Consider the following 92,673-nt stretch of genomic DNA (forward strand, 5'->3'; position numbering starts at 1 on the left):
CGATGCATCGCTCCAGGGCGTGCAGGATCTCCGCCCGCCGCGGCAGCGCCTTCGGCAGCTGGCGCTGCAGGCCGTCGAGGGTCCAGAAGTCCTGTAGGAGTTCCCAGACAGTCTCGTCCCGCAGGGCCAGGTCGACCTGGCGCAGCGTGTAGATCGGTTCGGTGCCGGCCGTCGCCGGGTCGCCCAGCTCGGTGGGCACGAAGGTGAAGCCGCTCGTGACATCCGGGTTGGACGCCGCCTCGAGGTACAGGTCGACGGTGCCGCCCGGCGGCAGGGCGAGGGGCACACTGCGGTTCCGGGGCGAGACCGCCTTGAGGATGACGCCGGCCGGCGACCAGGCGATGCCCTCGGCCTGGAATCCGGGGGTGGCGGTGCTGAAGCCGAGGTCGACGACCACCTCGAGCCGGGTGGACTCGTCGATGTCCCAGCCGGCCGGGACCGTCCCGGTCGCGTGGAACCAGGTGGTGCCCCACGGGCGTCCCCACGGGTGGCCGGTCTGGAACGGCCGGTATTCCTGCGCGAGGGCCTCGTCGAATCCCACGGGTTCGCCCGGCGCCACCCACGCGGCGAGCGTGAGCGGCACGGCAATCCGGTGGACCGCCGGGGCGAGCCTCTCCCGGACGAACCGGTCGATCCGCAGTTGAACGAGCGCGCTGTCGTCATGCATGCCTGCATCATACGACCGAGGTTCTTCCCGGCCGGGAGACACCTTCCTCGCTCGGCCGGGAGAGTGCAGTTTTGGCCCCCCAGCACCGCTGAGGGGGCCAAAAGTGCACTTTCGCGCATCCCGGCGGAGGCCCGTGGGGGGCGGGCGGGGAGGAGCGGGGTTAGGCGCGGAGGTTGTAGCGCACGCTGGCGAGCTCGGCCTGGAGGGCCGGCGGCACGCGGTCGCCGAACTGGGCGAAGTACTCCTCGGTGAGGTCGCACTCGGCCAGCCAGGACGCGTGGTCGATGTGGAAGAGCTGCTCCACCGCGTCGGCCGACAGGTGGAGGCCGTCCAGATCGAGGCCGCCCTGGACGGGGAGGCGTCCGATCGGGGTGTCGACGGCCTGCGCCTTGCCCTCGACCCGGCGCACGATCCACTCGATCACGCGCGAGTTCTCGCCGAAACCGGGCCAGAGGAAGCTGCCGTCGTGACCCTTGCGGAACCAGTTCACCTGGAAGATCGCCGGCGCCTTGGCGCCGAGTCCCTTGCCGACTGCGAGCCAGTGCGCCCAGTAGTCGGCCATGTTGTAGCCGCAGAACGGGAGCATCGCGAACGGGTCGCGGCGCAGTTCGCCGACGATGCCCTCCGCGGCGGCGGTCTTCTCCGAGGCGATGGTGGCGCCCATGAACACGCCGTGCTTCCAGCTGCGGGCCTGGGCGACGAGCGGCACGTTGGTGGCGCGGCGGCCGCCGAAGAGGATGGCGTCGATCGGAACGCCGCCGAACGCCTCCCAGTCGTCGGAGATCGACGGGCACTGGGACGCGGCGACGGTGAACCGGGAGTTGGGGTGCGCGGCCGGGGTGCTCGAGGCGGGCGTCCAGTCGTTGCCCTCCCAGTCGATCAGGTGGCTCGGCGGCGTCTCGGTGAGGCCCTCCCACCAGACGTCTCCGTCGTCACGCAGTGCGACGTTCGTGAAGATCGTGTTGCCCCAGACGGTGGCGACGGCCGTCGGGTTGGTGACCTCGCCGGTGCCGGGGGCGACGCCGAAGAAGCCGGCCTCCGGGTTGATCGCCCACAGGCGCCCGTCGGTGCCGGGACGCAGCCAGGCGATGTCGTCGCCGATGGTCTCGACCTTCCAGCCGGGGATGGTGGGGCGCAGCATCGACAGGTTGGTCTTGCCACAGGCCGACGGGAACGCGGCGGCCAGGTGGGAGACGCCGCCCTCGGGGGAGGTGACCTTGATCAGGAGCATGTGCTCGGCGAGCCAGCCCTCGTCACGGGCCATCACCGAGGCGATCCGCAGCGCGAAGGACTTCTTGGAGAGCAGCGCGTTGCCGCCGTAGCCGGAGCCGAAGGACCAGACCTCGCGGGTCTCCGGGAACTGCACGATGTACTTGTTGTCATTGCAGGGCCATTCGACGTCGGCGCGGTGGTGTCCCTCGGCGTCGACCAGCGGGTAACCCACGCTGTGCAGGGTGTGCACCCAGCTCGCGCCGGCCTCGATCAGGCGCAGCACCTGCACGCCCATCCGGGTCATGATGCCCATGTTGAGCACGACGTAGGGCGAGTCGGTGATCTCCACCCCGAGCTGCGAGATGGGGCCGCCGAGCGGGCCCATCGAGAACGGCACGACGTACATGGTGCGTCCGCGCATGCTGCCGGCGAAGACCTCGGTCAGCTCGGCGCGCATCGCCACCGGGTCGGCCCAGTTGTTGGTGGGGCCGGCATCCTCCGGGTCGGTCGAGCAGATGAAGGTGCGGTCCTCGACCCGGGCGACGTCCGACGGGCTGGTGCGGGCGAGGTAGCTGTTGGGGCGCCACTCCGGGTTCAACCGGATGAGCTTGCCCTCGGTGACGAGCTGCTTGGCGAGGGCGTCGGCCTCGCGCAGGGAGCCGTCGCACCAGACGATCGCGTCGGGCTGGGTCAACCGGGCGATTTCGTCCACCCAGGCCTGGAGGTTGGGGTCGGTGGTTCCAGCGGTGTTGCGGGACTCGCCCCCGCCGGTCTGAACTGAGACATTCGCGATGGTCATCTCCTGGCCTTTCGTCTTCGATCGGGTGCATCGGATGGGTAACTTTGCCCGGTAAATCAAGAATGCGCCTATTTCGCGCATTCCGTGGGCAAACTTTCCGTTAAGAATCGCGATTCTTTCGGTAATGTTAAGGAATGCCCACACGTGCCTCCGACCTCGTCACTCTCGGCCTGCGCATCCGTCATTTCCGCGGCGAGCGCGGCCTCACCCTCGACCAGCTCGGCGATCGGGTCGGCCTGGCCGGCAGCCAGCTCTCCCTGATCGAGAACGGGCGGCGCGAGCCCAAGCTGTCGACGCTGCAGGATGTCGCCACCGCCCTGGCCGTGCCCATCACCGAACTGCTCAGCGGTGAGGCGCCCAACACGCGGGCGGCCCTGGAGATCGAGCTCGCCCGGGCGCAGAAGAACCCGCTCTACGGTGCCCTCGGCCTGCCGACGGTGAAGGTGACCAAGGGGATGCCGCTCGCGGCGCTCGAATCCCTGCTCGGCCTGCACCGGGAACTCGCCCGCCGGGCCAGCGAGGCCATCGCCACCCCGGAGGAGGCGAGGCGGGCGAACACCGAGCTGCGCGAACTCATGCGCGAGCAGGACAACTACATGCCCGACATCGAGCAGCTCGCCGAGGACCAGGTGCGGGCATCCGGTCACGTGTCCGGCGCGCTCACCCACCGCGAGGTGAGCGTGATGGCCGAGCAGCTCGGCTTCAACCTCATCTACGTGAACGACCTGCCCAACTCGACCCGGTCGGTGACCGACCTGGTCAACCACCGCATCTACCTGCCACCGGCGTCGATCCCCGGCGGGCACGGGCTGCGCTCGATGGCGTTGCAGGCGATGGGGCACCGGCTGCTCGGCCACGAACGCCCGGACAGCTACGCCGAGTTCCTCTGGCAGAGGCTGCAGATCAATTACTTCGCGGCAGCCTGCCTGATGCCGCGGAACGCCTCGGTCGCGTTCCTCGCCAACGCGAAACGGGAGCGCGAGCTCTCGGTCGAGGATTTCCGCGACGCATTCGGGGTGACGCACGAGGCCGCCGCCCTGCGCCTGACCAACCTGGCCACCTCCCACCTGGAGATGCCGCTGCATTTCCTGCGGGTCACCGGTGACGGCGCCCTGCAGAAGGGCTACGAGAACGACGGGCTGCCGCTGCCGGTGGACGTGACGGGCTCGATCGAGGGTCAGTACGTCTGCAAGCAGTGGAGCGCCCGCAGCGCCTTCACCCACACCAACCGCACGACCGAGTTCTACCAGTACACCGACACCCCGGTCGGCACGTTCTGGTCGGCCACCCAGACGGGCGCGGCGGATGGCGGCGAGTTCTCGATCAGCGTCGGCGTGCCGTTCGCGCAGGCGAAGTGGTTCCGCGGCCGGGAGACCACCCAGCGGACCGTGTCCCGCTGCCCCGACGAGTCCTGCTGCCGTCGCCCGGCGTCGGAGGTCTCCTCCCGCTGGGCCGGCAAGGCCTGGCCGAGCGCCCGGTTGCACGCGCACGTGCTCTCCCCGCTGCCGAGCGGCACGTTCCCCGGCGTCGACGACACCGAGGTCTACGAGTTCTTGGAGGCGCACGCCTCGGAGTAGCACGCGGCGGCGGCCCCGAAGGTGCCGCCGCCGCGCCGTGTATCAACTCAGTCGGGTATCAACTCCGCCGTGAATCAACTCAGAAGACCCCGCTCACGTCGTCGACGTAATACGTGCGGTCAGACGGCATGGGTGCGTAGCCGCCGGCGCCGACGAAGTAGTCGAAGAAGACGCTCACCTTGTTGTAGGTGCTGGCCAGGTTCAAATTCTGGGTCGGTTTGGTCAGGTCGTACGTCGTCGGCCCGTCAGGGATGAAGTGCGTGGACGTGTCACCGAAGTCGAAGGTCAGGGTCTCCCACGCCCCGGCGACAGTGGTGAACGCATCCGTTTCGACGTTCTGTCCGGGGTTGCCGGCATTCTCGGCCTTCATCCGAACCCGCACGCCCGCAGCCGGGCTGTAGACGCGCATCGTCATCTTGGTGTGAGCGGCCGTGAACGGGATCGTGTCGACGGAGAGGTTCGCGCCGGTGGACACCGTGGTGCCCGCCGTCGCCGACGCCGTGGCCGCCTTGGACACCGTGGCCACCTTGTTCGTGCCACCGGCCGGGTCGGCCACCACCGCGCCACCGTTGTTGCCGAAGTCAGTCAGCGTGTAGGTCTTCGCGCTGTCATCGAACGTGATGGCAAGTGCGGCGGGCGGGGGCGGCGGCTGCTGGCCCGTGAAGGTGAAGTCCAGATCGTCGACGTAATAGGTCTTCCCGGCTCCGGCCGTGCCGAAGTCGAAGAAGATCGACACCTTGTTGTAGGTGACGGCCAGGTCCAGTGCCGCGGTGCCGGCTGCCGGGTTGGCGAAGTTGAACCTCAATGTCTCCCACCCCCCGGCCACCGTCGTAGTGGCCTCGGTCTCGACTGACTGGCCACCGTTCGTCGCGTTCTCCACCTTCATCCTCACCTGGATGCCCGCGTCCGGCGACCATACGCGCGCCGTCACGGACTTCTGGGTGGTGGTGAAGCCGATCTTCGAGATTGCCTGGTTGGCAAGGGTCGACACGGTGGTGCCGGCCCAGACCTCGGCGCCGACCATTTTGACGACCTTCGCCACCGAGTTGGCAGCGTCGGCCGGGTCAGGCGCGATGGTCGAGTCAGCCGCACCACCGAAACCGGTGAGCACCGGCGGGGTGGTCTCGTCGAACGTGATGATCTGGCCCGGGGCCGGCGGCGGCGGCGGAGCCACCTCGGACAGGAAGATCAGGTCGTCGAAGAAATACGTGCGGTCGGAGGGCATCGGTGCATAGCCGCCGGCGCCGACGAAGTAATCGAAGAAGACGCTCACCTTGTTGTAGGTGCTGGTCAGGTTCAAATTCTGGGTCGGCTTGGTCAGGTCGTACGTCGTCGGCCCGTCCGGGATGTAGTGCGTGGACGTGTCGCCGAAGTCGAACGTCAGCGTCTCCCACGACCCAGAGGTCGTGGTGAAGGCATCCGTTTCAACGTTCTGACCCGGGTTGGCGGCGTTCTCGGCCTTGATCCGCACCCGCACGCCCGCAGCGGGGCTGTAGACCCGCATAGCCATCCGGCTCTGCGTTGTCGTGAACGGGATGGTGTCGACGGAGAGGTCCGCCCCGGTGGAAACCGTGCTGCCCGCCGTCGCCGACGCCGTGACGGCCTTGGACACCGTGGCGACCCTGTTCGTGCCACCGGCCGGGTCGGCCACGACCGCGCCACCACGGTTGCCGAAGTCAGTCAGCGTGTACGTTTTCGCGGGGTCATCGAAGGTGATCGCCCAGGACGGCGCCGGCGGCGGCGTCGAGGTCGTGTTGAAGGCCTGTTGCGCGGTGGCAGCGGCGGTGTTCGCGTTGCCGGCCAGATCCGTGAACGTGCCCGCGGCCACGCTGACCGCGACGGTTCCCGTCGAGTCGGCCGGGGGTGACACCACGAGGGTCGCGTGAGTGGCATCGACGCGGACAAATGCGCCCGCGGTGCCACCGGAGACCACGACGTCATCAGCGGTGAAGCTGGTGCCGACGTCCCGGTTGAACGCGAACGCGAACGTTACATCACCGGTCGCGGATGCGGTCGGGACGTTGTCCGAGATGGCGAGCGTCAGCGGCGTCACGGTGTTGAACCCCTGCTGGGCGCTGGCGGCCGCGGTGTTGGCCGTGCCGGGCAGGTCGGTGAACGTGGCCTCGGCCATGCTCACGTTGATGGTCCCGCTCGAATTCTCGGCGGGCGGCACCACCAGGGTGGCCGTCTTGGCGTCGACGCGTGTGAACGATCCCCGCGAGCCGCCCGTGACGGCGATGTCGTCGGCGGTGAAGCTGCAGACATCCTCGCTGAAGGTGAACGTGAAGGTGACCTTGCCGGTCGCCGTGGCGCCCTCGACGTTGTCGGTGATGGCGACCGTGGGCGGCGTGGCGTCGTCAGAGGGAAAGAGGACCACGCAACTGGGTTGTCCGACCCCGGCCTGCGTCACCGCCAAACCTTTGTCGTTGATGACGTGGTCAAGGGTTCCAACGCCGAGCTGGACGCTGAGCAGGTCGTGCATCTTGACGCCCGGCTTGCGGGGCACCTCGAAACCGACCGAGGCGTGGATGGTGGGATCGACGTTGTTGAAGACGTAGCTGCCACCGCCCCACAGCTCGTTCGTGGTCACCGTGTCAGCGACCTTGTAGCCCGCCCACCCCAGGACGCCGTCGTGCTGCCAGGCTGCCTGGTTCGGGGCGTCATAGGGCAGTTCGTTCTGGAAGAAGACGGTCCGGCCGTTCTCCCCGTTCCAGATCACGTTGTACTGCTGGTAGTGCTCGACGAAGAGCCCGGTGGCGGTGACGTTTTCACCGTTGATGATGACGCCGTTCCGTGCGGTGTTGAGGTCCCAGCCGACGCTGCCGGCCGTGCCGTGATCGGCACGCCACGCCCAGATGTCATCGAGGATGGTGTTGTCGGTGTTGACCTCGAGGCTGACCGTGGCCTTGCCCACGTGCGGCCCGCCGATCCGGAAGAACACGTCCTGCAGGGCGGTCGGGTTGGCCGGACTGCTCTTGCCGCGATGGGCCTTGGTTCCGATCTTCAGCAGTACCGGCGAGTTCTTGGTTCCCGCGTCGATCGTGACGCCGGCGATGTCGATGCCGGGGACGTCGGCGGTGCTCATCACCACTGCACCGTCCACGGCCGTCAGCGTGGCCAGGCCCATGCCGAGCACGACGGTGTCCGCGTTCTTGACCGTGATCGTCTTGTTGACGTCATAGACGCCGGGCGTGAGCAAGAGGTTCTTGCCTTTGGCGAGCTTGCTGTTGATGGCTGCCACCGAGTCGGACGGCTTGGCGACGAAGAAGTTCGACAACGCGATCGCGCGTCCGAGCGTCGGCCCGTTCTTCCAGGTGGTTCCCGAGTAGTTGGTGCGGGGAGCCGGCACGAAGACCTGCCACGCCCCCGCGGAATCGATGAAGAGGTACGGCTTCTCCCGGCTGGCCGGGCTCTTGGCGAGGGTGGTGTACGGGGGCTCCGGGTAGGACTGCGCGGGCGCGCCCTTGACCCCGGCGAAGACCTGGTTCCACACTCCGTTCGACCAGGCACCGATTTTGCTGTCCCGCACCAGATACTGCTGCTGCGAGCCGTTGATGATATCGCCGGTCTGGGAATCGGCGATGAAGCCACCACTGGCGAACTGGGGACCGTCGGTGCAGAAGTCCATCAACGACAGCTTGCCGCCGGTGATGTTGACCCTGCGCATCGGCGAGGCCTGCGAGGCTGCCCAGAAGTTGGTGCCGGCCCGGCAGCCGTCCAAGCCGGTGACGTTGATCGTGAGGTTCGACACCGAGCGCCAGAAGCTGTCCAGTGCGAAGCAGCCCGTTTCCGTGCGGCACCGGTTGTAGACGTCAACGTGACCGTTGATCGTGACATCGGTCGGGGATTGCCCCAGTCCCGCCACCTCGGTGTAATACCCGACCTGGATGATGAGGGGTTCCTCGGCGCTGCCGTAGGTGCCGGGCTTGAACAGGAGGGAATACCGGTTCGTGCCCATCTCATCGTTGACCTGCGTGGCCGTGATGGCGTCGACCGCGGCCTGGATATCGGCCACGGGCATGCTGGGGTCGAAGATCTTGACGTTCGGGCCGAAGTCAGGGGCGGTCGCGGGCGCAGGTTTGGCCGCGGCGGCGAGGGCAGCGGCGGGGGCAGCCACCAGCCCTGTGCCGGCGGTCAGTACGCCCAGCACGACGGCGACGGCGCCGGCGATCAGCCGCATGCGGAGGCGGGAGGGCTTCCAGATCCGGGTCTCCGAGGCCTCGCGGCCGGGTCGGACATGGGATAGCGACATTGCTGTTCCTGCTCTCTTCGGAGGGTGCAGCCGTCGGTTTGCGGTGAAGACCACATTCGTGAGAGCGCTCCCACGGGAGAGCGTAACACCCCCGTCCGGGGCTGGGCAAGAGTTCCTCGCCGATCCCGGAGTGCGGGCAGGCCCAGCGCGGGCGTGTCAGCGCGGGTCAGCGCGGGTCAGCGCGGGTCAGCGCGGGGGTCTGGGGGCGGCGGGCAGCGACGGATGCCGGTGCGCCGTCGCCAGGGCGGCCGCCGCGAACGCCGTGGCCGTGCCGCGTGCCCGGAGGCTGACCCAGCTGCCGACGATGGTGCCGGTGGTGCCGTGCTGCCGCACGTGCACGATGGTCCCGGGGCTGCCGGGCACGTGCAGTCGCACCGCGAGCTGCACCTCGGCGCCGTAGAAGTCGACCGACTCGACCTGGCCGGTGCAGGTGCCCGTTCCCGTTCCGCCGGCGTCGCAGGGTTCCACCACGATCTGTTCGGGGCGCAGCATGATGCAGGCGTCGCCGTGCAGGCCGGTGGGGGCGACGGCGACCTCGCCGAGGGCGCAGCTGGCGACGCCGTCGCCGATGGTGGCGGGCAGCACGACGGCGTCGCCGAGGAAACGGGCGGTGAACAGGTCGACCGGCCGCCAGTAGAGCTCCCGCGGCGAACCGACCTGGCCGAGGTGGCCGTCGCGGAGCACCGCGAGCTGGTGGGCGAAGCTCATCGCCTCGGCCTGGTCGTGGGTGACGAGCACCGTGGTGATCCCGGCGCGCTCGAGGGTGGCGGCGACGATGTCGCGGGTGGCGGCGCGCAATCCGGCGTCGAGGGAGGAGAACGGTTCGTCGAGCAGCATGACCTTCGGGCGCCGGGCGAGCGCGCGGGCCAGGGCGACGCGCTGCTGCTGGCCGCCGGAGAGCTCGTCAGGGCGGCGGCCGGCGAAGCCCGGGTCGAGCGAGACCATGCCGAGGAGTTCAGCGACGGCCTTCTTGCGCTCACGCCGGGTGCCGCCGCGGAGGGCCGGGCCGAGGCCGAACGCGATGTTCTGCCCGACCGTGAGGTGCGGGAAGAGGGCGCCGTCCTGGGCGACGTAGCCGATTTCGCGCCGGTGAGCCGCGACAGCAACCCCGGGACCCGCGACCAGGCGGCCGTTGACGGTGATCGTGCCGGCGTCCGGAAGCTCGAAGCCGCTGATCAGGCGCAGCAGCGTGGTCTTGCCGGAGCCGGAGGAGCCGACGATGACCGTGCGGCTGCCCTCCGGCACGGAGAGCGAGACCCGGTCAAGAATGGTCGTGCCACCGAAGCTCTTGCTGACCCCGGCGAGCTCGATCGCGGCCCGGCCGGCCGGCATCCGCTCGGCCGCTGCGCCCGCACCCTCGGCCGCACCCTCGGCCGCTCCCTCGGCCGCTCCCTCGGCCGCGCCGGCCACGCCCACGTCGGTCACGTCGGTCACGAGACGCTCGTCAGGCGGGAGCGGGCGAACAGGAGGTAGGTCACGGGGAGGCTGAGCGCGATCATCAGCAGGGCATAGGGGGCGGCGCCGACGTAGTTGATGTCATTCACTTTCGACCAGAATTGGATCGCCAGGGTGCGGGTGCCGTTCGGGGCGAGCAGCAGGGTGGCGGTGAGTTCGGTGACGATCCCGAGGAAGACGAGCGCGCCGGCGGCGAGCGCGGAGGGGGCGAAGAAGCGGGCGGTGACGCTCAGGAACGCGCCGATCGGGTGCTTGCCGAGCGACCGGGCGGCCTCCTCCAGGCCCACCGGCACCTGGGCGAGCCCGGCCCGCAGATTCACGAGCGCCCGCGGCAGGAACATCAGCACATAGGTCGCGATCACCAGCACCACGGTCTGGTAGAGCGGCTGCACGAAACGGATGCTCACCGTCACCAGGGCGAGCGCCGTCACGATGCCGGGCAGGGAGCTGGTGAGGTAGTTGACCGACTCGAGGCCGCGGGCGAGCCGGCTGGGGTAGCGCACGGCGAGGAACGCGATCGGGAAGGCGAGCAGGCAGGTGGCGACCGCGCCGATCAGGCCGTAGCCGACGGTCTGCAGGAAGGCTTCGCCGACCACGCCGTCGGCCCAGACCGCGGAGCCGCCCTGCACCAGCCAGCGGATCACGCTGGTGAACGGCACGCCGATCGAAAGCACGAACAGGCCGCCGAGCACAAGATAGCCGAGCGGCGTGAACCGGCCGAGGGAACGGCGCGGGGCGGGGCGGGCCACGCCGGAGCCGATCCGGGCGTAGCGGGCCCGGCCCCTCGCGCCGGACTCGCCGACGAGGAGGAAGAGGCAGCAGAGCACGAGCACGCCGGCGAGGGCGTTCGCCGCCGGGCCGTTGAAGGTTGACCGGTACTGCTCGACGATGGCCGTGGTGAAGGTGTCGAAGCGCACCATCGCGAAGGCGCCGTACTCGGCGAGCAGGTGCAGGCCGACCAGCAGCGACCCGCCGAGGATCGGCAGGCGCAACTGGGGCAGGATGACGCGGAAGAAGACGCCCCAGGCGCCGCTGCCGAGCGACCCGGCCGCCTCCTCCACGGTGGGGTCGAGCCGCCGGAGCGCGGCAGCGCACGGCAGGTAGACCAGCGGGAAGTAGGAGAGGGTGGCGATCAGGACGCCCGACCAGAGCCCGTTCAGCGACGGGATGGCGCTCACCCAGCCGTAGCTGTTCACGAACGCCGGAACGGCGAGCGGCGCCGCGAGCAGCACGGCGAAGACGCGGGCGCCGGGCAGCGTGGTGCGGCCGACCAGCCAGGCCGCGCCGACCCCGATGCTCGCGCAGAGCGGCACCGTGATCACGACCAGGCCGACAGTGTTGACGAGGAGCTCGCCGACCCGGGGCCGGAACACCAGCGCCGAGAGTTCGGGCCAGCCGGTGAGGATCCCGGTGACGATGACGTAGCCGAGCGGGAGCAATCCGAGCAGCGAGACCGTGCACGCCACGGCGACGATGAACGGGGAGGGGCGCCTGCCCACCCGGCCGACGGCATCCGTGCCCTCCGGACCCGCGTCGGCCGCCGGGCTCGCCGGCGGGAGGGACGCGGGATCCGGGCGTTCGGGCGCCGGGCTCGCGGGTGGCAGGGTGACGGACATCACTGTCGAGTTTACAGAAGCCCGGCCTGGGTCATCAGATCGGTGACCTTGGTGCTGTTGAGCTTCGACGGGTCCATCTTCGGCGCGTCGAGGTCGCTGATCGGCACGAGCGCGGGGTTCGCGCTGACTCCGTCGGCGACGGGGTATTCGAACGAGGTGCCGGTCTGGAGGATGGTCTGGCCGGCCTTGCCGGTGATGAAGGCGAGGAACGCCTGCGCCGCGACCGGGTTGGGGCTGGACTTCAGCACGCCGCCGCCGGAGAGGCTGAGGAAGGCGCCCGGGTCCTGGTTCTTGAAGTAGTGCAGCTTGGTGCTGTCGCTGTTCTCCCCCGTGCCGGCCTGGTCACCGAACCAGTAGTAGTGGTAGATGACGCCGCCGGGGATCTCTCCCGCGTTGATGGCCTTCATCACCGTGCTGTTGCCCTTGTAGACGACGGTGTTGCTCTTCATCGCCTTGAGCCAGGCGGTCGTCGCCGACTCTCCCTTGAGTTCGAGCATGGCGCTGACGATGGCCTGGAAGTCGGCTCCCGACGGGGAGGCGGCCCAGCGGCCCTTCCAGCTCGGGTCGGCCAGGTCGAGAAGCGACGTGGGCAGCTGGTCCTCGGTGAGCAGGGCCGGGTTGTAGGCGAAAACGGTCGAGCGGGCTGCGATGCCGGTCCAGTTGCCGGAGCTGGGCTGGAACTGCGCGGGCACCTGGGCGAGCGTTTCGGCCGCGACCGGGGTGAAGAGCCCGGCGTTGTCGACCAGGCTCATCGCCGGGGAGTTCTCGGTGAGGAAGACGTCGGCCTTCGATGCCGACCCCTCCTGCACGAGCTGGTTGCCGAGCTCGGAGTCGTCGCCGTTGCGCAGGGTGACCTCCACCCCGGTCTTCTTGGTGAACTCGTCGGCCCAGGCCTGGGTGAGCTCCTCGTGCTGCGCGTTGTACACGGTGATGGAGCCGGACGGCTTGCCGCCGGACGATGCCTCCGGGCCGGATGCCGCGCCGTTCCCGCTGCAGGCGGTCGCGCCCAGCACGGTCACTCCGGCGATGCCGGCGATCATGGCCCATCTGCGTGTCAGTCTCATCGTGTCGCGTGCCCCGTCTGTCGTGCGGGCAGCGCCCGCGGTATTAGGTAAGCCTACCCTAATCCAAATAGATCTCTGTCGTGGTGCCGAGCGCCCCGGAGACCAGGCCGAGTTCGTGTTCGGCGACCGTGCGCACCAGCCCGCGCAGCGACGCGGCGTGGCCGTAGCGCACGATGGCGTGGGCGTTCAGCCCGTCGATGATACCGAGCAGCTGCCAGGCGACCGCGTCGGGATCGGCGGCGGTGAACTCGCCGGCGGCGACGCCCGCGCGCAGGAGCCCGGAGACGAAGGCCTGCCAGGCATCCATTTGCACGCCGACCTCAACGGCGAGCGCAGGATTGCGCCGGCCGAGGCTCCAGGCATCCAGCCAGAGCGCGGTGACCGGGCTGCGCTCCGGCCCGAGCAGGGAGTCGATCAGGGCGCCGAGCGCGGCAACCGTGCTCGGGCACGGCGCCAGCTCCTCGGCCACCTCGCCGATCTCGGCGGAGACGACAGCGCCGAAGGTATCGGCGACCAGCACATCCATGCTCGGCTGATAGTGGCTCACCAGTGCGGGGGTCACCCGGATCCGGGCGGCGACGCCGCGCAGGGTGATGCCGGCCAGGCCGTCGGCCAGCGCGATCTCCCTGGCCGCTCCGGCGATCTCCGCCGCGCGGTCGGCCGGCGACTTGCGGCGGGCGCCTGGCCGAGATTCGCTCTGGACGGTTGACATGGAACCTCAGTGTATATAGCTTTGCTTCTACCTTGTTGATCGCACGATCAATTACCCCCGCAGCCTCACCGGAGATCTCATGCGCCTCATCCTTGCCCCCGGCATCGCCGTTCCGCTCACCCGCGTCACCCCCGTGGATGCCTCCCCCGCGGTCGCGACCCCGCTCCGGGTGGCGCTCGTACAGCATCGCTGGCACGCCGACCGGGCGGCGCTAACCGCGGAGCTGGCCGACGGCATCCGCCTGGCCGCCGCGGAGGGCGCCCGGGTCGTGTTCCTGCCCGAGCTGACCCTCTCCCGCTACCCCGGCAACGAACGGGCCACGGGCGTGCCCAAGCTCGGTGCCGAGGACCTGCTGACCGGGCCGACGTTCGCGTTCGCGGCCGCCCAGGCCCGCGAGCACGGCGTCGTCGTGCACGCCTCGCTCTACGAACGCCCGGACGATTCCGACGCACCGGCCGACCCGCGCGGCTACAACACCGCGATCCTGGTCTCGCCGGCCGGCACGCTGCTCGGCCGCACCCGCAAGCTGCATATTCCGGTCACCGAGGGCTACTACGAGGACACCTGGTTCCGGCCGGGCCCCGCGGAGGACGCCTACCCGGTCTACGCGCCGGAGGAGCTCGACGGCGCCCGTGTCGGCCTGCCCACCTGCTGGGACGAGTGGTTCCCCGAGGTGTCGCGGCTCTACGGCCTGGCCGGCGCGCAGCTGCTGGTCTACCCGACGGCGATCGGCTCCGAGCCGGGGTTCCCGGCCTTCGACACCCAGCCGATCTGGCAGCACGTGATCGTGGGCAACGGCATCACCAGCGGGCTGTTCATGGTGGTGCCGAACCGGCACGGCGACGAGGGAGACCTCACCTTCTACGGCTCGTCGTTCATCTCCGACCCCTACGGCCGCGTGCTCGTGCAGGCGCCGCGGGACGAGTCGGTCGTGCTGGTGGCCGACCTCGACCTGGCCCAGCGGGAGGAGTGGCTCGCGCTGTTCCCCTTCCTCGCGACCCGCCGCCCCGACAGCTATGCCGGGCTCACCGCGCCGGTCGACCCGGCGCTCCCGTACGGCGCGGCGGGGTCCCCCCCGGGCGCCGACGCGGCAGCCGGGGCCCGGTCGTGACCTGGCGGATGCCGGCGGAGACGGCACCGCAGGACCGGGTCTGGATGGCGTTCCCCGCGTCGGGCTACACCCTCGGAGACGACGCCGGCTCGGCCGCGGAGGCCCGCCAGGCCTGGGCCGATGTGGCGCACGCCGTGCTCGAGTTCGAGCCGGTCACGATGGTCGTCGATCCGGCCGAGGCCGATGCTACCCGCCGCTATCTGTCCGCGGCCGTCGAGATCGTCGAGGCGCCCCTCGACGACGCGTGGATGCGCGATATCGGCCCGAGCTTCGTGCTCGACGGCGGTGACGATGAGACCGGAGGGCCCGGCCCCGGCACTCTCGGCGCGGTGGACTGGACTTTCAACGGCTGGGGCGGACAGGACTGGGCGCGCTGGGGCAAGGACGCCGAGATCGGCAGTCTGGTCTCGGGATTGTCGGGGGCCACCCGCATCCCGTCACCGCTCGTGAACGAGGGCGGCGGCATCCAGGTGGACGGGCTGGGCACGGTTCTGGCCACCCTGAGCGTGCAGCTCGACCCCGGACGCAACCCGCTCGCCGACCGGGCAACGGTCGAGGCCGAGCTGGCGCGCACGATCGGGGCCACCCACGTGGTCTGGCTGCCGCGCGGGCTCACCCGGGACCAGGAGCGTTTCGGCACCCGGGGCCACGTGGACATCGTCGCGGCGATCTCCTCCCCCGGCACCCTGCTGGTGCACTCGCAGGACGATCCGGGGCATCCCGACTACCAGGTCACCCGCGAGCTGCGGCAGGTGCTGGCCGAGTCGACGGATGCCGCTGGCACCCCCTGGAGGATCATCGACCTGCCTGCCCCGGCCGTGCTGCGCGATTCGGAGGGGTTCGTGGACTACAGCTACGTCAACCACCTCGTGGTGAACGGGGGTGTGATCGCCTGCAGTTTCGGCGAGGAACGCGCCGACGAGGCCGCGCGGGAGATCCTCGCCGCCGCCTACCCCGGCCGGAGCGTGGTCGCCGTCGAGGCCAGGCCGCTGTTCGCGCGCGGCGGCGGCATCCACTGCATCACGCAGCAGCAGCCGTCCGCGCGCTGACGCGCCCGGCCGCTCCGGGATGGAGTTTTTCGCGCCGCGCCGCACTTCCGGCCACGGAACACGGCGTGTCCCAAAGAACTCCACCCCGAGGCGTTAGCGCGGGGGCATCCGGATGGCGCCGTCGAGCCGGATCGTGTCGCCGTTGAGCATCGGGTTCTCCACGATGTGCCGCACCAGGGCGGCGAAGTCGGCCGGGTCGCCCAGCCGGGCCGGGTGCGGCACGGACGCCGCGAGCGACTCGCGCACGCTCTCCGGCAGCCCCTGCAGCAGCGGGGTGTCGAAGATGCCGGGGGCGATGGCGACCACCCGGATCAGCGACGGGGCGAATTCGCGGGCGAGCGGCAGGGTCATCGCGGCGACCCCTCCCTTCGACGCCGCGTACGCGGCCTGCCCGATCTGCCCGTCGAAGGCCGCGACCGAGGCCGTGTTGATGATCACGCCGCGCTCGGGGATGCCGGCCGGTGCGCTGGGCGCCGGGATGCCGTCCGGCCCGCCGGGGTTCGACACCGAACTCTCGGCTGCACTGGATCCGGAGCCCGCACCCGCATCCGCGCCGGTGCCCGCGGCGCCGACCGGGTCGGTCGCCTGGATCGCCGCCGCGGCCAGCCGGATCACGTTGAAGGTGCCGGCGAGGTTGATCCGGATCACCCGGTCGAAGTCCTCGAGCGGCAGCGGCCCGTCCCGCCCGACCGTGCGCTGTCCGGGGGCGATGCCCGCGCAGTTCACCACGATCCGCAGTGGGCCGAGCGCGGTCGCGGCGTCGACCGCGGCCTGCACGTCCTCGGCGCGGGTGACGTCCCCGGCCACGAACCGGGCCCGGCCGCCGAGCGCCGCGGCGGCCTCCTCCCCCGGGGAGCCGGGCAGGTCGAGCAGCACGACCGCCGCGCCGGCCGCGGCCAGGGAGCGGGCGGTGGCCAGGCCGAGACCGGATGCCGCACCGGTGACGAGCGCGGAGCATCCGTCGATGCGCATCAGAGCCTCTCGATGATGGTGGCGTTGGCCATGCCGCCGCCCTCGCACATGGTCTGCAGGCCCCACCGCCCGCCGGTGAGTTCGAGATGGTTGAGCAAGGTGCCCAGCAGCCGGGTGCCGGACGAGCCGAGCGCGTGCCCGAGGGCGATGGCGCCGCCGCGCGGGTTGAGGAGGGCCGGGTCGGCGCCCAGCTCGCGCAGCCAGACGAGCGGCACGCTTGCGAACGCCTCGTTGACCTCGTAGGCGTCGAGGTCGTCGATGCCGAGGCCGGAGCGTTCGAGGATGCGCCGGGTCGCCGGGATCACGCCGGTCAGCATGAGCTTCGGGTCGCTCCCGGTGACCGCGAAGCTGTGGAACCGCGCCCGCGGGTTGAGGCCGAGCTGGGCGGCCCGTTTCGCGCTCATGATCAGGGCCGCGGAGGCCCCGTCGGTGAGCGGCGAGGAGTTGCCCGCGGTGATGTGCCAGTCGAGTTTCGGGAACCGGGCGGCGAGCGCGTCGGTGCGGAACGCCGGCGGCAGCGCGGCGAGGGAGTCGAGGGTGGTGCCGGGGCGGATGGTCTCGTCGTCGGTGACGACCCGGCCGTCGGGGAGGGTGGTCGGGCGAAGCTCGCCGTCGAAGTCGCCGCGGTCGGCCGCCGCGGCGGCGAGCCTGTGCGAGCGGGCGGCGAAGGCATCCAGCTCGCCGCGGCCGAGCCGCCATTGTTGGTTGATCAGCTCGGCCGAGACCCCCTGGTTGACCAGACCCTGCGGGTAGCGGGCGTGCATCAGGGTGCCGTGCGGGTCCTGGCCGGGGACCTCGGCGCCGGAGCCCTGCCCCGGCGCCCCGCCGAGCGAGGAGCCCAGCGGCACCCGGCTCATCGATTCGACGCCGCAGGCGATGACCACGTCGCAGCTGCCGGACATGACCGCCTGCGCGGCGAAGGCGGCGGCCTGCTGGCTCGAGCCGCACTGCCGGTCGATGGTGGTGCCCGGCACCGACTCGGGGAACCCCGCGCTCAGCAGGGCCGTGCGCACCACGTTGTAGCTCTGCTCCCCGACCTGGCTGACGCAGCCGCCGATCACATCCTCGACGAGGGCCGGGTCGAGGCCGTTGCGGCTGACCAGCTCGCGCAGCACTCCGGCCAGGAGGTCGGCCGGGTGCACACCCGAGAGGGCACCCCCCGGCTTGCCCCGGCCGGACGCGGTGCGCACGACATCGACGATGACAGCATCATTGCTCATGCCCTCAGCCTAGGCTTCCGCGCCGACGCCGCGGCGACCCCCGCGCGGGCCCCCGCTGCTGACCGCCCCTGGTCGACCTGCCCGGCGGGTGTGGCTAACTCAGGAGTTCTGGGGCGGCATCCGCGCGCCACAGCACTGGTCCGGGGGCGCGGACGCGGCCGCCCCGCAGATCTCCTGAATTAGCCACGGGGGTGGGGGTGGCTGCCCGGGCAGCAGGAGGCGCGGATCGGCGGAGGTCCGGTCAGCCGGAGAGCGCCCACATGGCGACGGCACTGGCCGCGGCCACATTGAGCGAGTCGATGCCGTGCTTCATGGGGATCTGCACGATGCTGTCGGATGCCGCGAGCGCGTCGCCGGTGAGCCCCTCACCCTCCGCGCCGAGCAGCAGGGCCAGCCGCTCGTGCTCGGCGCCGCGGAAGTCACGCAGGCTCACGGCATCCTCGGCCAGCGCGAGCGCTGCCACGTGGAAACCGTGCCGGTCCAGCACCGCGCGGGTGCTCGGCCAGTCGCCGACGCGGGTCCACGGCACCTGCAACACGGTGCCCATCGACACCCGGATCGCCCGGCGGTAGAACGGGTCGGAGCAGCGCGGCGTGACCAGGATCGCATCCGCGCCGATCGCGCCGGCCGAGCGGAAGATCGCGCCGACATTGGTGGGGTCCGACACGTTCTCGAGGATGACGATCCGGCGGGCGCCGGCGAGCAGGACGTCGGGGGCCGGCAATTCGGGCCGGTGCATCGCCGCGATCACTCCGCGGTGCAGGATGTACCCGGTCAGCTCCGCCAGCAACTCGCCCGGGCCGACGAAAACGGGCACGTCGTCGCCGACGAGCGCGCGTGCCTCGTCGACGGTGTTGCCGAGCGCCAGCACCGACCGCGGCCGGTGCCCGGCCCGCAGCGCACGCTCCAGAACTAATGCCGATTCGGCTATATACAGGCCGTGCTCGGTGCCGCGCGCCTTCTTCAGGGCGACGTCGGTCAGATGGGCGTAGTCGACCAGCCTCGGATCGCTGAGGTCGCTGATCTCGATGACGGGCATCCGCAAAGTCTAGCCGGGGGCCGCCGGCCCAGGCCCGACCACCCGACCGTGCACAACTCCTGCACATTCTGCCGGGCCCGACCGGCATCCGCAGGATTCCGCGGAACGCCCCCGCGGCCGGGAGTGAATTGCAGGAGTTATGCACACGGCGTCGGGCACACCCCGGTCGGGACTGGGCGCGACAGCGGGATCCGGCCGGCCGTCCTAGTCGAGGAAGGGGTCGGGCAGGAGCGTGTACTTGGTGGAGAGGTACTCGTGGATGCCCTCGAGCCCGCCCTCGCGGCCGAGGCCGGACTGCTTGACCCCGCCGAACGGCGCCGCCGCGTTGGAGAGCACGCCGACGTTCAGGCCCATCATGCCCGTGTGCAGGCGTTCGATCATCCGGTGCCCGCGGGCCAGGTCCTGGGTGAAGACATAGCCGACCAGCCCGTACTCAGTGTCGTTGGCGAGCCGCACGGCCTCGTCCTCGTCGCCGAACGTGGAGATCGCCAGCACCGGCCCGAAGATCTCTTCACGCAGGATGTCGCTGCCCGGCGCGACGCCCGAGAGCACCGTGGGCTGGTAGAAGGTTCCGTGCCCGGCGATGGCCGACCCGCCGGTCAGCAGTGTCGCCCCCTTGCCGAGCGCGTCCTGCACGAGAGTGTCGGCCTTGTCGATGGCGGCCTGGTTGATCAGCGGGCCGATGGTGACGCCCTCCTCGGTGCCGCGGCCGACCGTGAAGTCGGCGACCGTCTCGGTGACCCGGCGCGCGAATTCGTCGGCGATGGACTCGTGCACGATGAACCGGTTCGCCGCGGTGCAGGCCTGGCCCACGTTGCGGAACTTCGCGGCGATCGCGCCGGCGACGGCCTTGTCGAGGTCGGCGTCTTCGAAGACGACGAACGGGGCGTTGCCGCCGAGCTCCATCGAGGTGCGGAGCACGCCCTGCGCGGACTGCTGGATCAGCTTCTGGCCGACCGGGGTCGACCCGGTGAAGCTGAGCTTGCGCAGGCGCGGGTCGGCGATGATCGGCCCCGACACCGCGGCCGACGTCGAGGTCGTGATCACGTTGACGACGCCGGCCGGCAGGCCGACCTCCTCGAGCAGACGCACGAAGAACAGGGTGGTCAGCGGGGTCAGCTCGGCCGGCTTGATCACGACGGTGCAGCCCGCGGCGAGCGCCGGGGCGATCTTTCGGGTCGCCATCGCGAGCGGGAAGTTCCACGGGGTGATCAGGAAGCACGGTCCGACCGGGTGCTGGGAGACGATCATCCGCCCGGTGCCCTCCGGGTTGGTGCCGTAGCGGCCGGTGACGCGCACGGCCTCCTCGCTGAACCAGCGCAGGAACTCGCCGCCGTAGGCCACCTCGCCGTACGCTTCGGCGAGCGGCTTGCCCATCTCGATGGTCATCAGCAGGGCGAACTCCTGCTTGCGCTCCTGCAGCAGGTCGAAGGCCCGGCGCAGGATCTCCCCGCGAACCCGGGGCGGGGTTGCCGCCCAGCCGGCCTGCGCCGCGACGGCCGCGTCGAGGGCGGCCGCGCCATCCGCGACGCCCGCGTCGGCGATGGTCTTGATTACCTTGCCGGTGGCCGGGTCGTGCACGGTCAGGGTGGCGCCATCGGCGGCCGGCACCCATTTGCCGTTGATGAACAGTTCGTTGGGTACGTGCTGGAGCAGTTCGGCTTCGGTGACATGCGTCATAGGGTCTCCCATACTTGTGTGTGCCCGTCGAGCGACGGTCGAATTCTATCCAAGGCAACGTGCCCGGGGCAGCAGCCCGGGTTCACGCCCAGGGCAACGGCAGGAGCATGCCGGCGGCCATGGCGGTCATCGCCAGCGCCATGCTCACCTGCTGGGTCGCCTCCAGCCTGTCAGCAACACCGGTTCCCCGCCACCCGGCGCGGTGTTTCGCCGCGCGCACCGCGCTGGCCGCCAGGGCGACGGATGCCGCCACCACCAGCCAGCCCAGAAGCACCCCGCCGCCGGTCCACGCCTGCCCGTGCCCGGAGTGCCCGGCCGCGGACACCGCCGCCCCGGCGGCCGACAGCGACGCGCCGGCGGCCGACAGCCCGGGCGCCGACGCGGCGGCCGCCGCATTCGCGCCGTCGGCCGCACCGGTTGCCGTGCCCGGCAGCATCCCGGCCCACATCACGGCCATCAGCAGCAGTGCCGCCGCGTGGTGCGCCGCCGCGACCCGGCTGCGCCGGTCGAGGAGCGCAAGGAGGGCGGCCCCGACCAGCAGTGCGACCCAGGCCAGGGGGCTGAGCAGGTGCGCGTCCGGCAGGACCATGTCGAAGGTGGAGGCCGACATCACCACCATGGCCGGTGCCGCGGCGGCGCTGCGCCCCGGCGTGCGGAGCGCCGCGAGCGCGCAGACGGCAGCGAGGCCGGCCGCCACGGCGGCGGCGGCCAGGCAGACGGAGACCCAGATCGCGCTCATTGAGCACCAAGATAGGCCGGTCCACCCGGTCCGTGTTGATTCTCGGCGCACGGCTGGGGCGGGCCGGCGCACGGCCGCCCGCCGCCGGGGAGGCGGATGCGAGAATGGCGACGTGTCGATGCAACCCAGCCAGGCCGGCGCGAGCGCCGCGCCGCACTCGCAGACCCTCTCCCGCGGCATCCGCGTGCTCGAGATCCTGGCCGACGCCGACTCCCCGCTCACCATCGCCGAGGTTGCCGCCGCCCTCGGCGTGCACCGGTCGATCGCTTACCGGATTCTCCGCACCCTCGAGGACCACGGCGTCGTGGTGCGGAACGCCGCCGGCGCCGTGCGCCTGGGTCCGCGGATGGCCGCGCTCGCCCGCGGGGTGTCCCGCGACCTGCAGGCCGCTGCGCTGCCCGAGTTGACCAGCGTCGCGAACGAGCTCGGGATGACGGCCTTCGTCGCCGTGCTCGACCGGGTCGAGGTCATCACCCTCGTCAGCGTCGAGCCCCGGCAGGCGCACGCGACGGTGGCCCAGCGGCCGGGAACCCGGCATCCGCTCGCCGCCGGTGCTCCGGGGATCGCCATCCAGTCGCTGCTCTCATCGGCCGAGTGGGCCGATCTCGGCGGCGATGCCGGCCGTCGGGCAGAGGCCTCCGCCATCGGCGCCCAGGGCTTCGCGACGAGCCACGACGAGGTCATCCCCGGCCTGGCCTCCGTCGCCGTTCCGCTGCCCATTCCGGGCGAACCGCCCGCCGCCCTCGCCGTGGTCTACCTGGCCGGAGCGGGTGATCCCGCCAAGCTCGGCGCCCGGCTCGGCCTCGCCGCCGCGGCGATCGCGGCACGGATGCGCTAGCCCGGCCACGCGCGCAGGTCACGGTCCGGTGTCGGTCCGGCCCCCGAGCCACACATAATATACGATTTGTGATACGTTCCTCGCAGATCGTGACGCACCATCTGGGCAACGCCCGTGCACCCCCGCTCGACTTCCCCCGCACCGAATACAAGGGAGTATTCCATGGCTTTGACGACCGAACCAACGACGACGACCGCGAAACGACTCGAGGAACGACGCGTCCTCGTCGGCACCATGGTCGGAACCACGATCGAGTGGTACGACTTCTTCATCTACGCGCAGGCCGCCGGCCTCGTGCTCGCCGGCCTCTACTTCGCGCCGCTCGGCAGCGACAACGCCGCGCTCGCCCAGCTCGTGGCCTGGGCCTCGATCGGGATCAGCTTCCTCTTCCGCCCGCTCGGCGCGATCGTCGCCGGGCATCTCGGCGACCGACTCGGCCGCAAGGCGATGCTCGTGGTCACCCTCGTGATGATGGGCGCGTCGACCGTGCTCATCGGCGTACTGCCGACCTACGCGCAGATCGGCGTCGCGGCGCCGCTGCTGCTCATCCTGCTGCGCATCCTGCAGGGCTTCTCCGCCGGCGGCGAGTGGGGCGGCGCCGCACTCATGTCGGTCGAGCACGCGCCGGGCAACAAGCGCGGCTTCTTCGGCGCCTACCCGCAGATCGGCGTGCCGTCCGGCCTCATCCTGGCCACCGGCGTCATGCTCGTCGTGACCAACTCGATGACCGAGGAAGCCTTCCTCGCCTGGGGCTGGCGCATCCCGTTCCTCCTCTCCATCGTCCTGATCGGGATCGGCTACATCATCCGCCGCTCCGTCAACGAGAGCCCGGTCTTCACCGAACTCCAGGAGCGCAAGAAGGAGTCCGCCGCACCGTTGAAGGAACTCTTCGCGCACAACTGGCGCCAGGTCGTGCTCACCGCTCTCATCTTCATCGCCAACAACGCCGCCGGCTACCTGCTGATCGCCTTCTTCTCCTCCTACGCCACGAAGCCGGCCGAGGCCGGCGGCCTGGGCATGGAGCGCTCCCCAGTGCTGCTGGCAAGCACGGTCGCGGCGGTCTTCTGGCTGGCGGCCACGATGTTCGGCGGGATCCTGTCCGACCGGATCGGCCGCATCCGCACCTTCCAGATCGGCTACGCCTGGCTCTTCGCCTGGGCTATCCCGATGTTCCTGCTGATCGACACGAAGAACATCGTCCTGTTCGCGGTCGCCCTGGTCGTGCTCGCGGTCGGCCTCGGCCTGTCCTACGGCCCGCAGGCCGCGCTCTATGCCGAGATGTTCCCGGCCCACGTGCGCTACTCCGGCGTGTCGATCGGCTATGCCCTCGGGGCCATTCTCGGCGGGGCCTTCGCCCCCCTGATCGCCCAGCTGCTGCTCGACGAGACCAGCTGGTCGCCCTCGATCGGCATCTACATCATGGTGCTCGCCGCCATCTCCTTCGCCGCGGTCTCCGTGGTCAAGGAGACGCGCGGGGTGCACCTCGGAGTGTCCGCCCGCGATTAGGGCAGACCGGCAGTGACGCGGGGCAGGGGAACGGCGGAATCGCCGATCCCCTGCCCCGCCGTCATGCCGTCGTTGTGCCGTCGTTGTGCCGTCGTTGTGCCGTCTGCCCGGATCGTATATGATTTGATACATGCCGGTCGAGTCGAGCGGCGGCAATCAGCACCGCAGGCGCCAGCACGAAGAACCAGCACCAGTACCGCAGGCTTTCAACACAGAGGAGTGTGGGATGAGCGACACCATCGCATCCGCCGTCGAGGCGCTCGTCGGTGCCCGGCCCGGCAAGGTCATCGCCGTGCACATCAACTACCCGAGCCGAGCCGCGCAGCGGGGACGGGTCCCGGCCCAGCCGTCGTACTTCCTGAAGCCGGCCAGCTCGCTCGCCCTCCCCGGCCAGATCGAACGCCCGGCCGGCACCGAGCTGCTCGCCTTCGAGGGGGAGATCGCCCTGATCATCGGCCGGACGGCCCGCCGGGTCGACCCCGTCGAGGGCTGGAACGCGGTGGCCGGGGTCACCGCGAGCAACGACTTCGGCGTCTACGACCTGCGTCACGCCGACAAGGGCTCCAACCTCCGTTCCAAGGGCGGCGACGGCTTCACCCCGATCGGGCCGGCCGTGCTGCCGGCCGGCGAGGTCGACCCGGCGGCCCTGCGCATCCGCACCTGGGTCAACGGCGTCCTCGCCCAGGAGGACACCACCGGCACCCTGTATTTCCCGTTCGGCCGGCTCGTCGCCGACCTCTCCCAGCTGATCACCCTCGAACCGGGCGACATCATCCTGACGGGCACCCCCGCCGGCGCCTCGGTGCTGCGGCCGGGCGACGTCGTCGAAGTCGAGGTCGACGCCCCGACCATGCCGACGCCGCTGTCCACAGGCCGGCTCCGCACCGTCGTCGTCGAAGGCACCGTCCCCCTGGCCGGCTACGGCGCCGCACCGCGGGTCGATGACCTGCAGCGCACCGAGGCCTGGGGCTCCCCGGAGGCCGCCGGGCTCGCTCCGGAGGCGCCCGCATTCGTACTCACCGCCACCCTGAAGGAGCGCATCAACAGCGTCGGCACCGCCACCCTGAGCGCCCAGCTGCGCAAACGCGGCTTCAACAACGTGTCGATCGACGGCCTCCGCTCGACCCGGCCCGAGGCCCGCCTCGTCGGCCGGGCGCGCACCCTTCGCTACCTGCCGAACCGGGAAGACCTGTTCGAGTCCCACGGCGGCGGCTACAACGCCCAGAAACGCGCCTTCGATTCGCTCGGGCCGGACGACGTGATCGTGATGGAGGCCCGCGGCGAGCGCGGCACCGGCACTGTCGGCGACATCCTCGCCCTGCGCGCCCAGGTTCGCGGCGCGGCCGGGATCGTGACGGATGGCGGCGTGCGCGACCTCGCGGCCGTCACCGCGCTCTCCATCCCCACCTATCATTCCGGCGGGCACCCGGCCGTGCTCGGCCGTCGCCACGTGCCATGGGACACCGACCTGGCAATCGCCTGCGGCGGCGCCGCCGTGGTGCCGGGCGACGTGATCGTCGGCGACGCTGACGGCGTTCTCGTCATCCCGCCGCACCTGGTCGAGGAGGTCGTCGCCTCCGCCATCGCGCAGGAACGCGAGGAGGCCTTCATCGCCGAGATGGTCGCCGCCGGCCATGGCGTCGACGGGCTGTACCCGATGAACGCGGACTGGAAGGCCCGCTACCGGAACTGGCAGGAAGAGAAGTGATGACGGTTTCCCCGGGCGCGGCCACCGACGGCCTGAGCAAGGCACAGCTGGCCCACCAATGGATCAGGTCGCGGATCAGCGACGGAACCTACAGCCCCGGCTACCGCCTGGTGCTCGGCCAGATCGCCCGCGAACTCGACGTCAGCGCGGTTCCCGTGCGGGAGGCAATCCGCCTGCTCGAGGCGGAGGGTCTGGTCACCTTCGAGCGCAACATCGGCGCGCAGGTCGCGATGCTCGACGCCACCGAGTACGTGCACACCATGCAGACGCTCAGCCTGGTCGAGGGCTATGCCACGGCGCTCTCTGCGCCCGTGCTCGACGCGGACACGCTCGAACGCGCCAGGCGGATCAACGCGGAGATGGCCGACTGCCTCGACCATTTCGACCCGGTCAGCTTCACCAGGCTCAACCTCGAGTTCCACTCCACCCTGTTCGAGGCCTGCCCCAACCCGCACCTGCTCGACCTCGTGCACCGCGGCTGGAGCCGGCTGAGCGCCCTCCGCGACTCCATCTTCAGCTTCGTGCCCGGCCGCGCCCACGAATCCGTCGCCGAACACACCGCGCTGCTCGACCTGATCGAGAACGGCGCGGACGCCCTGCAGGTCGAGCTCGCCGCCCGCAACCACCGCCTCGGCACACTCGACGCCTTCCTCGCCCGCCAGCACGCCCCCTCCGCCCCCTAACAGCCGCAACTGTTCCCGTACCGGACAACTGTTGCCCGCACACCGGGAACATTCGTCCGATTCGGTAACAGTCGCGAACGCATCCGTTGCCCTCGAAAGGAAGAACAATGAAGTTCCGCAGCGACCCCAGCCAGATCAGAGGCTCCATCGCGCCCCTCATGACGCCGTTCACGGCCGACGGCGCGCTCGACCATGCCGGCCTGGCCAACCTCGTCAACTGGCAGCTGGCCTCCGGCACCCACGGCATCTCGCTCGGCGGGTCGACCGGGGAACCGAGCTCGCAGAGCATTGCCGAACGCGCCGCCGCGATCCGCACCGTGGCCGAGACCATCGGTGACCGGGTCCCGTTCATGCCCGGCACCGGCTCGGCGAAACTCGACGAGACCCTCGAGCTGACCGCCGCCGCGCGGGACGCCGGCGTGGACGCCGCTCTGATCATCACCCCGTACTACGCCCGGCCCACCCAGGAGGCCCTCTACGTCTGGTACAAGACCGTGGCCGAAGAGTTCCCCGACCTGCCGATCGTGGCCTACAACGTGCCCAGCCGCACCGCCGTGGACATCGCCCCGGAGACCATCGCCCGGCTCTACCGCGACTTCGACAACTTCGTCGGGGTCAAGGAGACCACCAAGGACTTCGAGCACTTCTCCCGGGTGCTGCACCTCTGCGGAAAGGAACTCCTGGTCTGGAGCGGAATCGAACTGCTCTGCCTGCCGCTGCTCGCGCTCGGCGGAGTCGGCCTGATCAGCGCCACCTCCAACATCGCCCCCGTCGCCCACGTCGAGCTGTACGACGCGTGGATGGCCGGCGACCTCGCCCGGGCACGGGAGATCCACTACGGCCTGCACCCCCTCGTCGACCTGCTCTTCGTCGAAACCAACCCGGCACCGGGCAAGTGGGTGCTCGAACAGCGCGGCCTGATCGCCTCCGGGTTCGTGCGCCCGCCGCTGATCACCCCCACCGATGCCGGCCTCGTCACCATGAAGAAGTTCCTGGCCGCCGGCGAAGCCTACCTCTCCCCCGTCGACGGTTTCACGATCGACGGCAACACCCCGGCAGGAGCCTGACCATGACAACGACCGACACCACCGCGACCACCGGCTCCAGCACGGCCGGCCACTTCGTCCCCGAGAACCTGCCGACCCGCATCCAGCACTACATCGGCGGCCACTTCGTCGACAGCGTCTCCGGCAAGACCTTCGACGTGCTCGACCCGGTCTCCAACCAGACCTACGCCACCGCCGCCGCCGGCCAGCAGGAGGACATCGACCTGGCCGTGGCCGCCGCCACGGAGGCCTTCGAGAACGGGCCGTGGCCGGGCATGAAGCCGCGCGAGCGCTCCCGCATCCTGAACCGGATCGCCGACGCGATCGAAGCGCAGGATGCCCGCCTCGCCGAACTGGAAACCTTCGACACCGGTCTGCCGATCACCCAGGCCCTCGGCCAGGCAAACCGGGCGGCCGAGAACTTCCGCTTCTTCGCCGACCTGATCGTGGCGCAGGCCGACGACACCTACAAGGTGCCCGGCAGCCAGATCAACTACGTCAACCGCAAGCCGGTCGGCGTCGCCGGGCTGATCACCCCGTGGAACACCCCGTTCATGCTGGAGAGCTGGAAGCTCGCCCCGGCGCTGGCCTCCGGCTGCACCGTCGTGCTCAAGCCGGCCGAGTTCACGCCGCTCTCGGCCAGCCTGTGGGCCGGGATCTTCTCCGCCGCCGGGCTGCCCGACGGGGTCTTCAACCTGGTCAACGGCATCGGCGAGGAGGCCGGCGACGCGCTGGTCAAGCATCCGGGCGTCCCCCTCATCTCGTTCACCGGCGAGACCACGACCGGCCAGACCATCTACCGCAACTGCGCCGCCAACCTCAAGGGCATGTCGATGGAACTCGGCGGCAAGTCCCCCGCCATCGTCTTCGCCGACGCCGACCTCGACGCCGCGATCGACTCGACCCTGTTCGGCGTCTTCTCGCTCAACGGCGAACGCTGCACCGCCGGCAGCCGGATCCTGGTCGAACGCACCGTCTACGACGACTTCTGCGCCCGCTACGCCGCCCGCGCCCGGAACATCGTCGTCGGCGACCCGCACGACCCGAAGACCGAGGTCGGCGCGCTCGTTCACCCCGAGCACTACGCCAAGGTGATGAGCTACGTCGAGATCGGCAAGACCGAGGGCCGCCTGCTCGCCGGCGGCGGCCGCCCGGCGCACCTGGCCGAGGGCAATTACGTGTCGCCGACCGTGTTCGCGGATGTCCCGCCCACGGCCCGCATCTTCCAGGAGGAGATCTTCGGCCCGGTGGTGTCGATCACCCCGTTCGACACCGATGAGGAGGCCCTGGCGCTGGCCAACGGGGTGAAATACGGCCTCGCCGCGTACCTCTGGACCGGCAACCTCACCCGGGCGCACACCTTCGCCCAGGCGATCGAGGCCGGCATGGTCTGGCTCAACTCGCACAATGTGCGCGACCTCCGCACCCCGTTCGGCGGGGTCAAGGCCTCGGGACTGGGCCACGAGGGCGGCTACCGTTCGATCGATTTCTACACCGACCAGCAGGCCGTGCACATCACCCTCGGTGCCGTGCACACCGCCCGCTTCGGCGCCGCCTGACCTGGATCTCGACAGGCTCGATCACCGGCGGCTGAGCACGTCACCGGTGGTCGAGCCCGTCGAGACCACAACCACTGACACTCAATGAGGAGGACCCCATGACCACCACCCCCATGACCACCACCCCCATCCCCACCCCCGCGGCCACCCCGCCCGACATCCTGCGCTGCGCCTACATGGACCTCGTCGTCACCGACCTGGCCGCCTCCCGCGAGTTCTACGTGGACATCCTCGGCCTCGTCGTGACGGAGGAGAACGACACCGAGATCTACCTGCGCAGCTTCGAGGAATTCATCCACCACAACCTGGTGCTGCGCCAGGGACCGGTCGCAGCGGTCTCCGCGTTCGCGTTCCGGGTGCGCTCCCCCCTCGACGTGGACCTCGCCGAGGCGTACTACCGCGAGCTCGGCTGCCGCACCGAGCGCCGCGCGAACGGCTTCGTCACGGGGATCGGCGACTCCGTGCGCGTCGAAGACCCGCTCGGCTTCCCCTACGAGTTCTTCTTCGACACCGAGCACGTGGAACGCCTCGCCTGGCGCTACGACCTGCAGGGTCCGGGCGCGCTCGTGCGCCTGGACCACTTCAACCAGGTCACCCCCGACGTCGGCCTCGGCCGCGGCTACCTGGAGGACCTCGGCTTCCGGGTCACCGAGGACATCCAGGACGCGGACGGCGTCACCTACGCGGCCTGGCTGCGCCGCAAGGACACCGTGCACGACACCGCCCTGACCGGCGGCAACGGCCCGCGGATGCACCACATCGCCTTCTCCACGCACGAGAAGCACAACATCATCTACATCTGCGACAAGCTCGGCGCGCTGCGCAAGTCCGACCTGATCGAGCGCGGCCCGGGCCGGCACGGCGTGTCCAACGCGTTCTACCTCTACCTGCGCGACCCCGACGGCCACCGGGTCGAGATCTACACCCAGGACTACTACACCGGCGACCCCGACAACCCGGTCGTCACCTGGGACGTGCACGACAACCAGCGCCGCGACTGGTGGGGCAACCCGGTGGTGCCGAGCTGGTACACGGATGCCTCCCTCGTGCTCGACCTCGACGGCACCCCCCAGCCCGTGATCGAACGCACCCAGTCGAGCGAGATGGCCGTGACCGTCGGCGCCGACGGCTTCTCCTACACCCGCAAGGGCGAGGAGATGCCCGAATACAAGCTCGGCCACCAGCTCTAACCGCCCGGGCGGCCCCGCTTTCCGTTCCCGTTCCGGTCGAGGGCACTCCCGACCGGAACGGGGGCTCAGGTCAGGTGGCGTGCAGTTCGCCGCGCACGATGGAGTCGCCGGAGTGGGCCGGGTCGCCGTTGTCCGGTTCGGCGGACACGTCGACGAGCGGGTACTGGGCCAGGTCGAGCCCGTCGGGGATCGAGAACCGGCCGGTGGCGCCGTCGAGCAGCCCGATGCTGACCAGGCCGGAGGCATCCGCCTTGATCAGCCACACCTCGCGCAGGGGCGCGCTGCCCGTCGCCCCGGTGAGGTCGACCACCACCTCCCGGTGGCCGTCGGCGGCCTTCTCCACGTAGGCGGTGCCGCCGGCCTTCCAGCCGGGGAACGGGTCCAGTTTCGCTTCGGCGATCTTCGCTTCGACGACGGGGGGCGCGGTGTCCCGCCGCAGCGACTCCCACCAGATCCCGCCGCCGAGGCCGCCGACCAGGCCGACGATCCCGGCCGCGACGGTCAGCGGCAGCCAGAACCGGGCGCGGCGCGACCGACCGCGGCCGTCGATCCGGGCGACCGGCGCGAGTCCGACCGGAGGCGCCGGCTCCACGGGAGCCGGACCGGCAGCACCGCCTGGCGCGAGCACCGCGGCATCCGTCACCGGCGCCGTGCTTGCCGGCCCCGTGCTTGCCGGCCCCGCACTCGCCGGAAAGTCGGAACGCCGCGGAGTGCCCGCGACCGCGTCGGACAGCCCGAGGGCGGAGTGGATGCGGCCCCAGACGGCGTCGCCCGGCTCGATGAGTTCCACGTCGCGCGCCGCGCGGCCGACCGCGATGGTGTGCTGCAGGGAGATCAGTTCGAGCGAGCACTCCGGGCATTCGGCCAGGTGGAGGTGCTCCAGTTCGGTGAGGTCGAGCTCCGCCATCGCTATGAGCGCGAGATCGTCCCGGTCAATGTGTGTCATCGTTCGCCTCCAATCTGGTGCGCAACCTGGTCAGGCTTCGTCTGATGTGACTCTTCACGGTGCCGAGGGGCAATCCGAGGCTATCGGCGATCTGCGCGTGCGTCAGGTCATCGTAGAAGGCCAGCTGCATCACACGCTGCGGCACCGGTTCGAGGCGTTGCAACTCCTCGCTGATCAGCAGCCGGTCGGCGACGTCGGCCGATTCGTCGGGGTGGCTGAACTGGAGTTCCCCCATCACGGCCGCCTCGATCCGGCGGCGGCGGGAACGGGCTTCATGCGCGTCGGCCACCGCGTGCCGGGTGATGCCGACGAGCCAGGCCGGAAGCCGGGCGCGGGAAGGGTCGAAGCCGGTCCGGCCGTTCCAGGCCGAGATGAAGACCTTCTGGGTCACGTCCTCCGCCTCGCCATGGTCGCCGAGCGAGCGCATAGCGATGGTGTGCACGAGCGCCGCCCAGCGGGCGTACGCCTCGGCGAGCGCACGTTCGTCCCCAGCGCGGAAGGCGGTGGCCAGCCGTGCGTGGTCGTCCGCATCGGTGATTGCGCTCACCACACTGGGGTGCCTCCCGGTCGAATGCCGCGGCGACTGGTCGTACACCTCAGGCCTCCCCGCGAAGGACGCCTCGACCACCGTCGACCTCAGCATAGCCACACCTTCTCACTGTGGGATGGATCGTCATCATGGGAGCGGATCCGCCGAGACGATCACGTTGGAAAGGTAGCGCTTCGCCTCGTAGTCGAATTCGCCGCCGCAGGTCACGAGTGTCAGCCGGGAGGCACCCGACCGGTCGAAGACACTGGCCCACGGGACATCCGGTTTGAGGATCGATTGCACCCCGGTGACCGAGTAGCCCCGCTCCGACCCGTCGCTGAGCGTCAGCACGACCCTTGTTCCGGCACTCGCCGAGGCGAGCCGGGCGAACGGGCCGATGTCGTAGACGAGCGAGTCGACATGGGCGGCGATCACGGTCGCCCCGGCCGGGCTGGCCGGAGACGGGCCGAACCGGTACCAGGCGGCCACGGCGGGGTTCTTCGGCAGTTCCATGACGTTCTCCGCGGTCTGACCGACCGCCTCGACCGCCATGTCGATGCCCAGGGCCTCCACCCGGATCCGCACGGGGGCGAGCGAGGCCGGGACCTGGTTGGCGCTCAGGGCCGCGCTCACCGTCGGCACTGTCACCTCGGGGGCCGGCGCGGGGGCCGGCTGGGGCGCCGGAATCACGGATGCCGGCGCCGGCGCGGCCGTCGCCGGTGGGGATGCCGCTGGGGCCTGAGTCCCGGAGCATCCGCCGAGCAGAACGAGAGCCACAGCGAGCATCCCGATTGCGCCCACTGTGGCCCTCATCTTGCGCCCCCCGCTAGCGTCGCGCGGCGGCGCGACGCAGTCCCAGAACCGACGCCGTGCCGAGCGCGAGCAGCAGGGCGGCGAATCCGCCGAGCCACAGCCCGGTAGTGTCAGCGGGCTTGTTCGTGGCGACCAGGCCGGCCTCCCCGGCGGGGATGCTGCCGGGGTTCGAGTGCAGTCCGGCGATCGTCTGCACGCCGAGGGCCAGGTTCTTGTCGGTCAGGCTGCCCCACGCGTAGACGATCGTGTTCGTGCCCTCAGCGACATTGACGTCCGCCGGTCCGATCACCGGGGCCGTCGTGCCCGTTGCGGCGACCGCCGCCGAGATGGTGCCGGACGGGAGGTTCAGCACCGATTCCTTCGGGTTGACCAGGTTGGTGATGGCTGCGGCGCCGTTGGCGAGCACGTCGACCGCGAGTGCGGCCGCCACGTGCCGCACGGTCAGCCGACCCTGGCCGGCCTCCAGCTTGCCGATGTCGTTGGTGAAGAGCGTCGCGGTGGGCTTGCCGGCGGCGTCGAGGTGGGCGACGGCGGTGTAGTCCTTGCCCGCTTCGAGAGGGAGGTCGACCGGGCCGATCGCCGGCTTGCTCGCGTCGGCCGCGTCCGAGGCCGTGATCGCCACCGTGTAGGTGCCCGCCGGCAGGTCGAGCGGACCGGCCAGGTCGCCCGGCTTGAAGTTGTCGAGCGTGAGCTTGTTGTTCACGTACACGTCGACGGTCAGGCCGGGAACGCCGTGGAAGACGGACAGTTTGGCGACGGGGTCGGCGGCCTGCGCCGGCGCGAGGCCGGCGAGGGCGACGAAGGCGCCGAGCGAGACCGCCGTCAAGCCGATCGTAAGGGACTTGTGCATCATTTCCTCCTGGTGCTGTCTGTGGTTGGTCACCGCGGTGACTGTTCCCCGCGGTGTGTGCCGGGGCACTCTTGCCAACTACTTCCGCCGCAGGCCCCTGATCGGATGCACTCGAACGTGATTTCTTTCGCGCGGACGCACGGACACGGCGGCGCGGACACGGCGGCGCGGACACGGCGAGGGCCGCACGTCAGCTGTCGCTGCGCGTGCGGCCCTCGAGGTGCGGACGAAGCCCCGTCGATCAATTCGACCGGGAGTCGTCAGTGGCGATCCTTACTTGTGGTGGTGTCCGCCCCCGGTGAGGTCGACCGTCTGCACGGCGAACGCGAGGTTGCCGGCAGCCAGGCTGCCCCAGGCGTAGACGATCGTGTTCGTGCGCTTGGCGATCTCGACGTCGGTCGGCCCGATCAGCGGGTCGGTCGTTCCGGTCGCGGCCACCACGGCGGAGATTGTGCCGACCGGCAGGGTCAGCTCTTCCTCGTCGGGGTTGGTCAGGTCGGTCACCGCGGCGACATCGTCCGCGAGCACGTCCACGGAGGGTGCGGCGGCGATGTGCCGCACGGTGAGGCGCCCGTTGCCCTTGCCGACCTTGTCCGGGTTGTTGGTGAACAGGGTGGCGCTGGGGTCACCCGCTTCGGTGAGGTGCGCTGCGACCGTGTAGTTGTCGCCTGCCTCCAGCGCCAGGTCGACCGGACCGATCGCCGGGTTGCTGGCGTCCTTCGCATCGGCGGCCGTGATGGCAACCGAGTAGGTCCCGGCGTCGAGGGTGAGGGTGTCGGAGAACGAGCCCGGCTTGAAGTTGTCCAGGGTGAGCTTGCCGTCGACGTAGACATCAACGGTCAGGCCCGGAACCCCGTGGAAGACGGTGAGTTCCGCGGTGCCTCCGTCGGAGTGATGCCCGTCGCCACCGTGGTATTCGCCGGCGCTGGCCGGCAGGATTCCTGCGAGAGCGACGAGTAGGCCGGCTGCGGTCCCAATTGCGATGGTCCTGTGCATAGTTACCTCCTGCATTTCGTTGGACGGGAGGCCGCGTTGCCTCCCGCTACCAATTCCAGCAAAAGGGTGGTTTTGGATGCAACCCTTCAAGAAAAGTTTGACAAAACCCCCCGAATAGGGGGAAGCGTCAGGAAAGGAAGTCCAGGGCCGCCTGCTTGAACTCGCGGGAGGTGAGGGAATTCACGTGATCGCGCCCGGGCAGCTCCCGGTAGGCGGAGCCGCGGGCGCGGGCCAGCTCGGCCACTCCCTCCGGGATCGGGTCGGCACCGCCCGCCACATACAGCACGGGGATGCCCGGCGGCAAGTCGAGTTCCGCCCCGGCGAATCCCTCCACGCAGGCCAGCAGTGCCGCCAGGTCTCCTCCCGCGGCGACCGCGGCGGCGAGCACGGGCCCGAGCACGGACGAGACCACCGGATCGGCCGGGGCCTGGCCGGCCAGCAGCCCGGCCAGCGTCGCCGGGCCGACGGACTCGAACAGTTCGACCGGCCCCGCGCCGCCGAGCACCAGGCGGCTCACCCGTTCCGGTGCCAGCCGGGCGAGCGCAGCCGCGACCCGGGACCCCATCGAATAGGCCACCACGTCGACGTGGTCAAGGCCGAGCGCGTCGAGCACGACGACGAGGTCGGCCGCGAGCTGCCGGGGAGCGTAGTCGGCGGCCCGGTGCGGTTTGTCGCTTCGACCGTGGCCGCGGAGGTCGGGCGCGACCACGCCACGTCCGGCTTCCTCGAGGAAGCGCACCCAGCCGGTGCCGGTCCAGCTGAGCCTGGCGGTCGACGCGAACCCGTGCACGAGCAGGATCGGGCGGTCCCCCGGCACGAAGTCATAGGCGATCCGCACGCCGTCGAGGCGCCGCGCGAAGGAGTCCAGCACGGGCGCGGGCCGGGGCCCCACCTAGGCGACCACGTCTGAGGCGGCCAGGACGGCCCCCGCGTATGCCAGTTCGGCGAGGGCAGCCTCGCTGGCCTCCGGGTTGACCCCGGCGATCAGGTCGGTGAGCACGCGCAGGTGCTGGCCGTGTTCGAGGGCGTCGAGCCCGCTCGCCCGCACACAGTGGTCGGTGGCCAGGCCAACGATGTCGACATCCGTCACACCGTTCGTGATCAGCAGTTCGCCGGTTTTGTCGCCGCCCTCTGAGACGCCGTCGAAGATGGAGTAGCCGACCTCCCCCTGTCCCTTGCGAATGTGGATGGTGTGTTCCGGCAGCGTGAGCGCCGGGTTGTACTCGGCGCCTGGGGTGCCCGCCACGCAGTGCACCGGCCAGCTCTCGGAGTAGTCGGGTTCGCCGGACAAAGCGAAGTGGCCGCCGTTGTCGCTGTCGGGGTCGTGCCAGTCCCGGGAGGCGAAGACGCACGCGTAGGCGTTCTGGTGTTGCGCCAGGAGAGCGCTCACCCCGGCGGCAACGGCGGAACCGCCCGCAACTTCAAGCGCGCCACCCTCTGTGAAGTCATTCTGGACGTCGATGATGAACAGTGCCCGTGTCACAGGTGGCTCCTTCGCTCGCCGGATGGGATCAGGTGTTCGACAGGTTGTCACCGCAACGATAGAAACCGGCGGTGAGGGTGTCGATCGCCTGCTTCGCATTATCGCCCACATCCCCGAGCGCGTAAACGGCGAAGGTGAGCGGCGTGCCGTCCGCTGCGTGGATGACGCCGGCCAGGGTGTAGCCGGTGTCGATCCAACCGGTCTTGGCGAAGACGGAACCGTCCGCGACGGCGTTGTCCCCCGTGAACCGGTCGCTGTAGGACAGCGACCCGCTGTCGCCGCCGGCGACGGGCAAGCCGTCGAAGATGACGCCGAGGTTGCCCTCCCTGGCGTTGATCTTGACGAACAGTTTCGTCAGGTAGGACGGCGGAACGGCGTTGTTGTCGCTCAAGCCGGAGCCGTCGGCGATGAGGATGCCGGCCGTGTCGATGCCGTACGGGGCGAGCCCGGCGAGGGTGGATTTCTGCAACGCCCCGAAGGTGCTCCCAGCCCCGGATTTCACCGCGACGAGCCGGGCGAGCATCTCGGCGAGCGCGTTGTCCGACACGATCAGCGCCTGTTTGATCAGGGTGGACACCGGCTGGGACTGCACCGAGGCGAGTTCTGCGGCGCCCGCCGGTGCCGTGCCGCGGCTGACCTCCACATTGCCGCCGAGCGCGTCGGCGAACGCTTGCCCGGCGCGCCCTATCGGGTCGCTACTGCGGGCGGAGGTGCTGCTTCCCGGGTTGTCCCGGTCTCCGTCGACCTGCAGGGCCGTGATCTCGGGCATGTACCCGTCGCCGAGTTCCTTCCGGTTCCAGCTCGGGTCCCAGCTGGGGTCTCCGAAGGAGGAAGAGTCGAGCACGAGCCGGGTGATCGGCGGATGCGCCGGGTCGGCCGTCCACGCGGCGATGGTCTTCGCGGCCAGGTCGTCGAGGTGCGCGGCGCCGGTGTACACCGATTCTTCGCCGGTCGGGGTGCGGGATAGCGTGAGGTCTCCCCCACCGACCAGCACGACCGTTCCCGCTTCGCTGCCGGCGACCACGGTCGTCGTGGCCCGGTAGTCGGGGCCGAGCACGCTCAGCGCGGCCGCCGAGGTCAGCACTTTGAGCACGCTCGCGGTGCGGGACGGCGTGTTGCCGCCGCGGTCGAAGAGGACTTCGCCGGTGCTGGCGTTGACCACCTGGGCCTGGAAGTTAGCGAGCCGGGGGTCGGCGGCGAGGCCGGCCACCGAGCAGGTGCGGAGACGGCTGGCGGTGGTGGCGTCGGCCGGGGCGGGCCGGGGCGGCGGGGCCGTCGGGGTGGGGCTGGGGGTGGCGGCCCGGGCACGGAGGGCTGCGGGAGCGCTGGCCGGGATGGTCGATGCTCCCGCGACGACGGCCCCGGTGCCGAGGAGGGCGAACAGCGCCGCACCGGCGGTGATCAGCGCCAGCGTGCGGTGCCGGGCGATGAAGGCTGCGATGCCGGGGCGCGGGGTGTCCTGTTCTTCCACCCGTGTACTGTACCTGCCGTCGATGTGAGGCCACCTCGACTTGGCAGCGCGGGGAGCTCGCCGCCTCAGGGCCGGACGACGGCGCTTCCCGTGCGACGCAGCGCGAGCCAGCGCTCCAGCTCGACCGCGGGCACCGGCCGGGAGAGGTGGAAGCCCTGCGCCTGGTCGCAGCCGTAGCGGTTGAGTTCCTCATAGGCGACCCCGTCCTCGACGCCTTCGGCGACCATGGCCAGGCCCAGGCTATGGGCCAGCACGACGGCCGAGGCCACCAGGGCGGCCGCCCTCGCGTCGTCGGCCATCGGCTGCACGAACGAGCGGTCGAGTTTGAGCTCGTCGATCGGGAGATCCCGCAGGTAGGCGAGTGAGCTGTAGCCGGTTCCGAAGTCGTCGACGGCGATCCGGATCCCCGTGTTCCGCAGCCGGCTCAGGATGTCGTGAGCCCGTTCACGGTCACTCATCAGGAATTCCTCGGTGATCTCGAGCAGCAGCGCGGACGTCGGCAGGCCGCGGGCATCGATCATCGCCCCGATCCGTTCGGGAAGTTCGACGTCGATCAGGGCGCTCGCCGAGAGGTTCACCGCCACGGTGAGCGGTTGGCCGTGCCGCACCCACCTGGCCGCCTGGTCCAGCGCCTTCGCGAGCACGACCTGGGTCAGCGGATGCATCAGCCCGGACTCTTCTACCAGGTCGAGGAACTGATCGGGCTCCAGCAGGCCGCGGCTCGGATGGTTCCAGCGCACCAGTGCCTCTACGCCGTGCACTTCGCCGGTGGCCAGGTGCACCTTGGGTTGGTAGTACAGCTCGATCTGGTCGTCCTGAAGGGCCACCCGCAGTTCCTGCAGGGTGCGGAGCCGGTTCTCGCCGTGGCTGTCGTCCACGCTCCGGTACACCCGGTGACCGGTGCGTTGCGCCTTGGCCTTGTACATGGCCATGTCGGCCTTGCGCAGCAGGCTGGTCAGGTCCTCGCCCTGCTCGGGGAAGAGGGCTATCCCGATGCTCACGCTGGTCTGCAGGGCGATACCCTCCAGGGTGAACGGCACGGCCAGTTCGGTCCGGATGCCCGCCGCCATCGTCTCCGCCTTCTCGCGACCGGCGTCGTCGAGCAGGATCGCGAATTCGTCGCCGCCCAGCCGGGCCAGCAGGTCCCGGGGCCGGAGCCGCGCGGACAGGCGGTGTCCGATCTGCACGAGCAGTTCGTCGCCGACGTTGTGGCCCAGGCTGTCGTTCACCTCTTTGAACCGGTCGAGGTCGAGGAGGAGCAGCGCTCGTCTCCCGCCGGCGCCGAGGGCCAGGCTCAGCTGGACATCCGTGTATAACGCCCGGCGGTTGGGAAGCCCGGTCAGGTCGTCGGTGCGCGCCAGGCGGCGGAGATCGGACATCCGCCCGAGTTCCCGGAACGCCAGGACCGTGCGCAGTGAGGCCAGGAGCAGGGTGGCGGTCGCCAGATTGATCGCCAGGTCCGATACGGGCACCCTGCTGGCCAGCACAAGCACGCCCAGCCCGGCCGCGGTGGACAACGCCGGCAGTGCGAGCGTCCACAGGCGGGTCGGACGCGCGCCCGGCTCCGGCCCGCTCGACTCGAGGGCCCAGATGGCGACCAGGGCGAGCCCGCAGGCCCAGCCTGCGTCCAGCAGAGTGCCGACCTGGTAGCCACCGGTGACATCCACGACGGCGAAGGCCACGTCGGAGGCGGCGAAAACCAGGAGCCCGCAGACCAGCATGACCCAGTGACGTCCGGCCGTGAGGATTCGGGACCCGGCGATGCCGGCCACGACGGCGACAACCATCAGGTCCAGCCAGGGGTAGCCACGGTCATCACGGACTGCACGGTCACCGGGCCGGTCAACGCCGCCGTGAACACGGGACTCAGCACGGCCGCCAGCATGGCCGCGGCGCCCAGCGCGCCCACCGAGCCGTCAAGAGTCACCGCCAGGGAGAGTCCGCGCAGCTGCCGGTGGATCAGGAAGGCGAGGGCGGTCAAGAGCAACTGCGCCCGCGCCTTCCGGGCCCGGGCGATGGCCCTCCAGCACACTCCGACGGGAACCGTGTTGGCCAGGAGCCCGACCCAGTCGTCGGTCAGGGCTCGGATGCCCTCCGCACCGTGCAGCGCCAGGCTCAGGGTGTAGACGGCGAGGACGAGCAGCATCGCCGCGACGAGCCAGAGGTCCGCGCGGTTGGGCGCGCCGGGCAAGCCGTCCTGGCTGGTCGCGCGATCGGCTCGCATCATGAGGCTCCCTTGGTTTTCCACGCTAGCGGAGCCGGGCCACCATTCCCCGGGCGGGCCAGGCTGCGGGCCAACCCAAAACTGGGGACAGAGGGCCCCGACCGACAGCGTTCGATCCCGGTCAGGCCGTGGCCACTGCCGCGCGCCGCGAAACCAGCCATGCAGCCAGGTCGGCCGCGGGGAGCGGGCGGGCCATGTGGAAGCCCTGCGCCTGATCGCACCCGTATCGCACGAGTTCGTCGTAGGCCACGGCATCCTCCACTCCCTCGGCGACGGCGCTCATGCCCAGGCTGTGGGCGAGGTCGACGATGGAGGAGACGAGCGCGGCGGCGCGCGCGTCGTCGGCCATCGGGAAGATGAAGGAGCGGTCCAGCTTGAGCTCGTCGATGGGCAGGTCGCGCAGGTAGGCGAGGGAGCTGTAGCCGGTACCGAAGTCGTCGACGGCGATCCGGATTCCCGTCTCCCGCAACTGGGTGAGGATGTCCCTCGCCCGTTCCCGGTCTGCCATCAGGAACTCCTCGGTGATCTCCAGTGTCAGGGCGGAGGCCGGCAGGTGCCGGGACGAGAGCATGGCACCAACCCGCGCCGGCAGTTCGGCGTCGAGCAGGGAACGCGCCGAGAGATTCACCGCGACCGCGAGCGGATGACCCTCGGCCCGCCAGAGCGCGGCCTGGTCCAGGGCCTTGTCGAGCACCGTGTGCGTCATGGCGTGCATCAACCCGGATTCCTCGACGAGGTCGAGGAACTGCCCCGGCTGAAGCAGGCCGCGGGCCGGGTGCTGCCAGCGCACGAGCGCTTCGACGCAGTTCACCTGCCCGGTGGGCAGGTCGATCTTCGGCTGGTAGTGCAGCACCAGCTGGTCCTCGCGAAGTGCCTCGCGCAGCTCCTGCACCGTGCGCAGCCGGGAGTCCCCGTGGCTGTCGTCGGAGCTGCGGTAGACATGATGCCCGGTTCCGCCGGCCTTGGCCTTGTACATGGCCATGTCGGCCTTCCGCAGCAGCCCGGTCAGGTTGTCGCTCTGGTCGGGGTAGAGCGCGATCCCGACCGAGACGCTGGTCTGCAGGGAGATCCCGGCGAGGGTGAACGGTTCGGCCAGGGCCGCCTGTACCGTCGCCGCGACGGCCTCCGCCTCGGTCGCGCCGGCGTCGTCGAGGAGGATGGCGAATTCGTCTCCGCCGAGGCGTGCCAGCAGGTCCCGGGGCCGCAATTGGTCGGCCAGGCGACGCCCGACCTGCACGAGCAGCTCGTCGCCGACATCGTGGCCGAGGCCGTCGTTGACTTCCTTGAACCGGTCCAGGTCGAGCAGCATCAGTGCGCTTCGCGGTCCTCCTGCTCCGAGGCGCATGGGCACGTCGAGGTAGAGGGCCCGCCGGTTGGGCAGCCCGGTGAGGTCGTCGGTGCGCGCCTGGCGGCGGAGGTCGGCCATCCGGCCGAGATCCCGGAACGCGACGGCCGTGCGCAGGCTCGCCCCGGCGAGGGTCGCGGTCGCCAGCACGACGGCGAGGATGGAGAGCCTCACCTGGGTGCCCAGCACGAGCACCAGCACCCCGGCGGCCGTGGCCACCACGGGCACGATCAGGGAGAGGGCGCCGGTCAGCCGGCGGCCGACCTCCCCCGGAGGTCGGGTGAGACCGTCCACCCAAAGGGCGATCAGGGTGAGGCCGACGGCCCACCCGCCGTCCAGCACCGTGCCGATCGCGTAGCTGTCACCGGCGATCTGCTCCGCGTAGGTCACGTCGGTGGCGGCGAAGACCAGCAGGCCGGCGACGAGGATGCCCCAGCGGCCGCCGACGTCCAGCCCCCGGGCGGAGGCGACTCCGACCACGGCGGCGACCAGCACGAGGTCGAACAGGGGGGAGGCGGTCGCAACAGCCGTGGCGAGGGTGAGTTCACCGGTCTGGGCGGCGAGGAGGATCGGGCTGAGGATCGCGGCGAGCAGGGCCGCGGCGCCGAGGGCTCCGACCGCGCTGTCGAGCGAGACCGCCCGTGGAAGCGCCCGAAGCTGGCGGTGCACGAGGATGGCGAGCGACCCGAGGATGAGCGGGTAGAAGAGCAGGTAGCCGAAGTCGGCGGGCGAGGGGAATTTCAGCGCTTCCGCGTCGCCGAGCGCCAGCACGTAGTACTGGTTCGAGACCGCGAATACGGTGACGGCGGCCGCAGCCAGGATCACCAGCGTCCGTCGGAATCCGCTGCGATAGACCGCGCGCCAGCACAGCGCCGCGGGTATCCACTGGGTTATCGTGCCCAGCCAGCCGTTGACCACAGGCCGGAGGTCGTGGCTGGGGAGCGCCAGCCCGGCCAGGTAGACGGCGAGAACCACCCCCATCGCCCAGACCAGCAGGTTGCCGTGACTCACCAACCGGGCGGAAGGCGTCGGCGGGCCGGTGATAGTGCTGTTTTCCACTCGCCCCCTGCCGGTCTGACCTCAGGATATCGGCGGCATCAGGCCGGCCGGCCGGTTTGGCCGGCCCGCGCGCACCCCAGAATGGGTGACGCGGCGAACGTCACTCGCCGGGGTAGCGCAGTCCGATCTGCTCGCGCACGGCATCGAGGGTCTCCATGATCGCGACGATCTCCTCGACCGGCAGGATGTCGCTCGAGATCTTCCCGGCCCGGATGAGCTTCTCGGCCTCGATGGCCTGGAAGTGCATTCCGCGCCCGGTGATCGGGGCGCTGAAGGTCTCGATCACCTCGTTCGCGCTGTCCCGCACCCGGATGGTCGTCGGCGCGTACCAGGTTCGGTCGATGTCGATCCGGCCAGCGGTGCCGAGGATGGTCGCCGTGTTCGGGCCGGCCGTGTCGCTCGCGGAGAGGGTCTGGGCGATCTGCCCGCCCGGGTAGCGGAACGTCGTCGCGACCTGCGCGTCGGCGCCGGTGGGCTTGAAGGTCGCGGTCGCCAGGATCGTCTCCGGTCGCCCGAACAGCTCGGAGGCGAAGGTGAGCGGGTAGATGCCGAGGTCGAGGAGGGCGCCGCCGCCGAGCGCCATCGAGTTGAGGCGGTGCTCAGGGTCTTCCGGTAGACGCTGGGTGTGGTCGGCGATGAGCGTGTGCACGTCCCCGAGCGTGCCGGCGGCGAGGATCTCCCTGATCCGCACCATGTGCGGCAGGAACCTGGTCCACATGGCCTCGAGCACGAGCAGCCCCTTGCTCGCGGCGAGGTCGACGATCTCCCGGGCTTCGCGGCCGTTCAGCGTGATCGGCTTCTCGATCAGCACGTGCTTGCCCGCGTTCAACATCAGGCGCGCGTTCTCGGCGTGGAACGGATGCGGCGTGGAGATGTAGACGATGTCGACGTCGGGGTCGGCGGCGAGGGCTTCGTAGCTCGGGTGGGCGGTGGGGATGCCGAACTCGGCCGCGAAGGCGTCGGCCGAGGGCTGGGTGCGGGAGGCAACCGCCTGCACCTGGAATCCGCCGAGGACGAGGTCGTTGGTGAATGCGTGGGCGATCCCGCCCGTGGCCAGGATTCCCCAGCGGATTGCGTCGGTCATGGGCTTCAGCCTAGCGAGCGCGATCACGGATCGCGCTCCTGCCGGAGTGAACGGACGCGCACACCGAGAAGGTCCAGCCGAGGATCCCGGCCAGGCAGACGCGCTCGGCGAGGCCGAGCAGCGCCGGGGTGAGCGCGGTGGCCAGGCCCAGGGTCAGCAATCCGGCACCGGTGACGACGGCCAACGCCGCCGCAGCGGGGAAGGCGGCCGGCCGGCCGCTTCGGTGAAGCCACACGGTGAGGACGGTGATGCCGGCCAGGGCCGCGATGAACCCGGTCGAGGCGACCGCCAGGTGCGCCATCCCGATGCTGGTGTGGTCGGTGACGGTGAGGTGGCCGGGCGCCGGGACATCCGTGGGTAGAAAGGCGAGGACGGCGGAACACGCTCCCCCGCACAGCAGCAGCGCCAGGCCCGCGCGGCGAAGTCGCGTGGCCGGCCCGACCGTGCCGATGGCCACGACGGCGGCGACGGTGGTGGCGGCACGGCCCAGGAAATTGAGGTTCATCAGCCAGCCGAACGGGCCGACGGCCAGATTGCTCTCGGCGGCGCTGATCGGGCTGTAGTGCGGTGGCAGCAGCTGGAGCACGACGTCGACGAGGACGTAGACGACCACTCCGGCCATCGCGAGCGCGGCGGATCGCCGGCCGATCAGGCCCGGAAGCGGGAGATTCATTGAGCCGCCTATCAGAATCGAACTGATGACCTTCTCATTACGAGTGAGACGCTCTACCGACTGAGCTAAGGCGGCGTGACGCACGATACCTCCCTCACGGAGGGGCTCGGTGACACAGCAACAAAGCTTAGCTGGTCCGGAGGGTCATCTCGTACAGTTGGGCGAATGAGTCGGCGACCTGCTCGGCCAGGGGCCGAGCCGCGTCGTCCTCGGCCCAGCACCGCCAGGCGTGCCGCACGGCTGCGACGGCGACGAGGGTGAAGAGCAGCGCGCGCTGGTGCAGCCGCACCGGGTCGGCGGCAAGGTCGGGATCGTCGGCGGCGAAACGCTCGGTGATGATGTCCTGCAGCCGGGCCTCGAAGGTGCGCAGGGTCGCCATCCGCAGGCCGAACAGGTACGGGTTCTCCTTCATCACGGTGCGGCGCAGCTGGTGAATCTCCCGGTCGCCCTCGGTGTTCTTCAGGCTGGAAGCGAGCAGTTCGGCGAGCTGGGCGAGGATGTCCCCCGACGGTCCGCCGTGCACGAACGCGTCGATGTCCTCCGCGGAGGCCAGGTCCAGTTCGTCGCCGACCATGGCGGCATCCTTGGAGGAGAAGTAGTTGAAGAACGTGCGCGGGGAGACGTCGGCGGCGCGGCTGATGTCCTCCACGGTCACCTTGTCCATTCCGCGCTCGCAGGAGAGGAGGAGCACCGCTCGCTGGATGGCCCGCCTGGTGGCCAGCCGCTTGCGTTCGCGCAGGCCCGGCCCTTCGTGTTCTGCCGACATCCTTCAATTCTTACACAGTGCGCAATTCTGCACCCCACGAGTCAAGGATGGCCGATTCTCCGGCTCGGACCGTCAGCACCTGGGGTCGGTCGCCGGCACCGTGCCCTTCAGCAGGTAATCGTCCACCGCGTTGTTGACGCAGGAGTTGGACTTGTTGTAGGCCGTGTGGCCCTCGCCCGTGTAGGTGACGAGGTGGCCGCTGTCGAGCTGGTTGGCCAGGTTCTTCGCCCACACGTAGGGGGTGGCCGGGTCGTTCGTCGTGCCGACGACGAGGATCGGTGCGGCGCCCTTCGCGTGGATCTGCGTGCGCTCACCGGTGAACTTGTGCGGCCAGTTGGCGCAGCCGATGTCCCCGAAGGCCATGTACTTGCCGATCACGGGCGCGGCGGCCTCGATCTGGGCGGCCTGGGCGCGCATCGCAGCCGGGTCGTCGTTGTAGCTGTAGTCGACGCAGTTGATGGCCATGAACGCCTCGGTGGAGTTGTCGCGGTAGCTGCCGTCCTTGTTGCGACCGTTGTAGCCGTCCGCGAACTGGAAGGCCGCATCCGCGTCGCCGCGCAGCACGGTCGTGAACATCTCGCTCAGGTTGGGCCACGCCTCGGCTTGGTAGAGCGGGTAGATGATCGCGGTGAGCAGCGTGTTGGCTCCGAGCTTCCTGCCGTCGCTGGCCGTGATGGGGCTCGCGTCCACCGAGGCGAGCAGCGAGCCGATGGTGGTCATGGCCTCGTCGACGCTGCCGTTGAACGGGCACTTCGCGCCGTCCAGGCAGTCGGCGAGGTAGGCGCGCAACGCATTCTCGAAGCCCGTCGCCTGTACCCGGGTCACGTCGGCGTTGCTGGTGGACGGGTCGAGCGCGCCGTCGAGGGCAAGCCGACCGACTTTGCCGGGGTAGAGGTCGGCATAGGTGGCACCGAGAAAGGTTCCATAGGAGTAGCCAAGGTAGCTGAGCTTCTTGTCGCCGAGGGCGGCGCGCAACAGATCGAGGTCGCGGGCGGCGCTCACGGTGTCCACGTGCCCGAGCAGCGCCCCGGTGTTCTTCGCGCAGGCCGCGCCGAAGTCGGCGGAGGCGGTCTCGAGTTCCTGGATCCAGGCATCCGTTCCGCGCGGGGCCGTGGTCAGGCCGTAGAGGTACTCGTCCATCTGGGCGGGCTGGTAGCACTTCACGGCGGAGGACCGGCCGACTCCGCGCGGGTCGAAGCCCACGATGTCGAACCCGGCCTGCAGCTTCGCATCCGTGGCGTAGTCGAGCGAGTCCTTCACGAAGTCATAGCCGGAGCCGCCAGGGCCGCCGGGATTGACCAGCAGCGAGCCGACCCTGCTGCCCGAGGCAGGATGACGCACCAGAGCCAGGCCGACGGTGCCCGCCGCCGGGTCGGCCCAGTCCAGGGGCGCGGATGCCGTGGTGCACTGCAGTCCGGAGCCGCAGTCCTTCCATTTCAGCACCTGGCTGTAGAACGGTTCGAGGTCGGCGCTCACCTTTTCGGTGGTCGGCGCCGAGGTGGACCGGGCCTGCTGCGGGAGGAAGAGGGGGACGCAGCCGCTCAGCCCCATCGTGAGCGCGAGCGCGGCCGCCAGGGTCGTCGCCAGCACGGTGATGGTGCGCGTGCGGGGTGGTCTGCTCAATGGTTCCTCTTCCTTGACGGGTGCTGCGCGGGTCTAGGTGCGGCGGATCGCGGACACCAGCATCGCTTCGAGGGCGAGGGCCGGTGCCACGTTCGACTCGATTCTCTGGCGGGCCAGGGCGATCGCGTCCAGGGTGGCGAGCGTCGCGGTCGGCTGGCAGGAGCTGCCGGCGCCGCGCACCTCGGTGAGGAGCTCGCGGTTGATCACGCTCTGCTCGCGCCCCAGCTGCACCATGATGACGTCGCGGTAGAGCGAGGTGAGGTCGACCAGGATCCGGTCGATGCCGTCGCGGAGGCTGCGGGTCGCCCGGCGTTTCTGGTCGTCTTCGAGGGCCTTGATCTGGCTGCGCAGCCCAGGCGGCACGGACTGGCCCGGCTCGACTCCGAGGGAGCGCAGCACGCCCTCCCGTTCGACCGCGTCCCGTTCCAGGGTGATGGCCTTGGCGTCGTCGCCGGCGATGGCGAGCAGACGGGCCGCCGCGTTGACAGCCGCGGACACCCCGCGGATGCCGAGGGCCGCCCGCAGGGTCTCCTCCCGCCTGGCCCGCGCCTCGGGGTTGGTCGCCAGGCGGCGGGCCATGCCGATGTGGCTCTGCGCCTCCCGTGCCGCCCGTTCCGCGGTGGCCTCGTCGACGCCGTCGCGGCTCATCAGCAGCGCGGCGACGTCATCGACGCTGGGCACGCGCAGGCGCACGGAGCGCACCCGGGACCGGATGGTCGGCAGCAGGTCGGCTTCGCTCGGCGCGCAGAGGATCCAGACGGTGCGTTCGGGCGGCTCCTCGAGGGCCTTCAGCAGCACGTTCGAGGTGCGTTCGACCATCCGGTCGGCGTCTTCGACGACGATCACCCGGTAGCGGCCCACCGACGGCGAGTACTGGGAACGCTGAACGGCCTCTTTCACCGACTCCATCTTGATGATGACGCCCTCGGTGGACAGCACGATCAGGTCGGGGTGGGTGCGCGCGTCGACCAGGCGGCGGGCGCTCGCGTCGCCATCCGGCGTGCCGGGGCTGAGCAGGGCCGTGGCGAAGGCGAAAGCCAGATTGGACCGGCCGGACCCGGGCGGACCGGTGATCAGCCAGGAGTGCGTCATCGAGGACCCCGCCGAAGAGGACTCTGCGGCCGAGGACCCCGCGACCGAGGACTCCGCGGTCCCGGTATCGGGCGTCCCGGCCGCTTTCGCGGTCGGCCGCTCCGCCGCCGCCCGGAAGATGGCGATCGCGTCTGCCTGACCGGTCAGGTCATCCCACACGTTCATCGGACCAGAGTACCTTTCGTCGGTGACACTCTCCTGAGCGCACGCGTCGGCCCGCGCGGGCTAACGGAGGAGGGTGGCGACCCTGGCCCGGATGGTCGCGGCGATCGCGTCGACGGGCTCCGAGGCATCCACGACCAGGAATCGTTCCGGTTCGGCGGCGGCCAGCTCGAGGAATGAGGCGCGCACCCGGCGGTGGAAGTCGGCCTTCTCCGCCTCGAGCCGGTCGAAGCGTTTGTTGGCGTCGTCGAGGCGCCCGCGGGCCGCGGTTTCGTCGAGGTCGAGCAGGATCGTCAGCTGCGGCAGCAGGCCCTCCGCCGCCCAGAGTGACAGGTCGCGGATCTCGGTGCCGCCGAGAACCCGGCCGGCACCCTGGTAGGCGACCGAGGAATCGAGGTAGCGGTCCTGGATGACGACCTCGCCGCGAGCCAGGGCCGGCCGCACCGCGGTCGCGATGTGCTGCGCGCGGTCGGCCGCGTAGAGCAGTGCCTCGGCGCGGGGCGCCACCTCGCCGCGGTGGTGCAGCACGATGTCGCGGATCAGGACCCCGACCGGCGTGCCGCCCGGCTCGCGGGTGCGCAGGACCGTGCGGCCCTGGCCGGCGAGCCAGTCGGCGAGCAGCCCCGCCTGGGTGGACTTGCCGGAGCCGTCGCCGCCCTCGAGCGTGATGAAGAGACCGGTCACGACTGCGCGGATGCCTTCGCCGCCGCCTTGATCGCCGCGTTCGTGGCGCGGGTGGCTGCGGCCTTCGCGGCGGTGGCCGCCTTCTGGGCAGGGGTGGCGGGCTTGCGCACGGTCGTGCTCGCCCCCGACGCGGTCGGCTTCCTGACGACAGCCTTCTTCACGGGCGCCTTCTTGACCACGGCCTTCTTCGCCGGGGCCTTCTTGGCCGGCGCCTTCTTGGCGGCGGTCTTCTTCACGACGGGACCCTTGGCACGCTTGTCGGCGAGCAGCTGAACGGCGCGGTCGAAATCGACCTCCTCGACGCTTTCGGCCTTGGGGATGGTCGCGTTGGTGACCCCGTCGGTGACGTAGGCGCCGAAGCGACCGTCCTTGATCTTGATCGCCTTGCCGCTCTCGGGGTCGGGCGTCTCGAACTCCTTGAGCGCGCTCGAGGCGCGCTTCGCCCCGTACTTGGGCTGCGCGTAGAGTTCGATCGCGCCGACGAGGTCGATCTCGAAGATCTGGTCCTCCTGGCTCAGCGACCGGGTGTCGACGCCCTTCTTGAGGTAAGGGCCGAACTTGCCGTTCTGCGCGGTGATCTCGGCACCCGTCTCCGGGTCGATCCCGACGACGCGCGGCAGCGCCAGCAGGTGCAGGGCGGTGTCCAGGTCGATCGTGGCCAGGTCCATCGACTTGAACAGCGAGGCGGTGCGCGGCTTGACCGCGGCCGCCTTCTTCGCGGCCGGCTTGCGCTTGGGCTTGGTCGCAGTGGCGGTGGCGGCCGGAGCGGCCGAGTCGGCCAGCAGGGTCGCCTCACCGGTGACCGGGTCGACGGTCTCCCCTGGCTCGATAACCTCGGGCTCGGGCTCCAGCTCGGTGACGTACGGGCCGAACCGGCCGTCCTTGGCCACGATGGACTTGCCGTTGTCGGGGTTGATCCCGATCACCCGGTCGGTGATGACCGGCGCGTCGATGAGTTCCCTGGCCTTGGCCGGGGTCAGCTCGTCCGGGGCGAGAGCCGGCGGGATGTTCACCCGGCGTGGCGGGGCATCCGGGCCGGCGTCAGGGTCGGCGACCTCGAGGTAGGGGCCGTACTTGCCGATCCGCAGGGTGATGTCGTCGCCGATCGGCATCGAGTTGATCGAGCGGGCGTCGATCTCACCGAGGTTGTCGATCACCTGGCGCAGGCCGCGGTGCTTGTCCGAACCGAAGTAGAAACTGGTCAGCCAGTCCACCCGGTCGGCCTTGCCGTCGGCGATGCGGTCGAGGTCGTCTTCCATCTCGGCCGTGAAGTCGTATTCGACCAGGTCGGAGAAGTACTCCTCGAGCAGGCGCACGACGGAGAATGCGATCCAGTTGGGCACGAGCGACTGGCCGCGGGGAGTGACATAGCCGCGCTCGGTGATCGTGGAGATGATCGACGCGTACGTCGACGGGCGGCCGATGCCGAGCTCTTCGAGCTTCTTGACCAGGCTCGCCTCGGTGTACCGGGCGGCCGGGGTGGTCTCGTGGCCCTTGGCTTCCATTTCGAGCATGGTCAGGGCCTGGCCCTCGGCGAGCGGCGGCAGCTTCGACTCGGTCGGGTCGGTCGGGGCGTTGCGTTCCTCGTCGCGGGATTCCTCGTAGGCGAGCAGGAAGCCGCGGAAGGTGATCACGGTGCCGCTGGCCGAGAACTCGGCGATCGCGCCGGAGGCCGCAGGGTGCTCGGCGGGGCCGGTGGGGCCGGCCGAGATGGTGACCGACGCGGTCGAACCGGTCGCATCCGCCATCTGCGATGCGACGGTGCGCTTCCAGATCAGGTCGTAGAGCTTGTAGTCGTTCCCGCGGAGCGACGACGACAGCGAGGCCGGCGTGCGGAAGGTGTCGCCCGACGGGCGGATCGCCTCGTGCGCCTCCTGGGCGTTCTTGCTCTTGCCCTTGTACAGGCGCGGCTGGGCCGGCACCGTATCGGGGCCGTAGAGCGCGGACGCCTGGGTGCGTGCGGCGGTGATCGCCTGGTGCGACAACGACGGCGAGTCGGTACGCATGTAGGTGATGTACCCGTTTTCGTACAGCGACTGGGCCACGCTCATGGTCTGGCGGGCGGTGAAGCGGAGCTTGCGCGCCGCTTCCTGCTGCAGCGTCGAGGTGGTGAACGGCGCGGCCGGGCTGCGCCGGTAGGGCTTGGAGGCCACCTTGGTCACGGTCACGGCGACGTCGGGCGCCTTCAGCGCCTCGGCGAGGGCAAGGGCGGATGCCTCGTCGAGGGTCGCCGCGGCCACCTTCGGCTTGAGCTTTCCCAGGTCGTCGAAGTCGCCGCCGGTGGCGATGCGCTCGCCGCCGAGGCGGACGAGCTTGGCCTGGAAGGCGGCATCCGTCGCGTCGGCACCGGGGGCCAGCTGCGCGATCAGGTCCCAGTAGCCGGCCGAGACGAATGCGAGGCGTTCGCGTTCGCGTTCGACGACGAGCCGGGTCGCCGCGGACTGCACCCGGCCGGCGGAGAGGCCGGGGCCGACCTTGCGCCAGAGCACCGGGGAGATCTCGTAGCCGTAGATGCGGTCGAGGATGCGTCGGGTCTCCTGGGCGTCGACGAGCGCGGTGTCGAGGTCGCGGGTGTTGTCCTTGGCCTGGAGGATGGCCTCCTTGGTGATCTCGTGGAACACCATGCGCTTCACAGGGACCTTGGGCTGCAGGACCTGCAGAAGGTGCCAGGCGATGGCCTCGCCTTCGCGGTCCTCATCAGTTGCGAGCAGGAGTTCGTCGGCGTTCTTCATCGCCCGCTTGAGCTCGGCGACGGTCTTCTTCTTGGCGTCGGACACCACGTAGTACGGTTCGAAGCCGTTGTCGACGTCGACGGAGAACTTGCCCAGCGGTCCCTTTTTCAGCTCGGGCGGCAGGTTTTTGGGCTCGATCAGGTCGCGGATGTGACCGACCGAGGACAAAACCTCGTAGCCGTCGCCCAGATAAGCCGCAATGGACTTCATCTTGGTCGGCGATTCGACAATGACCAGCTTCTTAGTGCCTGGCACCAGACTCCTCTTTATAGGTAACGGCCCAATGAGGGGCCAAGGCACACCATACACACAGCAATCGGGTGCCTGCCTAATCGGCCGCGCCGGTGACAGGCCCGGTGACGGGCTTGGTGACAGACTTGGGGGCTTGCCAGTTGCGCGCTGGTGAGGACAATGGAGGCATGGGTACACCAACAACGGGCACGTACACCGCGAAGCTCACGGACGGCCCCCTCGAAGGCAAGACCATCACCACCGAGTTCCTGGAATCGGGTGACCCGCGACCCCGGCTCGAGATCCCCGCGGACACGGGTACCAAACGCTACCTCTATACCCGCGGCGCCGGCCTCGAGTTCGAGTCGTCGGAGTTCCCGGAACGGCCGACCGCCGTCGACTACCGCTACCTCGAGGCCGTGTTCGACTGATCTGATCCGCCCGTTCAGATCTGCCCGCGCTGCTTCGCCCGCGCTGACCCGCCCGGACTGATTCGCCCGGCACGGAGCAGTCTGTGGCCGGGCTATGGGCCGGGCGGGGGTCCGGCACGGGCGCGCGAGCCGAGTTCGAAGCCCAGCGCGGTGCGCGCCACGGTGACGGATGCGATCAGGCCGTCCACCGCGCACCCGGTCAGCGCGGCACCGCCGAGTTCCGCCGCCGTGGCTGCGGCCTGGCAGGGCACCCCCGCCACCAGGCCTGAGGCTGTGTCGGCCGCGGCGAGCGCGGCTGCATCGGCGGCGGCCCGCACGGCCGCACCGGCCGCGAGCACGTTCATCAACGGCAGCAGCACAGCGGTCAGGGCGAGCACGGCACCGATCACCCCGACCGCGAGCACCGAACCCGATCCTCGTTCCGCCCGGCCCGGCCTGTCCCGTGGCTGGTTCATCACGCGCCCCCGCCGAGCGCGCAGGAGGCGGCCGTCACGGTGACCCCGAACGCGGCGAAGGCGCCGAATCCGCTCGGCATGCGGAGACGCACGCAGACGAATTCTCCCTGCCGCTCGGTGCTCATCGAGGCCGGGCCGACAAGACGGCGCACGAGCCCGGCGGCGGTGGCGTCGCTGTCGCCGCGGGCCAGCGATCGGGCGGCGGCGGCCGCGGCACCCGTGAGGCGCACCTGCTGCCCGGAGACCTGCACCGCGCCGAGGCAGAGGGCGAGCACCAGGAGCACTGCGGGAACGACCGCGGCGAACTCCGCCGTGACGGTGCCCCGGTCACCCCACGGTGAGGGCATTGCGCACCAGGTCGGTCAGGATGCCGCGCACCTCGTCCCCGCGCAGGATCACGATGAGCAGGCCGGCGAAGCCGACCGCCGCCATGGTCGCGATCACGTACTCCGCGGTGGCGGCACCGGCGTCGGCGCGCAGGCGGCGCAGGAATCTCCCGGGGAATGCGGGCTGGGTGTTTCCGGGCATCTTCTCGTCTCCTCTCGCGTCCTTCGACGCGGTTGTGGGCGGCACGACCGGAACCAGACTCGCCTGCGGCGCCCGGCCGGTGCGGGATCGGAACGGATCGGTGCGCAAGATCGGTCGGCGCGGCCTGTGGTGTGGAACACGTTCCGCGCGGCCGGACGTATCCAGGCCGGCCGGCGGCGGGCTTGCCATTTTCGTGAGTTGGTGGATCATTTTCGCCGAGCTCTTCCGCCCGGTCGTTTCGAGGCGTAGTCTTTGTCCACCGAAGCCAACGGGCTCGGAGAATCGGGGCGCTGATGGCAGACCAATCACCGAAGAAGAGCACAGGTAAGACCGTCGCAACGGAGTCTCTGAAGGTACAGCGCGCCGCCTTGAACATCAGATCGGCACGGAACAGCTAGAGCAGTTGGACGGCAGTTGCCGTGACTTCGGGAGCCGGGCCTTGGGCCCGGCTCTTTTCGTTAACGGACCGCTGTCGGCATCCCCGTTCGGCATCGCCACCGCCGTCTCAGAACCCGGTCAGCGTCGAGGACAGCACCGTCATCAGCAGCGGCACGACGCCGACGAGCATGAAGGCCGGAAGCACGCACACCCCGAGGGGGATCATCAGCGTCACCCCGAGTGTCGCCGCCCGACGCTGACCGTCGGCGCGGGCGTCCCGGCGCAACTGCTCCGCCTCGGCGCGCAGCAACTCGGCGGCCGGCACTCCCGCACGAACCGACAGTTCGAGCACCTGCCCGATGTCAGCCGTCACGTCGGCCCGGTGAAGCGCGAATCGGTCGACCGCGTCCTCCACGAGGGCTCGCGCGCGGTCCACGGAACCGCCGCCGCCCATGGCGATCGCGGTGAGGTCGAACTCGAGTCCCGGGGTCGGGTCCCTGGCTCTGGCCCCGCTCACCAGACGCCGGTTCCACCGGTCCGCGACGAACATCAGGGCCGCCCCGGTGACCAGGCAGAGCCAGCCCGGCACGGTGAGGAAGAGCATCCGCAGGGCGTTGAAGCCCATCAGACTGCCGAACAACAGACCGATCATGGGCAGGAACATGACCATGCGGGCGGTCGCGGCCGGCCCGGCGAGCGCCACCGCGAGGTCGGCGTGCAGGCGACCCAGCTCCCGCAGTGACGCGGCGAGCTCTCGCAGGCAGGCCGCCAGGGGCGCCCCGGCCTGGGTTGCCACGCGCCAGGCCGCGGCCAGGCCGAGCCAGGCCTCACCGACCTGCCCGCCGACCGCGACGGCCTCGGCGGCCACGGCATCCGCAATGCTGTCGCCCGTCTTCCCGGCGGCGGCCGCCGCACCGATGATCCTGGCGGTCGGGAGCGGTTCCGCACCCGAGCCCCGCGGCGGCCGTCCGGGTCGCGGCGAGGCGGGAGGCTCGACCTCGACCAGGTGCTGCCAGGCGGAGGGCGGGGTGACTCCGGCTGAAAGCAGCACGGCGAGCCTCTGGGTGACCCGGGCGACATCGTCGATACCCGGGGATGCCTCGCGCCTCCGCCGCCTCACGCGATCGTCCCCTGCGGCACCGCGTCTGCTCCCGCTCCGGGACCGGCGCCCGTGCCGCCTGCAGTTCGCCCGCCGCCACCGGCCGTGACCGTCGCCAGCCGGCCCGCCTCGTCCAGTACGAACCGCCCCACCTGCGCGAGCCGGCGCTGGCCGCCCCGGCGCTCGAGGTGCAGCACCAGGCCGATCGCGCTGACCGCTTGGCGGGCCACGGCCTCGGCGGTCATCCCGGCCAGGGCACCCAGGGCCTCGAGCCGGGAAGGCACGTCCCGGAGAGAATTGGCGTGCAAGGTGCCGGCCCCGCCGTCGTGGCCGGTGTTCAGTGCGGCGAGCAGCTCCCTGATCTCCGCGCCGCGGCACTCGCCGAGCACCAGCCGGTCCGGCCGCATCCGCAGCGCCTCGCGGAGCAGGCTGTCCACGCCGATCCGGCCGGCACCCTCCAGGTTGGGCTGCCGTGACTCGAGGGCGACGAAGTGAGGGTGGTCGACACGGAGCTCCGCGACGTCTTCGATCGCCACGATGCGTTCTCCGGGCGGGGCCTCACCGAGCAGGGCCGCGAGCAGGGTGGTCTTGCCGCTGCCGGCCGCGCCCGTGATGAGCAGGTTCTCCCGATCGCCCACCGCGGAGCGGAGCCGGTCGACGAGCAGCCGGGCCGGCTCCCCTGTGCCGCACAAACCCGCCGCGGCGAGGCCCGCCAGGTTCGGCCGCTCCGCCCGCGGCAGCCGGATCGACAGCAGGGTGCCCGTGCTCGAGACCGGCGGAAGCACGGCGTGCACCCGGATGCCGTCCGACAGCCGCACGTCGACGCACGGGCTGGCCTCGTCGATGTGCCGCCCGCCGAGCGCGATCAGACGCACGGCGAGCTCGCGCACGGCCGCCTCACCGCGGTCCCAGCCCGGTTCGCGCACGAGACCGTGGCCGGCGTCGACCCAGAGGCCGGCCTCACCGTTGACGAACAGGTCGGTGACGCCGGAGGCGGAGGCGAAACCGGCGAGCGGGCCCAGCCCGGACAGGTCGACCCTGGCCGCGGGCGGCGGGATGGCGGGCTGCGGGACGGCAGGCTGTGGGACAGGTGCCGCGAAGCCGACGCGGCCGACACGGCCGGCGGCATCCGGCACGAGGCGTGCACCGAAGCCTCCCGGCCGCGCATGCCGGGGCGGCACGCGCGCGGGCACACCTTCCCCCGGCTCGGTCAGCGGCGACGTCATCCAAGGCGTCAACGGCGGCGTCACCGCCTCTGCCGCGCCTGGGCGGGCAAACGACGGGACGGCGACGAAGGGTTCCGGCATGGACCGACCCTAGGCCGACCGGGCTCCAGCCCCGCGGGGAGACGCAGGCCCGGGGTGCTGTCGCCGCCCGGCGCTCCAGTGGAGGAGAAGTAAAGAGGCCGTTAAAAAAAGGGGGGCGGCACCTATTGGGGGGAACAGGTGCCGCCTCGGCAGTGCGTTGATTGGGGGGAACCAAACGCACCGCAGGTCAAAACTTTCGTTCGGACGTGTCCCAGTGTATATGGAAAACGGAGATGGGCAAGTCCTTTTTGTCCTCATAAATGAGGACACGAAACCGGCAGGCCCGTTTCACCCCTGAAAGGGGACGTTGCAAGGGGTCGCAACCGGTCGCAACCCGTCTGTTCAGGCCCGCAGAGTATGGTTCAGGGGGGCTGGCTACGCGCCCATCAATGCATCGCAAAGGAGCGAACCAGGTATGAGCGTAAAGATCGACAATCTTCTTCACGAGACCCGCAGGTTCCCGCCGACACCGGAATTCGCCGCACAAGCCGTCGGGACCGCCCAGCTCTACCAGGATGCCGCCGCCGATCGTCTCAAATTCTGGGCTGATCAGGCGCGTGAATTGCTGCACTGGCACAAGCCGTTCACGAAGACGTTGGACTGGACGAACCCGCCGTTCGCGAAATGGTTCGAAGACGGCGAACTGAATGTGGCCTGGAACTGCCTCGACCGGCACGTCCTGGCCGGCAACGGCGACCGCGTCGCCCTGCACTTCGAAGGCGAGCCGGGCGATTCCCGCGACATCACCTACGCCGAACTCACCGCCGAAGTGAAGCGTGCTGCGAATGTGCTGAGAAAGCTCGGCGTCAACGCCGGGGACCGGGTGGCGATCTACCTCCCGATGATCCCCGAAGCCGTGGTCGCGATGCTCGCGGTGGCCCGCATCGGTGCCGTGCACTCGGTCATCTTCGGCGGGTTCAGCGCCGAGAGCCTGCGTTCGCGCATCGACGACGCCAGCGCCGTGCTCGTGATCACCGCCGACGGCGGCTACCGCAAGGGCAAGGCGTCCGCGCTCAAGCCGGCCGTGGACGAGGCCCTGGCCGGCAACGACACAACCGTGCGCAACGTGCTCGTGGTCAAGCGCACGAACGGCGAAGTTGAGTGGACCGAGCGCGACCTGTGGTGGCACGACGAGCTTGCCTCGGTCGACGCCGAGCACGAGGCGGAGGGCTTCCCCGCGGAGAACCCGCTGTTCATCCTCTACACCTCGGGCACGACGGGAAAGCCCAAGGGCATCCTGCACACGAGCGGCGGCTACCTCACCCAGGTTGCCTTCACCCACAAGAACGTGTTCGACCTGCACCCCGAGACGGATGTCTACTGGTGCACCGCAGACGTCGGCTGGATCACCGGCCACAGCTACGTCGTCTACGGGCCTCTCGCCAACGGCGCCACCCAGGTGCTGTTCGAGGGGACCCCCGACACCCCGCACCCCGGCCGGTGGTGGGAGATCGTCGAGAAGTACAAGGTGAGCATCCTCTACACGGCGCCCACCGCCATCCGCACCTTCATGAAACTCGGCCGCCAGATCCCGCAGGGCTTCGACCTGACCAGCCTGCGGCTGCTCGGATCGGTCGGCGAGCCGATCAACCCCGAGGCCTGGATGTGGTACCGCGAGGTGATCGGCGGAAACGTCGCCCCCGTCGTCGACACCTGGTGGCAGACCGAGACCGGCGCGATCATGATCTCCGCGCTGCCCGGGGTGACCACGACCAAGCCCGGCTCCGCGCAGGTGCCGATCCCGGGCGTCGTGATCGACGTGCTCGACGACGAGGGCAACCACGTCGGCCGTGACAACGGCGGGCTGCTCGTGGTGACCGAGCCGTGGCCGTCGATGCTGCGCGGAATCTGGGGTGACCCCGAACGGTTCAAGGAGACCTACTGGGAGAAGTTCGGCGAGGAGAACCCGCGTTACTTCGCCGGCGACGGCGCCCGGCTCGACCGGGACGGCGAGATCTGGCTGCTCGGCCGGGTCGACGACGTTATGAACGTGTCCGGGCACCGCCTGTCGACGGCGGAGATCGAGTCGTCGCTGGTGGCGCATCCGATGACCGCCGAGGCCGCCGTGGTCGGCGCGCACGACGACACGACCGGCCAGGCCGTCGTCGCCTTCGTGATCATCAAGTACAGCCACCTGGAGGAGTCCTCGCACGCGGACCTCACCGCGGTGCTGCGGGCGCACGTGTCCCAGCAGATCGGCGCGATCGCCAGGCCCCGGCAGATCTTCATCGTGAGCGAGCTGCCGAAGACACGGTCGGGCAAGATCATCCGGCGTCTGCTGCAGGATGTGGCCGAGGGCCGGGAGATCGGCGACACGACCACCCTCGCCGACACCTCGGTGATGACCGCGATCATGTCCACACTGAAGTAGCGACCCGCCCACCCGTCGCCCTGGCCCACCGCCACGGCGTCGACCTGTGAGAAAAGTCGCCTCCGAACGCCCGGGAGGCGGCTTTTCTCACATCTCGGCGCAGGTGGGGGCGGATGCCGCGCGGAGGGAATTCACAAGAGGCACCCCTACCGTGGGGTCAATGTCCCGACTCCCCTCGCCCGGCCGTCTGGTTGCCCTCGATTCCCTGCGCGGAGTCGCGGCCCTGATCGTTCTGGTGCACCACGTCTCGATGACGGCGCCGGCGGTCTCGGCCGCCTACGAGTCGAGCGCCGGCGTCGAGTTCCTGTCGGTCGGCTGGTGGACGACGCTGTCGCCCCTGAAGCTGCTCTTCGCGGGGCCGGAGTTCGTGCTGGTGTTCTTCGTGCTGAGCGGCTTCGTGCTCGTGCGGTCTCCCCTCGCGGCGCCCGCCTACGACTGGATGGCCTACTACCCGCGGCGGGTGATCCGCCTCGCCGTTCCCGTCGTGATCTCGGTGGGGCTGGCGGCGGCCTGGATCTACTTCTTCCCGCGCACCGGCGACCCGGGCGGCGGCGCGTGGCTGGCCAGGCAGGACAACCCCAGCCTCGGCCTCGGCAACCTGCTGCGCGAAGCGAGCATCATCACCGAGACCAGCCGGCCCGACGTCAACCCGCCGCTCTGGTCCCTGGCCTGGGAGATGTGGTTCTCCCTGCTGCTCCCGGTTGGCGTGGTGCTCGCCGCCGCCACGCGCCGCTGGACCGGGCTCTGGGCCGCGCTGTTCCTGGCCGTCTCTGCCTACGGCTATGTCACCGGGATCGAACCGCTGATGTACCTGCCCGCGTTCGCGCTCGGCGCCCTGCTGGCGGCCAACTTCGAGGCCCTGCAGGCGGGCGCGGCCTCCCTGGCCGCCCGCCGCTGGGGCACCGCAGCGTGGATCGGCCTCACCGCCCTGGGCCCGCTGCTGCTGATCGCGCACTGGCTCGCGCGCCCGTTCCTGTCCGGCCCGTGGAGCGACCTCACCCTCGCCCTGCGCGTGCCGGGCGCCGTGCTGGTCGTCGCCGCCGTCGCGCTCTGGCCACCGCTGCACCGGCCGCTGACCGCGCGCCCGCTGGTCTGGCTCGGCACGGTGAGCTTCACCCTCTACCTCGTGCACTTCCCGATCGTGGTCACGTTCGGCAACCTGTTCGGGCCGGAGTTGTGGTGGCTCGGCGCGCTGGTCTCGGTGCCGCTCAGCCTCGTGCTCGCCCAGCTGATGACGCGCTGGGTCGAACAGCCCTCGCTGAAACTGGCCGCGGCGGCCGGGCGGGCGTTCGCGCATCCGTTCCACGCTGCCGCACCCGCTGCGACGGCCGCGGCCGACGCGCATCCGCCCCGCCAACGCAGGGAAGGGCCGCCCCTCGAACCGGGGCGACCCTTCCCTGACCAGTCGAACGACTAGGCGAGCCGACTAGGCGAACGAGACGATCAGCTCGACCTCGACCGGCGAGTCCAGCGGCAGCACCGCGACACCCACGGCCGACCGGGCGTGCACGCCCTGGTCGCCGAAGATCTCGCCGAGCACCTGGGAGGCGCCGTTGATCACGCCGGGCTGGCCGGTGAACGAAGGGTCGGATGCCACGAAACCGGTGACCTTGACCACCTGCGTGATCCGGTCGAGCGACCCGATCACGGCCTTGATGGCGGCCAGGCCGTTGAGGGCGCACTGCCGGGCGTACTCCTTGGCGTCGCCGGCCGGCACGAGGCCGTGGCCGTCGCCGACCTTGCCCGTCGCCGGGAGGGCGCCGGACACCATCGGCAGCTGGCCGGACGTGAACACGAACGATCCGGACACGACGGCGGGCACGTAGGACGCCACCGGCGGCACCACGCTCGGCAGGTCGATCCCCAGTTCGGCGAGACGCGCTTCGATTTGCGACATGGCTACGATCCTTCCGTTGCGGCGACCGGGCGCTTGAGGTAGGCGACGAGCCCGCCCTCCGGCCCGGGGACGACCTGCACCAATTCCCAGCCGTCAGAGCCCCAGTTGTTCAAGATTGCGGCCGTGTTGTGAATCATCAGCGGCGTCGTAAGGTACTCCCAGGCAGGCATATGGCTCCGATTCAGGCGGTCTTTCAGGTTTTGTCCCGTAACCTCAAGTGTATGTCTGCCAAAAATCGAACGGTTAGCGGAGCGCTCGGCGGGTTCCTCGGCTTCGTCGGGATGAGTGCCATCGCCGGCATCCTCGTCACCGCCGCTGTGACCCCCGCTCTCGCCCTGTCCGGTATGGCCGCGACGAACACGATCAACGTCTTCGAGAACCTTCCCGACTACCTGGCGATCGACCAGCTGGCGCAGAAGAGCAACGTCTATGCCAACCTGACCGACGGATCTCCGTACCTCCTCGCTTCCTTCTACGACCAGAACCGGGTCGAGGTCGCCTCCGACGCGATCAACCAGTTCGTGAAGGATGCCGCCATCTCCGGCGAAGACCCCCGCTTCTACGAGCACGGCGGCGTCGACCTCCAGGGCACGGTCACCGGACTTGTCACCACCCTGGCGAGCGGCACGGCGCGAGGCGGATCGTCGATCACCCAGCAGTACGTCAAGAATGTGCTGGTGCAGAAGTGCGAGGTTCTCACCGATCAGAAGAAGCGCACCACCTGTTACGACGCCGCAACCGAGACCAGCCCCGACCGCAAGCTGAAAGAGATGCGCCTCGCGATCGGCGTGGAGAAGAAGTACCCGAAGGATGACATCCTCCGCCAGTACCTCAACATCACCGGTTTCGGTGGCAGCGTCTACGGCATCGAAGCCGCTGCGAACTATTACTTCTACACCTCGGCAGCCAACCTCACCCTGCCGCAGGCCGCGAGCCTCGTCGCGATCGTGAACAACCCGGTCAAGTTCAAGCTCGACAACCCCGACAGCAAGACCAACGGCGCGGAAAACGGCTACCAGGCAAACAAGCAGCGCCGCGATTACATCCTGGGGCAGATGCTGAAGTACAAGAAGATCAGCCGGGCCGACCACGACGCGGCGGTTGCGAGCCCGGTGCAGCCGAACCTGCACGAGCCCAGCACCGGCTGCCAGACCGCCGGCGGCAGCGCCTACTTCTGCGACCTCGTGATCAACACCCTGCAGAACGACCCCACCTTCGGTGCGGATGAGTCAACCCGGTTGGCGAACTTCCGGCGCGGCGGCTACAACATCTACACCACCCTCGATCTCGACCTGCAAAGCGTCGCCGAATCCACGATGAAGGCCAACGTTCCGTCGTCCTACCCCGGCTGGGACGTCGGCGGAGTCATCACGAGCGTGCAGGTCGGGACCGGTCGCGTGCTCGGCATGGCCCAGAACAAGGACTACACCCAGGACCCGGCGGTGGCCGCCTCCAACCCCAACGCCACGGGCCTCAACTACAACACCGACATCGACCAGGGCGGCTCCCACGGCTTCCAGCCGGGCTCGACCTACAAGGTGTTCACGCTCGGCGAGTGGCTCACCGAGGGGCACTCGCTCAACGAGCGCGTCGACTCCCGGCGCAAGTCTGATTGGGGCACCTTCAAGGACAGTTGCAACGGTCCTCAGAACTTCCCCGGCTTCAACCCCAAGAACGACTCGAACGAGAGCGGAACCAACTACAGCGCCCTCGAATCCACAATCGGCTCCATTAACACCGGCTTCATCGGCATGGCCAAGAAACTCGACCTGTGCGGCATCCGCAAGACGGCCGAGAGCTTCGGTGTGCACCGTGCGGATCTTGACCCGCTCCAACAGGGAGCTTCCGCGGTTCTCGGCACCAACGAAGTCGCGCCGCTGAGCATGGCGGTCGCGTTCGCCGGCATCGCCAACAACGGCGTCACCTGCAGCCCAATTGTGATCGACCGGATCACCGGACCCGACGGTGCTGAGATCCCGCCGCCCAAGTCCGACTGCAAGCAGTCCGTGGACCCGTCGGTCGATGCCGGAATGACCTATGCGATGCAGCGAGTCATGTCGAACGGCACGGCGACCGCGTCCAACCGCGCGACGTCTCCGAAGGTCCCGATGATCGGTAAGACCGGAACCACGGACGGCAACAAGGACACCTGGATGAGCGGTGCGAGCACCAAGGTCGCCACCGTTGTCGGCGTCGTCAGCGTCACCGGCGATATCAACCAGCGCAACATCTTCTTCGATAGCGGCCAGGCGGCTACGGCGCGACACCGGATGTGGCCAGAGGTCATGTCGGTGGCCAACGCCAAGTACGGCGGAGATGCCTTCGCCGAGGCGTCCTCCAAGGTGCTGCAGGCTGTTCAGGTGCCGGTGCCCGACCTCCGCGGAAAGACGATGGCCGATGCGCAGTCCACGCTCGAGTCGGCCGGCTTCAGCTACGCCGACGGCGGCGTGACCGACTCGGAGATGCCGGCCGGCACCGTGGCCCGGACCGACCCCGCAGGCGGAACCAGCGCCAGCCGAGGCGCGACAGTGACCGTCTACTCCAGCAACGGCACCCAGGTCGTCGTTCCCGACGTCGTCGGAAAGACCGAGGCTGAGGCCAGGGCCACCCTCAACGGCTTCGCCGTGACAAAGACCGAACAGGACGTCACCGACCCCAAGCAGGTCGGAACTGTGGTGGGCATGACGCCCGCGGCCGGTTCGGGCTCCGCCCCTGGCGGCCGGGTGTCGATCGCGGTCGGCAAACTCGGCGCCGGCGGCAAGGGAAACGGATGACCACCGGCGGCAAGACCGTCGCGGTGAGCCTCGGTGCCGTCGCAGCGGCCGGGCTCGCCGCGTTCGCGTGGGGCTCCCTGGTCGAGCGGCGCCTGTTCACGCTGCGTGAAGTGACCGTTCCGGTGCTGGCCCCCGGGTCGGACCCGATCAAGGTGCTGCACCTGTCCGACCTGCACATGGCGCCGTGGCAGCGCGACAAGCAGGACTGGGTGCGCGGCCTCGCCGACCTCCAGCCCGACCTCGTCGTCAACACCGGCGACAACCTCGGCCATGAGGACGGCGTTTCCGGCATCGAGTATGCGCTGGAGCCCTTCCGCGGCGTGCCGGGCATCTTCGTAAACGGTTCGAACGACTACTTCGGCCCGATGCTCAAGAATCCGTTGCGCTACTTCGGCGCGCCGTCGCTGCTGCGGAACGCGATGCACCAAAAGCTCGACATCGACAGCCTGCACCGGGTCTTCGCGAGCCTCGGCTGGACCGACCTCAACAACACGGCCGAGGCCCTCGACATCAACGGTACGCACCTGGAGCTGTTCGGCGTGGACGACCCGCACATCGGCCTCGATCGTCTCGACGTGATCACCCGGGCCGTCGACGACCTGCGCGCGAACGACCCGCTCTCCGACGAGTCCTGGCCTGACCCCGAGGAAGCCGCCGCGCCGCGCCCGACGCTCACCGTCGGCGTCGCGCACGCGCCGTACCAGCGGGTGCTCAACTCCTTCGTCAACCACGGAGCCCAGCTCATCCTCGCCGGCCACACCCACGGCGGCCAGGTCTGCGTGCCCCGGTTCGGCGCCCTCGTCACCAATTGCGACATCCCGCGCAAGCAGGTCAAGGGACTCAGCCTCTGGGATTCCGGACTCCACACCGCGTACCTCAACGTTTCGGCGGGGCTCGGCACCTCCATCTACGCCCCGGTACGGTTCGCCTGCCCGCCCGAGGCGACGCTGCTCACCCTCACCTCCGCGTAGGTCTGTCGAGACCCACCTCCCCGGTGGGGTTATACTTGACAAGGCTTACGGGCCATCGGGGTATGGCGCAGCTTGGTAGCGCGCGTCGTTCGGGACGACGAGGTCGCAGGTTCAAATCCTGTTACCCCGACAGATGCACAAAACCCCCACTCTGCGGAGTGGGGGTTTTGTGCATTCCGGATCACCACGCATCCGGTTGACTTGCAAGACTACTCATGCGAGAGTAAGCGGATGTCGTCCATCCGCCTGTTCATTCTCGGCTCCCTCGCCGAGCGCGGGCCCATGCACGGCCACCAGTTGCGGCTCCTCGCCGAGCAGGAACACGTGCACCTGTGGACCGACATCTCCGTCGGCGCGGTCTACGGCGCGATGAAGCGACTCGCCACCGAAGGACTGATCGACGTGGTCCGGGTCGAACGCGAGGGCAATTACCCGGAGCGCCAGGTCTACGAGGTTTCACCGACCGGCCGGCAGGCGCTGTCCGCCCTGAGGCTCGAGGGCCTGCGCACGATCGTGATCAAGCCCGACCCGTTCGATCTCGCCATGACCCGGCTCGATCCAGACCGACTCGACGAGCTGCCCCGGATGATCGACGCCCGGGTGCTCGCCCTCCGCGCGATGGTCGCCGACGCCGAAGCCGTCACGGCCTCGGCCCTCCCCTATCTCACCGCCAGTGAGCGCCTCGTCATGCGCCACAAGGCCGATCGCATCCGTGCCGAGATCGCCTGGCACGACCACCTCGTCACCGTCCTCCCCGACATCATCGCGGACGAACACGCCCGAAAGGACCATTGACCATGTCTGACACCACCCAGGCCGGCCGCCCCGCAGCGGTCATCCCCCGCCACGCCTGGCAGGCTCTCGTCGTGCTGCTGGCCGGCATGTTCATGGCCCTGCTCGACACGACCATCGTGAATGTGGCGCTGCCGACGATCCGCACGAGCCTGAACGCCTCCGAGGCGACGCTCTCCTGGATCATCTCCGGCTACGCCCTCGCCTTCGGCCTGGCCCTCATCCCGTCCGGGCGTCTCGGCGACCGGATCGGCCACAAATGGGTCTTCTTCACCGGGCTGGCCCTGTTCACCCTGGCCAGCCTGGCCTGCGGCCTGGCCCAGAACGACCTCCAGATGATCATCGCCCGGGTGGTGCAGGGCCTCGCCGGCGGCATGTTCGTGCCCGCCGTCACCGCAGTGATCCAGCTGCTGTTCCCGCCGATGGCCCGCGGCAAGGCCTTCGCGATCATGGGCTCGGTCATCGGCGTCTCCACGGCGCTCGGGCCGATCCTCGGCGGGCTGATCATCCAGGCCTTCGGCAACGAGAACGGCTGGCGCCTGGTCTTCTGGGTGAACCTGCCGATCGGCGTCGCCGCGTTGATCGCCGCGGCCCTGCTGCTGCCGTCCGGCTCCGAACATGCCACCGACGAGGCCCGCTCGGGAATCGACTGGGTCGGCCTGCTCCTCATCTCTGCCGGCCTGGTCGCGCTCCTCGTGCCGCTGATCGAGGGCCAGGACCAGGGCTGGCCGCTCTGGACCTACCTCACCCTCGCCGCCGGCGCACTGCTCGTCGTCGCCTTCGGCGCCTGGGAGGTCATGTTCACCCGCTGGGGCAAGAGCCCGCTGGTCCCGCCACGGTTGTTCAGGCATCCGGCGTTCTCCGGCGGTATCGTGCTGGCCCTGGTCTACTTCGCGGCGTTCACCAGCATCTTCTTCACCATCTCCATCCTCTGGCAAGCCGGCCTCGGCCACACCGCACTCGAGTCGGGACTGGTGTCGATCCCGTTCGCGTTCGGCACGATCATCGGCGCCTCGCAGAGCAACCGGCTGGCCCAGCGCCTCGGCCGCACCGTGCTCGTCATCGGCGTGGCCCTGGTCACGGTCGGACTCGTCTGGATCTGGCTCGACCTGCTCCTGATCGGCCCGGAGATCACCAACTGGCAGCTGCTCCCGCCGCTGGCCATCGCGGGCCTCGGCAGCGGGTTCTTCATCGCGCCGAACGCCCAGTTCATCGTGGCAACCGTGGATCGCACCGAGGCGGGCGCGGCCAGCGGCGTCGTGGGTGTGATGCAGCGGGTCGGCAGCGCGATCGGCATCGCCGTGATCGGCAGCGTGTTCTTCGGCACCCTCGTCGTTGCCGGTCCAGGCCCGGCCGCCCTCGCCGCGGGCTTCACCACCAGCGCGACCGCCGCGATGGGCATCAGCGCCGCGTTCAGCGTGCTCGCGCTGCTGCTCGTCTTCGTGCTGCCCAAGCGGGTCGACGCCCGCTACTGACGCGGCTGAGTTGCGGAGAAAGCACCTTCGGCGGCGAAGTGAAGGTGCTTTCTCCGCAACTCACGGACGGATGCTCGGGTGACGCGGGGCATCCGCGCCAGGCGAGGACAGGGCGCGGGGCATCGCCCGCTTTGCACGTGTCGAATTGCTCCTCGCCGTCGAGTGGCTGAGTTGCGGAGAAAACACCCTCAGAGTCCAGGTGAAGGTGCTTTGTCCGCAACTCAGACGACGGAATGGCTCAGGAGTGGCGACTCAGGCGGCGACGTCGCGCAGGCCGGCCACGATCTCCAGCGAACGGATGCGCCCCGCCAGGCTGGACGCCTGAGCGCTCACCATCAGCTCATCCGCACCCGTCGATCCCAGCAGGCGGGTCAGCGCGGCGTCGACCTGATCGGGGGTGCCGACCGCCTGGCGCCGGTTGCGGGCCTGCACGAGCTCCTGCTCATAGGACGAGAACCGGTAGGCGAGCGCCTCCTCCACCCCGACGGGTGCGGGCTTCTTGCCCTGGCGCATCCGGATGAACGTGATCAGGCCGGGCAACGATTCGCGGCGCACGACCTCGGCGTCGTCGTCGCTGATCACGCCGACCGCGATCATGGCGTGCGGCTCGGCGAGGAAACTGCTCGGCTCGAACCGGTCACGGTAGAGCGCGAGCGCCGCCTCGGTGCCGTCGCCCGCGAAGTGGTGCGCGAAGGTGAAGGGCAGGCCGAGCACCCCGGCGAGCTGCGCGCTGAAGCTGCTGGAGCCGAGCAGCCACATCTCGGGGGCGTCGCCGAGGCCGGGGTAGGCGGTGATCCCGCGCAGCGGGTTGTCCTCGGCCAGCCCGCCGTGGAAGAAACCGATCAGGTCCACGAGCTGCTGCGGGAAGTCGTCGACGCCGAGGCCCTCAGCGCTGCGGCGCAGGGCCAGGGCGGTGGCGCCATCCGTGCCCGGCGCGCGCCCGACGCCCAGGTCGATCCGGTCACCGTAGAGGGCACGCAGGGTGCCGAATTGCTCGGCCACGACGAGCGGGGCATGGTTGGGCAGCATGACCCCGCCCGATCCCACCCGGATGCGCTCGGTGCGGGCCGCGATCCCCGCGATCAGCACGGGCGGTGCACTCGAGGCGATCGCCGGCATGTTGTGGTGCTCGGCCACCCAGAAGCGGTCGTAGCCGAGGTCCTCGGCGGCCTGCGCCAGACGGATGCTGCCGGCCACCGCATCCGCGTTGGTGCCGCCCGCGGGGCGGCCGGCCAGGTCGAGCACGTTGATCGGTAGCGTTTGCATCTCCCGACTCAACCACCTACCGGGGCTTTTGATTCCCCGGCCAGGCGGGGCATCCCGTGGTGGGGCCGTGCCTGTGTCGCGCTCGGAGGGGATTCCCAGCGGGGTTTCCGCTGAGCGCGGATGACGCCTAGGGTTGTGCGATCGACAATGCTGCGGTTCATCACCGGCTCCGTCGGTCTCGTGACCGCACCGACTCCGCGAGGTGACATGTGGCCGGAACGACAACGCAACGGCGCCCGTCAGGGAGTGCCGGGCCCGAGCGCGGCGACGCGCGCCTGCCCGCCGACGTGGGACGCCCGCCGCTGCGCCGGTGGCTTCGGGAACCTCAGCTGCGCCGTCTGACCCTGCGCCTGGCCGGGGCGTACGTGCTCGCGCTGGCGCTCGTCGCGCTCTGGCCCACGCCCGTCGATCACAGCGGGCACGATTCCCTGCTGGCCGGCCTCGACTGGCTCCAGGCCCACGGCGGGCCGGTGTGGTTGCGCTACTCCCTGGTCGAGTTCACGGCCAACATCCTCCTCTTCATCCCCGCAGGGCTGTTCCTCGTCGTGCTGGCCGGCGCCCGACGGTGGTGGCTCGGTGTCCTCACCGGGTTCACCGTCAGCGCCGCCCTCGAACTCGGGCAGCTCGTCTTCCTGCCCGACCGGGTGGCCAGTGTCAACGACATCCTGGCGAACACCTCCGGCGCGGTCATCGGAGCGGTCATCGCCGTCGCGCTCCTGCCGCCGGCGGCCCGGGCAGCCGCGCCGCTCCCCTAGCCGGAGAACAGCACGTCGCGCAGGCGCAGCGCCGTCGGCTCCGCCGGGTCGAGCTCCAGCGCCCGCCGCACCTCGCCGGCGCAGCCGGAAATGTCACCCAGCAGATAGAGCACAACCGCATGTTGCACCGCCACGGCCGCGTCGTGGGGCGCGACCTCCACCAGCGCAGCCAGGGTTCGTCCGGCTTCCGTCACATCACCGGAGTTCACCTGGCCCACGGCGAGAGCCCGTTCGGTCGCCACGGTGCCTGGCAGCGGGACCCGGGAGCGCTCGGCCCAGGACACCGCGAGCGGCGCTGCGCCGGCCACCTCCGCGTCTGACGCCGCGGCGAAGGACTGCGCGGCAATGCCCGCGAGATCCGCGTCCCACGGGCGCAACGACTGCGCCTGCCGGAACTCGGCGTCCGCCGCGGACACGTCCCCTCTCGCCGTGGCCAGCACGCCCGCCGCCAATGGAACCTCGGCGCTCATGATCACGATCAGCCAGATCGCCCAGAACGAGAGCAGAACGGTCCGAATACCGGTGGCACCGCCCCGCACGCGGGCGCTGCTCCCCGCTCCCATTCCCCCGTCCGGCCCCCGTGCGACCAGGATTCCGAGCAGCATCGCCGCCACAATGGTCGTTGACGGTGCCGTGAAATGCGTCAGCAGTGCGACGCCGAACGCGGCCAGCCCGGCCAGGGCGCCGGCCAGCAGGTCGGTTCGGTCGGAATCCGTTCCCCCGCGGGCCGCTGCCAGCCAGCGGCGCACCCCGCCGAGGGACGCCGCGACAATGATTCCGAGCACCACGGCCAATAACGGGAAGCCGCCGGCCATCGCCACCTGGAGCAGCCAATTGTGCGGCGAGTCCAAGGTGCCCTCTCCGGTGGACGCGGACGCGTTCGCGTTGAGGAAGCCGCTCGCACCCACCCCGAGCGGGTGAACGCCGAGCACGTCGAGGCTGTCCTGCCAGAACGCGAATCGACCCTGCAACGATTGCGTCGACAGCGGGCTGCTGCCGAGGAGCCGCTCCCGGGTGAGCGGCACGGCCAGTGCGCCACCGACCAGGGTTGCCACGGCCGCAGCCCCGACCAGCAGCCTGCGGCGCCTTCGGCTGCGCCCGGCCTGGCCGGCTCGCGTGATCTCGAGAACGACGAGAACGACCACGACGGTCAAGGCGGCAAGGAAGCCGGCCCGCGAGGCCGAGAGGATGACGGTGGTCGCCGCCAGCGCGAGCGCGGCGGTGAGCCAGCCACGCTCGAGACGGGCGCGGGACCAGGCCGGCCGGGCGCCGGTCCAGGCCCGCGTCACCGGAAGCACGAGCACAGCCACGAAGAGCGCTCCCAGCACGCCCTGGTCGGTCGCATTGCCGGTGAGGGCCCCGGGCCGGGCCAGATCGGAGGCGAAGGGCCGGGCACCCGCGGCCTCGAGCATCGATACCGCGCCGAGCAGGATTGCCGCCGAAGCGGCGGCCGTCACGAGGCTGCGCAGCTTCGATGCGGGCGCTGCGGGGCCGAGCAGTCGCGCCCCGGCCCAGACCGCTCCGAAATAGACCGGTACGGTCACGAGTCCTTCGTAACGCGGCCAACGGCCGAGGAGTTGCACCCCGGGCGCGGCCGAGAGCAGCACGCTCAGGAGGGCGGCCAGCCCTGCCACGGCGCTCGCTCCGACGAACCAGCGCGGCAGCCTGCCCCGGGCCCAGGCCGCCGAGGCCACTGCCACGGCGACAGCGGCGAGCACGTCCTTCGGCAGGATCCAGCGCACGAATGCGTCCGGAAGCACCGCGATGGAGGCCAGCACAAGGAGCCAGATCGCGACGGTCGCGGCGCGTTCCCGCCCAGTGGATTCGGTCCGTGGGCGGCTGGCGGGGCGTGCGGGCAGCCGTGCTGCCTGCGCGCCCCTGGGCGAGCCGGCCGGCCGAGCTGCCCGCCCGGTTCCCGTGGGCCGGTTCGTGCGAGCGGGCTGGCGAGCCGGCGAGGTGGATGCTAGTTGGACTTCAGATCCGATCGCTGGCGCGCACGGGCCCCGACGGTGAGTGCCAGCCCACCGAGGAGCAGGAAGGCGATGCCGAACCAGGCGCCGGAGACATCCGTGCCGGTCGAGGCCAGCACCGAGGCCGGCTTCACCGACTTCTTCACCACCGCCGTCGCCGTTGTGCTCGACGCGGTGGGCGTAGCCGTCGTGGTGCTCGACGGGGTGATAGGCGTTGCCGCAGCCGGCGCGCTGATGGCGATGCTGCCGGAGACGACGGAGACACTGGATGAGTCGACCATCACCAGGTGGTGGGTGCCCGCCGGGGTGTCGGCGGGGATGGCCAGGCTGCCCCTGATGTGCCCCTGGGCGTCGGCAGTGAGCGTCCCGAGGAGGACGGGCTCAGAGTGCAGCCAGATCTTCACCTTTTCGAACGGCTGGAAACCGTCGCCGGACACAGCGATCATGCCTCCGATTTCAATCTTCGACGTGGAATCCGCCGTCGTGTTCGTCGGCTTGCCTGGGTCGACCGGAGGATTTGTCGGGTCGACCGGAGGATCGGTCACAACCGGCGGCACGACCGCGACGTCGCTGAGTTCCGCATCGATGCCGAGGACCGTGGTCTCGCCGGCCACGGGAATGGTTTTCGCCGAAGCAAGGTCCGAGGCATTGTCGAAGTACTCGGGGATGAGCCCGGTCGACGACGCGTAGACCCCGAAGCTCACCTTGTAGGCGCCCGCACGCGGTGCCGGTGCCGAGTACCTGCCATTCGAATCGCTGTGTCCCCAGCCGACGTTGGCTCCGGTGAGCGCGTCGTAGACGGCCACGTCGAGTCCTGTCGCGGCGGTGACCACACCGCCGACTCGCTTGGTCAGGGTGCCGTTGATGGCGCTGCCCGCCTTCAGGGTGATGTCGACGTTGTCGAGGCTCTCGGTCCCGGCGGGAATGACGGCCGACTCTCCGTTCTGGAAGGAGATGGCGGACGACGCGTCCGTGTAGTGAGCCCGCAGCGTGACGTCACCGGAGGCGACGTGCTTGAGCGTGTAACGGCCGGTTTCGTCGGTGACCGCCTGCCGGTAGCTCATCAGACCCTGCGTCTCGACCAGGGCTCCCTTCAGCGGGATCTTCCCGGTCGGCGACAGGCCGTAGACGATTCCTGAGACGGACGGGCGCAATGGCAGCACGAGCGCGCCGGCCGCATGCGCCTCCCCTGTCGCCAGCGTGTAGGTCGGCAGGGTGCCGAGGCCGGGGACGCCGTTCACGGGGATCCCGTTCCAGTCGGTCTGGGTGTTGTCGCTCGTCACGGACACCGTGTAGGTGCCGGGCAGCAGGTAGCCGAAGGTGAAGTCTCCGGAGTCCGGAACCTGGAGGATCGCGTGCTCGGAGAACACACCGCCGACGACTTCATACAGGTGGGCATAGGCGATTCCCCCCGGGAGCACGGTCGTGCCGCCCCCGTCTGCGGCGCCACGGATCGTTCCGCTGATCGATGCCGTCGCCGGGTCGGGGGTGTCGACGGCGTTGGCCGGCGCGACTGCCGGCATCCCGAACGCGAGCCCTGCAGCGACGATGACCGACAGCATGAAGCTGCGATCCCGGATGCGGCGAAGTATGGTCCCCAAGAGTTTCTCAATTCGTCCGGCACGGCATCGGCTCAATTCGGCCTTCGCCCGCGCGGAGGTAATCCCCCGTTCTCACTTTATGGTCACCCGCGACCGGGCCGTCGGGGAATCGGAGCCCAGCCCGCCCCCAAACCCGGTGCCCCCGAAATCATGGGCGCCGGTGGGAATCGGTCGTCAGAGACGACGGAAGGGTCCGGCGGCGGCGTGAATCGCCGCTGCCGGACCCTTCGAGGTCACCAGATCAGCAGTGGGTGAGGCTCGCCACCTCGGCGCTCATCACCGCGGTGCTTCCGAGCACGACGATCTCGGTTGCGCCCAGCCGCGCGATTTCCTTGAGCACGTCGACGGGGACGCAGGTGCCGGGAATCACGTAGAGCGCTGCGCCTTCCCAGCCGGCCACCGCGCCGCCGGCGAGGCCGTCAGCGAAGCCCGCGCCGGTGGTGAGGTACACCCGGCCGCTCTGGGGGATCAGCGCGTTGATCGCGACAGAGGTCTTGTAACGATCCGACCCGGCCAGGCGTTGCACGGGGAAACCCTCGTTGACCAGGGAGGTTTCAATTCCCGCTGACACCACGCTGGCATCCCCGGTGAGGAAGATCTCAGTCGCATTCAGGCTGTGCAGGAGAGCGATCGTCACCGGGTCGGCTGCGGCCTCTTTCCCGTTGAGCAGGAGTACCGGCGCGTAGTAGTACCCGGCGGCGGCCGACGCCGAGAGGGCGTCGGGGTAGTTCTGGCCGCTGGAGATGAAGACGGCCTGGGCAGTCGGCACGAGCGCCGCCACCCCGTTCGCGCGGGCGGATGCCGCGGGTGCGGATATGCCGAAAGCCTTCTCTGTCACGATCCGGGACGTCTCGTACCTGTCTGCACCACCCTGGCGTTCGATGGTGCCGTCAGGGATCAACGCGGCCAGTGCGTCGTAGACGCCGGCAGACACGACTGTGGTGCTGCCGACCACGACGATGCGGCTGGGGGCCAGGCGCAGAATCTCATCGCTGACCACGGCGGGCAATACGTCGGGCGGGGTCAGCAGCAGCGGCCCGCCCAGCAGGGCCGCAGCAGGGGCGGCACTGAGGGCATCCGGGAAGTTCAGCGCGTTGGCGACGTACACCACCCCTGACCCAGGGTCGAAGGCGGCAGACCTGGCGAACTTCGATACCTCGACCGCAGTCTCAATGCGGGTGGGACCAGCCAGGCGTGTCGTCGGGACCGGCCCGGCATAGGTGAGAACGGCATCGATGCCGGTGACGGTGGCCCCGTCGGCGACGGCGATGTCGAGGCCGTTATCGACAGAGAGCTGGTCGCTGTAGTACTCCGGAGAAACGGCCGGCGTCGGAGACGAGTCCCCGAAGCCCACACGATAGGACCCCGGCGCGAGATTCGGGATGCTGTAGTGGCCGGAGGTGTCGACGGCAACCTGCGCGCTGGCCGGGGACCAGTTGCCGGCCCCGTCAGAGACCCAGGCCTCGGCGTAGGGCGCCGCCGAGGCGTCCTCGGCGGTGACCGTACCGGTGATCGTTCCGGGCAGCGCGGCGGCGACCGCACTGGAGGCGATCGGGAACACGCTGAACAGGCCGAGACCGAGGGCGAGGGCCGCTCCGGTCATTCGGTGCGGACGAGGATACTTCTTCGTTGAGGTACTCATTGCACATGCCTTCCTATGACGCAAACGATTCGCTTGGGTGGAGCAGGAAAGTGTTCTTCAGGAGGGTCCCCGGGCCGCCTGGTTTCGAGGTGCCCCAACTTAGCCGCCGGTGGAAGCGGGCGGCGACCCCCCGTTCAGCCGGGCGATTGCGTGCTAGATTGCCTGGCTGAACCGTCACTGCATGGTCTGGAAGACGGGTTGGTAGCCGTCGAGGGTGTCGGTCTGGAAGGCCCGTTGCACCTCCGCGAGCTTGTCCCAGTCGAGGTTCACGATCGACTGGCCGTCTGCAGAGGTGCCGATTCCGGTGGTCGGCGCGGTGAAGAACGTGAAGTCATGGGCACGGATGCCGCGCAGTTCCCTCGCGAGCCCGGTCAGGTAGGGCAGGTCCAGCCCGTCATCCACGGCGACGTACTCCTTCACCGCGCCGAGCAGCGCGGCGATCCGGACCGGGTCGACGAGGGTCTCCCGGGTCATCGCCTTGCCGAGTACGGCCTTCATCACGAGTTGCTGGTTTCGCACCCGCTCGAAGTCGCCGTCGGGCAGCGCCGCCCATTCCCGGGCGAACGCCAACGTCTCCGTGCCGTCGAGATGCTGGGCACCCGCCGGGTAGTAGTGGCCGGTGGCGGTGGAGGAGAATGCGGTGGGATTGTCGATGTCGATGCCTCCCACGGCATCCGCCAGGCCGGCGAACCCCGCATAGTCCACCAGGGCGACATGGTCGATCCGGGTGCCGATGAGGCTCTCGACTGACTGCACGGCCAACGGCACCCCGCCGAACGACAGCGCGGCGTTCACCTTCTCCGGTTCCCGCCCGGGCAGGATGATCCAGCTGTCACGCAGGATCGACATGACGTAGATGTTCTTCCGGTCTGCGGGGATGTGCAGGACCATGATCGTGTCGGAGCGCTGACCGCTGACGTTCTCAAGCGTTCCGTTCACGGCATTCCAGCTGTCCGACCCGAGAAGCAGGAGGTTCTGGGCGGAGGCCGCGGACCCGACCGTTTCCGGCGGGCGGGTCTCGTCGGCGGGGAAGACCTCCGTCACCTGGTTCAACTGGGTGCCGAGGATGCGATTGGTCACCAGGTCGCTGATGCTGGCGACGCTGTACACCGCGGCCAGACCGACGACGAGGGCAATGGACGTGATTCGCCACGCCACGCTCGGCGGATGCCAGCCGCCGACGCTCGTCATGGTGTCACCACGCTCAGATGAGGCCGGGAAGGCAATGCGTCGGGTCGCGGGCGGGTAGGGAATGGGCGCGTTTGCGGCATCGGGTTGCCTCCAGCTGTGCCGCTCGGGTAAACGGTCCACTCACCATAAACCCGGGCCTCGATGGAGGGAATGGCCCGGTTGGCACCCAATAGGGGGGCAGAAACGGGGTCGGCCGCGCAGCGCTTCCGGCACGGGACCGGCCCGCAACCGACGGCGTTTAGGCTGATCTCATGAGCACACGTATTACGAAGGCCGTCATTCCCGCTGCCGGGCTGGGGACTCGCTTCCTGCCGGCGACCAAGGCGATGCCGAAGGAGATGCTGCCCGTCGTTGACAAGCCGGCGATCCAGTACGTGGTCGAGGAGGCCGTGGATGCGGGCCTGACCGATGTGCTGATGATCACCGGCCGCAACAAGAACGCCCTGGAGAACCACTTCGACCGGATGACCGAGCTCGAGGCGATCCTGGAGCAGAAGGGCGACCAGAGCCGGCTGGCCAAGGTCAACCACGCCACCGATCTGGCTGACATGCACTATGTGCGCCAGGGTGACCCGCTGGGCCTGGGCCATGCGGTGCTCCGCGCGAGGATGCACGTGGGAGATCAGCCGTTCGCGGTGCTGCTCGGCGACGACATCATCGACGCCCGCGACCCGTTGCTCTCCAAGATGCTCACCGAGCAGGGCAACCGCAACGCGAGCATCATCGCGTTGATGGAGGTGGACCCGTCGCAGATCCACCTTTACGGTGCGGCCGCGGTCGAGCCCACCGATGACCCCGACGTGGTGCGGGTGACCGGCCTGGTCGAGAAGCCGGCCGCGGAGGATGCCCCGTCGAACCTGGCTATCATCGGCCGGTACGTGCTCCGCCCCGAGGTGTTCGACGTGCTCGAGCACACCGCGCCGGGCAAGGGCAACGAGATCCAGCTCACCGACGCCCTGCAGGAGATGGCCGAAACCCCGGAGACCACCGGCGGCGTCTACGGCGTCATCTTCCGCGGCCGCCGCTACGACACCGGCGACCGCCTCGACTACATCAAGGCCATCGTGCAGCTCGCCGTGGACCGCGACGACCTCGGCCCCGACCTCCGCCCCTGGCTGCACGACTTCGTCGCCACCCTCGACTGAACGAGGCGACTCAGGCGCGGCGCCTGAGGAGCGGCGGGCCCGGCTCAGCCGGCCTGACCCGGCTGTCCTACTTCTTAGGGGCGCAGCCGGCCGCGTCGACGGTCACGACTGTGGGGTTGAGCATCGGGGTCGTGCGCAGCTCCGGAGCCGCGTAGGTGCCCGCTGCCCCGCTGAAGGCCACGGTTACCGTGCTCGATTCGCCGGGAGCCAGCACCGCCTCGAACATGGCCACGGGGCGCCCCAGGTCGTCCGTGGTGCCGACCAGGCCGGTGGACACCCCGGCGACATTCACCACCGTCGAGGCGAGGGTCGTTCCGGGAGGGCCGTAGACGAAGACCTGGGTGCGGAACTGCTTGCCCTTCCAGTACCCGCTGGCCACGTAGGACGGCAGCTCTGCGGCTTCGGCCTTGGTGATCTTCGAGTGCAGGTCGACCGTCGCGGTGAAGGTGGGAGTCTTCGACGTGCAGACATCCGTGGTCAGTTTCGCCGCCGTCTCGAGGTAGTAGTCCATCTTCGAGGTGGAGGTGTCGCGGAAGTACACGCCCGTGGTCGTCGACTTCTCGTTCGTCGTCGGCAGGATCCCGGACAGCGCGGAATCGGCGAGAATCGCCTGCTCCTCGGGATGCGAGCTCCAGGCCATGATCCGGTGTTCGTCCACACCCTGCATGACCGACTTGAGCAGTTCCTTGGGGTCTGCCCCTGACCCCATCAGGGCACCGAAGATAGATTTCGCGGCCTCACCGAAGAACGCGTCGGTCTGGTTCGGGCCGTCTTCGCCCTGATAGCGGAAGTAGATCTCGTTGAGCAGGAGCGACACCGCGTTCTCGCTCGAGAGCTGGTCGCCGGTGCTCATGGCGATCGGGCCGGTCGCGCCGAGGATGTGCGCGAGGGCAGCCGGGTCGATGGAGATGATGCCGTCGACCGGGGCGCCGCCGATGTCCCGTTTCCAGAAAGCATCGGTGATGAGGGCCGCCGTGGGGAAATCGGGGCGGCTGGTCGCCAGGTTCAGCCTGGTGTAGATCAGCGGGGTGTACAGGGAGGCAAGGGTCGGGTCGACGGCCAGGACGGGACTCGTGTCATCCGTCTTGAAGCTCTGGCTCGACGCCTGCCGGCCGATCGCGATGGCGCCGTCGTTCACCGTGACCTCGGTCAGGGCAGCGGAGGTTCCGCCGAGCGCGGTCGTCTCGGCGAGGTTCTGGAACATCAGCAGGTATGTGCGCGGGCCCGAAGCTCCCAGCATGGCCGGGGCGACGGCGGTGATCGAATGCACATCGCTCACCATGGTGGCCGCGCTGGTGAGCATGGTGGAGAGTTTGACGCCGGCCGAGTCGACCTGGCCGATCGTGCCGTCCAGGTTGATCTTCGAGACGGACTTTGCTTCGCCGGTGAGCGTCGTGCTTGCCTGGCCGAGGGCCGTGTTCAGGTCGATCAACGGCTTGAGGTCGACCTTGCCGTCGACCGGCTTCAAGGATGCGGGGCTGAGCGTGGAGGCGATGGAGGCCACGGGGGCGAGCGCGTGCTGGGCGACGGCGTCAACGGATTCGGCCATCTGGCGCACTGCGGCGAGGTTCGGTCCGGCTACCGGAACGATCTCGGCGGCACGCCACAGGGGGTCGTGGGTCTGGTCGACGGCCTTGCTCGTTGCCGCGGTCAGCTTGGTGGACGTTGTGCCCAGGCCCGCGAAATCCATCGCGGCACCCTGGGTCTTGAGGGTGCCGACCAGGGTCTGCGCCTTCTCGAGTTCCGACTTGGCGGTGAGCGCCCGTGAACCGACCCAGCCGGCTGCGGCGCCGAGCACGAGCAGGACGCCGACGACCACGGACAGGGTGACGAGGATGCGACGGGTGCGACGCTTCATCCGTCGGTGGCGAACGGGCGCGACCCCGGCAGCCGAGCCTTCGGTCGCGGCCTCGCCGCTGGATTTTCGGCTCTTGGGCTTGCCGGAGCGGTCGTCGCTAGATTCAGTCACCTGAGGAACGCTAATGCATGAAGTTGTATCGGCCTACTCAGGCCACGCCGGCCTCGAGCCGCGGGATCAGGGTCTCCAGGAACGCGGCGGTGTCTTCCCAGCCGCCCACGGCGAAGCACTCGACCCCGAGCACCTTCACCGGGTAGTCGTTGCCGTGCTCGTCGAGGCGGTCTCCGACGAAGAGCATCTCCGCCAGGGAGACGCCGGTGAGCGTGGCGAGCTTGTTCATGCCGTAGGCCTTGTCGATGCCGCGGCGGGTGATGTCGACCGAGGTCGAGCCGCCCGACCGCACCTCGAGCTCGGGGAGGCGCGCCTGCACCGCCTCGCGGAGGGCGTTCTTCTTCTCCCCGCTCGGGTCCCAGGCGCTCTTCGCTGCGACCGGGGCGGCCTGGCCGAGCGCGGAGAAGGTGATCTGCGAGCCGCGGTCCTCGAGGATCGGGCCCCAGGTGTCGCTCTCCCAGTAGCCGAGCTCACGGGCGGTCGCCTCGACGGCGGACAGCGCGCTGGCCTTCTCCGTGTCGGTGAGGAGCTCGGCGTAGATCTGCGTCCAGACACCCTCGATGTGGCGGTAGTACTGGGTGCCGCAGGTGGGCATCAGGTGCAGCCCGGCGAGGGCCTCGTTGCTGACGTTGTCGAGGTTGTCGATCAGCTGCATGTGGAACTGGGCGATCTGGCCGCCGGAGATGACGCAGACCTCCACGGCGCCGAGCAGGCGCACCATCAGCGCCGCCATTCGCGGGTCGAGTGGGGACTTGGAGGCGGCCAGGGTGTCGTCGAGGTCGAAGGCCACGAGCCGGGGAAGGGACGTCATCTCTAGTGGTTCCTTTAGCAGGATCAGTGCGCCGGACTGGGCCCGGTGCGGAGCGTCACCCATTCGCAACGCCAGAAAAAACTCTACAGGCGACCGCTGGGTGCTTCCGCATCGTGCGGCGGTTCAGCCGGCGAGACCCTCCGGCAGGGGGCCGTCAGTGACGAGGTAGAGGCGCTGGGTGGCGCGGGTGAGCGCCACGTAGAGCGCGCCGACCCCCCGGGAGGAGGAGGCGACTATCGCGTTCGGGTCGACAACGACCACCGCGTCGAACTCGAGCCCCTTCGCGTCTTGCGGGGTGAGCAGCGCCACCGGCCGGGTGAGGCCGAGCGCGCCGAGCCCGACGGCGTCGCCGAACTCCGCGGTGAGGGCGGCGTTGACGGCGGCGAGGGATGCCTCGACCACGATCACCGCAAGGGTGCCGCCGGCATCGAGGGCGAGGTCTCGGCGCACGGCCTCGGCGGCATCCTTCACCGTTTCGATCGGCCAGTCACTGGCCCGCACCGACCGGGCCGGGGTGATCGGCAGGTTGTGCGCGAGCGCCATCGCCTCGGCCGCCTCCGCGATCTGGCTGGGGGTGCGGTAGTTCACGGTGAGCTCTTCGAGCCGCCACCGCTCGGCCTCGAGGGACGAGCCGAGCACGGGCCGGAGCGCCTCCTTCCAGCTGGTGGCCGCCGCGGCCGACGCCGCCTGGGCGATGTCGCCGACGATGGTGAACGAGCGCTGCGGGCCGCGGCGCAGCAGCAGGCGCCACTGCATCGGCGAGAGTTCCTGCGCCTCGTCGACGACGACGTGCCCGTAGGTCCAGGTGCGGTCGACGGCCGCGCGCTCGGCGGTGGTGGCCCGGTCGCCCAGCTCGGCGAAGTTGTCGGCGAGCGACTTGGCGTTCACGAGACCCTTGACCGCCATGTTGGCGATGGCAGCCTCGGCGTTCTCGATGTCGCGTTTGCGTTGTTCCTTCTGCTCGCGCTTCTGCGCCGCGTCGACCACGTTGTACTCGCCCAGGTGCATGGCCGCCTCGTCGAGCAACGGAACGTCGGCGATGGTGAACGGGGCGTTCCGCGACCGGTGCAGCAGTGCCCGCTGCTCGGGCGAGAACCGCGGGGTGAGCGAGGCCAGCCACTCCGGGCGGGCGTAGAGGTCCTGCAGCAGTTTCTGGGGCGTGAGCGGCAGCCAGGCCGTGTTGAGGGCAACCCGCACGGCCTCGGCCGAGCGCAGGTCTTCCCGCAGCATGGGCAGGTCGCTCTCGTCCATCGAGGCGCCCCCGGCCTTGAGCGTCTCCAGCCATTCCCGCGACAGCGCGTTCAGCGCGTTCTTCACGAAGGTGACCCGGGCCTCGTTGTGCGGCTTGCCGCTGGTCTGGGCGCGGTGGATGGCCTTCCCCACCAGTTCGGCGGTGAGCTTCACCCGGTCGCCGTTCACCTCGAGCAGCTGGTCCCGTTCGGGGATGCGCTGCCGGGAACGCACGGCGCGCTCGATCACTCCGGCCATGGCGGTCTGGCCCTTGAGCGCGGCGACGGCGGGGGCATCCTCGTGGGTCGCGTCGACGCCGGGGAACAGCTGGCCCACGCTGGCGAGCACCACCCCGGTCTCGCCGAGCGAGGGGAGCACGGCCTCGATGTACTGCAGGAACGACGGCGACGGGCCCACGATGAGCACGCCGGAGTGCTTGAGCCGGTCGCGGTGCGTGTAGAGCAGATAGGCCGCACGGTGCAGCGCCACGGCGGTCTTTCCGGTGCCGGGGCCGCCCTGCACCACGAGCACACCCTTGAGGTCGGAGCGGATGATGCGGTCCTGCTCGGCCTGGATGGTCGCCACGATGTCGGACATGTGCCCGGTGCGCTGCGCGGTGAGCGCGGCGAGCAGGGCACCTTCGCCCTGGTGGTGGGTAGCGGCCTCCCCTTCGAGCAGTTCGGCGTCGAGGATCTCATCCTCGATCCGGATGATGCTGCGCCCCTTGGAGAGCAGGTGGCGCCGGGCACGGGCACCGAGCGGGGTCGCGGCCGTGGCCTGGTAGAACGCGCTGGCCTGCGGCACGCGCCAGTCGAGCAGGATCGGCTGCAGGTCTTCGTCGCGCAGCCCGACCCGGCCGATGTAGCGGTAGATGGAGCCGTCGTCGGCGTCGGATGCCGTCTCCAGCCGGCCGAACGCCAGCCGGTCGTCGACCTCCCGCAGCTGCACGATCCGGTCCTCGTAGAGGCGCGCGAAGGTGTCGCGCTCGGAGCGCGCCTGGTGGTTGCCGCCCACGTTCAGCCGCCGCACAGCGGTCAGCTGCTGCTCGGCCTCACGCTGGAGCGCGTCCAGCCGCGCGTACAGCGTGGCCACATAGTTCTGTTCGCGCTGAAGCTCCAGGTCGACCACAAAAACACCCCTCAAATCCGACCTTCGAGTTTAGTCGATTCGGATGTGGACTCCTTCCGCGCCACAAATGGGGGTTCGTCTCCGGTAGCCGGAGATGTTAGACATACGTGGGACGCGGAGCGCCCTGACGGGGAGCTCATGGAACAGAACACGCGCGGTGCCGCGCTTGCACGGAGGCGTCTCTCCGTCTGGTTGCAGCGCACGGTCTCGGCTGCGGTGGCGTTCGCCGTGGTGACAGCCTCCACCCTCGTCTTCTCACCGGTGGCCTTCGCCGGCACGGACGACTATCCGGCCCAGTGGCGGGATGTGCCACAGGACTCGGTGTTCGACACCTGGCGCGAGTACAACCGCGAGTGCACCTCGTTCGCCGCATGGCGCCTGCACTCCCGGAACGGCTTCGAAATGCCCTTCTACGACGACGCCAGCGGGTGGGGTGCGGATGCCCTCGCCCGCGGCTACACCGTGGACATGAATCCCACCGTCGGCTCCATCGCCTGGTGGTCGTACGGCCACCTTGCCTGGGTCGAGTCGGTCAATGCCGGCGGCACGGTGACGGTCGAGGCCTTCAACTGGCGCACCCCGACCGGCCACGACGGCGCCTATCACGAGAGCACCTACGCCGCCTCCGCGGTGTCGGGCTACATCCATTTCAAGGATGCCGGGTCGGGCCTGCATTCGGGCGCGTTCGTGATCTACCGGGGCGACATCTACCGGCTGGCCGGCGGGGCGCCCCTCTATGTGTCGGGGTGGGCGCCCTTCGGTGGGCCCCAGCCCGTGATCACTCTCTCGGACGCGCAATGGGCGAGCCTGCGGCGCACCCCCGCCGACGGCACGTTCGTGGCCGCGCAACCCAGCGCCGAGGTCTTCGAGATCACCGGCGGCGCCCCGAGGTTCGTGTCGAGCGTGGCAGGCTTTGCGGGCGGGCAGCCGACGGTGACGATCGGCGATGACGACATCCGGAATGCCGGCACCACGGATCAGGCGAGCCCGTGGAGTCACCTGCGTGCCCGCCTGTCGGGTGCGGACCGGTTCGCGACGAGCGCGGCCGTGTCAGCCGCCGGCTTCTCCCCCGGTGTGCCGGTGGCGTACATCGCCAACGGGTTGAACTTCCCGGATGCGTTGTCGGCGGCCCCAGTGGCCGGGCGGGACGGTGCTCCGGTGTTGCTCGTGCAGCCCGACGGGATCCCGGCCCCGATCCAGGCCGAACTGACCCGGCTGAAACCCGGCCGCATTGTCGTGGTCGGCTCCGAGGTGGCGGTCGGCGCCGCTGTGGCCACCCAGCTGGCGACGCTGACCGCAGGCGGGGTGACTCGTTTGTCGGGGCCGGACCGGTTCGCGACGAGCGCGGCGATCTCCACGGCCGGGTTCGCCCCGGGCGTGCCGGTGGCGTACGTCGCCAGCGGGCTGAACTTTCCCGATGCTCTCTCGGCCGCGCCCCTGGCCGGCAGGGACGGCGCCCCCGTGCTGCTCGTGCAGCCCGACGGGATCCCGTCCCCGATCCAGGCCGAGCTGGCCCGGCTGCACCCCGGCCGCATCGTGCTGCTCGGGGCGGAGGCCGCCGTCAGCGCCGCCGTCGCAACGCAGCTGGCGTCGCTGACCGCCGGCGGGGTCACCCGCATCTCCGGGCCGGACCGGTTCGCGACGAGTGCGGCGATCTCCGCCGCCGGGTTCGCCCCGGGCGTTCCGGTGGTCTACCTGGCCAACGGGTTGAACTTCCCCGACGCCTTGTCCGCGGCGCCCGTGGCCGGAAATGGTGGTGTTCCGGTGCTGCTCGTGCAGCCGGACGGCATCCCTGCCCCGGTGCAGGCCGAGCTGGCCAGGCTCAAACCCACCCGCATCATCATCCTCGGCGCCGAGGCCGCCGTCAGCAGCAGCATCCTGCCGTAGCTGGCCGGACGGCGCCCGACCAGTTCAGCATTGACGCCCACCTGACCGGTCATGTTCGCAGTCAACTTCGCCCCTGTAGGGGGGTCGTCTTTCGTCAGTTCGGCCTCGGTGACAGGGCTAGGCTGAAATTCGTGAGCAAAATTCGCCCCGAACAAATGGGCCATAAGGCACTCCTGCGGCGTGGGCGCAGCACCAAGTGGATGCAGTACACCCTGCTTGCCGTTGCAGGTTCCGGCGCGGCGGTCGCCTGTGTCGTCGCCCTCAGCACGACCCTGTAGACCCCCCGGACGCGTGGCGTCCCGGCCGGTGCGCTACGGTCGGCCGAGCCCCTGGTAGGTCCATCCGGCGGCGCGCCAGGCAGCCGCATCGAGAGTGTTGCGCCCGTCGATGATGATGCGCGATCGCACCAGCGAGGCCGCCCACACCGGGTCGATCTGCTTGAACTCGGCCCACTCGGTGACGAGAACCACAGCGTCGGCGTCGCGCAGCGTCTCCTCGATGCTGGTCGAATAGCTCAGTTGCGGATGCCGCAACCGGGAGTTCTCGATCCCCTGCGGGTCGGTTGCCACGACATCGGCGCCGAGCCCCCGCAGCTGCACGGCCACGTCGAGCGCCGGCGAGTCCCTCACATCATCGGAATGCGGCTTGAAGCTGAGCCCGAGAACCGCCACCTTCGCTGTATAGACGGGCTTGTCCAGCGCCTGCAGGGTCATCGCCACGACCCGCTGACGCTGACGGAGGTTGATCGCGTCGACCTCTTTCAGGAACGCGACCGAGTCGCCCCGGCCCAGCTCTTCGGCGCGGGCCGTGAACGCCCGGATGTCCTTGGGCAGGCAGCCGCGTTAGCGACCATGCCAAACTGTGCGGTTTCTAGCCATGGACACAGCCGCCCCCTCGCTCCAGTCTTCAGTCTGCCGCTTCGTCCCGTGTCCGGCTCCCACACCCGGGCGGGCCGGTCGGAGGCAGGTCGGCTCTCGAGCCTCTGGTTCATGGCGTGACCCTCACAGTGGGGGGAATCATTCGCCAATCAGATCGTCGAAATGGGTGCATAGTGTGGTCACGAATCGAGTCATCCTCACCCGAGCGGATGGAGCATTGTGCGAACACTCCTGAATTGGCTAAGAAGGACACCAGAAGTCGACCTTGCGGGCAAGCCGCAGCCGTTGCCAGAACAAGGCGCGTCTCGCCGCTCATTCCTGAGACGCTCCGGCTATGCGGCTGCGGGAATCGTCGGTGGATCAGCCATGCAGCTCGCAGGTCGCGGAGACCCCAGCCAAGCGGCAGACGTCCCAGTTTCAATGACCACTCTGGCTGCGACGTTCGTGCCGCGCTGGCTGCCGGCCACGTCATATTGGCGGGGCGACAAGGTCGTTTCACCGAGTGGAGACATTGTCACGGCGCATTCCACTTTCACCTCCAGCACAACCTATGCCGCTAGCAATTGGAGCCTGTCCCCCAGCTACGGCAAGCTAGCAGGAGACAACACATGGGCCGGGAAGGCCACGTTCAGCGGCAATATTCCAGCTCGAGCTCGCCAACCGTTCATGAGCTCGCAAGAACTTCGCGCTCTCGACCCCGGCCCCGACGACCACATCGGCCATGCGATGCAGACGAAGGTGTACGGCGACTGGTCTGCCGACCAAGGGTCTAGCCCTCGCTTCGCCTGGGGGGCGAACATCTTCACGGTAACAGGTCCGAATGCGGGCGACGGCAACGGGCTGTTCGCTCTCTCCGGTGCTCTGATAGAGGCGAATGTGAATGCGCCCACGGGCACCCATATTGAAAACGTCTACGGGTTGCTCGCTGAGGCATCGTTTTTCGGCACATCGGCTGGTGCAACTGTGGACAATATAAAGTCCTTTCAAGTCAATGCTCCCGTCCGCAAGAATGGCGCATCCGGCGGGACTGCTAAGTGGGCATATGGAATGTATGTTCAGGCCGTTTACCCCTCTCAAGTTGAGTCCACAAACGCGTTCTCAATGTGGGTTGCGGGTGGCCGATCGCGCTTCATGGAGAATGTGGAAATCTATGGTGTCAATGCGACGGACAGTCTCCTCACCCTTCGTGCAGCGCCGTCGCATTCGGTCAACCTTTTCACGATCAACAGCAGTTCGAATACGCGCATTGTCCGCGTCACGTCATCGGGAACCGTCACGACAATCAACAAGCTGGTTGCGCTTGAGGCGCGCGGCGCGCAGGTTGTGGTCGGCGACTGCGGACCGGCCGCGCAGGCTGGGATCGCATTCGGTGCGACGACTCCGGGACTTCTCTATTTTGACGGGGGCGCTCTGAAATTCCGGGGAGCTGCAGGAACCGTCACCACCATCGCACGTTCCTAGCGAAGGACAATAATGGACCCGCAAGCTGCTTTGGCCTTGATCCTCGACCTCTACGCGCAGGTCGCACGCCTCACGAACGAGAACGATCAACTGCGACAGGCCGTCGCCGATGCAGGAATGAGCCAAGAACGAGAAACAAGCCAATAGCCGAAGCAGCGCGTGAGGGCTCCAGAGCAAGACAGGCGCTTCAAGACAGAGGCACAACTGCGGCCAAAATGAGCGTCGCGCAGATACCGATCATGCACCACACAGGGCAACACCGCCTACGGCCGGCCGAGCCCCTGGTAGGTCCATCCGGCGGCGCGCCAGGCAGCCGCATCGAGAGTGTTGCGCCCGTCGATGATGATGCGCGATCGCACCAGCGAGGCCGCCCACACCGGGTCGATCTGCTTGAACTCGGCCCACTCGGTGACGAGAACCACAGCGTCGGCGTCGCGCAGCGTCTCCTCGATGCTGGTCGAATAGCTCAGTTGCGGATGCCGCAACCGGGAGTTCTCGATCCCCTGCGGATCGGTCGCCACGACGTCGGCGCCGAGCCCCCGCAGCTGCACGGCCACGTCGAGCGCCGGCGAGTCCCTCACATCATCGGAATGCGGCTTGAAGCTGAGCCCGAGCACGGCGACCTTCGCCGTGTAGACGGGTTTGTCCAGCGCCTGCAAGGTCATCGCGACGACCCGCTGGCGCTGCCGGAGGTTGATCGCGTCGACCTCTTTCAGGAACGCGACCGAGTCGCCCCGGCCGAGCTCTTCCGCCCGGGCCGTGAACGCCCGGATGTCCTTGGGCAGGCAGCCGCCGCCGAACCCGACCCCCGCGTTGAGGAACTTGCGGCCGATGCGCACGTCGAAGCCGATCGCATCCGCTAGCTGGGTGACGTCGGCGCCGGACACGTCGGCGATCTCGCTCATCGCGTTGATGAAGCTGATCTTGGTGGCCAGGAACGCGTTCGCAGCGACCTTGACGAGTTCTGCCGTGGCGTAGTCCGTGACGATCACAGGCGTCTGGGCCGCCATCGCGGAGGCGTAGACCTCGTTCAGAAGCTCTGCGGCATGCTCCCCCGCGGCGGCGGCCGGCACCCCGTAGACCAGACGGTCGGGGCTGATGGTGTCTTTCACGGCGAAACCTTCGCGCAGGAACTCGGGGTTCCAGGCGAGCGAGGCGCCACTGCCGGACGCGTCGATGACCGCCGCGAGGCGCGCGGCGGTGCCCACCGGCACCGTGCTCTTGCCGACGACCAGGTCACCGGGCGCGAGGTACGGCAGCAGCGACTGCACCGCGGCGTCGACGTAGGTGAGGTCGGCGGCATGGCTGCCGGGCTTCTGCGGTGTGCCGACGCCGATGAAGTGCACCTGCGCGCCCGCGGCGTCGGCGATGTCCGTGCTGAACCGGAGCCGCCCGGAGGCCATGGCCGAGGTGAGGATCTCGGGAAGACCCGGCTCGTAGAACGGCGGCTTCCCGGCTGCCAACTGGTCGATCTTGCGCGCATCGATGTCGATGCCGACCACGTCGTGCCCGAGTTCGGCCATCGCCGATGCATGCACTGCGCCGAGGTAACCACAGCCGATGACGGAGAGTTTCATGTGGTTTTTCCCATGCGCTCGAGCCTACCGCTGCGCCGCCAATCGGTTTGGTCACCCCTTGCCGGCCCGAAGTCTTCGTACCATGACCACGCGGGCTTCTCGTTCGCGGGCGCGAGTTGTCCTGACCAGTTGAAGTGAGCGGCGGACCATGCACCAAGAACTACACTGAGGCCTGGGGAAAACCAACAGGTCGGGGGCGGCGCGCGTGACCATGACTAACGTCGCAGCCGTTGAAACCCGAAATACCTTTGACTTCCTCAGGGCTTTCGCCGCTGTCTCCGTTCTGTTCGCCCACTCGAACTACAGTCTGGCAACAAACGCTGGGTGGGGAGCTTGGGAACTCGTTGATGGCGTTTCTATGTTCTTCATAATGAGCGGGATGTTCGTCTTCATGTCCGCCGAAAAGACATGGGATCGCACTGGTGGCTGGCGCGACTTCTATCTCAACAGGTACTTGCGAATCGCCCCTGCGATCTACTCATTTGCGATATTTGCGCCCTTAATCTTGGTTGCATTCGGCACCATTGGGCTTACCGCCCTGATCGACCCCCAAATGGTGGTCTGGCTCGGTAGCAGTTTCGTGTTCCTGCCCAATTTTGATCCTTCCATCTGGTCAGGTGTCGGAACCGGAGTTCTCAATGGGCCCCTCTACACAATTCCCGCGGAAGTGAGCTTTTACCTCATCGTGCCGCTGCTCGTGCTCGCCGCAAAGCGCTTTGGCTTCTGGAAGATGATGTCAGTTATGATCGCCATTTCCCTGTGTGGAGCCTACTTTGCCAATCAAGGGAACGACCTCACCCGAGCACTCTTGCACCACACCTTCATTGAGCGGGCGGGATGCTTTTCCGCTGGCATCATACTCGCGAGGTACGGACGGCTCATTCCTCTGCGTTGGTGGGCCTTCATTCTGGCCCTCCTTGCCTACGTCCTCCTCGAAACGCTGGGAAAGTCGACTTTCATCTATGGAGCGTTCAAATCTGTCTTAGTTTCGATTCCCTTGGCCTATCTGACCATCTGCGTTGGCTATAAAGGTCCAAGGTCATTGGAACGCGTCACGCGAAACCTCGGGGACTTGAGTTTCGGCACATACGTGTGGCACTCGACCGTCATCAACATATTCCTCTGGTTCGGGTTTGAGGGCCAGCGTTGGTCGACGATAGGAGTATTCGCATCCACGCTTGCCGTAGCATTCGCTTCATGGCACCTCGTAGAGAAGAACGCGTTGAAACTCAAGCGCGTGTCCTTGCGGGGGCGCGGAGACGACGATGCGAACGGAGCGTCAAGAAACTCCAGTCGTATGCTTTCGTTTCCGAGGAAACATTCCTGACAACGCGTTGGCACCCTGGAATTCTCGAATGAGCGCTCCAAAGCGCCAGCCAATCTGGTTCGGCCTATGGCATGACATCTATTTCAACTGGCTCGTCGCCTCCCCACTTCTGCCCAGGGCAGCGCGCTATCTGGCCCTGCGTCTGGGCGGATTCGACGTGGAGAAGTGCGCCATTTCCAGCGGCGTCACGTGGTTCGGCAGCGGGGAGGTCGCGATCGGCGCTCGCAGTTTTCTCAACCGCGGTTGCGTAGTCAATCACAGCGGTTCAGTCAGGATCGGACGAGACTGCGCCCTCGGCATGGGCTGTCTGATCGCGACGGCGAGTCATCACCAGGGACCAAGTTCGAAGCGAGCGGGCGACGGCTTTAGCTCACCTGTCGTGATTGGGGATGGCGCCTGGCTCGGCGCGCGCGTCACTGTGCTTGCTGGGGTCACCATCGGGCCGGGCACCATTATTGCGGCTGGCGCAGTGGTGACGAAAGACTGCGAGGCGGATTCTCTATACGCCGGCGTTCCAGCCACAAAGATCCGGACGCTGCCAGATGTACTTAACAAGCGAATTATGCCCTAGACAGCCAATTACGACCTGCGCCATTGGCCGCTGCATTCTCCGCACGACCCTTGAAGTAGAATTCAAACTGGCCATTCTGTGAAGCGGGATGTTATTGCGCGTTCGGCAGAGGCACCCCTTTAGTCGGGATTCCCGCTCGACGTCGCCCGTGAAGAAACCGTTGACACATCAAACTGCCGGAAATCAGATGCGCACCCGAATAGATCCGAAAGCTCGTAGCCAAATGTCAAAGTCCGTTGTAATCATTGGAACGCGCGGATATCCGAGTTATTATGGCGGATTCGAGACTGCTGTCCGAAAGATCGCTCCATTTCTGGCCGATAAGGGCTGGGATGTAACCGTCTATGGGCGCCCCGGTGCGACAAGTGAAACCGATCCGGAGAGAGACAGCCGCATCCAGACGGTCACGACGTGGGGATTCGAGACTAAATCCGTAAGCACGCTTTCCTACGGGCTCAGCGCCTGCTTAAGCGCAACTCGCAGGCGACCAGATGTTGCATTGGTCATGAATGTTGCGAATGGCTATTTTCTGCCTTTCCTCCACTTTAGGAGGATACCGACGCTGGTTAACGTCGATGGCATTGAATGGGAGCGCGCAAAGTGGGGGCGACTTGCGAAGTCCGTTTTCCGCACCGGTGCCCGCCTGGCCGCCCGATTCGGCACAAGGATGGTATATGACTCCCACGAGATCGCGGTCAGATGGCGAGAGGACTTTGGGTTGGAGGGCGACTTCATTCCCTATGGAGGCGATGTTGTAGACGTATTGCCCCTTGAGCCTGGTCTTGCGCACCGCGGTTACGTCCTCGTAGTTGCCAGATTTGTCCCGGAAAACACGATTCCCGAGTTTCTGGAAGCCTCTGTCGCTCTAAGCAAGCTGTGGCCGGTGGTTATTGTCGGATCATCCGGGTATGGGGGTCCCATTGACGAGCGAGCGCGGGTCCTGGCAGCCAATAATGCGGGCATCACGTGGCTTGGCCACATCAGCGACGACCGGAGGCTGCTTTCCCTTTGGCAGCACGCTGGAGTCTACTTCCATGGTCACAGCGTGGGCGGAACGAATCCGACGCTGGTTCAGGCGATGGCGACCGCCACTCCCATCGTCGCTCGAGACACTCCCTACAATCGCGAGGTACTTGGCGAACAAGGGATCTTCTGCGCGCCCACGCCCGACCAAATCACTCTAGCTATTGGTGCGCTGATGGCTGACCCCACCCTCCAAGAACGACAAAGCGCGGCGCTCTTCGCTCGCGCACGGGAGCGATACACGTGGGAGGGTGTGTGCCAGGCCTACGACTTCGCGCTCACACGGCTCATCGCCCAACCTCGCATCCCAAACAAGAAGAAGCAGCGATAAGCATCCCGCCACCGCAATAGGTTTCCAATCACTCGGATGCTGAACTAGAGTCGGGTCAATGCGGTGCGCGCTCGCCATTTTGGGCGATTGTGTTCTTTACTGGGGCCCACTATCCCGGCCCAGGGCAGCCACCATTCTTTTGCCTTGGATTTCGGGGGAGTATCCGCATGCATGTCATCGCCAGAGTCCTATTATCGTTTTTGGTCCTTACAGCGGGCATCGGGATCCCTCCTGCGCACGACATGGGGATCGCGTATGCGGCAGCGGCCCCAGCAGATCTGAAATCCTCACACCCCAGGCTGCTCGCCGACGACGCGAAGTTCGCGCAACTGAGGAGCCTTGTTACTACCGATGACGTCGCCGCAGCGTGGTATGCCCAGATCAAGGCCGCAGCCGACGTCACGCTTGGAGAAGGTGCAGCAACATATGACCTGTCCTCGGGCAACCTGCTAACGACGAGTCGAACGGTACTTGAACGTGTCTATCGACTTGGATTCATGTGGCAGGTCACCCGAGACTCGACATATGCCGAGAGAGCGTGGGTGGAACTGAATGCAGCCGCATCCTTCCCCACCTGGAATCCGACCCATTTCTTGGACACGGCGGAGATGTCCCACGCTTTTGCAATCGGCTACGATTGGTTATTTGAGTATTGGACCGAATCTCAACGCTCAACCCTCCGCTCAGCGGTCACAAGACTTGCGTTCACGCCGGCAATCGCCGCCTATGACAGCGCATCGTTCTGGGTCACCGACACTGGCAACTGGAACACGGTCTGCAACAGTGGGCTCGCCATAGCCGCGCTGGCGTTTGCTGACGGCACCGCGGATAATGCTGCGGCCGTGCTTGCGCGAGCTCAGACAAGCTTGAAGGCGAGCCTCACTTCATATAGTCCTGATGGAGGGTTCAAAGAAGGGATTACGTACTGGGCTTACGCTACAAGCTATCTCGTCACGTACACATCGGTCTTGCTGTCAGCGACCGGCTCTGATCAGGGACTGCTGCAAACACCTGGGCTTTCGAACACCGGGACTTTCGCGGTCAGCTTGAGCGGGCCCAGCGGGAACGCAGCAAATACCGGTGACGCATGGTCCAATGAAAAGTTAACAACTCCGCTGCTCGGCCTCAGGAAACTGTACGCCGACGACCGACTTTCAAGTCGTGCGATAACAGGATCCACAGGCCCTCAATCAGACGAGGTAACGCCGCGCGGTCTAATCTGGTACTACCCGGACGCCAAATCATCGGCGCCAACCTCCATTCCCAAAGATTCCGTATTTTCCTCAGCTGACATTGCCGCCGTTCGATCGAGCTGGTCGGATTCCGACGCGACTTTCGCGACACTCCGTGGCTCCCGCGGCCCCCTGACCGGGCATTCCGATCTTGACGCAGGGCAGTTCTCTCTCGATGCCTTGGGCGTCAACTGGGCCGTTGACCTCGGTGCGGATAGTTACGCATTGCCCGGGTACTTCACGCCAAACGCCGATAATCGCTGGCAGTTCTATCGAAAGCGCCCGGAGGGTCAGAACCGTTTGGTTTTCAACCCCAAGTCCACTCCCGACAGCGACTGGAACGTCAGCCCCACACTTTCCGTTGTGCAATCAAATCCCGACAGTGGGCGCGTCATCTCTGACCTGACATCGTCCTCCTCCGGACACGTCACGTCCTGGAAGCGCGGAGTGAGTCTCTTTGATGGGCGCAGCCAAGTGCTAGTCCAGGACGAGGTGAAGGCGTCGCACGCCAACGACGTGTGGTGGTTCATGCACACGAAATCGGATATCAATGTCGCTTCCGACGGGCTCTCCGCGGTGCTCACGCAAGACGGGGAGCAAATGGTTGCCCGACTTATTTCGCCGTCAGGAGCGCGTTTCTCCTACATGGATGCAAAGCCGTTGAAGTCCTCCCCGGCGCCGTCCGGGCAAGCTCCAAACTTGGACACTCATAAACTCGCAGTTCACCTGTCAAATGCACAGAACTTCTCGCTCGCTGTACAGTTCACGCCGGTCAGGCGCGGCTCTCCAATACCGCCAGCGACAGAGGTGCAAGCACTCTCAACTTGGGGTACTAGTCCGGGCCCGGCGCCTACGGTGACCGGACTCTCGTTGGCGGGCCTTCCGGTCGCCGGGTTTTCACCCTCGACGCTGACTTATGACGTTGATGCGTCGACGCTGTCAACTCCGCCGTCCCTTCTCGCCAGCGCCTCAGCTGGGGCTTCTGTGCAAGTGACTCAGGCAACTGCAGTCCCAGGGCGCGCGGTCGCCGTCGTGTCTGAGCCCGGCAAGCTGCCGCGGACTTACTCCGTGTATTTTCACTCCGGAGCCATTCCGATCGCGTCAGTTTCCTCGAGTACAGAGTCGGCCTCCAATCCGTCACTGAACACGATTGACGGTCGGCCATATTCAGTATGGAAGTCAAAAGGAAATCAATGGCTTCAGTATGACCTCGGCCGAACGACAACCGTGTCACATATTGAGGTCAACTGGGATCAAATGCTGGCGGCCGGGTCGAAGTATGAAGTTCATGTTTCGACCAACATGTCCACCTGGACAAAGTCCTATGCCGGCGTGGTCAAGGCGACCAAACTCATGCACTGGGCGTCCTTCCAGACTGGGCCAATCCTGGCAAGGTACGTCAAAATCCTGAGTCTTGGCGACGGCACTCCGGCCTTCCCAACGGCCATCAATGAAGTGAAGATCTACAGTGACAATCTCCCTCACGTGCTGACCTACGCGAAGACCCCTCACTACTCAGTCGCTTTCGATTCCGGTGACATGAAGCTGGAGGTCGGCGCCAAGGCGACTCTTCCATACATGGTAACGGGGTTGGACGGTCAGGTACGTCCTGGGACCGGGTATCCGGGGTTGTACGAGTCATCGGCACCATCGATTGCAAGCGTGAATTCCGCTGGCGACATCACCGCCATTAAGCCTGGACGAACCCAAGTCTCGATCTCGATTCCGACAAATAACAATCAGGAGCTGTACACGTCTGCCACCATCGACGTCTCAGACAACACGATCATGACCGTGCCTTCGAGTGGGACCACGTATGTCCAGGGAGGGTCGCTCAAGAATGCGAATCTCAGCACAGCTTGGCAGCTCTTCGTACGACACAATGACGCTTATCCCGACTTTGACCGGTACGCCTACATGTCCTTCGACCTATCGCAATTCTCTCAAGCCACCATTCAGTCAGCCAAGCTCTACTTCACTGCAGCAGTGGCTGATCCTGGCGGCAACCAAATCGACGTCAATGCGCATGCAGTAATCCAGCCATGGTCCCCGAATGCCGTCACCTTTTCCACCAGACCATCCATGGACTACCGGGCGGGAACCACCTCGGTCGACAACACCACCAGACTTCGAGAGATGGACGTTACCGACTTCGCTCGCCGAGAAGCCGGAGCGCCGGCAAGCTTGGCATTCACCGAAGACAACCCTCCAAACGGACTCGGTCTCGTGGTGTCGATCGGCAGTCACCTGTCCCCCAACAAGCCCTATCTTGTCATCCAGAAACGGACCGGCACGATCCCGACAGTCCCGGTGATAACGCGGGCGCTGTCCAGCACCAACACCGTCCCCGGTGCAATTGATGGAACAGTGCTCGGGGCTGCACACACCGTACTAGGCGTGGACCTATACGCATCTGCAGCGAAAGACTGCATTCCCGTCCGCCCAGCAGGCACTCTCGTCGGATCCGCAACGTTGACGACGGATGCAACTGGAGTCGGCACATTCCACGTGAATGGCACCGTCCCGGTAGGCAGTTCCGTGTTTGGTGTCACAAAGATCGGACCCGACACCTCCCAAACCTCGAACTGCGTCAAAACCACGCTTGCGGCCGGCACAGTGGTGTCGGTCACCGTGGACCCAAGCAGCGAGGTTGCGTCCCTCCGAGTGGTGTAATTTCCCCGGGGTTTGAGCGTCGGATTGTCGACGTAGTGAGCCATCGTGCGATGGTCAGTGAGAACCGTTC

Annotated in this window: 74 protein-coding genes and 2 tRNA genes (1 of these 76 only partly in view); 28 read left to right on the forward strand and 48 right to left on the reverse strand. The window is 68.8% G+C overall.

What is annotated here, in order from left to right; translation table 11 throughout:
• Together IWX89_RS10110 and IWX89_RS10115 are read right to left on the reverse strand one after the other, a co-directional pair.
• On the reverse strand, positions 1-667 hold the 5' portion of the coding sequence (locus IWX89_RS10110; RefSeq protein ID WP_196903438.1) for a glycoside hydrolase family 38 C-terminal domain-containing protein. It extends 2,387 nt beyond the left edge of the window; only the first 667 of its 3,054 coding nucleotides appear in the window; the start codon lies at positions 665-667; the stop codon falls past the left edge of the window.
• 160 nt (positions 668-827) lie between these two features.
• Positions 828-2,678, reverse strand: a complete 1,851-nt coding sequence (locus tag IWX89_RS10115; protein WP_196903439.1) for a phosphoenolpyruvate carboxykinase (GTP) — start codon at positions 2,676-2,678, stop codon at positions 828-830.
• 134 nt (positions 2,679-2,812) lie between these two features.
• On the opposite strand from IWX89_RS10115, the gene IWX89_RS10120 reads away from it, so the two are divergent.
• Entirely contained in the window at positions 2,813-4,255 is a 1,443-nt protein-coding gene (locus tag IWX89_RS10120; protein WP_196903440.1) for a helix-turn-helix domain-containing protein, read from the forward strand.
• A 79-nt stretch (positions 4,256-4,334) separates the two neighbouring features.
• On the opposite strand, the gene IWX89_RS19125 is transcribed toward IWX89_RS10120, so the two are convergent.
• The 5 genes from IWX89_RS19125 to IWX89_RS10145 all read right to left on the reverse strand — a co-directional run bounded on the left by IWX89_RS19125 (position 4,335) and on the right by IWX89_RS10145 (position 13,354).
• The gene (locus IWX89_RS19125; protein ID WP_374220507.1) at positions 4,335-8,507 is read right to left on the reverse strand and encodes an Ig-like domain-containing protein; all 4,173 of its coding nucleotides are present in this window, start codon (positions 8,505-8,507) and stop codon (positions 4,335-4,337) included.
• Between the two features lie 186 nt (positions 8,508-8,693).
• Complete coding sequence (locus tag IWX89_RS10130) at positions 8,694-9,941, reverse strand: ABC transporter ATP-binding protein (protein WP_307836496.1); 1,248 nt, start codon at positions 9,939-9,941, stop codon at positions 8,694-8,696.
• The gene (locus IWX89_RS10135) at positions 9,938-11,578 is read right to left on the reverse strand and encodes an iron ABC transporter permease (RefSeq protein ID WP_196903441.1); all 1,641 of its coding nucleotides are present in this window, start codon (positions 11,576-11,578) and stop codon (positions 9,938-9,940) included. Before IWX89_RS10135 ends, IWX89_RS10130 begins: the two co-directional genes overlap by 4 nt.
• Before the next feature lie 11 nt (positions 11,579-11,589).
• Positions 11,590-12,642 (reverse strand): iron ABC transporter substrate-binding protein, encoded by a 1,053-nt coding sequence (locus IWX89_RS10140; RefSeq protein WP_196903442.1) that lies wholly within the window; start codon positions 12,640-12,642, stop codon positions 11,590-11,592.
• 58 nt (positions 12,643-12,700) lie between these two features.
• Positions 12,701-13,354, reverse strand: coding sequence for a TetR/AcrR family transcriptional regulator (locus IWX89_RS10145; protein WP_196903443.1), 654 nt, complete (start codon positions 13,352-13,354; stop codon positions 12,701-12,703).
• Positions 13,355-13,433: 79 nt separating this feature from the next.
• Here IWX89_RS10145 and IWX89_RS10150 point away from each other — a divergent pair, with 79 nt between their 5' ends.
• Both IWX89_RS10150 and IWX89_RS10155 read left to right on the forward strand, forming a co-directional pair.
• The gene (locus IWX89_RS10150; RefSeq protein WP_196903444.1) at positions 13,434-14,465 is read left to right on the forward strand and encodes a nitrilase-related carbon-nitrogen hydrolase; all 1,032 of its coding nucleotides are present in this window, start codon (positions 13,434-13,436) and stop codon (positions 14,463-14,465) included.
• Positions 14,462-15,514 (forward strand): agmatine deiminase family protein, encoded by a 1,053-nt coding sequence (locus tag IWX89_RS10155; RefSeq protein WP_307836497.1) that lies wholly within the window; start codon positions 14,462-14,464, stop codon positions 15,512-15,514. The genes IWX89_RS10150 and IWX89_RS10155 overlap by 4 nt, the downstream gene beginning before the upstream one ends.
• Before the next feature lie 93 nt (positions 15,515-15,607).
• Here the strand turns inward: IWX89_RS10155 and IWX89_RS10160 are convergent, their stop codons facing one another.
• The 5 genes from IWX89_RS10160 to IWX89_RS10180 all read right to left on the reverse strand — a co-directional run bounded on the left by IWX89_RS10160 (position 15,608) and on the right by IWX89_RS10180 (position 21,164).
• On the reverse strand, positions 15,608-16,486 hold the full coding sequence (locus tag IWX89_RS10160; protein WP_196903445.1) for an SDR family NAD(P)-dependent oxidoreductase: 879 nt from the start codon (positions 16,484-16,486) through the stop codon (positions 15,608-15,610).
• Positions 16,486-17,706, reverse strand: coding sequence for a thiolase family protein (locus IWX89_RS10165; protein WP_196903446.1), 1,221 nt, complete (start codon positions 17,704-17,706; stop codon positions 16,486-16,488). Before IWX89_RS10165 ends, IWX89_RS10160 begins: the two co-directional genes overlap by 1 nt.
• Before the next feature lie 241 nt (positions 17,707-17,947).
• Entirely contained in the window at positions 17,948-18,745 is a 798-nt protein-coding gene (locus IWX89_RS10170) for an RNA methyltransferase (protein WP_196903447.1), read from the reverse strand.
• Between the two features lie 204 nt (positions 18,746-18,949).
• Entirely contained in the window at positions 18,950-20,425 is a 1,476-nt protein-coding gene (locus tag IWX89_RS10175) for an NAD-dependent succinate-semialdehyde dehydrogenase (RefSeq protein WP_196903448.1), read from the reverse strand.
• Positions 20,426-20,507: 82 nt separating this feature from the next.
• A complete protein-coding gene (locus IWX89_RS10180) occupies positions 20,508-21,164 on the reverse strand; it encodes a hypothetical protein (RefSeq protein WP_196903449.1) in 657 nt (218 codons plus the stop codon).
• A gap of 118 nt (positions 21,165-21,282) precedes the next feature.
• On the opposite strand from IWX89_RS10180, the gene IWX89_RS10185 reads away from it, so the two are divergent.
• The 7 genes from IWX89_RS10185 to hpaD all read left to right on the forward strand — a co-directional run bounded on the left by IWX89_RS10185 (position 21,283) and on the right by hpaD (position 29,694).
• On the forward strand, positions 21,283-22,002 hold the full coding sequence (locus tag IWX89_RS10185; RefSeq protein WP_196903509.1) for an IclR family transcriptional regulator: 720 nt from the start codon (positions 21,283-21,285) through the stop codon (positions 22,000-22,002).
• Between the two features lie 162 nt (positions 22,003-22,164).
• Positions 22,165-23,508 (forward strand): MFS transporter, encoded by a 1,344-nt coding sequence (locus IWX89_RS10190; protein ID WP_196903450.1) that lies wholly within the window; start codon positions 22,165-22,167, stop codon positions 23,506-23,508.
• Between the two features lie 226 nt (positions 23,509-23,734).
• Positions 23,735-25,216, forward strand: a complete 1,482-nt coding sequence (locus IWX89_RS10195; protein WP_196903451.1) for a fumarylacetoacetate hydrolase family protein — start codon at positions 23,735-23,737, stop codon at positions 25,214-25,216.
• Complete coding sequence (locus IWX89_RS10200; protein WP_196903452.1) at positions 25,216-25,899, forward strand: GntR family transcriptional regulator; 684 nt, start codon at positions 25,216-25,218, stop codon at positions 25,897-25,899. The genes IWX89_RS10195 and IWX89_RS10200 overlap by 1 nt, the downstream gene beginning before the upstream one ends.
• A 107-nt stretch (positions 25,900-26,006) precedes the next feature.
• Positions 26,007-26,966, forward strand: coding sequence for a 4-hydroxy-tetrahydrodipicolinate synthase (gene dapA / locus IWX89_RS10205; protein WP_196903453.1), 960 nt, complete (start codon positions 26,007-26,009; stop codon positions 26,964-26,966).
• Positions 26,967-26,968: 2 nt separating this feature from the next.
• Positions 26,969-28,504, forward strand: a complete 1,536-nt coding sequence (gene hpaE, locus IWX89_RS10210) for a 5-carboxymethyl-2-hydroxymuconate semialdehyde dehydrogenase (protein ID WP_196903454.1) — start codon at positions 26,969-26,971, stop codon at positions 28,502-28,504.
• Positions 28,505-28,602: 98 nt separating this feature from the next.
• On the forward strand, positions 28,603-29,694 hold the full coding sequence (gene hpaD / locus IWX89_RS10215) for a 3,4-dihydroxyphenylacetate 2,3-dioxygenase (RefSeq protein WP_196903455.1): 1,092 nt from the start codon (positions 28,603-28,605) through the stop codon (positions 29,692-29,694).
• Positions 29,695-29,764: 70 nt separating this feature from the next.
• On the opposite strand, the gene IWX89_RS10220 is transcribed toward hpaD, so the two are convergent.
• The 19 genes from IWX89_RS10220 to topA form a co-directional block, all read right to left on the reverse strand.
• Entirely contained in the window at positions 29,765-30,640 is an 876-nt protein-coding gene (locus IWX89_RS10220; protein ID WP_196903456.1) for an anti-sigma factor domain-containing protein, read from the reverse strand.
• Positions 30,627-31,187 (reverse strand): sigma-70 family RNA polymerase sigma factor, encoded by a 561-nt coding sequence (locus IWX89_RS10225; RefSeq protein ID WP_307836499.1) that lies wholly within the window; start codon positions 31,185-31,187, stop codon positions 30,627-30,629. Before IWX89_RS10225 ends, IWX89_RS10220 begins: the two co-directional genes overlap by 14 nt.
• 129 nt (positions 31,188-31,316) lie before the next feature.
• The gene (locus IWX89_RS10230) at positions 31,317-31,982 is read right to left on the reverse strand and encodes a class F sortase (protein WP_196903458.1); all 666 of its coding nucleotides are present in this window, start codon (positions 31,980-31,982) and stop codon (positions 31,317-31,319) included.
• 13 nt (positions 31,983-31,995) lie between these two features.
• Complete coding sequence (locus tag IWX89_RS10235; protein ID WP_196903510.1) at positions 31,996-32,835, reverse strand: DUF4397 domain-containing protein; 840 nt, start codon at positions 32,833-32,835, stop codon at positions 31,996-31,998.
• A 270-nt stretch (positions 32,836-33,105) separates the two neighbouring features.
• Entirely contained in the window at positions 33,106-33,828 is a 723-nt protein-coding gene (locus IWX89_RS10240; protein ID WP_196903459.1) for a DUF4397 domain-containing protein, read from the reverse strand.
• 127 nt (positions 33,829-33,955) lie between these two features.
• A complete protein-coding gene (locus IWX89_RS10245) occupies positions 33,956-34,720 on the reverse strand; it encodes an alpha/beta hydrolase family protein (protein ID WP_307836500.1) in 765 nt (254 codons plus the stop codon).
• Positions 34,721-35,311, reverse strand: coding sequence for an isochorismatase family protein (locus IWX89_RS10250; RefSeq protein ID WP_307836501.1), 591 nt, complete (start codon positions 35,309-35,311; stop codon positions 34,721-34,723). It abuts the gene before it with no gap.
• Positions 35,312-35,339: 28 nt separating this feature from the next.
• Positions 35,340-36,782 (reverse strand): D-alanyl-D-alanine carboxypeptidase, encoded by a 1,443-nt coding sequence (locus tag IWX89_RS10255; RefSeq protein ID WP_307836502.1) that lies wholly within the window; start codon positions 36,780-36,782, stop codon positions 35,340-35,342.
• Between the two features lie 65 nt (positions 36,783-36,847).
• A complete protein-coding gene (locus tag IWX89_RS10260) occupies positions 36,848-38,569 on the reverse strand; it encodes a bifunctional diguanylate cyclase/phosphodiesterase (protein ID WP_196903461.1) in 1,722 nt (573 codons plus the stop codon).
• Positions 38,569-39,009: a hypothetical protein gene (locus IWX89_RS10265; protein WP_196903462.1), complete on the reverse strand. Its 441-nt coding sequence runs from the start codon at positions 39,007-39,009 to the stop codon at positions 38,569-38,571. The genes IWX89_RS10260 and IWX89_RS10265 overlap by 1 nt, the downstream gene beginning before the upstream one ends.
• A gap of 118 nt (positions 39,010-39,127) precedes the next feature.
• A complete protein-coding gene (locus tag IWX89_RS19010; RefSeq protein WP_196903463.1) occupies positions 39,128-41,410 on the reverse strand; it encodes a bifunctional diguanylate cyclase/phosphodiesterase in 2,283 nt (760 codons plus the stop codon).
• A 100-nt stretch (positions 41,411-41,510) separates the two neighbouring features.
• On the reverse strand, positions 41,511-42,494 hold the full coding sequence (locus IWX89_RS10275) for a Gfo/Idh/MocA family protein (protein WP_196903464.1): 984 nt from the start codon (positions 42,492-42,494) through the stop codon (positions 41,511-41,513).
• 10 nt (positions 42,495-42,504) lie between these two features.
• A complete protein-coding gene (locus IWX89_RS10280; RefSeq protein ID WP_196903465.1) occupies positions 42,505-43,167 on the reverse strand; it encodes a DUF998 domain-containing protein in 663 nt (220 codons plus the stop codon).
• 2 nt (positions 43,168-43,169) lie between these two features.
• A tRNA-Thr gene (locus IWX89_RS10285) sits at positions 43,170-43,242 on the reverse strand.
• 52 nt (positions 43,243-43,294) lie between these two features.
• The gene (locus IWX89_RS10290) at positions 43,295-43,933 is read right to left on the reverse strand and encodes a TetR/AcrR family transcriptional regulator (protein ID WP_196903466.1); all 639 of its coding nucleotides are present in this window, start codon (positions 43,931-43,933) and stop codon (positions 43,295-43,297) included.
• A 72-nt stretch (positions 43,934-44,005) separates the two neighbouring features.
• Positions 44,006-45,484, reverse strand: a complete 1,479-nt coding sequence (locus IWX89_RS10295) for an alpha/beta hydrolase (RefSeq protein ID WP_196903513.1) — start codon at positions 45,482-45,484, stop codon at positions 44,006-44,008.
• A gap of 105 nt (positions 45,485-45,589) precedes the next feature.
• Positions 45,590-46,813 carry a DNA polymerase III subunit delta' gene (locus IWX89_RS10300; protein WP_196903467.1) on the reverse strand — a complete coding sequence of 408 codons (1,224 nt, stop codon included), beginning with the start codon at positions 46,811-46,813 and terminating at the stop codon, positions 45,590-45,592.
• Between the two features lie 60 nt (positions 46,814-46,873).
• On the reverse strand, positions 46,874-47,494 hold the full coding sequence (gene tmk, locus IWX89_RS10305) for a dTMP kinase (protein ID WP_307836504.1): 621 nt from the start codon (positions 47,492-47,494) through the stop codon (positions 46,874-46,876).
• Positions 47,491-50,481 (reverse strand): type I DNA topoisomerase, encoded by a 2,991-nt coding sequence (gene topA, locus IWX89_RS10310; RefSeq protein WP_196903468.1) that lies wholly within the window; start codon positions 50,479-50,481, stop codon positions 47,491-47,493. Before topA ends, tmk begins: the two co-directional genes overlap by 4 nt.
• 164 nt (positions 50,482-50,645) lie before the next feature.
• Between topA and IWX89_RS10315 the strand changes: the two genes are divergently transcribed.
• Positions 50,646-50,888, forward strand: a complete 243-nt coding sequence (locus IWX89_RS10315; RefSeq protein ID WP_196903469.1) for a hypothetical protein — start codon at positions 50,646-50,648, stop codon at positions 50,886-50,888.
• A gap of 92 nt (positions 50,889-50,980) precedes the next feature.
• Here the strand turns inward: IWX89_RS10315 and IWX89_RS10320 are convergent, their stop codons facing one another.
• From IWX89_RS10320 to IWX89_RS10340, 5 genes are all read right to left on the reverse strand, one after another.
• Complete coding sequence (locus IWX89_RS10320; protein ID WP_196903470.1) at positions 50,981-51,343, reverse strand: Rv3654c family TadE-like protein; 363 nt, start codon at positions 51,341-51,343, stop codon at positions 50,981-50,983.
• Positions 51,343-51,690 (reverse strand): TadE family type IV pilus minor pilin, encoded by a 348-nt coding sequence (locus IWX89_RS10325; RefSeq protein ID WP_196903471.1) that lies wholly within the window; start codon positions 51,688-51,690, stop codon positions 51,343-51,345. The genes IWX89_RS10320 and IWX89_RS10325 overlap by 1 nt, the downstream gene beginning before the upstream one ends.
• Positions 51,671-51,871, reverse strand: a complete 201-nt coding sequence (locus IWX89_RS10330; protein ID WP_196903472.1) for a DUF4244 domain-containing protein — start codon at positions 51,869-51,871, stop codon at positions 51,671-51,673. Before IWX89_RS10330 ends, IWX89_RS10325 begins: the two co-directional genes overlap by 20 nt.
• Before the next feature lie 505 nt (positions 51,872-52,376).
• The gene (locus IWX89_RS19015; RefSeq protein ID WP_307836505.1) at positions 52,377-53,369 is read right to left on the reverse strand and encodes a type II secretion system F family protein; all 993 of its coding nucleotides are present in this window, start codon (positions 53,367-53,369) and stop codon (positions 52,377-52,379) included.
• Complete coding sequence (locus tag IWX89_RS10340) at positions 53,366-54,655, reverse strand: TadA family conjugal transfer-associated ATPase (protein WP_307836506.1); 1,290 nt, start codon at positions 54,653-54,655, stop codon at positions 53,366-53,368. The genes IWX89_RS19015 and IWX89_RS10340 overlap by 4 nt, the downstream gene beginning before the upstream one ends.
• A gap of 415 nt (positions 54,656-55,070) precedes the next feature.
• On the opposite strand from IWX89_RS10340, the gene acs reads away from it, so the two are divergent.
• Positions 55,071-57,026 (forward strand): acetate--CoA ligase, encoded by a 1,956-nt coding sequence (acs, locus tag IWX89_RS10345; RefSeq protein WP_196903473.1) that lies wholly within the window; start codon positions 55,071-55,073, stop codon positions 57,024-57,026.
• Positions 57,027-57,186: 160 nt separating this feature from the next.
• Positions 57,187-58,443 (forward strand): acyltransferase, encoded by a 1,257-nt coding sequence (locus IWX89_RS10350; RefSeq protein ID WP_196903474.1) that lies wholly within the window; start codon positions 57,187-57,189, stop codon positions 58,441-58,443.
• Between the two features lie 9 nt (positions 58,444-58,452).
• On the opposite strand, the gene IWX89_RS10355 is transcribed toward IWX89_RS10350, so the two are convergent.
• Entirely contained in the window at positions 58,453-58,923 is a 471-nt protein-coding gene (locus IWX89_RS10355) for a RidA family protein (RefSeq protein WP_196903475.1), read from the reverse strand.
• 2 nt (positions 58,924-58,925) lie between these two features.
• Positions 58,926-59,093 carry a DUF4177 domain-containing protein gene (locus IWX89_RS10360; protein WP_196903476.1) on the reverse strand — a complete coding sequence of 56 codons (168 nt, stop codon included), beginning with the start codon at positions 59,091-59,093 and terminating at the stop codon, positions 58,926-58,928.
• A gap of 51 nt (positions 59,094-59,144) precedes the next feature.
• Between IWX89_RS10360 and IWX89_RS10365 the strand changes: the two genes are divergently transcribed.
• From IWX89_RS10365 to IWX89_RS10385, 5 genes are all read left to right on the forward strand, one after another.
• A complete protein-coding gene (locus IWX89_RS10365) occupies positions 59,145-61,697 on the forward strand; it encodes a transglycosylase domain-containing protein (RefSeq protein WP_196903477.1) in 2,553 nt (850 codons plus the stop codon).
• On the forward strand, positions 61,694-62,668 hold the full coding sequence (locus tag IWX89_RS10370; RefSeq protein ID WP_196903478.1) for a metallophosphoesterase: 975 nt from the start codon (positions 61,694-61,696) through the stop codon (positions 62,666-62,668). The genes IWX89_RS10365 and IWX89_RS10370 overlap by 4 nt, the downstream gene beginning before the upstream one ends.
• 56 nt (positions 62,669-62,724) lie before the next feature.
• Positions 62,725-62,798: transfer RNA gene (locus tag IWX89_RS10375), tRNA-Pro, on the forward strand.
• Between the two features lie 101 nt (positions 62,799-62,899).
• Positions 62,900-63,463 carry a PadR family transcriptional regulator gene (locus tag IWX89_RS10380; RefSeq protein WP_196903479.1) on the forward strand — a complete coding sequence of 188 codons (564 nt, stop codon included), beginning with the start codon at positions 62,900-62,902 and terminating at the stop codon, positions 63,461-63,463.
• 2 nt (positions 63,464-63,465) lie between these two features.
• Positions 63,466-64,935, forward strand: coding sequence for a DHA2 family efflux MFS transporter permease subunit (locus IWX89_RS10385; protein ID WP_196903480.1), 1,470 nt, complete (start codon positions 63,466-63,468; stop codon positions 64,933-64,935).
• Positions 64,936-65,187: 252 nt separating this feature from the next.
• Here IWX89_RS10385 and IWX89_RS10390 read toward each other — a convergent pair whose 3' ends face one another.
• Positions 65,188-66,201, reverse strand: a complete 1,014-nt coding sequence (locus IWX89_RS10390; protein ID WP_196903481.1) for an LLM class flavin-dependent oxidoreductase — start codon at positions 66,199-66,201, stop codon at positions 65,188-65,190.
• A 209-nt stretch (positions 66,202-66,410) separates the two neighbouring features.
• Between IWX89_RS10390 and IWX89_RS19020 the strand changes: the two genes are divergently transcribed.
• The gene (locus IWX89_RS19020; protein WP_196903482.1) at positions 66,411-66,956 is read left to right on the forward strand and encodes a VanZ family protein; all 546 of its coding nucleotides are present in this window, start codon (positions 66,411-66,413) and stop codon (positions 66,954-66,956) included.
• Here the strand turns inward: IWX89_RS19020 and IWX89_RS10400 are convergent.
• The 4 genes from IWX89_RS10400 to IWX89_RS10415 all read right to left on the reverse strand — a co-directional run bounded on the left by IWX89_RS10400 (position 66,953) and on the right by IWX89_RS10415 (position 73,360).
• Positions 66,953-68,734 (reverse strand): O-antigen ligase, encoded by a 1,782-nt coding sequence (locus tag IWX89_RS10400; protein WP_196903483.1) that lies wholly within the window; start codon positions 68,732-68,734, stop codon positions 66,953-66,955. The two genes, IWX89_RS19020 and IWX89_RS10400, sit on opposite strands and share 4 nt — an antisense overlap.
• A 185-nt stretch (positions 68,735-68,919) precedes the next feature.
• A complete protein-coding gene (locus IWX89_RS10405; RefSeq protein ID WP_196903484.1) occupies positions 68,920-70,527 on the reverse strand; it encodes a hypothetical protein in 1,608 nt (535 codons plus the stop codon).
• A gap of 241 nt (positions 70,528-70,768) precedes the next feature.
• Complete coding sequence (locus IWX89_RS10410; RefSeq protein ID WP_196903485.1) at positions 70,769-72,169, reverse strand: cell wall-binding repeat-containing protein; 1,401 nt, start codon at positions 72,167-72,169, stop codon at positions 70,769-70,771.
• 174 nt (positions 72,170-72,343) lie between these two features.
• Positions 72,344-73,360, reverse strand: a complete 1,017-nt coding sequence (locus tag IWX89_RS10415) for an LCP family protein (protein ID WP_196903486.1) — start codon at positions 73,358-73,360, stop codon at positions 72,344-72,346.
• Between the two features lie 251 nt (positions 73,361-73,611).
• On the opposite strand from IWX89_RS10415, the gene galU reads away from it, so the two are divergent.
• Entirely contained in the window at positions 73,612-74,505 is an 894-nt protein-coding gene (galU, locus tag IWX89_RS10420; protein WP_196903487.1) for a UTP--glucose-1-phosphate uridylyltransferase GalU, read from the forward strand.
• 67 nt (positions 74,506-74,572) lie between these two features.
• On the opposite strand, the gene IWX89_RS19025 is transcribed toward galU, so the two are convergent.
• From IWX89_RS19025 to IWX89_RS10435, 3 genes are all read right to left on the reverse strand, one after another.
• Positions 74,573-76,474 (reverse strand): DUF4012 domain-containing protein, encoded by a 1,902-nt coding sequence (locus IWX89_RS19025; RefSeq protein ID WP_196903488.1) that lies wholly within the window; start codon positions 76,472-76,474, stop codon positions 74,573-74,575.
• A 37-nt stretch (positions 76,475-76,511) separates the two neighbouring features.
• A complete protein-coding gene (locus IWX89_RS10430) occupies positions 76,512-77,285 on the reverse strand; it encodes an HAD-IIB family hydrolase (protein WP_196903489.1) in 774 nt (257 codons plus the stop codon).
• A 123-nt stretch (positions 77,286-77,408) separates the two neighbouring features.
• Positions 77,409-79,643 carry a UvrD-helicase domain-containing protein gene (locus tag IWX89_RS10435; RefSeq protein ID WP_196903490.1) on the reverse strand — a complete coding sequence of 745 codons (2,235 nt, stop codon included), beginning with the start codon at positions 79,641-79,643 and terminating at the stop codon, positions 77,409-77,411.
• A 138-nt stretch (positions 79,644-79,781) separates the two neighbouring features.
• Here IWX89_RS10435 and IWX89_RS10440 point away from each other — a divergent pair, with 138 nt between their 5' ends.
• Together IWX89_RS10440 and IWX89_RS10445 are read left to right on the forward strand one after the other, a co-directional pair.
• Positions 79,782-81,530, forward strand: a complete 1,749-nt coding sequence (locus tag IWX89_RS10440) for a cell wall-binding repeat-containing protein (protein WP_196903491.1) — start codon at positions 79,782-79,784, stop codon at positions 81,528-81,530.
• 131 nt (positions 81,531-81,661) lie between these two features.
• Positions 81,662-81,808 (forward strand): hypothetical protein, encoded by a 147-nt coding sequence (locus IWX89_RS10445; protein ID WP_196903492.1) that lies wholly within the window; start codon positions 81,662-81,664, stop codon positions 81,806-81,808.
• Between the two features lie 33 nt (positions 81,809-81,841).
• Here the strand turns inward: IWX89_RS10445 and IWX89_RS10450 are convergent, their stop codons facing one another.
• Positions 81,842-82,243 (reverse strand): UDP binding domain-containing protein, encoded by a 402-nt coding sequence (locus IWX89_RS10450; RefSeq protein ID WP_307836508.1) that lies wholly within the window; start codon positions 82,241-82,243, stop codon positions 81,842-81,844.
• A 585-nt stretch (positions 82,244-82,828) separates the two neighbouring features.
• Between IWX89_RS10450 and IWX89_RS10455 the strand changes: the two genes are divergently transcribed.
• Together IWX89_RS10455 and IWX89_RS18820 are read left to right on the forward strand one after the other, a co-directional pair.
• A complete protein-coding gene (locus IWX89_RS10455; protein ID WP_196903493.1) occupies positions 82,829-83,869 on the forward strand; it encodes a hypothetical protein in 1,041 nt (346 codons plus the stop codon).
• A 12-nt stretch (positions 83,870-83,881) separates the two neighbouring features.
• Positions 83,882-84,016: a hypothetical protein gene (locus IWX89_RS18820; RefSeq protein ID WP_255548569.1), complete on the forward strand. Its 135-nt coding sequence runs from the start codon at positions 83,882-83,884 to the stop codon at positions 84,014-84,016.
• Positions 84,017-84,132: 116 nt separating this feature from the next.
• Here the strand turns inward: IWX89_RS18820 and IWX89_RS10460 are convergent, their stop codons facing one another.
• On the reverse strand, positions 84,133-85,446 hold the full coding sequence (locus IWX89_RS10460; RefSeq protein WP_196903494.1) for a UDP-glucose/GDP-mannose dehydrogenase family protein: 1,314 nt from the start codon (positions 85,444-85,446) through the stop codon (positions 84,133-84,135).
• Between the two features lie 211 nt (positions 85,447-85,657).
• On the opposite strand from IWX89_RS10460, the gene IWX89_RS10465 reads away from it, so the two are divergent.
• The 4 genes from IWX89_RS10465 to IWX89_RS10480 all read left to right on the forward strand — a co-directional run bounded on the left by IWX89_RS10465 (position 85,658) and on the right by IWX89_RS10480 (position 92,603).
• Positions 85,658-86,773 carry an acyltransferase gene (locus IWX89_RS10465; protein ID WP_231383160.1) on the forward strand — a complete coding sequence of 372 codons (1,116 nt, stop codon included), beginning with the start codon at positions 85,658-85,660 and terminating at the stop codon, positions 86,771-86,773.
• 28 nt (positions 86,774-86,801) lie between these two features.
• On the forward strand, positions 86,802-87,344 hold the full coding sequence (locus IWX89_RS10470) for a DapH/DapD/GlmU-related protein (protein WP_196903496.1): 543 nt from the start codon (positions 86,802-86,804) through the stop codon (positions 87,342-87,344).
• Between the two features lie 223 nt (positions 87,345-87,567).
• Positions 87,568-88,698 (forward strand): glycosyltransferase, encoded by a 1,131-nt coding sequence (locus IWX89_RS10475; protein ID WP_231383129.1) that lies wholly within the window; start codon positions 87,568-87,570, stop codon positions 88,696-88,698.
• Between the two features lie 167 nt (positions 88,699-88,865).
• Positions 88,866-92,603, forward strand: coding sequence for a DNRLRE domain-containing protein (locus tag IWX89_RS10480; RefSeq protein WP_196903498.1), 3,738 nt, complete (start codon positions 88,866-88,868; stop codon positions 92,601-92,603).
• The last annotated feature ends 70 nt before the right edge of the window (positions 92,604-92,673 follow it).

Source organism: Cryobacterium sp. MP_M3, from assembly GCF_015752155.1.
Classification (GTDB): Bacteria; Actinomycetota; Actinomycetes; order Actinomycetales; family Microbacteriaceae; genus Cryobacterium.

What these genes read in the sequence shown, in the direction of transcription:
- IWX89_RS10115 (WP_196903439.1), bottom strand. Translation starts at nt 2,678, where the DNA reads ATGACCATCGCGAATGTCTCAGTTCAGACCGGCGGGGGCGAGTCCCGC.
- IWX89_RS10120 (WP_196903440.1), top strand. Translation starts at nt 2,813, where the DNA reads ATGCCCACACGTGCCTCCGACCTCGTCACTCTCGGCCTGCGCATCCGT.
- IWX89_RS19125 (WP_374220507.1), bottom strand. Translation starts at nt 8,507, where the DNA reads ATGTCGCTATCCCATGTCCGACCCGGCCGCGAGGCCTCGGAGACCCGG.
- IWX89_RS10135 (WP_196903441.1), bottom strand. Translation starts at nt 11,578, where the DNA reads ATGTCCGTCACCCTGCCACCCGCGAGCCCGGCGCCCGAACGCCCGGAT.
- IWX89_RS10140 (WP_196903442.1), bottom strand. Translation starts at nt 12,642, where the DNA reads ATGAGACTGACACGCAGATGGGCCATGATCGCCGGCATCGCCGGAGTG.
- IWX89_RS10145 (WP_196903443.1), bottom strand. Translation starts at nt 13,354, where the DNA reads ATGTCAACCGTCCAGAGCGAATCTCGGCCAGGCGCCCGCCGCAAGTCG.
- IWX89_RS10150 (WP_196903444.1), top strand. Translation starts at nt 13,434, where the DNA reads ATGCGCCTCATCCTTGCCCCCGGCATCGCCGTTCCGCTCACCCGCGTC.
- IWX89_RS10160 (WP_196903445.1), bottom strand. Translation starts at nt 16,486, where the DNA reads ATGCGCATCGACGGATGCTCCGCGCTCGTCACCGGTGCGGCATCCGGT.
- IWX89_RS10165 (WP_196903446.1), bottom strand. Translation starts at nt 17,706, where the DNA reads ATGAGCAATGATGCTGTCATCGTCGATGTCGTGCGCACCGCGTCCGGC.
- IWX89_RS10170 (WP_196903447.1), bottom strand. Translation starts at nt 18,745, where the DNA reads ATGCCCGTCATCGAGATCAGCGACCTCAGCGATCCGAGGCTGGTCGAC.
- IWX89_RS10175 (WP_196903448.1), bottom strand. Translation starts at nt 20,425, where the DNA reads ATGACGCATGTCACCGAAGCCGAACTGCTCCAGCACGTACCCAACGAA.
- IWX89_RS10180 (WP_196903449.1), bottom strand. Translation starts at nt 21,164, where the DNA reads ATGAGCGCGATCTGGGTCTCCGTCTGCCTGGCCGCCGCCGCCGTGGCG.
- IWX89_RS10185 (WP_196903509.1), top strand. Translation starts at nt 21,283, where the DNA reads ATGCAACCCAGCCAGGCCGGCGCGAGCGCCGCGCCGCACTCGCAGACC.
- IWX89_RS10190 (WP_196903450.1), top strand. Translation starts at nt 22,165, where the DNA reads ATGGCTTTGACGACCGAACCAACGACGACGACCGCGAAACGACTCGAG.
- IWX89_RS10195 (WP_196903451.1), top strand. Translation starts at nt 23,735, where the DNA reads ATGAGCGACACCATCGCATCCGCCGTCGAGGCGCTCGTCGGTGCCCGG.
- IWX89_RS10200 (WP_196903452.1), top strand. Translation starts at nt 25,216, where the DNA reads ATGACGGTTTCCCCGGGCGCGGCCACCGACGGCCTGAGCAAGGCACAG.
- dapA (WP_196903453.1), top strand. Translation starts at nt 26,007, where the DNA reads ATGAAGTTCCGCAGCGACCCCAGCCAGATCAGAGGCTCCATCGCGCCC.
- hpaE (WP_196903454.1), top strand. Translation starts at nt 26,969, where the DNA reads ATGACAACGACCGACACCACCGCGACCACCGGCTCCAGCACGGCCGGC.
- hpaD (WP_196903455.1), top strand. Translation starts at nt 28,603, where the DNA reads ATGACCACCACCCCCATGACCACCACCCCCATCCCCACCCCCGCGGCC.
- IWX89_RS10220 (WP_196903456.1), bottom strand. Translation starts at nt 30,640, where the DNA reads ATGACACACATTGACCGGGACGATCTCGCGCTCATAGCGATGGCGGAG.
- IWX89_RS10230 (WP_196903458.1), bottom strand. Translation starts at nt 31,982, where the DNA reads ATGAGGGCCACAGTGGGCGCAATCGGGATGCTCGCTGTGGCTCTCGTT.
- IWX89_RS10235 (WP_196903510.1), bottom strand. Translation starts at nt 32,835, where the DNA reads ATGATGCACAAGTCCCTTACGATCGGCTTGACGGCGGTCTCGCTCGGC.
- IWX89_RS10240 (WP_196903459.1), bottom strand. Translation starts at nt 33,828, where the DNA reads ATGCACAGGACCATCGCAATTGGGACCGCAGCCGGCCTACTCGTCGCT.
- IWX89_RS10260 (WP_196903461.1), bottom strand. Translation starts at nt 38,569, where the DNA reads ATGGTTGTCGCCGTCGTGGCCGGCATCGCCGGGTCCCGAATCCTCACG.
- IWX89_RS10265 (WP_196903462.1), bottom strand. Translation starts at nt 39,009, where the DNA reads ATGATGCGAGCCGATCGCGCGACCAGCCAGGACGGCTTGCCCGGCGCG.
- IWX89_RS10275 (WP_196903464.1), bottom strand. Translation starts at nt 42,494, where the DNA reads ATGACCGACGCAATCCGCTGGGGAATCCTGGCCACGGGCGGGATCGCC.
- IWX89_RS10280 (WP_196903465.1), bottom strand. Translation starts at nt 43,167, where the DNA reads ATGAATCTCCCGCTTCCGGGCCTGATCGGCCGGCGATCCGCCGCGCTC.
- IWX89_RS10290 (WP_196903466.1), bottom strand. Translation starts at nt 43,933, where the DNA reads ATGTCGGCAGAACACGAAGGGCCGGGCCTGCGCGAACGCAAGCGGCTG.
- IWX89_RS10295 (WP_196903513.1), bottom strand. Translation starts at nt 45,484, where the DNA reads ATGGGGCTGAGCGGCTGCGTCCCCCTCTTCCTCCCGCAGCAGGCCCGG.
- IWX89_RS10300 (WP_196903467.1), bottom strand. Translation starts at nt 46,813, where the DNA reads ATGAACGTGTGGGATGACCTGACCGGTCAGGCAGACGCGATCGCCATC.
- IWX89_RS10315 (WP_196903469.1), top strand. Translation starts at nt 50,646, where the DNA reads ATGGGTACACCAACAACGGGCACGTACACCGCGAAGCTCACGGACGGC.
- IWX89_RS10320 (WP_196903470.1), bottom strand. Translation starts at nt 51,343, where the DNA reads ATGAACCAGCCACGGGACAGGCCGGGCCGGGCGGAACGAGGATCGGGT.
- IWX89_RS10325 (WP_196903471.1), bottom strand. Translation starts at nt 51,690, where the DNA reads ATGCCCTCACCGTGGGGTGACCGGGGCACCGTCACGGCGGAGTTCGCC.
- IWX89_RS10330 (WP_196903472.1), bottom strand. Translation starts at nt 51,871, where the DNA reads ATGCCCGGAAACACCCAGCCCGCATTCCCCGGGAGATTCCTGCGCCGC.
- IWX89_RS10340 (WP_307836506.1), bottom strand. Translation starts at nt 54,655, where the DNA reads ATGCCGGAACCCTTCGTCGCCGTCCCGTCGTTTGCCCGCCCAGGCGCG.
- acs (WP_196903473.1), top strand. Translation starts at nt 55,071, where the DNA reads ATGAGCGTAAAGATCGACAATCTTCTTCACGAGACCCGCAGGTTCCCG.
- IWX89_RS10350 (WP_196903474.1), top strand. Translation starts at nt 57,187, where the DNA reads ATGTCCCGACTCCCCTCGCCCGGCCGTCTGGTTGCCCTCGATTCCCTG.
- IWX89_RS10355 (WP_196903475.1), bottom strand. Translation starts at nt 58,923, where the DNA reads ATGTCGCAAATCGAAGCGCGTCTCGCCGAACTGGGGATCGACCTGCCG.
- IWX89_RS10360 (WP_196903476.1), bottom strand. Translation starts at nt 59,093, where the DNA reads ATGCCTGCCTGGGAGTACCTTACGACGCCGCTGATGATTCACAACACG.
- IWX89_RS10365 (WP_196903477.1), top strand. Translation starts at nt 59,145, where the DNA reads ATGTCTGCCAAAAATCGAACGGTTAGCGGAGCGCTCGGCGGGTTCCTC.
- IWX89_RS10370 (WP_196903478.1), top strand. Translation starts at nt 61,694, where the DNA reads ATGACCACCGGCGGCAAGACCGTCGCGGTGAGCCTCGGTGCCGTCGCA.
- IWX89_RS10380 (WP_196903479.1), top strand. Translation starts at nt 62,900, where the DNA reads ATGTCGTCCATCCGCCTGTTCATTCTCGGCTCCCTCGCCGAGCGCGGG.
- IWX89_RS10385 (WP_196903480.1), top strand. Translation starts at nt 63,466, where the DNA reads ATGTCTGACACCACCCAGGCCGGCCGCCCCGCAGCGGTCATCCCCCGC.
- IWX89_RS10390 (WP_196903481.1), bottom strand. Translation starts at nt 66,201, where the DNA reads ATGCAAACGCTACCGATCAACGTGCTCGACCTGGCCGGCCGCCCCGCG.
- IWX89_RS10410 (WP_196903485.1), bottom strand. Translation starts at nt 72,169, where the DNA reads ATGAGTACCTCAACGAAGAAGTATCCTCGTCCGCACCGAATGACCGGA.
- IWX89_RS10415 (WP_196903486.1), bottom strand. Translation starts at nt 73,360, where the DNA reads ATGACGAGCGTCGGCGGCTGGCATCCGCCGAGCGTGGCGTGGCGAATC.
- galU (WP_196903487.1), top strand. Translation starts at nt 73,612, where the DNA reads ATGAGCACACGTATTACGAAGGCCGTCATTCCCGCTGCCGGGCTGGGG.
- IWX89_RS10430 (WP_196903489.1), bottom strand. Translation starts at nt 77,285, where the DNA reads ATGACGTCCCTTCCCCGGCTCGTGGCCTTCGACCTCGACGACACCCTG.
- IWX89_RS10440 (WP_196903491.1), top strand. Translation starts at nt 79,782, where the DNA reads ATGGAACAGAACACGCGCGGTGCCGCGCTTGCACGGAGGCGTCTCTCC.
- IWX89_RS10450 (WP_307836508.1), bottom strand. Translation starts at nt 82,243, where the DNA reads ATGACCCTGCAGGCGCTGGACAAGCCCGTCTATACAGCGAAGGTGGCG.
- IWX89_RS10455 (WP_196903493.1), top strand. Translation starts at nt 82,829, where the DNA reads ATGACCACTCTGGCTGCGACGTTCGTGCCGCGCTGGCTGCCGGCCACG.
- IWX89_RS18820 (WP_255548569.1), top strand. Translation starts at nt 83,882, where the DNA reads ATGGACCCGCAAGCTGCTTTGGCCTTGATCCTCGACCTCTACGCGCAG.
- IWX89_RS10460 (WP_196903494.1), bottom strand. Translation starts at nt 85,446, where the DNA reads ATGAAACTCTCCGTCATCGGCTGTGGTTACCTCGGCGCAGTGCATGCA.
- IWX89_RS10465 (WP_231383160.1), top strand. Translation starts at nt 85,658, where the DNA reads ATGACTAACGTCGCAGCCGTTGAAACCCGAAATACCTTTGACTTCCTC.
- IWX89_RS10470 (WP_196903496.1), top strand. Translation starts at nt 86,802, where the DNA reads ATGAGCGCTCCAAAGCGCCAGCCAATCTGGTTCGGCCTATGGCATGAC.
- IWX89_RS10475 (WP_231383129.1), top strand. Translation starts at nt 87,568, where the DNA reads ATGTCAAAGTCCGTTGTAATCATTGGAACGCGCGGATATCCGAGTTAT.
- IWX89_RS10480 (WP_196903498.1), top strand. Translation starts at nt 88,866, where the DNA reads ATGCATGTCATCGCCAGAGTCCTATTATCGTTTTTGGTCCTTACAGCG.